Origin of the sequence: Variovorax stachyos (genome assembly GCF_051400855.1) — a bacterium.
GTDB lineage: Bacteria > Pseudomonadota > Gammaproteobacteria > Burkholderiales > Burkholderiaceae_C > Variovorax.
Genome location: NZ_JBLFFN010000009.1, coordinates 112,721 through 207,385, shown reverse-complemented (window position 1 = coordinate 207,385; position 94,665 = coordinate 112,721). Strand labels below are relative to the sequence as shown.

Annotated in this window: 90 protein-coding genes and 1 other RNA gene (1 of these 91 running past the window's edge); 62 read left to right on the top strand and 29 right to left on the bottom strand. The window is 68.9% G+C overall.

Annotated elements, in window-relative coordinates; translation table 11 throughout:
- Positions 1–231 precede the first annotated feature (231 nt).
- The gene (locus tag ACMGEZ_RS18355) at positions 232–648 is read right to left on the bottom strand and encodes an acyl-CoA thioesterase (RefSeq protein ID WP_436823702.1); all 417 of its coding nucleotides are present in this window, start codon (positions 646–648) and stop codon (positions 232–234) included.
- 40 nt (positions 649–688) lie between these two features.
- On the opposite strand from ACMGEZ_RS18355, the gene ACMGEZ_RS18350 reads away from it, so the two are divergent.
- From ACMGEZ_RS18350 to ACMGEZ_RS18295, 12 genes are all read left to right on the top strand, one after another.
- Positions 689–2,524 carry an ABCB family ABC transporter ATP-binding protein/permease gene (locus ACMGEZ_RS18350; protein WP_436823701.1) on the top strand — a complete coding sequence of 612 codons (1,836 nt, stop codon included), beginning with the start codon at positions 689–691 and terminating at the stop codon, positions 2,522–2,524.
- 22 nt (positions 2,525–2,546) lie between these two features.
- Positions 2,547–3,485 carry a 2-hydroxyacid dehydrogenase gene (locus tag ACMGEZ_RS18345; RefSeq protein WP_436823700.1) on the top strand — a complete coding sequence of 313 codons (939 nt, stop codon included), beginning with the start codon at positions 2,547–2,549 and terminating at the stop codon, positions 3,483–3,485.
- A gap of 206 nt (positions 3,486–3,691) precedes the next feature.
- Positions 3,692–4,828: an ABC transporter substrate-binding protein gene (locus ACMGEZ_RS18340; protein WP_436823699.1), complete on the top strand. Its 1,137-nt coding sequence runs from the start codon at positions 3,692–3,694 to the stop codon at positions 4,826–4,828.
- Between the two features lie 8 nt (positions 4,829–4,836).
- On the top strand, positions 4,837–5,709 hold the full coding sequence (locus tag ACMGEZ_RS18335; protein ID WP_436823698.1) for a branched-chain amino acid ABC transporter permease: 873 nt from the start codon (positions 4,837–4,839) through the stop codon (positions 5,707–5,709).
- The gene (locus tag ACMGEZ_RS18330) at positions 5,706–6,707 is read left to right on the top strand and encodes a branched-chain amino acid ABC transporter permease (protein WP_436823697.1); all 1,002 of its coding nucleotides are present in this window, start codon (positions 5,706–5,708) and stop codon (positions 6,705–6,707) included. Before ACMGEZ_RS18335 ends, ACMGEZ_RS18330 begins: the two co-directional genes overlap by 4 nt.
- Positions 6,704–7,483 (top strand): ABC transporter ATP-binding protein, encoded by a 780-nt coding sequence (locus tag ACMGEZ_RS18325; protein ID WP_436823696.1) that lies wholly within the window; start codon positions 6,704–6,706, stop codon positions 7,481–7,483. Before ACMGEZ_RS18330 ends, ACMGEZ_RS18325 begins: the two co-directional genes overlap by 4 nt.
- Positions 7,480–8,241: an ABC transporter ATP-binding protein gene (locus ACMGEZ_RS18320; RefSeq protein ID WP_436823695.1), complete on the top strand. Its 762-nt coding sequence runs from the start codon at positions 7,480–7,482 to the stop codon at positions 8,239–8,241. Before ACMGEZ_RS18325 ends, ACMGEZ_RS18320 begins: the two co-directional genes overlap by 4 nt.
- An 85-nt stretch (positions 8,242–8,326) precedes the next feature.
- Positions 8,327–9,556: an FAD-dependent monooxygenase gene (locus ACMGEZ_RS18315; protein ID WP_436823694.1), complete on the top strand. Its 1,230-nt coding sequence runs from the start codon at positions 8,327–8,329 to the stop codon at positions 9,554–9,556.
- Between the two features lie 14 nt (positions 9,557–9,570).
- Positions 9,571–10,335 (top strand): maleate cis-trans isomerase family protein, encoded by a 765-nt coding sequence (locus ACMGEZ_RS18310; RefSeq protein ID WP_436823693.1) that lies wholly within the window; start codon positions 9,571–9,573, stop codon positions 10,333–10,335.
- Positions 10,332–11,162, top strand: coding sequence for an alpha/beta fold hydrolase (locus tag ACMGEZ_RS18305; RefSeq protein ID WP_436823692.1), 831 nt, complete (start codon positions 10,332–10,334; stop codon positions 11,160–11,162). Before ACMGEZ_RS18310 ends, ACMGEZ_RS18305 begins: the two co-directional genes overlap by 4 nt.
- A 17-nt stretch (positions 11,163–11,179) precedes the next feature.
- Positions 11,180–12,256, top strand: coding sequence for a 2,5-dihydroxypyridine 5,6-dioxygenase NicX family protein (locus ACMGEZ_RS18300; RefSeq protein ID WP_436823691.1), 1,077 nt, complete (start codon positions 11,180–11,182; stop codon positions 12,254–12,256).
- Positions 12,249–12,875 (top strand): N-carbamoylsarcosine amidohydrolase, encoded by a 627-nt coding sequence (locus ACMGEZ_RS18295; RefSeq protein ID WP_436823690.1) that lies wholly within the window; start codon positions 12,249–12,251, stop codon positions 12,873–12,875. The genes ACMGEZ_RS18300 and ACMGEZ_RS18295 overlap by 8 nt, the downstream gene beginning before the upstream one ends.
- Before the next feature lie 6 nt (positions 12,876–12,881).
- On the opposite strand, the gene ACMGEZ_RS18290 is transcribed toward ACMGEZ_RS18295, so the two are convergent.
- A complete protein-coding gene (locus tag ACMGEZ_RS18290; protein WP_436823689.1) occupies positions 12,882–13,589 on the bottom strand; it encodes a TetR/AcrR family transcriptional regulator in 708 nt (235 codons plus the stop codon).
- Positions 13,590–13,678: 89 nt separating this feature from the next.
- Between ACMGEZ_RS18290 and ACMGEZ_RS18285 the strand changes: the two genes are divergently transcribed.
- From ACMGEZ_RS18285 to ACMGEZ_RS18265, 5 genes are all read left to right on the top strand, one after another.
- Entirely contained in the window at positions 13,679–14,662 is a 984-nt protein-coding gene (locus ACMGEZ_RS18285; RefSeq protein WP_436823688.1) for a LysR substrate-binding domain-containing protein, read from the top strand.
- Between the two features lie 348 nt (positions 14,663–15,010).
- Complete coding sequence (locus ACMGEZ_RS18280; protein ID WP_436823687.1) at positions 15,011–15,913, top strand: transporter substrate-binding domain-containing protein; 903 nt, start codon at positions 15,011–15,013, stop codon at positions 15,911–15,913.
- Between the two features lie 98 nt (positions 15,914–16,011).
- Positions 16,012–16,737, top strand: a complete 726-nt coding sequence (locus ACMGEZ_RS18275; RefSeq protein WP_436823686.1) for an amino acid ABC transporter permease — start codon at positions 16,012–16,014, stop codon at positions 16,735–16,737.
- Between the two features lie 4 nt (positions 16,738–16,741).
- On the top strand, positions 16,742–17,410 hold the full coding sequence (locus ACMGEZ_RS18270; RefSeq protein WP_436823712.1) for an amino acid ABC transporter permease: 669 nt from the start codon (positions 16,742–16,744) through the stop codon (positions 17,408–17,410).
- Between the two features lie 30 nt (positions 17,411–17,440).
- Complete coding sequence (locus ACMGEZ_RS18265) at positions 17,441–18,178, top strand: amino acid ABC transporter ATP-binding protein (RefSeq protein ID WP_436823685.1); 738 nt, start codon at positions 17,441–17,443, stop codon at positions 18,176–18,178.
- 95 nt (positions 18,179–18,273) lie between these two features.
- Here the strand turns inward: ACMGEZ_RS18265 and ACMGEZ_RS18260 are convergent, their stop codons facing one another.
- The 11 genes from ACMGEZ_RS18260 to ACMGEZ_RS18210 all read right to left on the bottom strand — a co-directional run bounded on the left by ACMGEZ_RS18260 (position 18,274) and on the right by ACMGEZ_RS18210 (position 32,379).
- Positions 18,274–19,308 (bottom strand): DctP family TRAP transporter solute-binding subunit, encoded by a 1,035-nt coding sequence (locus ACMGEZ_RS18260; RefSeq protein WP_436823684.1) that lies wholly within the window; start codon positions 19,306–19,308, stop codon positions 18,274–18,276.
- Positions 19,309–19,348: 40 nt separating this feature from the next.
- A complete protein-coding gene (locus tag ACMGEZ_RS18255; protein WP_436823683.1) occupies positions 19,349–20,647 on the bottom strand; it encodes a TRAP transporter large permease in 1,299 nt (432 codons plus the stop codon).
- On the bottom strand, positions 20,644–21,204 hold the full coding sequence (locus ACMGEZ_RS18250; RefSeq protein WP_436823682.1) for a TRAP transporter small permease: 561 nt from the start codon (positions 21,202–21,204) through the stop codon (positions 20,644–20,646). Before ACMGEZ_RS18250 ends, ACMGEZ_RS18255 begins: the two co-directional genes overlap by 4 nt.
- Positions 21,205–21,414: 210 nt before the next feature.
- On the bottom strand, positions 21,415–22,413 hold the full coding sequence (locus ACMGEZ_RS18245; RefSeq protein WP_436823681.1) for a Bug family tripartite tricarboxylate transporter substrate binding protein: 999 nt from the start codon (positions 22,411–22,413) through the stop codon (positions 21,415–21,417).
- Between the two features lie 40 nt (positions 22,414–22,453).
- On the bottom strand, positions 22,454–24,382 hold the full coding sequence (locus tag ACMGEZ_RS18240; RefSeq protein ID WP_436823680.1) for an acyl-CoA synthetase: 1,929 nt from the start codon (positions 24,380–24,382) through the stop codon (positions 22,454–22,456).
- Between the two features lie 52 nt (positions 24,383–24,434).
- On the bottom strand, positions 24,435–25,424 hold the full coding sequence (locus ACMGEZ_RS18235; RefSeq protein WP_436823679.1) for a Bug family tripartite tricarboxylate transporter substrate binding protein: 990 nt from the start codon (positions 25,422–25,424) through the stop codon (positions 24,435–24,437).
- Between the two features lie 25 nt (positions 25,425–25,449).
- Positions 25,450–26,658: a CaiB/BaiF CoA transferase family protein gene (locus ACMGEZ_RS18230; RefSeq protein ID WP_436823711.1), complete on the bottom strand. Its 1,209-nt coding sequence runs from the start codon at positions 26,656–26,658 to the stop codon at positions 25,450–25,452.
- Positions 26,659–26,660: 2 nt separating this feature from the next.
- A complete protein-coding gene (locus ACMGEZ_RS18225; protein WP_436823678.1) occupies positions 26,661–27,803 on the bottom strand; it encodes an acyl-CoA dehydrogenase family protein in 1,143 nt (380 codons plus the stop codon).
- A gap of 13 nt (positions 27,804–27,816) precedes the next feature.
- Positions 27,817–29,025 (bottom strand): acyl-CoA dehydrogenase family protein, encoded by a 1,209-nt coding sequence (locus tag ACMGEZ_RS18220; RefSeq protein ID WP_436823677.1) that lies wholly within the window; start codon positions 29,023–29,025, stop codon positions 27,817–27,819.
- 11 nt (positions 29,026–29,036) lie between these two features.
- A complete protein-coding gene (locus ACMGEZ_RS18215; protein WP_436823676.1) occupies positions 29,037–30,227 on the bottom strand; it encodes an acetyl-CoA C-acyltransferase in 1,191 nt (396 codons plus the stop codon).
- Positions 30,228–30,240: 13 nt separating this feature from the next.
- Positions 30,241–32,379 carry a 3-hydroxyacyl-CoA dehydrogenase NAD-binding domain-containing protein gene (locus ACMGEZ_RS18210; RefSeq protein WP_436823675.1) on the bottom strand — a complete coding sequence of 713 codons (2,139 nt, stop codon included), beginning with the start codon at positions 32,377–32,379 and terminating at the stop codon, positions 30,241–30,243.
- Between the two features lie 142 nt (positions 32,380–32,521).
- Between ACMGEZ_RS18210 and ACMGEZ_RS18205 the strand changes: the two genes are divergently transcribed.
- On the top strand, positions 32,522–33,421 hold the full coding sequence (locus tag ACMGEZ_RS18205) for a LysR family transcriptional regulator (protein ID WP_436823674.1): 900 nt from the start codon (positions 32,522–32,524) through the stop codon (positions 33,419–33,421).
- Between the two features lie 2 nt (positions 33,422–33,423).
- On the opposite strand, the gene ACMGEZ_RS18200 is transcribed toward ACMGEZ_RS18205, so the two are convergent.
- On the bottom strand, positions 33,424–34,482 hold the full coding sequence (locus ACMGEZ_RS18200; protein ID WP_436823673.1) for a DUF3500 domain-containing protein: 1,059 nt from the start codon (positions 34,480–34,482) through the stop codon (positions 33,424–33,426).
- Positions 34,483–34,590: 108 nt separating this feature from the next.
- Positions 34,591–35,499, bottom strand: a complete 909-nt coding sequence (locus ACMGEZ_RS18195) for a LysR family transcriptional regulator (protein ID WP_436823710.1) — start codon at positions 35,497–35,499, stop codon at positions 34,591–34,593.
- Between the two features lie 156 nt (positions 35,500–35,655).
- Here ACMGEZ_RS18195 and ACMGEZ_RS18190 point away from each other — a divergent pair, with 156 nt between their 5' ends.
- From ACMGEZ_RS18190 to ACMGEZ_RS18175, 4 genes are all read left to right on the top strand, one after another.
- The gene (locus ACMGEZ_RS18190) at positions 35,656–36,309 is read left to right on the top strand and encodes a hydrolase (RefSeq protein WP_436823672.1); all 654 of its coding nucleotides are present in this window, start codon (positions 35,656–35,658) and stop codon (positions 36,307–36,309) included.
- 14 nt (positions 36,310–36,323) lie between these two features.
- A complete protein-coding gene (locus tag ACMGEZ_RS18185) occupies positions 36,324–36,599 on the top strand; it encodes a DUF1427 family protein (RefSeq protein WP_436823671.1) in 276 nt (91 codons plus the stop codon).
- A gap of 64 nt (positions 36,600–36,663) precedes the next feature.
- On the top strand, positions 36,664–38,553 hold the full coding sequence (locus ACMGEZ_RS18180; RefSeq protein ID WP_436823670.1) for an amidohydrolase: 1,890 nt from the start codon (positions 36,664–36,666) through the stop codon (positions 38,551–38,553).
- Between the two features lie 64 nt (positions 38,554–38,617).
- Positions 38,618–40,258, top strand: coding sequence for an MFS transporter (locus tag ACMGEZ_RS18175; protein WP_436823669.1), 1,641 nt, complete (start codon positions 38,618–38,620; stop codon positions 40,256–40,258).
- 83 nt (positions 40,259–40,341) lie between these two features.
- Here the strand turns inward: ACMGEZ_RS18175 and ACMGEZ_RS18170 are convergent, their stop codons facing one another.
- Positions 40,342–40,932, bottom strand: coding sequence for an esterase/lipase family protein (locus ACMGEZ_RS18170; protein ID WP_436823668.1), 591 nt, complete (start codon positions 40,930–40,932; stop codon positions 40,342–40,344).
- Positions 40,933–40,940: 8 nt separating this feature from the next.
- Positions 40,941–41,249, bottom strand: coding sequence for a DUF1330 domain-containing protein (locus tag ACMGEZ_RS18165; protein ID WP_436823667.1), 309 nt, complete (start codon positions 41,247–41,249; stop codon positions 40,941–40,943).
- A 205-nt stretch (positions 41,250–41,454) separates the two neighbouring features.
- Here ACMGEZ_RS18165 and pyrC point away from each other — a divergent pair, with 205 nt between their 5' ends.
- From pyrC to ACMGEZ_RS18150, 3 genes are all read left to right on the top strand, one after another.
- Positions 41,455–42,495 (top strand): dihydroorotase, encoded by a 1,041-nt coding sequence (pyrC, locus tag ACMGEZ_RS18160; RefSeq protein WP_436823666.1) that lies wholly within the window; start codon positions 41,455–41,457, stop codon positions 42,493–42,495.
- Complete coding sequence (locus tag ACMGEZ_RS18155; protein ID WP_436823665.1) at positions 42,492–43,208, top strand: NYN domain-containing protein; 717 nt, start codon at positions 42,492–42,494, stop codon at positions 43,206–43,208. Before pyrC ends, ACMGEZ_RS18155 begins: the two co-directional genes overlap by 4 nt.
- A gap of 125 nt (positions 43,209–43,333) precedes the next feature.
- Complete coding sequence (locus tag ACMGEZ_RS18150) at positions 43,334–44,029, top strand: DUF3025 domain-containing protein (protein WP_436823709.1); 696 nt, start codon at positions 43,334–43,336, stop codon at positions 44,027–44,029.
- On the opposite strand, the gene ACMGEZ_RS18145 is transcribed toward ACMGEZ_RS18150, so the two are convergent.
- From ACMGEZ_RS18145 to ACMGEZ_RS18125, 5 genes are all read right to left on the bottom strand, one after another.
- Positions 44,001–45,098 (bottom strand): 2Fe-2S iron-sulfur cluster-binding protein, encoded by a 1,098-nt coding sequence (locus ACMGEZ_RS18145; protein WP_436823664.1) that lies wholly within the window; start codon positions 45,096–45,098, stop codon positions 44,001–44,003. The two genes, ACMGEZ_RS18150 and ACMGEZ_RS18145, sit on opposite strands and share 29 nt — an antisense overlap.
- On the bottom strand, positions 45,095–46,054 hold the full coding sequence (locus ACMGEZ_RS18140; RefSeq protein ID WP_436823708.1) for a PdxA family dehydrogenase: 960 nt from the start codon (positions 46,052–46,054) through the stop codon (positions 45,095–45,097). The genes ACMGEZ_RS18145 and ACMGEZ_RS18140 overlap by 4 nt, the downstream gene beginning before the upstream one ends.
- Before the next feature lie 77 nt (positions 46,055–46,131).
- A complete protein-coding gene (locus ACMGEZ_RS18135) occupies positions 46,132–46,596 on the bottom strand; it encodes an aromatic-ring-hydroxylating dioxygenase subunit beta (protein WP_436823663.1) in 465 nt (154 codons plus the stop codon).
- A 56-nt stretch (positions 46,597–46,652) separates the two neighbouring features.
- Positions 46,653–47,894 carry an aromatic ring-hydroxylating dioxygenase subunit alpha gene (locus tag ACMGEZ_RS18130; protein WP_436823662.1) on the bottom strand — a complete coding sequence of 414 codons (1,242 nt, stop codon included), beginning with the start codon at positions 47,892–47,894 and terminating at the stop codon, positions 46,653–46,655.
- 10 nt (positions 47,895–47,904) lie between these two features.
- Entirely contained in the window at positions 47,905–48,873 is a 969-nt protein-coding gene (locus ACMGEZ_RS18125; RefSeq protein ID WP_436823661.1) for a Bug family tripartite tricarboxylate transporter substrate binding protein, read from the bottom strand.
- Positions 48,874–48,958: 85 nt separating this feature from the next.
- On the opposite strand from ACMGEZ_RS18125, the gene ACMGEZ_RS18120 reads away from it, so the two are divergent.
- Positions 48,959–49,759 (top strand): IclR family transcriptional regulator domain-containing protein, encoded by an 801-nt coding sequence (locus ACMGEZ_RS18120; RefSeq protein WP_436823660.1) that lies wholly within the window; start codon positions 48,959–48,961, stop codon positions 49,757–49,759.
- Between the two features lie 181 nt (positions 49,760–49,940).
- Positions 49,941–50,816 carry a protease HtpX gene (htpX, locus tag ACMGEZ_RS18115; protein ID WP_436823659.1) on the top strand — a complete coding sequence of 292 codons (876 nt, stop codon included), beginning with the start codon at positions 49,941–49,943 and terminating at the stop codon, positions 50,814–50,816.
- Positions 50,817–50,847: 31 nt separating this feature from the next.
- Here htpX and ACMGEZ_RS18110 read toward each other — a convergent pair whose 3' ends face one another.
- Positions 50,848–52,503, bottom strand: a complete 1,656-nt coding sequence (locus tag ACMGEZ_RS18110; RefSeq protein WP_436823707.1) for an NAD(P)/FAD-dependent oxidoreductase — start codon at positions 52,501–52,503, stop codon at positions 50,848–50,850.
- Positions 52,504–52,584: 81 nt separating this feature from the next.
- Here ACMGEZ_RS18110 and ACMGEZ_RS18105 point away from each other — a divergent pair, with 81 nt between their 5' ends.
- The 3 genes from ACMGEZ_RS18105 (at position 52,585) to rnpB (ending at position 53,701) form a co-directional block, all read left to right on the top strand.
- Positions 52,585–52,851, top strand: coding sequence for a ribbon-helix-helix protein, CopG family (locus ACMGEZ_RS18105; RefSeq protein WP_436823658.1), 267 nt, complete (start codon positions 52,585–52,587; stop codon positions 52,849–52,851).
- 61 nt (positions 52,852–52,912) lie between these two features.
- On the top strand, positions 52,913–53,248 hold the full coding sequence (locus tag ACMGEZ_RS18100) for a hypothetical protein (protein WP_436823657.1): 336 nt from the start codon (positions 52,913–52,915) through the stop codon (positions 53,246–53,248).
- Positions 53,249–53,341: 93 nt separating this feature from the next.
- Positions 53,342–53,701: RNase P RNA component class A (gene rnpB / locus ACMGEZ_RS18095), an RNA gene on the top strand.
- Here the strand turns inward: rnpB and ACMGEZ_RS18090 are convergent.
- The 3 genes from ACMGEZ_RS18090 to ACMGEZ_RS18080 are packed head-to-tail and all read right to left on the bottom strand — an operon-like array spanning position 53,696 to position 56,749.
- On the bottom strand, positions 53,696–54,361 hold the full coding sequence (locus ACMGEZ_RS18090) for a Pr6Pr family membrane protein (RefSeq protein WP_436823656.1): 666 nt from the start codon (positions 54,359–54,361) through the stop codon (positions 53,696–53,698). The genes rnpB and ACMGEZ_RS18090 overlap by 6 nt on opposite strands.
- A 22-nt stretch (positions 54,362–54,383) precedes the next feature.
- A complete protein-coding gene (locus ACMGEZ_RS18085) occupies positions 54,384–55,091 on the bottom strand; it encodes an RNA pseudouridine synthase (protein WP_436823655.1) in 708 nt (235 codons plus the stop codon).
- Positions 55,088–56,749 (bottom strand): MBL fold metallo-hydrolase, encoded by a 1,662-nt coding sequence (locus tag ACMGEZ_RS18080; RefSeq protein WP_436823654.1) that lies wholly within the window; start codon positions 56,747–56,749, stop codon positions 55,088–55,090. Before ACMGEZ_RS18080 ends, ACMGEZ_RS18085 begins: the two co-directional genes overlap by 4 nt.
- A 130-nt stretch (positions 56,750–56,879) precedes the next feature.
- Between ACMGEZ_RS18080 and ACMGEZ_RS18075 the strand changes: the two genes are divergently transcribed.
- The 8 genes from ACMGEZ_RS18075 (at position 56,880) to ACMGEZ_RS18040 (ending at position 67,222) form a co-directional block, all read left to right on the top strand.
- Positions 56,880–57,881 carry a Bug family tripartite tricarboxylate transporter substrate binding protein gene (locus ACMGEZ_RS18075; RefSeq protein WP_436823653.1) on the top strand — a complete coding sequence of 334 codons (1,002 nt, stop codon included), beginning with the start codon at positions 56,880–56,882 and terminating at the stop codon, positions 57,879–57,881.
- A 195-nt stretch (positions 57,882–58,076) separates the two neighbouring features.
- Positions 58,077–59,327 carry a 3-methyl-2-oxobutanoate dehydrogenase (2-methylpropanoyl-transferring) subunit alpha gene (locus ACMGEZ_RS18070; RefSeq protein WP_436823652.1) on the top strand — a complete coding sequence of 417 codons (1,251 nt, stop codon included), beginning with the start codon at positions 58,077–58,079 and terminating at the stop codon, positions 59,325–59,327.
- A gap of 982 nt (positions 59,328–60,309) precedes the next feature.
- A complete protein-coding gene (locus ACMGEZ_RS18065; protein WP_436823651.1) occupies positions 60,310–61,323 on the top strand; it encodes an alpha-ketoacid dehydrogenase subunit beta in 1,014 nt (337 codons plus the stop codon).
- A gap of 4 nt (positions 61,324–61,327) precedes the next feature.
- Positions 61,328–62,659 (top strand): dihydrolipoamide acetyltransferase family protein, encoded by a 1,332-nt coding sequence (locus ACMGEZ_RS18060; protein ID WP_436823650.1) that lies wholly within the window; start codon positions 61,328–61,330, stop codon positions 62,657–62,659.
- A gap of 86 nt (positions 62,660–62,745) precedes the next feature.
- Positions 62,746–64,149, top strand: coding sequence for an NfeD family protein (locus tag ACMGEZ_RS18055; RefSeq protein WP_436823649.1), 1,404 nt, complete (start codon positions 62,746–62,748; stop codon positions 64,147–64,149).
- A gap of 2 nt (positions 64,150–64,151) precedes the next feature.
- The gene (locus tag ACMGEZ_RS18050; RefSeq protein WP_436823648.1) at positions 64,152–64,928 is read left to right on the top strand and encodes a slipin family protein; all 777 of its coding nucleotides are present in this window, start codon (positions 64,152–64,154) and stop codon (positions 64,926–64,928) included.
- 85 nt (positions 64,929–65,013) lie between these two features.
- A complete protein-coding gene (corA, locus tag ACMGEZ_RS18045) occupies positions 65,014–65,991 on the top strand; it encodes a magnesium/cobalt transporter CorA (protein ID WP_436823647.1) in 978 nt (325 codons plus the stop codon).
- A gap of 16 nt (positions 65,992–66,007) precedes the next feature.
- Positions 66,008–67,222: an amidohydrolase family protein gene (locus ACMGEZ_RS18040; RefSeq protein WP_436823646.1), complete on the top strand. Its 1,215-nt coding sequence runs from the start codon at positions 66,008–66,010 to the stop codon at positions 67,220–67,222.
- Between the two features lie 25 nt (positions 67,223–67,247).
- Here ACMGEZ_RS18040 and ACMGEZ_RS18035 read toward each other — a convergent pair whose 3' ends face one another.
- Positions 67,248–68,063, bottom strand: a complete 816-nt coding sequence (locus ACMGEZ_RS18035; protein WP_436823645.1) for an alpha/beta hydrolase — start codon at positions 68,061–68,063, stop codon at positions 67,248–67,250.
- A gap of 152 nt (positions 68,064–68,215) precedes the next feature.
- Here ACMGEZ_RS18035 and ACMGEZ_RS18030 point away from each other — a divergent pair, with 152 nt between their 5' ends.
- The 5 genes from ACMGEZ_RS18030 (at position 68,216) to ACMGEZ_RS18010 (ending at position 72,915) form a co-directional block, all read left to right on the top strand.
- Positions 68,216–68,902: a histidine kinase gene (locus tag ACMGEZ_RS18030; RefSeq protein WP_436823706.1), complete on the top strand. Its 687-nt coding sequence runs from the start codon at positions 68,216–68,218 to the stop codon at positions 68,900–68,902.
- A gap of 111 nt (positions 68,903–69,013) precedes the next feature.
- Positions 69,014–70,036: a Bug family tripartite tricarboxylate transporter substrate binding protein gene (locus tag ACMGEZ_RS18025; RefSeq protein WP_436823644.1), complete on the top strand. Its 1,023-nt coding sequence runs from the start codon at positions 69,014–69,016 to the stop codon at positions 70,034–70,036.
- 120 nt (positions 70,037–70,156) lie between these two features.
- The gene (locus ACMGEZ_RS18020) at positions 70,157–71,032 is read left to right on the top strand and encodes an isocitrate lyase/PEP mutase family protein (protein ID WP_436823643.1); all 876 of its coding nucleotides are present in this window, start codon (positions 70,157–70,159) and stop codon (positions 71,030–71,032) included.
- Positions 71,025–71,882, top strand: a complete 858-nt coding sequence (locus ACMGEZ_RS18015; protein WP_436823642.1) for an amidohydrolase family protein — start codon at positions 71,025–71,027, stop codon at positions 71,880–71,882. Before ACMGEZ_RS18020 ends, ACMGEZ_RS18015 begins: the two co-directional genes overlap by 8 nt.
- Positions 71,883–71,928: 46 nt before the next feature.
- On the top strand, positions 71,929–72,915 hold the full coding sequence (locus ACMGEZ_RS18010; protein ID WP_436823641.1) for a tripartite tricarboxylate transporter substrate binding protein: 987 nt from the start codon (positions 71,929–71,931) through the stop codon (positions 72,913–72,915).
- Here ACMGEZ_RS18010 and ACMGEZ_RS18005 read toward each other — a convergent pair.
- Together ACMGEZ_RS18005 and ACMGEZ_RS18000 are read right to left on the bottom strand one after the other, a co-directional pair.
- Positions 72,903–73,796: a LysR family transcriptional regulator gene (locus ACMGEZ_RS18005; RefSeq protein ID WP_436823640.1), complete on the bottom strand. Its 894-nt coding sequence runs from the start codon at positions 73,794–73,796 to the stop codon at positions 72,903–72,905. The genes ACMGEZ_RS18010 and ACMGEZ_RS18005 overlap by 13 nt on opposite strands.
- 19 nt (positions 73,797–73,815) lie before the next feature.
- On the bottom strand, positions 73,816–75,354 hold the full coding sequence (locus ACMGEZ_RS18000; RefSeq protein ID WP_436823639.1) for a SidA/IucD/PvdA family monooxygenase: 1,539 nt from the start codon (positions 75,352–75,354) through the stop codon (positions 73,816–73,818).
- A 3-nt stretch (positions 75,355–75,357) separates the two neighbouring features.
- On the opposite strand from ACMGEZ_RS18000, the gene ACMGEZ_RS17995 reads away from it, so the two are divergent.
- From ACMGEZ_RS17995 to murD, 19 genes are all read left to right on the top strand, one after another.
- Positions 75,358–75,999, top strand: a complete 642-nt coding sequence (locus ACMGEZ_RS17995; protein ID WP_436823638.1) for a 2-hydroxychromene-2-carboxylate isomerase — start codon at positions 75,358–75,360, stop codon at positions 75,997–75,999.
- A 30-nt stretch (positions 76,000–76,029) separates the two neighbouring features.
- Complete coding sequence (gene dapF, locus ACMGEZ_RS17990) at positions 76,030–76,905, top strand: diaminopimelate epimerase (RefSeq protein ID WP_436823637.1); 876 nt, start codon at positions 76,030–76,032, stop codon at positions 76,903–76,905.
- Positions 76,906–76,925: 20 nt separating this feature from the next.
- Positions 76,926–77,591: a DUF484 family protein gene (locus ACMGEZ_RS17985; protein ID WP_436823636.1), complete on the top strand. Its 666-nt coding sequence runs from the start codon at positions 76,926–76,928 to the stop codon at positions 77,589–77,591.
- Positions 77,588–78,199 (top strand): YdcF family protein, encoded by a 612-nt coding sequence (locus tag ACMGEZ_RS17980; RefSeq protein WP_436823635.1) that lies wholly within the window; start codon positions 77,588–77,590, stop codon positions 78,197–78,199. Before ACMGEZ_RS17985 ends, ACMGEZ_RS17980 begins: the two co-directional genes overlap by 4 nt.
- Positions 78,183–79,157, top strand: a complete 975-nt coding sequence (locus tag ACMGEZ_RS17975; protein WP_436823634.1) for a tyrosine recombinase XerC — start codon at positions 78,183–78,185, stop codon at positions 79,155–79,157. The genes ACMGEZ_RS17980 and ACMGEZ_RS17975 overlap by 17 nt, the downstream gene beginning before the upstream one ends.
- Positions 79,154–80,356, top strand: a complete 1,203-nt coding sequence (locus ACMGEZ_RS17970) for a class I SAM-dependent rRNA methyltransferase (protein ID WP_436823633.1) — start codon at positions 79,154–79,156, stop codon at positions 80,354–80,356. Before ACMGEZ_RS17975 ends, ACMGEZ_RS17970 begins: the two co-directional genes overlap by 4 nt.
- A 150-nt stretch (positions 80,357–80,506) precedes the next feature.
- Positions 80,507–81,556, top strand: coding sequence for a CobW family GTP-binding protein (locus tag ACMGEZ_RS17965; RefSeq protein WP_436823632.1), 1,050 nt, complete (start codon positions 80,507–80,509; stop codon positions 81,554–81,556).
- A gap of 259 nt (positions 81,557–81,815) precedes the next feature.
- Positions 81,816–82,703, top strand: a complete 888-nt coding sequence (gene dksA / locus ACMGEZ_RS17960; protein ID WP_436823705.1) for an RNA polymerase-binding protein DksA — start codon at positions 81,816–81,818, stop codon at positions 82,701–82,703.
- A gap of 30 nt (positions 82,704–82,733) precedes the next feature.
- Complete coding sequence (locus tag ACMGEZ_RS17955; RefSeq protein ID WP_436823631.1) at positions 82,734–84,353, top strand: STAS domain-containing protein; 1,620 nt, start codon at positions 82,734–82,736, stop codon at positions 84,351–84,353.
- Positions 84,354–84,495: 142 nt separating this feature from the next.
- Positions 84,496–85,041: an ATP-dependent protease subunit HslV gene (gene hslV / locus ACMGEZ_RS17950; protein ID WP_436823630.1), complete on the top strand. Its 546-nt coding sequence runs from the start codon at positions 84,496–84,498 to the stop codon at positions 85,039–85,041.
- A 17-nt stretch (positions 85,042–85,058) separates the two neighbouring features.
- Positions 85,059–86,381: an ATP-dependent protease ATPase subunit HslU gene (gene hslU / locus ACMGEZ_RS17945; RefSeq protein ID WP_436823629.1), complete on the top strand. Its 1,323-nt coding sequence runs from the start codon at positions 85,059–85,061 to the stop codon at positions 86,379–86,381.
- Between the two features lie 259 nt (positions 86,382–86,640).
- Entirely contained in the window at positions 86,641–87,069 is a 429-nt protein-coding gene (gene mraZ, locus ACMGEZ_RS17940; RefSeq protein ID WP_162578599.1) for a division/cell wall cluster transcriptional repressor MraZ, read from the top strand.
- A gap of 8 nt (positions 87,070–87,077) precedes the next feature.
- Positions 87,078–88,001, top strand: a complete 924-nt coding sequence (gene rsmH / locus ACMGEZ_RS17935; RefSeq protein WP_436823628.1) for a 16S rRNA (cytosine(1402)-N(4))-methyltransferase RsmH — start codon at positions 87,078–87,080, stop codon at positions 87,999–88,001.
- A 2-nt stretch (positions 88,002–88,003) separates the two neighbouring features.
- Positions 88,004–88,366, top strand: coding sequence for a cell division protein FtsL (ftsL, locus tag ACMGEZ_RS17930; RefSeq protein ID WP_436823627.1), 363 nt, complete (start codon positions 88,004–88,006; stop codon positions 88,364–88,366).
- Positions 88,363–90,111, top strand: coding sequence for a peptidoglycan D,D-transpeptidase FtsI family protein (locus ACMGEZ_RS17925; RefSeq protein WP_436823626.1), 1,749 nt, complete (start codon positions 88,363–88,365; stop codon positions 90,109–90,111). The genes ftsL and ACMGEZ_RS17925 overlap by 4 nt, the downstream gene beginning before the upstream one ends.
- The gene (locus ACMGEZ_RS17920; protein ID WP_436823625.1) at positions 90,111–91,613 is read left to right on the top strand and encodes a UDP-N-acetylmuramoyl-L-alanyl-D-glutamate--2,6-diaminopimelate ligase; all 1,503 of its coding nucleotides are present in this window, start codon (positions 90,111–90,113) and stop codon (positions 91,611–91,613) included. The genes ACMGEZ_RS17925 and ACMGEZ_RS17920 overlap by 1 nt, the downstream gene beginning before the upstream one ends.
- A 55-nt stretch (positions 91,614–91,668) precedes the next feature.
- On the top strand, positions 91,669–93,117 hold the full coding sequence (locus ACMGEZ_RS17915) for a UDP-N-acetylmuramoyl-tripeptide--D-alanyl-D-alanine ligase (protein WP_436823624.1): 1,449 nt from the start codon (positions 91,669–91,671) through the stop codon (positions 93,115–93,117).
- A gap of 25 nt (positions 93,118–93,142) precedes the next feature.
- Entirely contained in the window at positions 93,143–94,321 is a 1,179-nt protein-coding gene (gene mraY, locus ACMGEZ_RS17910; RefSeq protein WP_436823623.1) for a phospho-N-acetylmuramoyl-pentapeptide-transferase, read from the top strand.
- A gap of 5 nt (positions 94,322–94,326) precedes the next feature.
- A protein-coding gene (gene murD / locus ACMGEZ_RS17905; protein ID WP_436823622.1) for a UDP-N-acetylmuramoyl-L-alanine--D-glutamate ligase crosses the window boundary here: on the top strand, positions 94,327–94,665 show its start. Its footprint extends 1,449 nt past the window's final position; only the first 339 of its 1,788 coding nucleotides appear in the window; its start codon is at positions 94,327–94,329; the stop codon falls past the right edge of the window.

Here is a 94,665-nt window from a genome sequence, read left to right as displayed (position 1 = left end):
CCGCAGCTGTCTGAGCGCAGCGCCCGCAGGGCGCGTAGCGAGTTCTGCGGCGCCGCCCCCAGGCGAGCACCGCAGCGGAGTCGGTGCGAAGCGCCGACCGCCCCAGCAGGAGCCCGGGCCGCAGACCGCCTTCCGCGGCGCGCAGGACGCACCCGCACCCGCACCCGCACCCGCACCCGCACCCGCACCCGCACCCGCACCCGCACCCGCATCAAACCCCGCGCGGTGCAATCACTCCCTGACGATCGCCCGCGGCCTCCCGTTTTCATCGATCGCCACGTAGGTGAACGTGGCCTGCGTCACCTTGATGTACTCGCCCTGCGCCTTGAAGCGCTCCGCGAAGACCTCGACCGTGACCGTCACCGAGGTGCGGCCGATCCGCACCAGCTTCGAATAGAAGGACAGGATGTCCCCCAGCCGCACCGGCTGCTTGAAGACGAACTCGTTGACGGCGACGGTGGCCATGCGGCCCTTGGCGTAGCGCGCCGGAATGACCGAGCCCGCCAGGTCGCACTGGGCCATGACCCAGCCGCCGAAGATGTCGCCGTTGGCGTTGACGTCGGCCGGCAGCGGGATCACCTTGAGCACGAGTTCCATGTCGGCGGGCAGGCTCTTGAGGGTGGCGGTGAGGTTGGCGGGAACAGACATGGGCACAATCCGGAAAAGCAACAGCCACGATTGTCTCCCCATGCGCCGTAGCGGCGAAGCCCTTTCCCCTGCCCATCACGCCTCGGCCAGCGAGCCGGCCCGCAGCGATCGCTCCGACTGGGCCACGCTGCGCCGGCTGTTTCCGTACCTGTGGCGCTACAAGTGGCGGGTGCTCGCCGCGCTGCTCTTCATGGTGGGCGCCAAGGTGGCCAACGTCGGCGTGCCGGTGCTGCTCAAGAACCTGGTCGACACCATGACGCCCAAGCCCGACGTGGCGCAGGCGCTGCTGGTGGTGCCGATCGCGTTGCTGGTCGCCTATGGGCTGCTGCGCTTCTCGACCTCGCTGTTCGGGGAGCTGCGCGAGCTGGTCTTCGCCAAGGCGACCGAGGGCGCGGCGCGCAGCATCTCGCTGGAGGTGTTCCGGCACCTGCATGCGCTGTCGCTGCGCTTCCACCTGGAGCGGCAGACCGGCGGCATGACGCGCGACATCGAGCGCGGCACGCGCGGCGTGCATTCGCTGATCTCGATGTCGCTCTACAGCATCGTGCCGACCATCATCGAGCTGACGCTGGTGCTGACCATCCTGGGCGTGAAGTTCGATGCGCTGTTCGTGTGGATCACGGGTGTCGCGCTGGTGCTCTACATCGCCTTCACCGTCACGGTGACCGAATGGCGCACGCAGTTCCGCAAGACCATGAACGAGCTCGATTCGGTGGCGCAGAGCCGCGCGATCGATTCGCTGCTGAACTACGAGACCGTCAAGTACTTCAACAACGAGGAGTTCGAGGCCGCGCGCTACGACGCCAGCCTCGACCGCTACCGCCGCGCCGCCATCAAGAGCCAGAACACGCTGAGCCTGCTCAACACCGGGCAGCAGCTGCTGATCGCGGTGAGCCTGGTGCTGATGCTGTGGCGCGCGACCGCGGGCGTGGTCGAAGGCCGCATGACGCTGGGCGACCTGGTCATGGTCAACGCGTTCATGATCCAGCTGTACATCCCGCTCAACTTCCTGGGCGTGATCTACCGCGAGATCAAGCAGAGCCTGACCGACCTGGACAAGATGTTCGTGCTGCTCGAGAAGGAGCGCGAGGTGCGCGATTCCCCGGGCGCCCGGCCGCTCGCGGGGCGCGATGCCAGCGTGCGCTTCGAGGACGTGAGCTTTGCCTACGAGCCCTCGCGGCCGATCCTCAAGCATGTGAGTTTCGACATTCCTGCCGGCAGGACGGTGGCGGTGGTCGGGCCTTCAGGCTCGGGCAAGTCGACCCTGGCGCGGCTGCTCTACCGCTTCTACGACGTCCAGCAGGGCCGCATCCTCATCGGCGGCGAGGACATCCGCGAGGTGACGCAGGCCAGCGTGCGCCAGGCCATCGGCATCGTGCCGCAGGACACGGTGCTCTTCAACGACACCATCGAATACAACATCGCCTACGGACGCCCTGGCGCCAGCCGTGCCGAGGTCGAGCAGGCGGCGCGGGCCGCGCGCATCCACGACTTCATCGCGGCGACGCCCAAGGGCTACGACACGCCGGTCGGCGAACGCGGCCTGAAGCTCTCGGGCGGCGAGAAGCAGCGCGTGGCGATCGCGCGCACGCTGCTGAAGGACCCGCCGATCCTGATCTTCGACGAGGCGACCTCGGCGCTGGACTCGGCCAACGAGCGCGCCATCCAGGCCGAGCTCAAGAGTGCGGCGCAGAACAAGACCACCCTGGTGATTGCGCACCGGCTCTCGACGGTGGTCGACGCGCACGAGATCCTGGTGCTCGAAAGCGGCGTGATCGTCGAGCGCGGCACCCATGCGCAGCTGCTCGCCAGGGACGGGCGCTATGCCCAGATGTGGGCCCTGCAGCAGATCGAGGCTGCCGAGCCCGTTCTTTGATTCCCACTGTTCCGGAGATCGGATGCCCGACAAGATTCCCCTCCTGGTGCTCAACAGCCTGTCGAGCGCCCACCAGGCCCAGATTGCCGCCGTCTACGACATGACCTACGCGCCGACGGCGGCCGAGCGCGCGGCTGCCATCGCAGCGCATGGCGCCCGCTACCGCGCGGTGCTGACCATCGGCGTGATGGGGCTCACGCCCGACGAGCTGGCGGCAATGCCGAAGGTCGAGCTGATTTGCGCCATGGGCGCAGGCTACGAGGGCCTGCCGCTGGAGGCGGCGCGCGCGCGGGGCATTGCGCTCGCCAACGGCGCCGGCACCAACGACGACTGCGTGGCCGACCATGCCTTCGGCCTGCTGATCGGCATCGTGCGCGGCATCCGCATGCTCGACCGGCAATGCCGCGAGGGCGTGTGGCGCGAGTCGATCCCGCAGCCGCCCAACGTCTCGGGCAAGCGCCTGGGCATCCTGGGCCTGGGCACCATCGGCCAGAAGATCGCCAAGCGCGCGGCCGGCTTCGACATGGAGGTCGGCTATCACAACCGCAAGCCGCGCGAGGGCGTGGCGCACCGCTACTTCGACAGCCTGAAGGCGCTGGCCGGCTGGGCCGACGTGCTGATGATCGCCACACCCGGCGGCGCCGGCACGCGGCACCTGGTCGACGCCGCCATCCTCGATGCGCTCGGGCCGCAGGGTTTCCTGGTCAACATCTCCCGCGGCAGCGTGGTCGACACCGAGGCGCTCGCCGCCGCGCTGCGCGACGGACGCATCGCGGGCGCCGGGCTCGACGTCTACGAAAGCGAGCCCAAGCGCCCCGAGCCGCTGATCGGCCTCGACAACGTGCTGCTCACGCCGCACATGGCCGGCTGGTCGCCGGAGGCCACGCAGGCGTCGGTGGACCGTTTCATGGCGAACGCCGAAGGGCACTTCGCAGGGCGCGGCGTGGTGTCGCCGATCTGAAGATCGCGTGAACACCGTCGGCCGGCAACCGGCCGCGCCTGGCATCGCTCTTGCTAATTGGCCGAGCGATTAATTAATTACGGGTTAACCCCATCTCAGCGCACGAGGAGCGGGGCTAATCTCTCGTTTTAATTAATTGAGTGATTAATTAGTTCATGCCCGACCGGATCCTCGGACCCCGGGCATTCCCTTGATTGGAGATCGAGATGCAGAAGTGGATGCGTGTGTTCGGCGCGGCGGGCGTCCTGGCCCTCGCCGCAGGAGGCGCCTGGGCGCAAGACATGGTGAAGGTCGGGGTGATCCAGCCGCTGACCGGCTCGGTGGCCTACAACGGCCAGGCCTTCGTGAGCGGTGCCAAGCTGGCGGTGGAGCGGCGCAATACCGCCGGCGGCGTGTTCGGGCGCAAGGTGGAGCTGGTGATCGAGGACGGCCAGTGCCGCCCGGCCAACTCGGTCAACGCAGCCGAGAAGCTGATCCAGCGTGACAAGGTCGTGGCGCTGACGGGCGCCTTCTGCAGTTCGGCCACGGCCGCGGTGATGCCGGTGGCCGAAAAGTACAAGGTGCCGCTGCTGAGTGGGGTGTCGTCGAAGGCCGACCTGACCGAGAAGGGCATGCAGTACTTCTTCCGCTCGGCCGAGACCGACCGCCTCATGTCGAAGACCTTCAGCAAGATCATCGCCGAGAAGCTGCAGCTCAAGAGCGTGGCCTACATCGGCGTGAACGACGATTGGGGCCGGGGCGGCGTCGAGGACTTCTCCAAGGACCTCAGCGCCCTCGGCGTGAAGACCGTGCTGAAGGAGTACTTCGACCACGGCACGACCGACTTCTACACGCTGCTGACCAAGCTCAAGGCCAGCAATGCCGACGGCGTGTTCGTCGCGGCCGAAACGCAGGACGGGTCGATCCTGGTCAAGCAGTTCAAGGAATTGGGCCTCAAGACCAAGATCTTCGGCGTCGGCTCCTGGGCGACGGCGGACTTCGTCGGCCTGGCGGGCGAGGCATCCGAGGGCATCTACGCCGCCGTTCCCTACGCGTCGAGCCTGCCGGGCGAGCGCAACAAGGCCTTCGTCGAGATGTACAGCGCCGCCTACAAGGAGAAGCCGGGCAAGTACGGTGCGGCCGGCTACAACGCGCTCAACATCATGATGGAAGCGCTCGCGCGCGCCGGCAAGGCCGAGCCCGAGGCGGTGCGCGATGCCCTGCGGAAGACCGACTACGCCGCCCCCAACGGCCGCTACCGCTTCACCGACAAGGGTGAGGGCTACGGCTTCGACGTGGTGCTGGTGCAGATCGTGAACAAGGAACCGCGCGTCGTGGCACAGAGCGCGACCGAGAAGCCCTGAGGACCGGCATGGAGCTGCTGCCACAGTATCTCGTCAACGGCCTGGTGACGGGCTCCTTCTACGCCCTGTCGGCGCTCGGCCTGACGCTGATCCTCGGCCTCATGCGCGTCGTCAACTTCGCGCATGGCGAGCTGTACATGATGGGGGGCGTCATGGGCTGGTGGGCAACCACGCGGCTCGGCCTGGACTTCTTCACCGGGCTGCTGCTGGTGGCCGTGGCGATGGGCGCCTTCGGCTGGCTGGTGGACCGCCTGCTGATCGAGCGCATCCGCGACCAAGGCGAGGAGCCCGGCATCCTGCTGACCATCGGGTTGTCGATCTTCCTGGCCAACACCGCGCTGCTGATGGTCGGCACCGCCCCGCTGAAAGTGGAGGCGCCGATCGCCGCGGGCCCGGTCTTCCTCGGCACGGTGGTCGTCACCAAGCTGCGCCTGTTCGCGGTCGCGGTGTGCGCGCTGCTGATGGTGGCCGCCTGGCTCACGATTCACAAGACCCGGCTCGGCCGCGCGATGCGCGCCACCTTCCAGGACCCGATGGCCGCGCGGCTGGTGGGCATCCGCACCTCCAGCGTCTACGCCAGCACCTTCGCCATGGGCACGGTGATCGCGTCGATGGCCGGCATGCTGCTCGGCTCGATCTACTCGGCGCAGGTGTCCGTGGGCGGGCTGGTGAGCATGAAGGCCTTCGTGGTCGTGATCCTCGGCGGCATGGGCAGCTTTGCCGGCGCCATTGCGGGCGGCCTGCTGCTCGGCGTGGCGGAGGCGCTGTGGGGCGGCTATGTGGCCACTGGCTGGGTCGACATCATCGGCTTCGCGCTGGTGATCCTGGCCCTGGTGTTCCGGCCGTACGGCCTCTTCTCCAGGCGGGTGGAGCGCGCATGAAATTCGAACGTCGCTGTCTCTGGGCCCTGATGCTGCTCGCGGCCCTGGTGCCCTTGCTGGTGCGCGACCAGTACCTGCTGCACATCGCCATCATGGTGCTGTTCTACGCGGTGCTGGCCACCAGCCTCAACCTGGTGGTGGGCTACGTCGGCGAGTTCTCGCTTGGCCATACCGCCTTCCTCGGCACGGGTGCCTATGCGGCGGCCCTGCTGTCGACGGTGCACGGCTGGCCGATCTGGGCCACCATCCCCGTCGCGGGCGTGCTGGCCGCACTGATGGGCGTCATCATCGGCGGCATCACGCTGCGGCTGCAGGGGCCGTTCTTCGTGATCGTGACCCTGTCCTTCGCCGAGGTGCTGCGCCTGGTCGCGGACAACTGGATCGCCCTCACCAACGGGCCGATGGGCATCGCGGGCGTGCCGCAGCCCGCACTGCTGGCGGATGCCGGCAACCTCGGGGCCAAGCAGTTCTACTATGCCGTGGCCTGGGTGCTGCTGGCGATCGCGCTGTACCTGTCGTACCGTTTCGTGAACTCGAATGCGGGCCGCGCGGCCGTCGCGATCCGCGAGAACCGCTATGTCGCGCAATCGATCGGCATCCGGCCGCTGACCTACTCGATGTTCGCGCTGGTGCTCGGCGCCTTCCTGTCGGGCATGGCCGGCGGCTTCTACGCGCACTACATCTCGTTCGTCGGACCCGAGGTGTTCCGCTTCGCCTTCATGGTGAGCATGATCATCATGGTGCTGATCGGCGGCAAGGGCACGCTGGTGGGGCCGCTGATCGGTGCGCTGCTGGTGACCTTCCTCGAGGAGTACCTGCGCGAAGCCAAGGAGCTGCGCCTGTCCCTCTTCGGGCTGGCAGTGATCGCGATCGTGCTCTTCCTGCCGCGCGGCCTGATGGGCTTCATCACGCGGCGCCGTGAGACCCGTGCCGTGGCTGCCGCGCCTGCGGCGTCCCCGACCGCAAGCGCGCCGCGCGCGACCCGGAGGCCTGCATGAACGCGGCGGGCACCCTGGAGGTCCGCGGCCTCAGCAAGTCCTTCGGCGGCATCCATGCCGTGAAGGACATCAGCTTCGACGTCCAACCCGGCGAGATCGTCGGCCTGATCGGCCCCAACGGCGCGGGCAAGACCACCTGCTTCAACCTGATCACCGGCTTCTACGCGCCGAGCGAGGGCAGGGTGCACTTCCGCGGGCGCGACGTGACGGGCGAGAAGCCCTATCGCATGGCGCGCCTGGGCATCGTGCGCAGCTTCCAGAAGACCAACATCCTCAAGTCGTTGACGGTGTTCGAGAACGTGCTGACCGGGCACTACCTCGAGGCGCGCCAGCCGCTCTGGCGCACCTTCTTCCCCGGCGCGCACGTGCGCCGCACCGAGCATGCCGTGCGCGAGAGCGCGGAGCGGATCGTGCACACGATGGGGCTCGGGCAACGCATGGATGTGCCTGCGTACATGCTGTCCTGCGGCGAGCTTCGCCTGCTCGAAGTGGCACTGGCACTGTCCGCCAAGCCCGAGATCCTGATGCTCGACGAACCCGCGGCCGGCCTCAACAGCCAGGAAGCGAAGACCTTCGGCGAGATCCTGAAGAAGCTGCGGGGCCCCTTCGTGCAGTCGATCCTCATCGTGGAGCACAACATGGGCCTGGTGATGGGCGTGTGCGACCGCGTGGTGGTGATGCACTTCGGCGAGAAGCTGGCCGAGGGCGCGCCGGCCGAGGTGCAGGGCGATCCGCGCGTGATCGAGGCCTATCTGGGTGGAGGAAAGAAGTCATGAGTTCGGTGATGGAAAGGCCCGTCGAGCAGGGCACGCGCGCCGCGGGCGCCCAACTGCTCGAGCTGAAGGACGTGCATGTCAGCTACGGCAAGACCGCCGCGCTGCACGGCGTGAACCTGACGGTGCAGCCGGGCGAGGTGGTCGCGCTCATCGGCGCCAACGGTGCCGGCAAGAGCACCACGCTGCGCACCATCTCCGGCCTGCTGCGCCCAACGCAGGGCGAGATCCAGTTCGATGGCCGATCCATCGGCGGCATGCCGGCCGACCGCGTGGTCGCGCTGGGCATTGCCCAGTCGCCCGAGGAGCGCCATGTCTGGCCGGCGATGAGCGTGTACGAGAACCTTTCGCTCGGTGCCTACCTGTGCAAGTCGGCCGCGGAGATCGAGCAGCGCATCGCCAAGGTGTATGCCCGCTTCCCGCGGCTGAAGGAACGCCACCGGCAGCTGGCCGGCACGCTCAGCGGTGGCGAGCAGCAGATGCTGGCCATCGGCCGCGCGCTGATGTCCGAGCCCCGGCTGTTGCTGCTCGACGAGCCCAGCCTGGGCCTGAGCCCGCGCATGGCCGAGGAGGTGTTCGACTTCGTGCGCGAGGTCCATGCACACGGCGTGACGGTGCTGCTGGTCGAGCAGAACGTGCACAACGCACTGTCGGTCGCGTCGCGGGCCTATGTGTTCGAGACCGGCCGCGTGGTCGTCGAGCGCGACGCGGCCGGGCTGCTGCAGGACCCGGAACTGCTGAGCGCCTACCTCGGCGCGTGAGCCGTGCGCGGGGCTTCGCCGCGGCGGCCTTCGTCGAACAGCGATTCGTTCATTCGTTCAAAAGCAATCCAACAGGAGATCTGGTATGAGCAAAGCAATGCGCGTGGGCATCGTCGGCGGCGGCATCGGCGGCGTCGCGCTGGCGCGGGCGCTGCGGCTGCGCGGCATCGACGCCCATGTTTTCGAGCGCGCCTGCGCCTTCGGCGAAATCGGCGCGGGCGTGCAGATGACGCCCAATGCCGCCAAGGTGCTGAAGGGCCTGGGCGTGGGCGAGGGGCTGGAGCGCATCGGCTTCCTGCCCGAGGCGATGGTCGGGCGCAACTGGAACGACGCGCGCGAGCTGTTCCGCACCCCTCTGCGCGAGGTGTGCCCGCGGCTCTTCGGAGCCGGCTTCTATCACGTGCACCGCGCCGACCTGCACGCGATCCTCTGCGAGGGCATCCCGGCGGACCGTGTGCGCTTCAACGTGCAGTGCACCGGCGTCGAGCAGCACGGCGATCGCGCGATCGCGCTGTTCTCGGACGGCACCCGCTTCGAGGCCGACCTGATCGTCGGCGCCGACGGCATCCATTCGGCAGTGCGCGATTCGCTGTGGGGCAAGACGGATGCGCGCTTCACCGGCCACATGTGCTGGCGCGCGCTGGTGCCGGTGGAGCAGCACCCGCTGCCCTTCGTGAGCCCGGACGCCTCGTTCTGGATGGGGCCCAAGGCGCACATCGTGACCTACTACGTGAAGGGCGGCGCGGCCGTCAACATCGTGGCCGTCAACGAGAGCGCGCAATGGGTGGCCGAGTCGTGGACCGAGCCCAGCACGCGCGAGGAGCTGCTGGCGGCCTACGCCGGCTGGCACCCGAACATCATCCGCCTCTTCGAGCGCACCGACACCTCTCAGATCTTCAAGTGGGGGCTGTTCGACCGCGACCCCATGAACGCCTGGTCTCAGGGGCGGGTCACGCTGCTGGGCGACGCGGCGCACCCGATGCTGCCTTTCCTGTCGCAGGGTGCGGCCATGGCGATCGAGGACGCCTACGTGCTGGCGGCCGCGCTGGCCCACTACGCCGGCGACTGTGCGGCCGCACTGCGCGCCTACGAGGCCGAGCGGTTGCCGCGCACGGCCCGCGTGCAGCTCGAGGCGCGCGAGCGGGGTCGCACCTATCACCTGTCGACGCCCGAGGAGCAGCGCCAACGCGACCTCGCCTTTCAGCAGCAGCAGGCGAAGAACCCGAACGCCGTCGGCATCAAGGCCGAATGGGTCTACGAATACGACGCGACCCGTTGCGAGGAACGCTTCGACACCGTGGCCTCTGTGGCCTGAACCGGAGGACGAACATGAAGAGCTATCGTATCGGCCAGATCGTGCCGAGTTCCAACACCACGATGGAGACCGAGATCCCCGCCATGCTGCGCCTGCGCGAGCAGGTGCGGCCGGAACGCTTCACCTTCCATTCGGCGCGCATGCGCATGAAGCAGGTCAACAAGGAAGAGCTCGCGTCGATGGACGCCGAGTCCGACCGCTGTTCGCTGGAGCTCAGCGACGCGCGCGTGGACGTGCTCGGCTATGCCTGCCTGGTCGCGATCATGGCAATGGGCCGCGGCTATCACCGCCAGTCGGAGGCCCGCCTGCGCGCGGCCACGGCCAGCAACCAGGGCGAGGCGCCGGTGGTCACCAGCGCCGGCGCCCTGGTGGATGCGCTGCGCGTCATCGGCGCACGCCGCATCGCGCTGGTCGCGCCGTACATGGTGCCGCTGACCAAGCTGGTGATCGACTACATCGAGCATGAGGGCTTCGAGGTGACGGACTGGCGTGCGCTCGAGATCCCCGACAACCTGGAGGTCGGCCGCCACGACCCGGCGCGGTTGCCGGGCATCGTCGCCGGCATGAAGACCTTCGACGTGGATGCGATCGTGCTGTCCGCCTGCGTCCAGATGCCTTCGCTGCCGGCGATCGCGCGCGTCGAGGCGGCCACCGGCAAGCCGGTCATCACGGCCGCCGTGGCCACCACCTACGCGATGCTTGGCGCGCTCGGACTGGAGCCCGTGGTGCCCGGCGCAGGTGCGCTTCTTTCCGGCGCCTATGCGGGAGCGAAGCGATGAGCGGCAGCGAGTACCTGTACGGCGCGCATGTACAGGCCAACGGCATCCGCCAGCACTACCTGCGCTACGGCGGAGACGGCGCCGAGCGCAAGTCGCGCGATGCGGTGATCCTGATCCCCGGCATCACCAGCCCGGCCGTGACCTGGGGCTTCGTGGCCGAGCGCTTCGGCCGCCACTTCGACACCTATGTGCTCGACGTGCGCGGCCGTGGCCTCAGCGAAGCCTCGGACACGCTCGACTACAGCCTCGATGCGCAGGTCGCCGACGTGATCGCGCTGGTCCAGGCCCTGGCGCTGCCGCGCTTCGCGCTGGTCGGGCATTCGATGGGCGGACGCATCGCGCTCCGCGCCGCCGGACGGCAGCCTGCAGGACTCTCTCGCGTGGTCGCGATCGATCCGCCGGTCTCCGGCCCCGGCCGACGTGCGTACCCCGCGCAGCTGCCCTGGTACGTGGACTCGATCCGCCTCGCGCGCCGCGGCATCACGCCGGAAGAGATGCGCGAGTTCTGTCCCACCTGGACCGAGGAGCAGCTGCGGCTGCGGGCGGAATGGCTGCACACCTGCGACGAGCGCGCCATCGTGACCAGCTTCGAGGGCTTCCAGACCGACGACATCCATGCCGACCTGCCGCGCATCGCCGTGCCGCTGCTGCTGATGACTGCCGAGCGCGGCGACGTGGTGCGGCCCGGCGATGTCGAGGAGATGCGCCGCCTCGCCCCTCGACTGGCCGAGGTGCGCGTGTCCGACGCCGGCCACATGATTCCCTGGGACCACGAGGCGAATTTCTATCGCGCCTTCGGCGACTTCCTGGGCCATCCGCTCGATTGAGAAGAAAGGAGAACTCCATGGCTGTCCGCGACACCGACCTGATCCGCGCCTGGACCCAGGTCCTCACCCTTTCGAAGCTGAAGGCCGGCGACGCCGTCACCGTGCTCACCAGCGAGCACACGCACCCGCAGACGCTGCGCTGCGCGATCACGGCCGCGACGATGCTCGGCGCCTGCGTCAGCCGGCTGGACCTCCCGCCCGTCAATGCCGAGAAGTCGCTGAGCCGCGACCCGCTGGCCTATCTCGGCACCACGCCGCTCACCGGCAACCGCGCTGCCATCGCGGCGCTCAAGGCCAGCGATCTCGTGCTCGACCTGATGACCCTGCTGTTCTCGCCCGAGCAGCACGAGATCCTGCAAGGCGGCACGAAGATCCTGCTGGCCGTCGAGCCGCCGGAGGTGCTGCTGCGCATGGTGCCCACGCTGGAAGATTTCGAGCGCGTGCAGGCCGGCGTCGCGCTGCTGAAGGGCCGCAAGACGATGCGCGTGAGCTCGGCGGCCGGCACCGACCTTCACCTGCCGCTGGGCGAGTACCCGATCACCGCCGAATACGGCTTCGTCGACCAGCCCGGCCGCTGGGACCACTGGCCCAGCGGATTTGCCTTCACCTGGCCGAACGAGGGCGGCGCCCAGGGCCGCATCGTGCTGGCCAAGGGCGACGTGCTGCTGCCGATGAAGTCCTATGTAGGCGAGCCGATCGAGCTGACGGTGAAGGACGGCTTTGTCACCCGCATCGACGGCGCGGTGGAGGCCGAGATGCTGCGCGAGTACATCGAGTCCTTCGGCGACCCCGAGGCCTACGCCATCTCGCACATTGGCTGGGGCCTGCAGAAGCGCGCCTACTGGTCGACGCTCGGCCTCTACGACCGCGAAGCCACGCTGGGCATGGACGCACGCGCGGTCAGCGGCAACTTCCTGTTCTCGCTCGGCCCCAACAACGAGGCGGGCGGCAGCCGGACCACGGCCTGCCACATCGACATCCCCATGCGCCGCTGCAACGTTTTCGTCGACGATCTGCAGGTGGTGCGCGAGGGCCAGGTGGTCGAGGAACTGATGACGGCGCAGCCGCCACGGAAAGAGCCGGCCCATGCCTGAAGAGACCGAGGTCTACCGCCGCCAGGGCTTCGGCGCCGGCCTGGGCGTGCAGCCGCCGCTCGGGCTGCTGATCGTCGACTTCGTCAATGGCTTCGCCGACCCGTCCGTGTTCGGCGGCGGCAACATCCCGCCGGCGATCGAGCGCACGGTGCCGCTGCTGGCGCTCGCGCGCGAGCGCGGTTGGCCGGTGGCGCACAGCCGCATCGTCTATGCCGACGACGACGGCGATGCCAACGTCTTCAGCGACAAGGTGCCCGGCATGCTGACGCTGAAGGAAGCCTCGCCCGCCAGCGCGATCGTCGACGTGCTGGCGCCGCGTGCGGGCGAGCTGGTGGTGCGCAAGAACGTTCCGTCTGCCTTCTTCGGCACCACGCTCGCGCCTTGGCTCGTGCAGCGCGGCGTGCGCACGCTGCTGGTCGCGGGCTGCGTGACCAGCGGCTGCGTGCGCGCCAGCGTGGTCGATGCCATGTGCTGGGGCTTCAGACCGCTGGTGCTGGCCGACTGCGTCGGCGACCGCGCCATCGAGCCGCACGAGGCCAGCCTGTTCGACATGCAGCAGAAGTACGCCGACGTGATGACGTCGGCCGAACTGCGCGAGCGCCTGCCAGCCGCTGGGTGAAGGCGCTCAGCGCGCCTCGAAGCCGCCGACCACGAATCGGGTGACCTGGTCGATCAGCGAGTCGGTATCGTCCGGGTCGTACATGCCCTTCGGCGCCATCTCCTCCATGCGGTGCGTGTCGGAGAAGGCGTAGAGATAGGTGCCGATCATCAGCGTCACGCGCCAGTACGCGTCCAGCTCGCCGAGCTTGGGCAGGGCCTCCCGCAGCACCTCGACGTAGCGCCGCGTCGAGCCGCCATAGGCATCGGTGCGCAGCTTGTACGAGATCTCCGGCGGCTCGGTGTGCAGCCGTGCCTGCAGCCGCAGGAAAGAGCGTCCCTGCGGCGTGCCGCGCAGCTGAAGCGTGGGCAGCAGGAAGGCGCGCACGATGTCGCGCACGCGCGGCTTGCCGCCTTTGCGGAGCGCGTCCAGGTTGTCCATGCGCTGCTGCGAGATGACCTGGCCGCGGCGCAGGAACACCGCCTCGTACAGGCCGTACTTGGAACCGAAGTAGTAGCTGATCAGGGCCTGCGTGACCTTGGCCTCGTTGGCGACCTCGCGCAGCGTGGTGCCGGCGTAGCCGAGATTGGCGAACAGGCCCTCTGCCGCGTCGAGGATCTCCTCGCGCACGACGCTCGCGCCGCCGGGGCGGCCCGGACCCTTCTGCTTGCTGCGGCGCTTGTGTGGCGCCGTTGCGGCGCTCGCGGCATGGGGCGACTGGCTCGGGGAATCCATAAATTAATCGCTCGTTTAATAGTTGGAGTGTAGTGTGCAGCCGCGCATCGTTGGAGACACGAGGGACTGCCCGGACATAATCGCCGCTCATGGAAACCAAGTGGCTTGAAGACTTCGTCAGCCTTGCAGAGACACGCAGCTTCAGCCGTTCGGCCCAGTTGCGCCATGTGACCCAGCCGGCCTTCTCGCGCCGCATCCAGGCCCTCGAAGGCTGGGCCGGCACCGACCTGGTCGACCGCAGCTCCTACCCCACGCGCCTCACGCCCGCCGGCCAGACGCTCTACGGCCAGGCCATCGAGATGCTGCAGGCCCTGCAGAGCACGCGCGCCATGCTGCGCGGCCATTCGGCGGCGGCGCAGGACGTGATCGAGGTCGCGGTGCCGCACACCCTGGCATTCACCTTCTTCCCCGCCTGGGTCACCAGCCTGCGCGAGCAGTTCGGGCCGTTGAAGAGCCGGCTCATCGCGCTCAACGTGCACGATGCCGTGCTGCGCCTGGTCGAGGGCAGCTGCGACCTGCTGATCGCCTACCACCATCCCTCGCAGCCGCTGCCGCTGGACGCCACCCGCTACGAGATGGTGAGCCTCGGCGAGGAGGTGGTCGCGCCCTGGGTCAAGCCCGATGCGGAGGGCGCGCCGCGCTACCGGCTTCCGGGCCGGCCCGGGCAGCCGCTGCCCTACCTCGGCTATGCCCCCGGCGCCTACCTGGGCCGCGTGGTCGACCAGCTGCTGAAGGAATCGCACACGGCGATCCATCTCGACCGGGTCTACGAGACCGACATGGCCGAGGGCCTCAAGGTGATGGCGCTCGAAGGCCACGGCATCGCCTTCCTGCCGCAGAGCGCGGTGCGCAAGGAGGCGAAGGCGCGCACGCTGGTGAGCGCGCTGCCCCCGGAGATCGAGAAGCTCGAGGCCACCATGGAGATCCGCGCCTACCGCGAACGCCCGGCGGCTTCGGCCGCTGCCAGGCCCGCCACGCGCGCCGGCAAGGGGGAGGGCATTGCCACGCGCGCCGACAAAGTCACGGCCGACGCGCTGTGGGCGTACCTCGTGGGCACCCAGCCGGCGGCTTGAGGGAAGGAGTGCCGGGTCGATGTTGTGCAGTGCACAAACTATGACGCGACGGCATGCCGATCGCTGCAATGGGCATTTGCCTTGAGCCCCACAGGCCCTCTAAAGTCTGCCCCGACGATTTGCTGCGCCCGAGGTCTGCAAGGCACGCGCCAGGCGCGTGCTTTTTTTCGGGCACAAAGGCTGCTTTGTGTGATCCCATGAAGCGCTCTGCAATACAGTGCACCGGTTCGGAACTGCGGCACACTGCGCGCGATTTCGGACGGTGCACCGCGCACCGGGTTGGCCCGGGTGTGGCGCAGAATGCGGGTGTCTAGAATTTGTATCCTCTCAGTCACAGGAGTTTTCCACATGAAGAAGCAAGTATTGGCACTGGCCGTGATGGCGCTCGCCGCCGGCAGCGCACTGGCTCAGGCCAATGACACCCTGGCCAAGATCAAGGCCAGCGGCGTCGTCACGATGGGGGTACGCGATTCCTCCGGTGCACTGGCTTACACCATCGGGGACGGCAAGTACGTCGGCTTCCACACCGAGATGTCGCGCAAGATCCTGAGCGATATCCAGAAGCAGCTGGGCCTGCCCAAGCTGGAGGTCAAGGAGCAGCTGGTCACCTCGCAGAACCGCATTCCCCTGGTGCAGAACGGCACTGTCGATCTCGAATGCGGTTCCACCACCAACAATGCGACGCGCCAGAAGGACGTGGACTTTGCGTACACCACCTACGTCGAGGAAGTGCGCATCGCCACGAAGAAGACCTCCGGCATCAAGTCCATCAAGGACCTGAACGGGAAGAACGTGGCCACCACCACCGGCACGACCTCCGTGCAAACGCTGCGCAAGAACGAGCGCGCAACGGGCATCGACTTCAAGGAAGTCATGGGCAAGGACCACGCCGACAGCTTCCTGCTGCTCGAGTCCGGCCGCGCTGACGCCTTCGTGATGGACGGCCAGATCCTGGCCGGCAACATCTCCAAGTCCAAGAACCCGGCCGACTTCGAGCTGGTGGGCGATGTGCTGTCGATCGAGCCGATCGCCTGCATGGTGCGCAAGGGCGACAAGCCTTTCCTGGACGCGGTCAACAAGAGCATCGAGGCCCAGATCAAGGACGGCTCGCTGGCCAAGCTGTACGACAAGTGGTTCATGCAGCCGATCCCGCCGACCAACACCAAGGTGGGCCTGCCCCTGTCGGACGCCACCAAGGCCGCCTGGGCCGCGCCCAACAGCAAGCCGATGGAAGAGTACGTCAAGAAGTGATTCGCATAGGTTGAGTCGAACGCCCGCCCTTTGCGGCGGGCGTTTGTTTTCAGGTTTTCTTTTCTTCTTCTTCAAGCAACAACGACGAGGAGGTCCCGATGGGAAGTTGGGATTGGCAGGTCTTCCTGCAGGACCCGGGCGGCAATGACCCGACATATTGGCAATGGCTGCTCTCCGCATGGGGCTGGACAGTGTCCGTGGCACTGTCGGCCTTGGTGGTGGCACTGGTTCTCGGCTCCATCGTCGGCGTGATCCGCACGCTGCCCAACAGCCCTTTCTGGGTGCGCCTGGGCAACGTGTGGGTCGAGCTGTTCCGCAACATCCCGCTGCTGGTGCAGATCTTTCTCTGGTACCACGTGGTGCCGGCGCTGTTCCCGGTGATGCGGGGCGTGCCGCCCTTCGTGCTGGTGGTGCTGGCGCTGGGCTTCTTCACCTCGTCGCGTATTGCGGAGCAGCTGCGCTCCGGCATCCAGGCACTGCCGCGCGGGCAGCGCTATGCCGGCATGGCGGTGGGCTTCACCACGCCGCAGTACTACCGCTACGTGCTGCTGCCGATGGCCTATCGCATCATCATTCCGCCGCTGACCAGCGAGTCGATGAACATCTTCAAGAACTCGTCGGTGGCCTTCGCCGTGTCGATCGCCGAGATGACGCAGTTCGCGATGCAGGCCGGCGAAGAAACCGCCCGGCCGATGGAGATGTACCTGGCCGTCACGGTGCTCTACATCATCTCGGCGTTTGCGATCAACCGCATCATGTCCTCGATCGAGAAGCGCACGCGCGTGCCGGGCTTCATCGTGCAGGCCGGCGGGGGAGGGCACTGACATGATGGGCAACCTCGACTTCTCGTTCTACAACTGGAACGTCATCAGCGGCTTCCTGCTGAAGGGCCTGTACTTCAGCGTCTTCCTCACGGTGGTCGCGACACTGGGCGGCATTCTTTTCGGCACGCTGCTCGCCATGATGCGGCTGTCCGGCAAGAAGTGGCTGGACACCCCCGCTGCCATCTACGTCAACGGCATGCGCAGCATCCCGCTGGTGATGGTGATCCTGTGGTTCTTCCTGCTGGTGCCCTTCATCATCGGCCGGCCGATCGGCGCCGAGGTCTCTGCCATCATCACCTTCGTCGCCTTCGAGGCCGCCTACTTCAGCGAGATCATGCGCGCGGGCATCCAGTCGATCCCGCGCGGCCAGGTCTATGCCGCGCAAGCCGTGGGGATGACCTACAAGCAGAACATGACGCTGGTGATCCTGCCGCAGGCCTTCCGCAACATGCTGCCGGTGCTGCTGACGCAGACCATCATCCTGTTCCAGGACACGTCGCTGGTGTACGCCATCGGCGCCTACGACCTGTTGAAGGGCTTCGAGACGGCCGGCAAGAATTTCGGGCGGCCGATCGAGTCCTACCTGCTGGCGGCGGTGGTGTACTTCGCCATCTGCTATGCGCTGTCGTACCTGGTCAAGCGTCTTCACAAGAAGATCGCCATCATCCGCTGAACATCGAAAGGCAAAGTCATGGCCGACAAAATGATTGAAATCAATAACGTCTCGAAGTGGTACGGCCCGGTCCAGGTGCTCAACGACTGCTCCGTCAGCATCGCGAAGGGCGACGTGGTGGTGGTGTGCGGCCCGTCGGGCTCGGGCAAGTCCACGCTGATCAAGACGGTGAACGCACTCGAGCCCTTCCAGAAGGGCGAGATCACGGTCAACGGCATTCCGCTGCACGACCCCAAGACCAACCTGCCGAAGCTGCGCTCCAAGGTGGGCATGGTGTTCCAGCACTTCGAGCTGTTCCCCCACCTGTCGGTGACGGAGAACCTCACGATCGCGCAGATCAAGGTGCTGGGCCGCTCGCCCGACGAGGCCAAGACCCGCGGCCTGAAGATGCTCGACCGCGTGGGCCTGATGGCGCACAAGGACAAGTACCCGGGCCAGCTCTCGGGCGGCCAGCAGCAGCGCGTGGCGATCGCGCGCGCGCTGAGCATGGACCCGATCGTGATGCTGTTCGACGAGCCGACCTCGGCGCTCGACCCCGAGATGGTCGGCGAGGTGCTGGACGTGATGGTGGCGCTGGCCAAGGAAGGCATGACCATGATGGTGGTCACGCACGAGATGGGCTTTGCGCGCAAGGTGGCCAGCCGCGTGATCTTCATCGACGTGGGCGGGCGGATTCTCGAAGACTGCTCGAAGGACGAGTTCTTCGCGCATCCGGAGAACCGGCAGGCTCGGACGCGGGACTTTCTCAACAAGATCCTGCAGCACTGAGTCTTGTGCTCCTCGGCAAAAAGCCCCGCTGTGCGGGGCTTTTTGTTGGCTGCTCGACGTGCTCCGCCCTTGGCGGTAGAACGCGCTTTGGTGGCTCACTTCTTCCGTGCAGCAATCGCCTGCTCAGCCTTCGTCACCAGCTCCGCGCCGATCTGCTGCTTCCACTTGGCATAGACAGGCCGGGTCGCCTTCACGAAGGCCTCACGCTCTTCCGGCGTGAGCTGCGTCACCGTCACCCCCATCGCCGCGATCTCCTTCAGCACCGGCTTGTCGGCTTCCACCAACCCCTTTCGCGCCAGCTCGATCTCCTGCTTGCCCGCGTCGATCGCGGCCTGGCGCACGATCGCCTGGTCGGCCGGGGTCCACGAAGCCCAGATGTCCTTGTTGACCACGAACACCAGCGGGTCCGCCATGTAGCCCCAGGTCGTCACGTACTTCTGTCCCACCGTGTGCATCTTGAGCACGGTGAAGAGGAACAGCGGGTTCTCCTGCCCGTCCACCGCGCCGCTCGCCAGCGCGGGCTGCGCATCGGCCCAGCTCATCTGGGTCGGGTTGGCACCCAGCGCGCTGAACATGTCGGAGAAGATGGGCGAGCCCACCACGCGGATCTTCATGCCCTTCAGGTCTTCGGGCGACTTGATCGGCCGCTTGGAGTTGGTGATCTCGCGATAGCCGTTCTCGCCCCACGCCAGCGGCACCACGCCCGACTTGTCCAGCGTCTTGAAGATCTCCTTGCCGACCTCGCCCTGCGTCAGCGCATCGACGGCCGCGTAGTCGGGCATCAGGAAGGGCAGCGAGAACAGGTTGAGCTGCTTCACCTGCGGCGACCAGTTGATGGTCGAGCCCACCGCCATGTCGATCACGCCTTGGCGCAGCGCGCTGAACTCGCGCGTCTGGTCGCCCTGGATCAGCGAGACGCCCGGATAGAGCTTGATGTTGATGCGGCCCTGCGTGCGCTCCTTCACCAGGTCGGCCCAGATCTTGCCGGCCTGGCCCCAGGGCGTGGGCGGGCCCAGCACCAGCGACATCTTGTATTCGGCCTTGTAGCCTTGCGCCGGCGCCGAAACCGAGAAGCTGCCCAGCGTGGCGGCGACGGCCAGCAGGCCGAGCAGGGAACGACGGAATTTCATGTGTGTGTCTCCTTCATGTGAACAACAAAAATCGAGTTTCCTAGTAACCCAGCGCATGCGGCAACCACAGCGCCAGCTGCGGCCAGATGATCACCGCCACCATCACCAGGAACATCGCGAACAGCATCCAGCCCACCCAGCGCACGGTTTCTTCCATGCGCACGTTGGCGATGCGGCAAGAGACCATCAGGTTGACCGCCAGCGGCGGCGTGAACTGCCCCAGCGCCACCTTCAGCGTGAGGATCACGCCGAACCACACCGGGTCCCACTTGTAGTGCTGCACGATCGGCCACAGCAGCGGCACGAAGATCAGGAAGATGGAGACGCCGTCGAGAAACATCCCGACCGTGATCAGCAGCAGGATCAGCAGCGACAGCACGCCGTACTCGCCCAGCCCCGAGTTCACGATCGCGCGCGTCACCGGATCGATCACACCCAGCGTCGACAGCGAGTACGCGAAGATGCCCGCAAGCGAGACCACCAGCAGGATCACCGCCGAGAGCTCGCCCGACTCGCGCAGAATCACGAACAGGTCGCGCACGCGGATCGTGCGATGCACCACCATGCCGACGAAGAGCCCGTAGAACACCGCCACCACCGCCGCCTCGGTGGGCGTGAACCAGCCCGCGCGCATGCCGCCGAGGATGAGCACCGGCGCGGCCAGGCCCCAGATCGCATCGCGCAGGCTCTTCCAGAAGGGTGGCCGCGGCAGCGTGGCCTCGAGCGCGCCCATGCGGTGGTGGCGCGCCATCCACACGGCCGGCACGATCAGCGCCAGGCCGGCCAGCAGGCCCGGCACCATGCCGGCGGCGAACAGCGCCGGCACCGAGGCGCCCGGCACCAGCACCGAGTAGACGATGAACGCCACCGAAGGCGGGATCAGGATGTCGGTAGCGGCAGCGGCGCCGACCACGCTGGCCGAGTAGGCCGCCGGATAGCCCGCGCGCGACATCGCGCCGATCATCACCGCGCCCACGGCCGCAGCATTGGCTGGGCCCGAGCCGGAGATGCCGCCCAGGAACATCGCGACCACGATCGCCACCAGCGGCAGCATGCCGGGTCCGCGCCCGACGAGCGCGATCGCGAAGTTGACCAGGCGCAGCGCCACGCCCGAGCGATCGAAGATCGAGCCCACCAGCACGAACATCGGGATCGCCAGCAGCGGGTACTTGCCGAGCCCGGCATAGAAGTTCTGCGGCACCGCCAGCAGTCCGAACCATTGGGCCTCGGCGTTCGCCAGGCCGATGGCGACGGCGCCCGCGAGGCCCAATGCCGCGCCGATCGGCACGCCCACCAGCATCATCAGGATGAAGCCGGCGAAGAGCAGCGCCGGGATCATCCGCGCGGGTCCTCGGCGCGTCGTTCGCGGCTGCGCCGGATGAACAGGCCCACCGCGCGCAGCCCGATCGCGAAGCAGACGATCGGCAGCCAGACCGAGTACCACCACTGCGGCACGCCGATGCCGGGCGAGGTCTCCTCGTAGCGGTAGTCGTCCCACACCACGCGCAGGCTCAGCGCGGCGATCAGGAAGAAGAGCGCAGCCACCATCAGCGCGCCGAACTGCGCGAGCCGCTTGCGCCGGCCCATGGAGCCGCCGTCCGCGAAGTACTCGATGCGGATGTGGCGGTCGCGCGCCACCGCGGCCGAGCCCGCGACCATCGCCAGCAGGATCATGAGGAACACCGAGAACTCCTCGGTCCAGGCGAAGGAGGAGTCGGTGAAGTAGCGCACCAGCACGTTGGCGAAGGTGATGCAGGCCAGCAGGCCCATGATGATCACCGTGGCCCAGTCCTCGATGGCGAGCGGCACGCGGGTGGGCTCGTCGACGGCTTCTGTTGCGGGAGGAAGAGGGCTGGCGGCGTCCAGCAGGGGGCCGGACTCGGGGGGAGAGGACATCAGGGAAACGGCGCAGCGGCCGGGATTCGGCAACCTCCGATCGTAACGATCGATAACGGTTTCCCTATGCGGGCTTTCCTTAGCGCTGCTCAGCGGCTCCAGGCAGGCTGCCGGCCGACGCGTGAGGCGATCGGCCAGCCGGTGATGAACCCTGAAGCGCGAACCCCCCAGCACCCTGAACCGCGTCGGGGCAGGACCAGCCGGCGCTTCTTATTCGAGCTTGGCGCCCGACTGCTTGATCAGCCGTTCCCACACGGGGCGCTCCTTCTTGTACTCGGCGGCGAAGGCTTCGGGCGAACTGTCCTTCAGCTCGAAGCCCATGGCCGCCACCTTCTGCTGCACGTCGGGCTGCTGCGTGGCCTTGCGGATCTCGTCGGCCAGGCGCTTGACGATGGGCTCGGGCGTCTTCGCCGGCACCGCGATGGCGAGCCAGCCGGTCAGGCGATAAGTCTCGTCCTTCAGCCCCTGCTCGGCCAGCGTCGGCACGTTGGGCAGCGAGGAAAGGCGCCGCTCCCCGGTCACGCCGATGGCCTTGAGCTTGCCGGCCTCGATCTGCGGCTTGGCCTGCAGCGAACTGGCGTAGGCCATCTGGATCTGGCCGCCGATCAGGTCCTGGATCATCGGCGCCTCGCCCTTGTAGGCGACGTGGTTCATGTCGGCGTTCTGCGTCGCGCTCATGTGCGCGCCGGCCAGGTGCGGATAGGCACCCACGCCGTAGGAGCCGTAGGCCAGCTTGCCCTTGTTGGCGGCCACGTACTTGAGCAGCTCGGGGCCGGTGCCGGCCGGCACGCTGGGGTGCGTCACCAGCACCAGCGGGCCCATCGCCACCTGGTAGACCAGGGTCAGGTCGCGCTCCGGGTGGTAGGGCAGCTTCTCGTAGAGGAACTGGTTCGTCAGCAGCGCGTTGGAGAGCGACATCACGATCGTGTAGCCGTCGGGCGCGGCCTTGGCCACCGCATCGGTGCCGATGATGCCGGCCGCACCGGGCTTGTTGTCGATGACCACCGGTTGGCCCATGCCGGCCGCGAGCTTCTCCCCGATGACGCGCGCCAGCACGTCGGTGCCGCCGCCGGCAGCGAAGGGCACGACCATCTTGATCGGCTTGGTGGGGTAGGTCTGGGCCAGCGCCGGTGCGCCGGCGCACAGTGCGACAAGGGCCGAAGCCGCGGCGACGAGGCACCGGCGGCGGAGGAAGGCTTGGATGGGCATGGTCGTCTCTGGTTGGAATGAAAAAAAGTCAAAGGGGCCGCTACTGCACGAGCACCTGGACCTTGAGCGGCAGGCGCCCGAGCGTGTCCTGCAAGCGCGCCTGCAGCGCCTGCACCGCTGGGCCCGTCGCGGCAGCGTCGATGGTCACCGTGAGCGCCTTCTCGCCCTCGGCCCGTACCGCCGGGCGCGCGGCGCCGGGCAGGTCGAGGTCGGCCCAGGCCTCTTCCACCAGCGCCTCCGCCACGCGGCGCGCGGCCAGCGCGCGCAGCTCGGGCTTGAAGATCTTGCCGACGTTGGTCATCGGCATCTGCTCGATCACCACCACCGACTTGGGCTTGGCCGGCGCCTCGTCCACGCGCGCAGCGGTGAAGGCCAGCAGCTCGGCCTCGCTCGCCGTGGCGCCCGGCACCAGCGTCGCGAAGGCCACCGGCAGTTCGCCCGCATAGGCATCGGGGGCGCCCACCGCGGCGCACAGCTGCACGGCGGGATGTGCGCCCAGCGCGTCCTCGATGGTCTTGGGGTCGATGTTGTGGCCGCTGCGGATGATCAGGTCCTTGGAGCGGCCGCTGAGGTTGAGGCGCTCTTCTTCGTCGATCCAGCCCAGGTCGCCGCTTGCCAGCCAGCCGTCGGCGGTGAAGGTCCCCGCGTTGTCCGCCGGATCGACGAAGCCCGAGAACAGGTTGGGCGACTTGAAGAGCACCATGCCCTGCTCGCCGCGCGGCAGCTCGCGGTCGCTCGCATTGCCGTGCGCGTCCAGTGCCACGATGCGGATCTGCGTCCAGGGCAGGCGCAGGCCCACGCAGCCCGGCGGCCCGATCACGCCCGGCGGCGTGATGGTGGAGATGCCTGCCATCTCGGTCATGCCCAGGCTCTCGTGCACGTGCAGGCCGAACAGGCGCTCGAAGCGCGCCGCCAGCTCGGGCGGCAGCACCGCGGCGCCGGTGCGGCAGTAGCGGATGGAGGAGATGTCGGCGCCGTCCAGCGGCACATTGGCCAGCGCCGCGAGCACCGTGGGCACGGCCGACAGCGAGGTCGGGCGATGCTTCTCCACCAGCTTCCAGTAGTTCGCCATCACCTGCCGGTTGCGCAGCAGGGTGGTGGTCGGAATGATCACCTCCACCCCGGCCGAGAGCGAGGCCAGCGAGGCCGGCAGCACGCCCGCCACATGGAACAGCGGGTAGCCGTTGATGGTGATGTCCTGCGGCCCCTGGCCGGTCATCTTCACGCTGGCGAAGGCGGTGAACACCTGGGCGCCGTGGCTGTGGCGCGCCAGCTTGGGCGCGCCGGTGGTGCCGCCGGTGTGGAAGTAGGCGGCGATGTCGGCAGGCGCGATCTCGCGGCCGCTCGCCAGCCGGTCGTCGGGCTCCATGGCGCGTCGCGCGGCGAAGTCGAGCACGCCCTCGGGCAGCGCGCCGGCGGCACCCGGCGCCTCGTCGTGCGGCGCCACGCGCAGCACGGTCGTCAGCGTCGGCACCTGGCCGCGCAGGCGCATCGCCTTGGACCACATGCCGGCATCGTCGTCCGCGCCCCAGGCGATCAGCACCTTGGCGCGGCCCGCAGTCATCAGCGATACCAGCTTCTCGTCGGTGAGCAGCGGATTGAGCGGCTGCGCGATGCCGGCCGCGCTGCCGCCCCACAGCGCCAGGTGGTAGTCGAGGCAGCCCGGCAGCAGGATGGCCACCGCGTCGTCCGGCCCGACGCCCAGCGTGTGCAGCAGGTTCGCGGTCTGGTGGATGCCCGCCAGCAGCTGGGCATAGGACCAGCGGATCGGCTCGTCGGCCGGGTCGCCGCTGCGCAGGAAGGTCAGCGCCGTCTTGTCGCCGAAGGCCACGGCTGAATTGCGGAAGATCTCGTAGGTGCTGCGCACCGTCAGCGCCTCGGCCAGCGGCGTCTGTTCGAGACGCTTGACGTCCTCGATGGATCGGACCGGGAACGGGGCACGAAAAGGGGCAGCTGCGGTTCGGCTCATCGGCGTGTCTCCTTGTCTGGCTGCCGGACGGTCGGTGCCATTCCAATGCCTTTTACTTGTTCGTGATCTTGTTGTCCCGGATCACCTTGCCCCAGCGCTCATGGTCCTGTCGCATGCGCGCCGCCATCTGCTCGGGCGTCTGCCAGGCGGCGAAGGTGCCGACGCTTTCCAGCTTCTGCTGCACCTCCTTGTCGGCCAGGGCCTTCTTCAGTTCCTCGTTCAGGCGCGTCACCACCTCTTTCGGCGTGCCGGCCGGCGCCAGCATGCCGCCCCAGGAGGTGGCATCGAAGCCCGGGAAGCCCTGTTCGGCGACGGTCTTGACCTCCGGCAGCAGGCTCACGCGCTTGGCCGAGCCCACGGCAATGGCGCGCAGCGTGTTGGCGCGGATGTGCGGCAGCACCGCGATCAGGTCGGAGAACATCATCGGCACCTGGCCGCCGATCAGATCGGTCACGGCCGGCGAGCTGCCGCGATAGGGCACGTGCTGCATCTCGAACTTGCCGATGTTCTTCAACTGCTCGGTCGTCAGGTGGCCGAAGCTGCCGGGGCCGGCCGTGGTGTAGTTGAAATTGCCGCCGTCGGCCTTGGCCTTCGCGATCAGCTCCTGCAGCCCGGTCACGTCCGGCAGCGTCTTCGGATTCACCACCATCACGATCGGCAGGTCGTAGGTGGTGCCCACGGGCGTGAAGTTCTTGAAGACGTCGTAGCTGGTGGAGCCGTAGAGATGAGAGGCCAGCAAGGTCGGCGTTGCCAGCATCACCAGCGTGTAGCCGTCCGGCTTGGCCTTGGCCGCGGCGGCGGCGCCGATCGTGCCGGAGGCGCCGCTCTTGTTGTCGATCAGCACCGGCTGCTTCAGGCCCTCGGCCATCTTCTGTCCGATGATGCGCGTGGCCGTGTCGGTCGGACCGCCGGGCGGGAAGGGCACGATGATCGTGATCGGCTTGCCGGGCCATGCTTGCGCAAAGGCGCTGCCGGTGACGAGGGGAATGGCCACCGCGAGCAACGCGCGGCGGACCGGCGAAGAAAGAAATCTGGAAGTCATGGAATGTCTCGGATGAGGGGGCGTCTCAAAGAACGCCGTCGGTTTTCAGTTGCGCGAGCTTCTCGTCGGACAGCCCCAGCAGCGACTGCAGAACGTCGCGCGTGCCTTCGCCGAGCTGCGGCGGCGCGCTGCGCACCGGCAGGCGCTGGCCGTCGAAGCGGTAGGGCGGCGCGAGCACGTTCACGCTCCCGGCCACCGGGTGCGGCTGCGTGGTCACGAGCCCGGCCTCGGCGGCGCGGCGCGAGGTCAACGCCTCGTGCAGGCCGAGCACCTCGCCGCACGGGATGCCGGCGCTGCTCAGCTGCTCGAGCAGCGGTTTGCGCTTGCGGCGGCCGAGCTCGCGGTGGATCTCGGGCATCAGCGCCTCGCGGTTCGCGGAGCGCAGGATGTTGGTCTTGAAGCGCTCGTCGGCCGCGAGGTCGGGGCGCTCGATCACCTCGGTGCAGAAGCGGGCGAACTGGCTGTTGTTGCCCACGGTGATCACCAGCGGCCCGTCCTCGGCGTCGAACACGCCGTAGGGCACGATCGAAGGGTGCGCATTGCCGTAGCGCGGCGGGTCCTCGCCCATCAGCAGCGCTTCGAGGCCGTAGTAGGCGGTGATCATCAGGCCGCAGTCGAACAGCGCCATCTCGATGTGGCGGCCCTGGCCGGTCTTCTGGCGTTCGTACAGCGCGGCGAGGATGGCCTGCGCCGAGTACATGCCGGTGAAGAGGTCGACTGCGGCCACGCCGAACTTCAGCGGAGGCTGGTCGGCTTCGCCGTTCAGCGCCATCAGTCCGGCCTCGCCCTGCACCACCAGGTCGTAGCCGGGGCGCGCGGCCTCGCGGCCGGAGCTGTCGTAGCCCGTGATCGAGCAGTAGATCAGCCCGGGCTGCTCACGGCTCAGGCGCTCGTAGCCGAGGCCCAGCCTGTCGATGCCGCCGAACTTGAAGTTCTGGATCACCACGTCGCTCTGCTTCGCGAGCGCCTGGGCGATCTCCTGGCCTCCGGCGGTCTGCAGGTCCAGAGTGACCGAGCGCTTGTTGCGGTTGACGCTGTTGAAGTAGGCGGTCTCGGTCGCGCCGACGCGCAGCCCCCAGTCGCGGGTGTCGTCGCCGCGCCCGGGATGCTCGACCTTGATCACCTCCGCGCCGAGGTCGGCCAGGACCATGCCGCACCAGGGCCCGGCGAGGATGCGCGACAGGTCGAGCACGCGCACGCCGGCAAGCGGCAGAGAGGATGGCGTGTTCCGCATGTTCATGCCGCCGCTTGCCCGCCGAGCGCGATGAAGCGCTGCAGGTGATGGTCCTCGTCGCCCAACTGGTGGTCGATCATCACGAGCCGCTTCGCATAGTGGGCCAGCGGCAGTTCCCAGGTCATGCCGATGCCCCCGTGCATCTGGATGCTCTCCTCGGCCACCAGCGTGCCGATGCGGCCGATGCTGAACTTGGCGGCCGATAGCGCGCGCTCGCGCGTTGCCCGGTCCTCGCCGTCGATCGCCGCAGCGGCATTGATCACGGCCGAGCGCGCCTGCTCCACCTCCAGCAGCAGGTCGGCCATGCGGTGCTGCAGCGCCTGGAAGCTGCCGATCAGCTGGCCGAACTGCTTGCGCGTGCGCAGGTATTCGAGCGTAGCGGCCTTCGCCGCTTCCATCGCGCCCAGGCTCTCGGCGCACAGGGCGAGCAGGCCGCGGCCGATGGCGCGCTCCAACGTCGGGTAGCCCTGGCCCTCGCTGCCCAGCAGCGCGCTGCCGTCCAGCTTGAGGCCGTCGAATACGACTTCTGCCACGCGGCCACCGTCGATGGCCGGGCAGCCGCGCACGTACAGGCCCTTCGTTTTCGCCGGCACGAGGAAGAGCGAGATGCCGGCCTCGTCGTCGTCCGCTCCGGAGGTGCGTGCCGAGACCACGAACAGGTCCGCCTGCTCGCCCTGCGGCACCACGGCCTTGGCGCCGTTGAGCAGCCAGCCGTCGCCGCTGCGTTCGGCGCGCGTCTGCACATGCGCGGGTTCGTAGTGGGTGCCGGGCTCGTCGTGCGCCAGCGCCGCGATGGTGCTGCCCGCGATGATGCTGGCCAACTGCTCCTTCTGCGTTTCGCTGCCTGCTGCAGCAATCGCCTCGCCCGCCATCACGGCGCCCAGCACCGGCTCGACCACCAGGCCGCGGCCCAGCGCCTCGAAGACCACGGCCAGGTCGAAGCCGCCGCCGCCGAAGCCGCCGTCTTCCTCGCGGAAGAGGGCGCCGATGACGCCCAGCTCGGCGAACTGCTGCCAGATCGCGGTGCTGAAGCCGTGCCCCGACTTCGCGATGCGGTCTCGCGCCTCGAAGGCGTACTGCTCGGCAATGAAGCGGTTGAGGCTGTCGGCGAGCATGCGCCGGTCTTCGGTGTGTTCGAAGTTCATGTGGTGTCTCCGGTCAGAGGCCCAGGATCATTTTCGAAATGATGTTCTTCTGGATTTCGTTGGAGCCGCCGAAGATCGACAGCTTGCGGTTGTTGAAGTACTTGGCCGCGGCAGGCGCCGCCTCGGCCGGACCGAAGGGCGTGCCGCTGAAGCCTTCTTCCAGCGCCGCTTCGACATAGGGCCGCGCATACGGGCCCATCGCGCGCCGGATCAGCGAGGAGATTTCCTGGCGGATCTCGGTCCCCCGGATCTTGAGCATCGAGCTCTCGGCTCCCGGCACGCCGCCGCCTGCCACTGCCGCGATCACGCGCAGGTTGGTGGTCTTCATGTTCTCCAGGTCGATCTCGACGCGCGCCATGCGCGCTGCGAACGCCGGGTCTTCCGACAGCGGCCTGCCGTTCTTCGTCTGCCTTGCCGCGATGGCCTTGAGCTGCTCCATCGCCGCCACCGAGAAGCCCACGCCCGCGATGTTGGTGCGCTCGTAGGTCAGCAGGTACTTGGCGCAGGTCCAGCCCTTGTCTTCCTCGCCCACCAGGTTCTCGGCCGGCACGCGCACGTCGGAGAAGAACACTTCGTTGACTTCGTGCTCGCCGTCCAGCGTGATGATCGGCCGCACCTCGACGCCGGGCAACTTCATGTCGATCAGCAGGAAGCTGATGCCCTCCTGCTTCTTCGCCTCGCGGTTGGTGCGCACCAGGCAGAAGATCATGTTGGCGTGCTGGCCCAGCGTGGTCCAGGTCTTCTGGCCGTTCACGATGTAGTGCGGCCCCTGCGCATCGACACCCTTGACCGCCGAGGTCTTGACCGAGGCCAGGTCCGAGCCCGCGCCTGGTTCGGAGTAGCCCTGGCACCACCAGTCCGAGCCGTCGAGGATGCGCGGCAGCCAGCGGCGCTTCTGTTCCTCGTTGCCGTACTTGATCAGCACCGGCCCCAGCATGTTCACGCCGAAGGGCACGATGCGCGGCGCATGGGCCAGCGCGCACTCGTTCTCGAAGATGAACTTCTCCACCGCGGTCCAGCCCGGGCCGCCGTACTGCTCGGGCCAATGGTTCGCGAGCCAGCCGCGCGCGTTGAGGATGGCGTGCCATTCCTCCATGTCGGCCTTGCTCAGGTGCTTGCCGGTCGCCACCTTGTCCGAGAGGCGCTTCGGCAGCTTCTCGGCGAGGAACTGGCGCACCTCGTCGCGGAAGGCTTGTTCTTCGGGAGTGAAGTTGAGGTCCATCGCCGGTCTCCTCAGAAAATTTCGAACAGGCCCGCGGCGCCCATGCCGCCGGCGATGCACATCGTGACGACGGCGTACTTCGCGCCGCGCCGCTTGCCCTCGATCAGCACGTGCCCCGCAAGCCGCGCGCCCGTCATGCCGAAGGGGTGTCCGATCGAGATCGCGCCCCCATCGACATTGAGCCGCTCGGCCGGAATGCCGAGCTTCTCCTGGCAGTAGATGGACTGCGAGGCAAAGGCCTCGTTGAGTTCCCAGAGGTCGATATCGTCGACCTTCAGGCCGTTGCGCGCCAGCAGTTTCGGCACCGCGAACACCGGGCCGATGCCCATCTCGTCCGGCTCGCAGCCGGCCAGCGCCAGCCCGCGGAAGGCCCCCAGCGGCTTCAGGTTGGCGCGCTCGGCCTCCTTGGCTTCCATCAGCACGCAGGCCGAGGCGCCGTCGGAGAGCTGCGAGGCATTGCCGGCGGTCACGAACTTGCCGGCGCCCATCACCGGCTCCAGCTTGGCGAGGGCCTCGTAGGTGGTGCCGCGGCGGTTGCAGGTGTCGGCGTCGGCGGTCACCTCCCTGTAGCTGACCAGCTTGGTTTCCTTGTCCGTGACCGCCATGGTGGTGGTGCAGGCCACGATCTCTTCCTTGTAGCGGCCGGCGAGTTGCGCCTCTTCCGTCTTGCGCTGGCTCTCGGCCGAGAAGCGGTCCTGTGCCTCGCGGCTGATGTCGTAGCGCTTGGCCACGATGTCGGCGGTCTCGATCATCGAGAGGTAGAGCTGCGGCTTGTGCTCGACGATCCACGGGTCCATGCCGGAATCGCCGCTGTCGGTGGCGCTGCGGGTGCGGATCTGCGAGATGCTCTCCACGCCGCCCGCGATCATCGCCGGCGCGCCCTCGACCACGATGCGGCCCGCCGCCATCGCGATGGCCTGCAGGCCCGAAGCGCAGAAGCGGTTGACCGTGGTGCCGGCGATGCTGATCGGCAGCCCGGCGCGCACGATGGTCTGGCGCGCCACGTTGCGGCCGGTGGTGCCTTCGGGGTAGCCGCAGCCGAGGATGGCGTCCTCGATCAGCGCCGGGTCGATGCCCGCCCGGTCGACCGCCGCGCGCACCGCGAAGGCGGCGAGCGTGGGGCCGGGCGTGACGTTGAACTCGCCGCGGTGCGCCTTGGTGAGCGGGGTGCGGGCGGTGGAAACGATGACGGCTTCGCGCATGGTGAATGTCTCCTTACTCGGATTGATTGAGGCTCGAGAAATCGGCGCCGCGTTCCACCAGCTCGACCAGCAGCGGCGAGGGCTTCCAGAACAGCGGGTCTTCCTTGGCGAACTCGCGGATGTCGGCCAGCACCTTCGGCAGGCCCACCGTGTCGGCGTACTTCATCGGCCCGCCGCGGTGGCGCGGAAAGCCGTAGCCGTAGAGGAAGGTCACGTCCACGTCCAGCGGGCGCAGCGCGATGCGCTGGTGCACGACGTTGGCGCCCTCGTTGATCATCGCGGCCATGTAGCGGCGCATGATCTCCTCGTCGGTGAAGCTGCGCGGCGTGACGCCGGCGCGCTTGCGCTCGGCGTCGATGATGGCCTCGACCTCCGGGTCCGGCGTGCCGGTGCGCGCGCCCTCGGGGTACAGGTAGTAGCCGCGGCCCGTCTTCTGGCCGAACCAGCCGCGCTCGCAGATGCGGTCGGCGATCTGCACGTAGCGCGCCTTCGGGTCGCGCGTGGCCGCCTTGCGCTTGCGCGTGGCCCAGCCGATGTCGCCGCCAGCCAGGTCGGACACCTGGAAGGGGCCCATCGGATAGCCGAAGTCGCGCACCGCCTTGTCGATCTGGTAGGGCGAGGCGCCGTCTTCCATCATGTGGTCGGCTGCCTGGCGGTACACCGCGAGGATGCGGTTGCCGATGAAGCCGTCGCACACGCCGGCGCGCACCGGCGTCTTCTTCAGCTTCTTTGCCAGCTCGAAGCCGGTGGCGACCACGTCGGCGCTGACCTTGGCCGGCACCACGATCTCCAGCAGCTTCATGATGTTGGCCGGTGAAAAGAAGTGCAGGCCCAGCACGTCGCCCGGGCGCGAGATGCTGGCGGCGATCTCGTCGATGTCGAGGTAGGAGGTGTTGGTGGCGAGCACCGCGCCGGGCTTGCACACGCGGTCGAGCTCGGCAAAGACGGCCTTCTTGACCGCCATGTCCTCGAACACGGCCTCCACCACCAGGTCGATTTGGGCGAGCGCGTCGTAAGCCGTCGAGCCCGAGAAGCGCGCCATCACCGCCGCCTTGGCTTCCGCCGTCATGCGGCCCTTCTGGATCAGGCCGTCGTAGACCTTCTCCACATGGGCGCGGCCGCGCGCGAGGCTGGGCTCGTCGCGCTCGATCATGGTCACCGGCAGGCCGGCATCTAGCATGGCGACCGCGATGCCAGCGCCCATGGTGCCGCCGCCGACGATGCCGCAGGAGTCGATCGGGCGTGGCTTCGCCGCCTTGGTCTCGGGCGCCTTGAGCACCTCGCGCTCGGCGAAGAAGGCGTGGATCAGGCCGGCGCGCTGCGGGCTGTCGATGCACTGCAGGAAGAGCTTCCGCTCCAGCGCCATGCCTTCGTCGAAGGGCAGCGTCAGCACGGCTTCCACGGCTTCGACGATCTTCATCGGCGAGAACAGGCCGCGGCTCTTCTTCGCGGTCTCGGCGCGGGCCGCTTCGAGCGCGGCGCGCTGCGCCGCCCTGTCGATCAGCGCCAGGCTCGCGTCGCGGGAGCGGCGCATCGGCGCCTTGAGCCTGGCCAGTTCCTGCGCGAAGGCCAGCCCTTCGTCCAGTGCATCGGCACCTGCGCCCAGGCGATCGACCAGGCCGATGTTCATCGCTTCCTGCGGGCCCGCATGGCGGCCGCTCAGCATCAGGTCCAGGGCGGCCTTCACGCCGATCAGCCGCGGCGCACGCTGCGTGCCGCCGGAGCCGGGCATCAGGCCCAGCTGCACCTCGGGCAGGCCCAGCTTGGCGGAAGGCACGGCCAGTCGGTAGTGCGCCGACAGCGCGATCTCCAGGCCGCCGCCGAGCGCCGCGCCGTGGATCGCGGCGATCACCAGCTTGTTGCAGCTTTCGATGCGGGCGCAGACCTCGGGCAGCGAGGGCTGCTGCGGCGGCTTGCCGAACTCGCGGATGTCGGCACCCGCGATGAAGTTGCGGCCGGCGCCCACGAGCAGCACTGCCGCGACTTCGGCATCGGCCTCGGCCGCGTCGATGGCGGCGACCAGGCCGCGGCGCACGTCCACGCCGAGTGCATTGACGGGCGGGTTGTCGATGGTCACGACCAGCACGTTGGCCTGGCGCTGGAAGTGGACGGGTTCGGGAACGGAAGAAGAGGCGGCGGTGGCGGTGGCCATGTTGGGGTGTCTCCGTTGGGGAGCGAACCATCTGGTTCGCGAGATGCTGGGGTGAACCCAGCATTCTTGGACAGACCTCGCGCTTTGACAATTGCATGGGCTGTTGACAGACTGTCAAATAGTCTTTGACAGAATGCCGCACATGGATTTGCAGTCGCTGACCCTGCTGGTCGAGATCCTCGATGCCGGCAACCTGAGCGCCGCCGCGCGCCGGCTCAAGATGAGCCGCGCCAACGTCAGCTACCACCTGAACCAGCTGGAGCGCTCGGTCGGTGCCCAGCTCGTACGCCGCACCACGCGCCGCGCCGAAGCCACCGAGATCGGGCAGCGGCTCTATCAGCACGGCCTGGCGATCCAGAGCGAGCTGCAGGCCGCCCGCGAATCCGCCTCGGCGCTGGGCCAGGGATTGGTTGGCCGGGTGCGGCTCAGCGTACCCAGCGGCTATGGGCAACTGGTGATGTCCGACTGGCTGATCGACTTCAAGCGTCTCTACCCCGGCATCGTGCTCGACGTGCTGTTCGAGAACCGCATCGAGGACCTGCTGCGCGACGAGGTCGACATCGCGGTCCGCGTGATTCCCGAGCCGCCGCAGAACCTGGTCGCGCGCGCCCTCGGCCCGGTGCGCTACGTGGCCTGCGCCTCGCGCGCCTATGCGCAGGAACACGCCCTGCCCACGCAGCTCGACCAGTTGAGCAGCGCGCCGGTGGTGACCGCGGCCGTGATCGGCCGCCAGCTGCGCATGTCGGCCTACCAGGGCGAGGAGCGGCGCGAGGTGGTGCTGGAGCCGACGCTGATTTCAGAGAACTTCCTGTTCCTGCGCCAGGCCATCCTCGCCGGCCTCGGCATCGGGCTGGTGCCCGACTACGTGGTGCAGGAGGACGTCCGGCGCGGCGAGGTGCTGACCACGCTGGACGACTGGCGGCTCAGCATCTTCGGCACGCAGATGTTCATGCTGTACATGCCGAACCGGCAGCACACGCGGGCGACGCGGACCTTCATCGAGTTCATCCTGGAGCGGGCGCGCGGGGTGCCAGCGGCGTGACCTCAGTGCCGGTGGCCGCTTGCCCGCGCGCGCCGGTAGTGCTCGCCGAGCGCGTCGCGCCCCCAGTCACCGTCGAAGTCGCGCCACACGCTGTGGATGTGGTTGCCGCCGGAGTTGTCCCATTCGACCAGGAAGCGCGGGCCCTGGATGCGCCAGTAGTACGGCTGCCCACGTTCGGTGGCGCCGGCCCATCCGAAGCGGATGCCGTCCAGGCCGCCCGCACGCACGCGTTCCAGCCGCTGCTGCGCCAACGACGACTCGGCCACGGAGGCCAGAGACTCGACGATGCGCAGCAGCAAGGCCTGCTGCGCTGCATCCATGGCGCTGAAGGCCACGCCCACAGGCGCCAACGGATCGAGCTGCGCAGCGTTGCGCGTGACGATGTCACCGAACGGCCGGTCGCTGAAGATGGCCTGCCGGCGCTGCGCCGGCGAGAGCGCCGCCAGCAGCGCAAAGGCGCGGTCTTCCTCCTCGCCCAGCGCGCGCTGGCCTTTGCGCGGGCCCTTGTCGGCGATGTCGCGCGGCACCTGCGCCGGATTGGCACCCAGGAACTGCGGCAGCGTGGCCACGACCTTGCCCTCCGCGAGCGTGAAGTGCAGCGAGAGATGGTGCCCTTCGATCCGCCAGCCCCAGGGCGAAGGGGTGTCGGGCGTGCCGAACAACGCGATGGCGTAGTTCTCGGGATCGCGCGAGAGGCCGAAGGTTTCGATCTCGCGCAGCGCGATCTCCAGGGCGATGATGGCCTGCACCTTGAGCAGCCCCGGCTGCGACAAGGCCGCGGCGAGCAACTGCTGCGCTGCCTGCCGCTGTGCATCCTCCATGGACTTGAACGCGATGCCCGGCCGGCGGCGCGGCGTGTAGTTCCAATCGCCACGCGCCTCCAGCGTGAACGGCTGCAGCAGCTCTGGGCGCTGCGCCGCCGGGGTCGCCTCCAGCAATGCCCGCGCCGCGGCCGTCATTGCCTGGGCGGCGCGGCTGGTGTCGGCCGCGGCGGTGGCGGGCGGCACCACGCAGAGCAAGGTCCAGCAGGTCATCCAGGCGGAGAGGGTGCGGGGCAGCATGGGTGGTCTTTTCCGGGTGAGATGACCAATGAACAGGGGCAAGGATGCCTGAGCCGGGGTGGTGAGTCGAGATCGGGGGGCATGGCGCCTGCGGCCCGTACAGCGCGTTCAGGTCGACCTTGGCAGCAGCGCCGGCACCAGTTGCCGGTTCAGCTGCTTCACCCACCACTGCAGCGCCTTCCCCTTCGCGCCGGTCTTCCACGCCAGCCAGAAGGCCTCGGGTGCGCGCGGTTCTTCGGTCTGCAGCTCGACCAGCGCGCCGCGCTTCAGTTCGCCCTCGATGCAAGCCCGCGGCAGGAATCCGTGTCCAAGGCCCGCAGCCTGGCACGCGATCTTCGCGGCCATGGTCGGTACGGCAACGCGGTGCTGGCCGGCGAGCAGCCCCACGGTGCGGTCGGAGAGGGTGCGTGCGCTGTCGCTCACCACGATGGCGTTGTGTTCCAGCAGGTCGCCGCGACGCAGCGGCCGGCCGAGCCGGGTCAGCGGATGCGTGGGCGCGACGCAGAACGCGAAATCGAGGCTGCCCACCATCGCCGCCTGGTAGCCGCCGCCGGCCGGCCCTTCGCCCGCGGCAATGACGATGTCGGCGCGCCCCTCGCGCAATGCCTCCCAGCTGCCGGTGAGCGCCTCGCACCCGATGCGCAGCCGCGTGCCGCAGCGCAGCGCCTCGAATGCGCGGATGTCGTCGATCAGTGCCTGGGTGGGAATCAGCGAGTCGTGCACCAGCAGCAGCTCCGATTCGAACCCGGTGGCGATCTGCCGCATGCGCGATTCGAGATCGCTCGCGGCGCCAAGCAGCCAGCGGCCTTCCTTGAGCATTTCTTCCCCGGCTGCCGTGAGGGTCACGCGCGGCCCGTTGCGCACGAACAGCAGCATGCCCAGTTGGTCCTCGAGCTTGCCCACCGCGTACGAGATGGTCGAGGGCACCTTGTTCAGGCGTGCGCCCGCCGCGGCGAAGGACCCGTGGCGCGCGATGGCGTCCACCAGTTCGATGGCTTCGAGGCTGAGCTTGAGCACGGGCAGGTCCTTGGAATGTATCATCAAAAAATTCGATGATGAAGGGCTAAAAGTTTCGTCGACAGGCCTCGCTGAAAGCAAGATGATTCAGCCATGGCTCGGGGATACTCTCCGTGTCAATTGTGAATCAGATCGAACCAACCCACGGAGCGTCTCATGTCCATCCAAGCCACCCCCGCCCCCGGCGCCAAGCTGCTGACCCCCGCCGACCACACCCTGGTCATGATCGACTTCCAGTCGCAGATGGCGTTTGCCACGCACTCGATCGACGCGGTCAACCTGCGCAACAACGCCGCCCTCGTGGCCCACGCGGCCGCCGGTTTCGGCGTCTCGACCATCCTCACGACCGTCGCCGAGAAGAGCTTTTCAGGCCCGATGTTCAGCGAGATCACCGATGCCTTCCCGGGTCAGAAGATGCTCGACCGCACCTCGATGAACACCTGGGAAGATGCAGCGGTGATCAAGCGCATCAACGAGATCGGCAAGCCGCGCATCGTGCTTGCGGGCCTGTGGACCGGCGTGTGCATCGTCGGGCCGGCACTCTCGGCCATCGACCAGGGCTTCGAGGTGTTCGTGATTGCCGACGCCTGCGGCGACGTGTCGGCCGAGGCGCACAACCGCGCCATGGACCGCATGGTGCAGGCCGGCGCTCAGCCGATGACCTCGCTGCAATACCTGTTGGAGTTGCAGCGGGACTGGGCCCGTGGCGACACCTACGAGCTCACCACCGGCCTCGCGAAGAAGTTCGGCGGCGCCTACGGCCTGGGCGTGACCTACGCCAAGACCATGTTCGGCGCGCACGAAGGCTGAGCGGGCGCATCTTGATGAAGCCCTATGTCCTGTCGCTTGCGCTGGGCCTTCTGGTCGGCGTGATCTACGCGCTCTTCCAGGTGCGCTCACCGGCCCCGCCGGTGATCGCCCTGGTGGGGCTTCTCGGAATCCTGCTCGGCGAGCAGATTCCGCCGCTCATCAAGGGCGTGCTCAAGCCCGAGGCCGCGGCCACCTCGTGGTTGCGGCACCAGGTCAAGCCGCATGTGTTCGGCGAGCTGCCGCAATGCGCGAAGGCGGAGCGGGCCGCGACACCCGGCAAAGACGCATGAGCCGCACGGCCGCTCCGAAGGCGAACAGACACTGGCCCGATCCCATCCTTCAAGGACACTCGACATGGCAGGCAGCACCGTCCCCCAATTGATCCTGCACAACGGCCGCTTCACCACGCTGGACCGCGCCAATCCGGTGGCCGACGCCGTTGCCATCCAGGACGGCCGCTTCACCCGCGTGGGTAGTGCGCAGGACATCCTGCCGCTGGCGGACGGCAGCACCCGGGTCATCGACCTGCAGGGCAGGCGCGTGCTGCCGGGCCTGATCGACAACCACCTGCACATCATTCGCGGCGGCCTCAACTTCAATCTCGAGTTGCGCTGGGACGGCGTGCGCAGCCTGGCCGATGCCATGGCGATGCTCAAGCGCCAGGTCGCGATCACGCCGGCGCCGCAATGGGTGCGCGTGGTGGGCGGCTTCACCGAGCACCAGTTCGTGGAAAAGCGCCTGCCGACCCTCGAAGAGCTCAATGCGGTGGCACCCGACACGCCCGTGTTCCTGCTGCACCTGTACGACCGCGCGCTGCTCAACGGCGCGGCGCTGCGTGCGGTGGGCTACACCAAGGACACGCCCGCACCGCCCGGCGGCGAGATCGTGCGCGACGCGGCCGGCAACCCGACCGGCCTGCTGCTGGCCAAGCCCAATGCGAGCATCCTCTACGCCACCCTGGCCAAGGGCCCCAAGCTGCCGTTCGACTACCAGCTCAATTCCACCCGCCACTTCATGCGCGAGCTCAACCGCCTCGGCGTCACCGGCGCCATCGACGCAGGCGGCGGCTTCCAGAACTTCCCCGAGGACTACCAGGTGATCCAGCAGTTGGCCGATGCCGGCCAGCTCACCATCCGACTGGCCTACAACCTGTTCACGCAGAAGCCCAAGCAGGAGAAGCAGGACTTCCTCAACTGGACCGCCACGTCGAAGTACAAGCAGGGGGACGATTACTTTCGCCACAACGGCGCGGGCGAGATGCTGGTCTTCTCGGCGGCCGACTTCGAGGACTTCCGCCAGCCACGGCCGGACATGGCGCCCGAGATGGAAGGCGAGCTCGAGGAAGTGGTGCGCGTGCTGGTGCAGAACAGGTGGCCCTGGCGCCTGCATGCCACGTACGACGAGACCATCGACCGCGCGCTCGACGTGTTCGAGAAGGTCGACCGCGACACGCCGCTTGCGGGCCTGAACTGGTTCTTCGACCATTGCGAGACCATCTCCGAAAAGTCGATCGACCGCATCGCCGCGCTCGGCGGCGGCATCGCGGTGCAGCACCGCATGGCCTACCAGGGCGAATACTTCGTCGAGCGCTACGGCGCCGGCGCGGCAGAGGCCACGCCGCCGGTCAAGCGCATGCTCGAAAAAGGCGTGAAGGTGTCCGCTGGCACCGACGCCACGCGCGTCGCTTCGTACAACCCGTGGGTGTCGCTCTCGTGGCTGGTCACGGGCAAGACCGTCGGCGGCATGCAGCTCTACCCGCAGCGCAACTGCCTCGACCGGGAGGCTGCCCTTCGCATGTGGACCGAGAACGTCACCTGGTTCTCGAACGAGGTGGGCAAGAAGGGCCGCATCGAGGCCGGCATGTTCGCCGACCTGGTGGTGCCCGACCGAGACTTCTTCGCCTGCCCGGAATCGGAGATCGCCGACACCACGGCGCTCCTGACCCTGGTCGGCGGCAAGGTGGTGTATGCCGCGGGCCCGTTCCAGCCGCACGACGAAGGCGCGCCGCCGCCGGCCATGCCCGACTGGTCGCCGGTGCGCAGCTTCGGTGGCTATGCCGGCTGGGGCAACGCGGAGGGCGCACCGCTGCAGAAGGCCATGCGCCATGCAGCCATGTCCTGTGCCTGCGCCAACAACTGCAGCGTGCACGGCCACCAGCACGCGACGGCGTGGAGCAGCAAGCTGCCCATTGCCGACCTGAAGAGCTTCTGGGGCGCGCTGGGCTGCGCCTGCTGGGCGGTGTGATGGCAGCGCGCTGGACCAGTTCACCCGCAGTGCTGCGGCCCGCCTTGCTGAAAGGGAAGCACCCATGACCGATTCCATCAAAGGCGCTGCCGCTTCGCCGCCCGGCGCCTTTGCGCCGTTGCGCCAGCCGGTCTTTGCCGTGCTGTGGACGGCCACCGTGCTCGGCAACATCGGCAGCTTCATGCGCGACGTGGCGAGCTCGTGGCTGGTGACCGATCTTTCGGCCAACCCGACCGCGGTGGCGCTGATCCAGACCGCGGCCACGCTGCCGATCTTTCTGCTCGCGATTCCGGCCGGCGTGCTCTCCGACATCCTCGACCGGCGCCGCTTCCTCATCTTCGTGCAACTGGTGCTCGCGGCCGTGAGCGGTACCCTGCTGGTGCTGTCGCACACTGGTGCACTCACGGTCGAGTATTTGATCGCGCTGACCTTCGTGGGCGGCATCGGTGCCGCGCTGATGGGGCCGACCTGGCAATCGATCGTGCCCGAGCTCGTGCCGCGCAGCGACCTGAAGAGTGCGGTGGCGCTGAACTCGCTGGGCATCAACATCGCGCGCTCCATTGGCCCCGCGGCGGGCGGGCTGATTCTCGCGAGCTTCGGCGCCGCAGTCACCTACGGGCTGGACGTGCTGAGCTACGTGTTCGTCATTGCGGCGCTGCTGTGGTGGAAGCGCCCGGCAGCCGTCGACACCGGACTGTCCGAGAACTTCTTCGGCGCCTTCCGCGCAGGCATCCGCTACACGCGAGCGAGCAAGGAGCTGCACGTGGTGCTGCTGCGCGCGGCGGTGTTCTTCCTGTTCGCGAGCTCGGTGTGGGCGCTGCTGCCCTTGGTGGCCCGTCAGATGCTCGGCGGCACCGCGAGCTTCTACGGGGTGCTGCTCGGCGCGGTGGGCGCGGGCGCCATCGGCGGCGCGCTGGTGATGCCGCGGCTGCGCGCCCGGCTCGATGCAGACGGCATGCTCCTGCTGGCTTCGCTGCTCAGTGCTGGCGTGATGGGCGGGCTTGTTTTCGCGCCGCCGCAGTGGCTCGCGGTGTTGCTGCTGTTGCTCCTGGGGCTCGGCTGGATCATCGCGCTCACCACGCTCAACGGCGTGGCGCAGTCCATCCTGCCGAACTGGGTGCGCGGCCGCGGGCTGGCCGTGTACCTCACGGTGTTCAACGGAGCGATGGCAGCCGGCAGCCTGGGCTGGGGCCTCGTCGCGCAGCAAGTCGGCGTGCCGTACACGCTGGTGGCGGGCGCCGTGGGGCTAGCCGTGGCCGGCCTCATATTCCATCGGGTGCGCCTGCCCGCCGGCGAAGCCGACCTGCAAGCCTCGAACCACTGGCCCGAGCCGCTGCTGGCCGAACCCGTGGCCCATGACCGCGGGCCGGTGATGGTGCAGGTCGAATACCGCATCCGCAAGGAAGACCGGCCTGCGTTCATGGAGACGATGAAGCGGCTGTCGCTCGAGCGCCGCCGGGACGGCGCCTACGCGTGGGACGTGACGGAACATACTGGCGACCCCGAACGCGTGGTGGAGTGGTTCCTGGTCGAATCGTGGGCCGAGCACCTGCGCCAGCACCACCGCGTGTCGCATGCCGACGCCGATCTGCAGGCCGAGGCGCTGCGCTTCCACATCGGGCCCGGAAAGCCCGAGGTGCACCACTTTCTTTCCCTTCCCTTCCCCTCACTCTCCGCTACTGAAAAACAACCATCACCACACTGACATTGCGCGACGGCACCGAGCTCTATTGCATGGACTGGGGCACGGGCCAACCCATCCTCTTCAGCCACGGCCGGCCGCTGAGTTCAGCCGCTCGACGAACACCCGGTCATCTGCCGCACCACGTCGCCACAGACAGCCGCGCTCCCCGGCATGAAGCGATGCAACATCACCTTCGCATCCACCCGATGCGAAGAAAGCGCCCAGCAGCAGCTGGACGCCGGAATGATCGTGACGTCCCGCGAGGTCCAGTAGGTGAACAGGCGCAGCGTGCCCAGCCGGTCCTCCGTCTGCTTCAGGCACTGCAGCAGCTTGCTGCCGGGCCGAAGGTCCTTGGCGCCTTGCCCGGGATACAGGTAGGCCGTCAGCGTTCCCTCATGCGGCCCCGAGATGGCGAAGAAGGCCTTGGTGCGCCGCGCGCCGTCTCGCATCTGCAGGTAATAGCGCGAGACGATGCAGCCCATGCTGAAGCCGACGAGCGCCAGCTCGGCATCGCTGCCCAGATGCCGGTCGATGTAGGCATGGAGCTTGGCGGCAAGGTCCTCGATCCCGGTTCTGCCGTCCGCCGGCTTGAGCGCCGGCACCCAGCAACGATGTCCCGCGTTAGCGAGCGCGCCCGCCAGGCGCCGGAAGATCGCTCCGTTGTCGAAGATGCCATGGACCAGGACGACATCCATCGCACCCATCAGCCCGGTTGCGGGCCGTCGTAGCCTTCGATGATGACCAGGTCGATGGTCGACACCGGGGACGCTCTCAGCGCGATGGCCGCCTGGTACTCGGGCGAGTTCCAGCAATCCAGCGCAGCCTGATAGGAAGGGAACTCGAGCACCACGTTGCGGCTGCGGCTCGTCCCTTCCGGATTTTCGAAGTTGCCCCCGCGCACCAGGAAGCGGGCGCCGAACTTCCTGAACGGCTCGGCATTGGCGGCGACGTAGGCCTTGTACTTTTCCGGGTCGGCAACATCCACCCGTGCGATCCAGTATCCCTTTGGCATGCGATTTCTCCGATTGATGAGGAGGGGGAGTTTCGCGGAGGCGGGCCCTGCAGGGCAAGGCCTCTGTCGGGCCGCGTTGTTCAAGTTGGTGCGGGGCCCGGCCTGGCCGTGCATCGCCTCGGCGAGCGGCGGCGATGCACGCGTGCCGCCAGCCGTGACTCGCCGACATGCGCGCCAGTTCAACCCGATGGGACAATCCGCCTCCATGACCAGCCCAGCACAGACCCTCACCCTTACCCGCCCCGACGATTGGCACCTGCATGTGCGCGACGGCGCCGCCCTGCAAGCGGTGGTGCCGCATTCGGCGCGCCAGTTCGGCCGGGCGCTGATCATGCCCAACCTGCGCCCGCCGGTGACCACCGCCGAGCAGGCAAAGGCCTACCGCGACCGCATCCGCGCCGCCGTGCCCGAAGGCCTGGACTTCGAGCCGGTCATGTCGCTGTACCTGACCGACAAGCTGCCACCCGAGGAGATCGCGCGCGCCGCAGCGGCCGGCGTGTGCGCCCTCAAGCTCTACCCAGCCGGCGCCACCACCAACAGCGATGCCGGCGTCACCGACATCCGCAAGACCTACCCGACGCTCGAAGCGATGCAGAAGCACGGCCTTCTGCTGCTGGTGCATGGCGAGGTGACCGACCCCGCGGTCGATCTCTTCGACCGCGAGGCGGTCTTCATCGAGCGCGTGATGATCCCGCTGCGCCGCGACTTCCCCGAGCTCAAGATCGTGTTCGAGCACCTGACGACGAAGGAGGGCGCCCACTACGTGCGCGACGCGGACCGCTTCACCGCCGCCACCATCACCGCGCACCACCTGCTCTACAACCGCAACGCGATCTTCACCGGCGGCATCCGGCCGCACTACTACTGCCTGCCGGTGCTCAAGCGCGAGACCCATCGCGTCGCTTTGGTCGAGGCCGCCACCAGCGGCAGCCCGCGCTTCTTCCTGGGCACCGACAGCGCGCCGCACCCGGCGCACCTCAAGGAGCATGCGTTGGGCTGCGCCGGCTGCTACACCGCGCTGACCGCGCTGGAGCTCTACGCCGAAGTCTTCGACAACGCGGGCGCACTCGACTGGCTCGAAGGCTTTGCCAGCTTCCACGGCGCCGACTTCTATGGCTTGCCGCGCAATACCGACACCGTGACGCTGAAGCGCGAAAGCTGGACCGTGCCCGAGACGCTGCCTTATGGCGAGGCCACGCTCAAGCCGCTGCGCGGCGGCGAAACGCTGGCCTGGAGGTTGGTATGAGCATGGTGATGCTGCTGATCGACGCCGACAACGTCTCGGCCGACGTGATCGAGCAGGCCGTGCAGCGCACGCTGGCCGATCAGGGCGCGATCCATGTGCGCCGCGCCTATTGCAATGCCGAGACCGCGCTCAAGCACCAGGCGCTCTTCAAGCGCCTCTCCGTGCGGCCGATGGTCAACCTGGCCTCGGGCAAGAACAGCACCGACATCGCGCTTGCGGTCGACGCCATGGACCTCGTGGTGGCGGAGCGGCCCGATCTCGTGGTGCTGGTGTCTTCCGACTCGGACTTCGCGCCGCTGGTGATCCGCCTGCGCGAGAAGGGCTGCCGCGTCTGCGGCATCGGCCAGCAGGGCAAGACGGGCGAAGAGACCGTGGCGGTCTACGACAGCTTCATCGACCTGCAGCACCAGCCCGCGGGCCGGCCCGCCGCGGCCAAGCGACCCGCCCGCGCGCGGCGCGCCAAGGCCCAGGAAGTCGCGCCGCCGGCGCCCGTGCTGCCGGACGACGTGCTGCGCATCCTCGATGCGGTGCCCGAGCTCCTCCGTGGCGACAGGATCGAGCTCAACCACGCGGCCGAGCGCCTGCGGGGTGCCAAGCTGCTGGGCAAGAGCGCGAGCTCGCCCAAGCTGTTCAAGAAATTCCCGGAGCTGTTCCTGCTGACGCCGGAGAAGACACCGAACAAGGTGCAGTACGTCGGCCCTGCCGGGCCGTGAGCCGCACGGCCGCTCCGAAGGCGAACAGCACCGCAGCCGAAGGCGGAGGTACTCCAGTGAGCGCGCCGCGGGGCTTCGACCCCAACCAGCCCTGGCTTGCGCCTTATGCGCCGCGTGCCGCGGCGATGGCGGCATCGCTCGCGCAAGGCGACGACGCGGCGGCGGTGCTGTCGGAAGCGGCGCCGGGCATCGCGCTGCCGGCTGGCCACCTGCGCTTCGTGCAAGCCGATGCCGCCCCGGCCGGCGAAGCCTACGAGGCCTTCATCTTCCGGACGGCCCAGGTGCCCACCCGCGACAACCTGCACGACTTCTTCAACGGCCTGGTCTGGCTGCATTTCCCGCGCGCCAAGCGACGGCTCAACGCGCTGCAGGCGGCCGAGATCGCACGCGCCGGCATCGGTGCGACGCGCGGTCCCTTGCGCGATGCGCTGACCTTGTTCGACGAGAACGGTGCGGTGCTCGATGCGCCGTCTGCGCTGTGGCAGGCGCTGCTCGCGCGCGACTGGCAGCGCCTCTTCGTCGGCGAACGCGCGCTGTGGCGCGAGGCGCGGCTGCTGGTCTTCGGCCACGCCTTGCTTGAAAAGCTCGCCGCGCCGCGCAAGGCGCTCACGGCGCATGTGCTGTGGGCGCCGGACGCAGCCCGCGCGATCGCGATCGACGATGCGGCCATCGCCGCCGCCCTGGAACCCTCGCACCTCGCCGGCAAGCCCTTCGCGCCGCTGCCCGTGCTCGGCGTGCCGGGCTGGTGCCCGGCCAACGAGGCGCCCGGCTTCTACGACGACGCGGCGGTCTTCAGGCCGCCGCCGTCTCCGCGGCACTGAGCGCCGGCCCTTCGACGAACACATCGGCATGGAAGTCGGGGGCGGCCAGGCCGAGCTGCCGCACCGCCAGCTCGCGCACCGCCTGCACCATGCCCGGCGAGCCGCAGCAGTAGAGCTCGTGTCCCGCAAGCTCTGGGCAGCGGGCCTGCAGGGCCTGGTCCACGCGGCCGGCAAAGCCGTCCTCGGCCGCATCGGCGGAATCCTCGCTCAAGGCTGCGATGAAGCGGAAGGACGTGGGCCATTGCCGCTGCCACTTCGCCACCGCCGGTCGAAGGTAGATGCCGTCGGCGCGGCGCGCACCCCAGATCAGCGTGACCGGCCGCTCGATGCGGCGCTTCGCCATGTCGTCGAGGATGGACTTGATGGGCGCGAAGCCGGTGCCGCCGGCCACGAAGACGATCGGCCGTGACGAGGCGGCGTCCAGCGTCACGGCGCCGAAGGGCAGCTCGACATCGAGCAGGTCTCCCTGCTGCAGGTGGGGCACGCGGGCGCTGAAGGCGCCGCCCGGCACATGGCGGATGTGCAGGGTGAGCGCATCGCTCTCGTGCGGCGCATTGGCCATCGAGTAGCAGCGGGTGCTGCCGTCGCCCACAGCGAGCTGCAGGTACTGCCCGGCATGGAACTTGGCACGCTGCCCGGCCGGGAGGCGCAGCTGCAGCACCGACACATCGGGCGAGGCGAGCTGGTTGCGAAACACCTTGGCCGTGAAGCGCTTGCGTGCGCTCGGGTCGATGCGGTGCCAGCTCGCCGGCTGGATCTGCAGGTCGGTCGTCGGGGCGCACATGCAGTAGAGCACCTGCTCCGGCGTGCAGCTCTCGTTGCGGATCGAGGCGCCCTCGAGGCCGGCGACCTCGCCCTGCACGATGCCGCCGGCGCAGTTGCCGCACACGCCCTTGCGGCAGGAATAGGGCAGCTCGATACCGGCGCGCAGGGCCGCGTCGAGCACGCTCTGGTTCTCGGCGCAGTCGAAGGCGACCTCGCTGCCGGCAATGGCAATGCGATGGCTTACTGGAGTACCTTCGCCTTCGGCTACGGTGCTATTCGCCTTCGGGGCGGCCGTGCGGCTCATGGCGTGGAGTTCCCCAAACCGGACAACAGGTGGATGGTGCGAAGCAGCGCCGCCGGATCGGCGATGCCGCGGCCCGCGATGTCCATCGCGCTGCCATGGCCCACGCTGGACAGCAGCACACCGGCGCCGATGGACAGCGCACTGGCAGCATTCGGCGCCAGCAGCTTGATGGGAATGTGGCCCTGGTCGTGCAGCATCGCCACGTAGAGGTCGTGCCTGCGCTGCGCCAGCAGCAGGTCGGCGCCTTGGGGCCCGTCGACATGGAGGCCCTCGGCACGCAGCGCCCGCACGGCCGGCTCGACGACGGCTTCGTCCTCGGGGCCGAAGAGTCCGCCTTCGGAGGCATGCGGGTTGATGCCGAAGACGCCGATGGACGGCGCCGCCACGCCCAGCAGCGCGCAGGCGCGCGCACCGGCTCGCGCCGCATCCGCGACGAGCCCGGGCGTGAGCCGATCGAGCGCCGTGCGCACGCTTTCGTGCAGCGTCGCATGCACGATGCGCAGGCCGCCGCCCACCAGCATCAGGAACACGCTGTCTTCCGGCTGGCCGCAGACGCGCGCCACCAGCGAGGGGTAGCCGCTGAAGGCGATGCCGGCCTGATGGATCGCGGTCTCGTGATGCGGGCAGGCCACCACGGCATCGAATTCGCCGCGCCGGCAGGCCTCGATGGCGGCGCTGGCCGAGGCCACCGCCGATGCGCCGGCCGCGGCGTCGATCTGCCCGGGGCGAGCCGCTTCGGCCGGCAACACGCCCGCGCCGACCACCGGCTGGTCTGCCAGCAATGACGCGAGCCCGAGTTGCGCGGCCGTGCGCTCGAGCACGCTCGGTGGCCCGAAGAGCGTGATGCGCGCGCGCGCATCGGCTGGCAGCGCCGCCAGCGCCTTCAGCGCGATCTCGGGCCCGATGCCGTTGGGATCGCCCGCGGCAAGCGCGAGCCGTCGAGCCGAACTTGTCAGTGCCCCCACGCTTGTCACTTCGTATATTGCGCTGCCCCCCGAGGGGGCCTTCGCGCCTTTGGGCGGCCATGCGGCGCTCACAGCGGCAGCGCCAGCAAGGTATCGGTCACCGTGCTGTCGCACACGGCCACGCGCGACTGCAGCTTGAGCTGGCCGTCCCGCTGCACGAAGCGGTCCTGGTAGACGCCCGTGGCGAAGAGCTCGGTCTGGCCGGTGGCCATGATGCGTGCCACGACAAAGGGCGTGCGCGCCTCGGCACGGTCGGCACTGGCCTGCTGCACGAGCGGGATGCCCAGCAGGTGCCGGTAGCGCTGCCGCTCGTAGATGTTGGCCTCGCGCAGCGCCGCGATCCGGTCCTCCAGCATCGCGCGCGAGTCGGCATAGACGATGCCGGCGGCCAGGCCCTCGCGCTCGTTCTCCACGTGCGTGATGCGGTAGTGGCAGTCCTCGGTGAAGTAGTCGGGCCACTGCTCCAGCGCGTCGCTGTCGATGGTGTGGGCATAGGCCGCGTTGAAGGCGCACAGCGCCAGCAGGTCGATCATCGTGTGTCTCTCGTCTCTCTTGTCGCTCGTACCACGTGTATTCGGCAACCGGGCACTCAGGCGCCCATGTGGTGGCGATAGGCCTTCCAGAAGCCGCGCACCGAGGCCTCGGTGGCACGCCCTTCGCTCGAGTCGGTGCTGCCGCCCCCCATCTCGACCACAGCTTGCCGGTCGCGCGCGCCGGCGATGCCGCGCTGCACGAATCCGCCAACCGCGCCGTCCTCCATCGAGATGAAGCCCGCGGGCCCGATCAGGTTCGACTGCTTCAGGCGCACGCGGCGCTGCTCGGGCGTGTCGTCGGCATATCCCAGGTAGGTCCAGTTGAGCTCGGTCCGCTCCACCCCCTTGGGCAGCACCTGGCGCACGGCCAGGCAGTTCTGGATCTGCTGCAGCACGAAGCCGGGGAATACCGACAGGATCTGCAGCGTCACGCCGTCGTCGTATTCCTTGAAGCCGGCCAGCAGGCTCGGGTCCTTCAGGCGGTAGCGGTCGTTGTCGGAGCGAAGCGCCTGCTCCTTGTACGAGGCGTCCTTCTCCGCCGCCGGATCGATCATGGAGTAGCTCACGTGATGGCCACCGCTCTCGTCGACGATCACGCCGCCCTTCTGCGACAGGCGGTTCAGCTCGAAGGTGGTGAAGAACAGGTGCAGCAGGCTCGCGTGGTAGCTGTCCTTGACGTTCTCCACGTAGAGCTTCCAGTTGTTGGGCAGCGCCTGCGTGAAGCGGCCGATGACCTCCACCGGCTTGTGCAGCACGCGCTCGATGCGCGCGCAGATCTCCTCGCCCAGGTAGTCCTCGATGCCGGGCACGTCCTCGCTGAAGCTGCCGAAGACCAGGCCGCAGAAGGTGGCGATGCGCAGCTTGCGCGGGCCGTGGGCCTCCTTGCAGAAGTCGGGCGGCATGCCGCCCTGGCCCTTGACGCCCTTCTCGAAGGCGACGCCGGTCAGGTCGCCCTGGCGGCTGTAGCTCCACGCGTGGTAGACGCACTGGAAGTTCTCGGCGCGGCCGGACTTCTCCAGCGCGATGAGGGCGCCGCGGTGGGCGCAGCGGTTCTCGAAGGCGTAGATCTCGCCGTCTTCATCGCGCACCACCACCACCGGCGTTTCGCCGGCGAAGGTGGTGCGATAGCTGCCGCCGTCGGGCAGCTCGGCCTCGAGGCACAGGTAATTCCAGACCTCGCCGCGGAAGATGCGGGCCTGCTCGTCGGCGGCAGTCTGCGCGTCGCTGTAGAGCGCGAAGGGGATGCGCGTGAGGCCGGGGCCGGCCCAATGGACGGGTTGGGGTGCGATGTCGTTCATGGCTTCAACTTCAATCGAGAGAGACCTTCGCGCTCTTGATGACCTTTTCCCACTTGGCGGACTCGGCCTGGATGAACTTGCCGGTCTGGGCGCTGTCCCAGCCGCGCGGCTCGGCGCCCTGCTCGGCGAACTTCTGCTTCACTTCGGGAGATGCGAGGGCGTCGGCGATGGCCTTCTGCGTCGACGCGACCTTGGGGGCCGGCGTGCCGGGCGGCGCCACCACCGCGAACCAGGTCACGGCGTTCATGGCAGGCAGCTTCTGCTCGGCGAAGGTGGGCACATCGGGCAGGGCGGGCGAGCGCTGCCCGTCGGCCACGCCCAGGATGCGCAGCTTGCCGGCCTGGTGGAAGGGCAGCGAGGAGCTGAGGTTGTCGAAGAACACGTCGATCTGGCCGCCCACCAGGTCCACCAGCGCGGGAGCCGTGCCCTTGTAGGGGATGTGGACCATCTCGACTCCGGTCAGCTGCATGAACATGCTGGCCGTCAGGTGCGAGGTGGTGCCGTTGCCCTGCGAGCCGTAGCTCAGCTTGCCGGGGTTGGCCTTGGCGTAGGCGATGAACTCCTGCACGTTCTTCACCGGCAGCTTGGGGTTCACCACCAGCACGTTGGGGACCGTCGCGAGCACCGTGACGGGCACCCATTTGGAAGGGTCGAAGGAGAGCTTCTTGTAGAGGTGCTGGTTGATCGCGATCGGCGCGGGCGGAGAAACCATCAAGGTGTTGCCGTCGGGCTCGGAGCGGAACACCACCTCGGCGCCGATGTTGCCGCCCGCCCCGGTGCGGTTGTCGATCAGCACGCCGCCGGGGAACTGCGGCCGCAGCTTCTCGGCGACCACGCGAGGCAGGATGTCGGCGGTGCCGCCGGCGGGGTAGGGCACCACGAGTTTCAGTGCCTGGGGGCCTTGGGCCGCGGCAGTGCCGAGCAGGCAGGCGCCGGCCAGGCAGGCGGCGCTGGCGCGCCGCGCGAAGGTTTTCAGCATGGGTGTCTTGTCTCCGTGGCTAGACGTTCATCGGGCCAGGGAAGTGTCCCGTCCCGGGTCGTCGCGGACAAGCTAGATTTGCGCTATGCGCAAAAATCTCGCCGAATCCCCTGGAGCTGCCGTTGTCGAAGGCAAGAATTTCGTCGCCTCGCTGCAGAAGGGCCTGGAGGTGCTGACCTGCTTCGGCCGCCAGCACAGCCGGCTCACCGTCTCCGAGGTGGCGCGCCTCACCGCCTGCTCGCCGGCCTCGGCGCGGCGCTCGCTGCTGACCTTGCAGGCGCTGGGTTATCTCGACAGCGACGGCAAGCGCTTCTGGATGCTGCCCAAGGCGCTGCTGGTGGCGCATGCCTACCTCGCCTCGCGAGCCACGCCCTCGCTGGCCCAGCCGCTGCTCGATGCGCTGTCGGAACGCACGCGCGAATCGGCTTCGCTCGGCAAGCTGCTGGGCGACCACGCGATCATCATCGCCCGCTCCACCGCGCGGCGCAGCCTCAGCACCGGCCTGGGCATCGGCTCGCGGCTGCCGGCCTACTGCTCTGCGCTGGGGCGCGTTCTGCTCGCCAGCCTGCCGCCGGCCGAGGCCGAGCGGCGCGTGCGCGCGATGCCGCGGGAGCCGCTCACCGCGCGCACCGTGTACGAGCTGAAGCCGGTGCTGGCGCTGCTCGCACGCTGCCGTGAGGAGGGCTACGCCGGCAACGACGGCGAGCTCGAGCTGGGCGTGCGCTCCATGGCTGTGCCGGTGCACGACCGCGGCGGCGCAATGGTGGCCGCCATGAGCATCGCGGTGCGCGCGGAGCGCATGAGCTTCGTCGAATTCCGCGACGCTTTCCTGCCGGCACTGCGCAAGGCCAGTGCCACGCTGGCGAGCCGGCTTTATCCCGAGTGAGCGTAGTGGCGTGTTCCTGGGGTGCGAACTTTTGCTCCTATGATCGATCCGAGGCCTGGCGCGGCGGCTGCCCGGAACCAAGACAACGATCGTTGCTTCGCTGCCGCGCTTGAAACCGCATTGCCGGGCCTCATCTGTTCGCCACGGCGAGCGCATCGCCTGAACCCACGGAGAAATCAGCTTGAAACGCATCCTTCTGTTCGTCCTGACCAACGTGATGGTGGTCGCGGTGCTGGGCATCGTGGCCAGCCTGCTCGGCGTCAACCGCTATCTCACGCCCAACGGTCTCAACCTGACGGCCCTGCTGGGCTTCGCGCTGGTGATCGGCTTCGGCGGTGCGATCATCTCGCTGCTGATCAGCAAGCCCATGGCCAAGTGGACGGCCGGGGTGCGCATCATCAACGACCCGCAGTCGCCCGACGAGGCCTGGATCGTGCAGACCGTGCGCAAGTTCGCCGACAAGGCCGGCATCGGCATGCCCGAGGTCGGCATCTTCGAGGGCGAGCCCAATGCCTTCGCCACCGGCGCCTTCAAGAACTCCTCGCTGGTGGCGGTGTCCACCGGCCTGCTCGCCAACATGACGCGCGAGGAGGTCGAGGCGGTGATCGGCCACGAGGTGGCGCACGTGGCCAACGGCGACATGGTGACCATGACCCTGATCCAGGGGGTGATGAACACCTTCGTCGTGTTCCTCTCGCGCGTGATCGGCTACGCGGTCGACGGCTTCTTGCGCCGCGGCAGCGACAGCACCGGCCCCGGCATTGGCTACATGATCACCACGGTGGTGCTCGACATCTTGCTGGGCTTCGCGGCCGCGATCGTGGTGGCGTGGTTCTCGCGCCAGCGCGAGTTCCGCGCCGACGCCGGCGCGGCCCAGCTGATGGGCCGCAAGCAGCCGATGGTGAATGCGCTGGCCCGCCTGGGCGGCCTGCCGCCCGGCGAGCTGCCGAAGGCGGTGCAAACGCTGGGCATCACGGGCAGCATCGGCAAGCTGTTTGCGACGCACCCGCCGATCGAGGAGCGCATCGCGGCGCTGCAGAACAGCGCGCAGACCTGACGGGCCTTGGGTCTAAGCAAGAAGCCGCCGTTCAGGCGGCTTTTTTCTGGGGTTCTGCGATGCCGCGCGCCACGGCTTCGGCGACCTTGATCCCGTCCACCCCGGCCGACAGGATGCCGCCCGCATAGCTCGCGCCTTCGCCCGCCGGATACAGCCCGCGCACATTCAGGCTCTGGAGATCCTCGCCGCGCGTGATCCTGATCGGCGAGGACGTGCGTGTCTCTACGCCCGTCAGCACCGCGTCGTGCAGATCGAAGCCCTTGATCTTGCGGCCGAACGCGGGGAAGGCCTCGCGCATCGCTTCGATGGCGTAGCCGGGCAGGGCGGCATGCAGGTCGCACGGCGTCACGCCCGGCTTGTACGAGGGCTCGACACTGCCGAGTGCGCTGGAGGGCTTGCCGGCGATGAAGTCGCCGACCAGCTGGCCCGGCGCCCGGTAGTCGCCGCCGCCGAGCACGAAGGCGTTGGACTCCAGCGCCCGTTGCAGCGCGATGCCCGCGAGGGGCGATCCGGTGCGGCCGTCCTCCCAGCCGGTGTAGTCGCGCGGATCGATGCCCACCACGATGCCCGCATTGGCGTTGCGCTCGTTGCGCGAGTACTGGCTCATGCCGTTGGTGACCACGCGGCCGGGCTCGCTCGTCGCCGCAACCACCGTGCCGCCCGGGCACATGCAGAAGCTGTAGACGGAGCGGCCGTTGCTCGCGTGGTGCACCAGCTTGTAGTCGGCCGCGCCCAGAAGAGGATGCCCGGCATGCCGGCCCCAGCGCGCGCGGTCGATCAGGCCCTGTGGATGCTCTACGCGAAAGCCGATGGAGAAGGGCTTGGCCTCGATGTGCACGCCGCGCTCGTGCAGCATCTCGAAGGTATCGCGCGAGCTGTGGCCCAGCGCCATCACCACATGGTCGGTGCGCAGTTCATGGCTTTGGCCGGTGCGCTGGTCGAGCACGGTCAAGCCGCGCAGCTGCCCGCGCTCGATGTGCACGTCGGTCAGGCGCTGCTCGAAGCGGATCTCGCCGCCCAGCGCGACGATCTGCTCGCGGATGTTCTCCACGACCTTCACCAGCTTGAAGGTGCCGATGTGCGGATGGGCGACGTAGAGGATCTCCGGCGGCGCGCCGGCCTTCACGAACTCCTCCATCACCTTGCGGCCGAGGAAGCGCGGGTCCTTGATCTGGCTGTAGAGCTTGCCGTCCGAGAAGGTGCCGGCGCCGCCCTCGCCGAACTGCACGTTGGATTCCGGGTTCAGCACGCTCTTGCGCCACAGGCCCCAGGTGTCCCTGGTGCGCTGGCGCACGGTCTTGCCGCGCTCCAGCACGATGGGCCTGAAGCCCATCTGCGCCAGTATCAGCGCGCAGAAGATGCCGCAGGGGCCGAAGCCCACGACCACTGGGCGCGGTCCGTCCTGGGCCGCTCGCGCGGGCAGGTGGTAGGCCATGTCGGGCGCGGGCTGCACATGCGGGCGCCCGGCAAGCCTCGTCAGCACGGCCGCCTCGGCTTGCGCATCGGCCAGCGCCACGTCGACGATGTAGACCGTGAGCAGCTCGGCCTTGCGCGCATCGAAGCTGCGCTTGTAGACGGTGTGAGAGGCGATGTCGCCGGGCGCGATGCCCAGCGTGGATGCGACCAGCGCGGGCAATGCCTCGGGCGCATGGTCGAGCGGGAGCTTGAGTTCGGAGACGCGGATCATGGCGGGCGGCCCGTGGTGATCGGGCAGGTGGCTTTCGACGGACGCCGGATTGTAATACACTTCTGTATTACAGGAGTGAGCATGACCTTGTCCATCCGATTGCCGGCCGAAGACGAAACCCTGCTGGAGCGCGCCGCTGCCGCGCTGCATATCAGCAAGTCGGAGTTCATCCGTCGCAGCATCGCTGCCTATGCCGGGAAGGTGCTGCCCCCGGAAAAGGCAGCGGCCGAGATCGATGCGCTGTACATCGGCAAGGGTGGCGGGCTGCGCAAGCCGGAGAGCGTGATTCACCCCGGCAAGCGGGCCATCCTGGAGCGGCTGCGTGAAAAGCACGGATACGCTCGCTGACACGGGTTTCCTGGTCGCTCTTTTCAACGACGGTGACGCTCACCATGCAGGCGCCGTCCGCATGCTGCAGCAGCTCGCGGGCCGCCGCCTCTACACGGTTTGGGAGGTGCTCACCGAGGCCGGTCATCTGCTTGACGATGCCGGCTGGCTCAATCTGCTGCGCTGGGCCGCAGCAGGTCGATTGACGGTCCTGGCCAGCGATCCGGCGAATCTTTCCGAGATCGCCGACTTCACGGAGCGCTACGCGGATGGTGGAGCGGATCTGGCGGACGTGGCGCTGGTCTTTGCTGCCGACCGTACCGGCATCTACAACGTGCTGACGGTCGATCGCAAGGACTTCGACCGATATCGCAGTCCACTCGGCAAGCGCCTCAAGCGCCTCTGGCTGGCGGACTGAGCTTGAGGAATCCCCGCAGAATGGCCGGCCGGGAAAGCGGCCATTCCGGGGAGCCGGGACGAGCACGCCTCCAGGCGACATAATCGCGGCCGTGAAGCGCGCCGGACCGCCGCTGGTGCAAGTCCCGAAAGGGCGCACTGGAGGAAAGTCCGGACTGCACAGGACAGCGCAGGAGTTAACGGCTCTCCACCGCGAGGTGAGGATCAGAGCAACAGAGACGAGTCGGCCGGGGCAACCCGGCCGGGTGAAACGGGCAATCTCTGCGCGCAGCAACACCAAGTAGGCCAGCCCGGAGCGGCGCGGTTCGCCGCGACGCTCCACCTTGTGGTTCCGCAGGGAGAGCTGGCGGGTAGGTGGCACCGAGCCGTCTGGCGACAGACGGCCCAGAGTAATGGCGGTCACGTCGAGGGAAACCTCGATGCACAGAATCCGGCTTACAGGCGCGCTTCACACTTTCTTCGGGATCGGCTTCGAGCGCCCGATCGCCACCAGCAACGCGGCGACCAGCGAGAAGCCGAGCGTCACGCCGGCCGCGTTGATGGCCGTGCGGCCATAGCCCAGTGCTCCCACGTCGATGAAGGGGTAGGGGTACACGCCCGCCACTGCACCGCGCACCAGCGCGTAGGCGAGGTAGCCGAGCGGGTAGATCCACCAGCTGAGGATGTCGCCCCAGCGCAGCCCGCCCGCCGGCACCGCGAACCACCAGTAGGCCAGGAAGAGCAAGGGCATCGCATAGTGCAGCAGCACGTCTGCCAGCCACAGCAGCCCCTGCGGGTTCCAGATGTGGCGCAGCACGAAAAAGTACACCAGGCCCACCACGGTGATGTTGGCGGCGATGGCGCTGGCCACGCCCGCGCGCCGGAAGAAGCGCCACAACCCCGCCTGGCTCGTCGTCGCCGCGGCCGTCAACGCCAGCGCGACCAGCAGGTTGGTGAGGATGGTGAAGTAGCCCAGGTACATGAAGACGCCCCAGGCCGCCGGCCGGCCGCCCGAGGTGGCCAGGCCGATCGAGAGCACGAGCTGCAGCGCAAGGGCGGCCCAGCCCAGCAACGCGACGGCGGCGGCAAAGCGGCGCAGGGCGATGGACGGCCGCGTGTCGATCGTCTTGTCCATGGCACCTGTCGATGGCCGGTGTTCAGAAGCGCTCGTTCGGCAACAGGTAGCGCCATTGCCCGGCCAGCAGCCCCGCCAGCGCCACCCGGCCGATGCGCAGGCGCCGCATGCCCAGCAGTTGCAAACCGACGGCCTGGCACTGGTGCGCGATCTGGCCCGGCTGGAGACCCTTGACGGCGAAGCGCAGGCCGGTGTGCCCTTCCGCCTGCTGGCTGACGCTGACGCGTGCGGGCGCCTGGTTCAGCCGCGCCAATTGCTCGGGCCCGACCGGGCCGGCCACATCGACGATGAGCTCGTGCTCCAGCAACGCCGCGTCTTCGTGCAGCTTGCGCTCGATGCGCCATTCCTGCGTGAAGACGACCAGGCCGCTGGCCGCGGTCTCCAGTGGCGTCATGCCGCGCTGCGCCGCCACGTGGCGCGGCAGGAAGCGCAGTCCCGCGCGCTCGGGCGCATGGTGGTTCGAGGGCACGAGCAGGCGGTGTGCCTGCTCCATCGCGGTGCCGGCCGGCTTGTGCAGCAGCAGCGTGACCGGCACCACGGGTTCGGGCCGCGCGCCGGCCTCGATCTCGACCTGCTGGTGCGGCTGCACGCGCGACTGCGGCAGCAGCGCCGGCGCGCCGTCGACGCGCACCGCGCCGTTCTCGATCAGCAGCTCGGCGTCGCGCCGCGAGCAGCCGGCCAGCGCGGCGACGCGCTTGGCCAGGCGGATGCCTTCGTCGCCGTCGGTCATTGCGGCGCGCGCTGGCGGATGCGCTCCACATGGGCGGCCAGCGAGCGCGCGGCTACCGGCCACAGGCGCTGCGGCACGTCGTCGTAGGCGAGCGGCAGCCAGTCCTCGGGCGTGCCCTGCGGCAGGCGCGCCATGGCGGCGGCGATCTTGGCCTCGCGCTTCAGGCGATGCGACTTCAGGTGGGCGATGGCGGCACGCGCCTCGCCCAGCACATGGCCGTGCGCCGGCAGGATGAAGCGGATGCCGCCTTCGGCACACACCGCGTCGAGCCGGTCGAGCGAGTCGAGGTAGGCGTTCATGTTGCCGTCGGGCGGGTCGACCACCGTGGTGCTGCCGTTGAGCACGTGGTCGCCGGAGAAGAGCAGGCCGTCTTCCTCCAGCACCAGGCACAGGTGGTTGGCCGCGTGGCCGGGCGTGTGCACGGCGCGCAGTGTGTGCGTCGTGCCTTGGCCGTCCTGCAGCACCAGCCGTTCGCCGTCGTGCAGCACGCGCTCGGGCACGAAGTGCGAGGCCGGGCGTGCTGTCGGCGCCGAAGGCAGGCCGAGGATCGGCGGCTTCGGCGCCGCGCACAGCGCCTGCAGCGGCGCGGCCCCCGGGGAATGGTCGGCATGCGAATGGGTGCAGACGATCAGGCGGATGTCGCCGCCGGTGGCCTGCCGCAGCCGCTCGATGTGGGCGGGGTCGTTCGGGCCCGGGTCGATCACGATGTAGCCGGTGGCCGCGTCGCCCACGATGTAGCTGTTGGTGCCGGGGCCGGTCATCGCGCCGGGATTGGGTGCGGTCAGGCGCCGCAGGTTCTTCAGCAGCGCCACCGGCGTCTCGCTCTGCCAACCGAGCTCGTGCACGATCTGGCCGTCGGGGCAGACCAGCGCCAGCTCGCCGTAGGGCGACTCGTGCTCCATGTAGCGCGCTTCCTTGCCGCGCAGCAGGCCGGCGCGCGGGCAGCTGGTCCACAGCGGGCCTTCGCCGCCGGGGCGGTTGGCGCAGGCGTCGAGCACCGCGTCGACCGTTGCGTAGGACGCCAGCCGCTCCAGCGTGCGCAGCGTCGGGAAGATCATGAAGAAGCCTCCCGCCTGGTGCCGCGCCAGCGCATCGGCCGGCTGCACCCAGCAGGGCTCGAACTGCTCGGCCTCGTCGGCCACCGGCGTCTGGCCCCCGGGCATGCGCGCGACCAGGAAGGGCACGTCGAAGCGCTTGGGCAGGTCGCGATCGGTGATCCAGTGGGCCAGCGTGTAGACCTGGTCGGTGGCAAGAAGCAGGCCGCGCGCCGCGCACTGCTCGGCCAGCGCCACCGCCGACGTGGTGCTGCGATCCATGGCCGCGACGGTGTCGGGATCGACCGGGCGGCCGTCCGGATGCCGGGCGAGCAGCACGCCGAGCTCCTCGAAGCATTCGCGCACCGCGGCGACGGATTGGGTGAGCTGCAGATCGCTCTGGGCGGGCCGGCGGGTGGCGACGGCCTGGGCCGCTGCATCCGCGGCCTCGATGCGCCCGCCCGGAAACACATAGGCGCCCGGCGCGAAGCTGGCGCTCGCGGAGCGCCGCGTCATCAGCACCTCGAGGCCTTCGGGCGTGTCGCGCAGGAGCAGGACGGTGGCGGCGGGCAGCAGGGCGGCCGGTTCGCGCGCGGGATGGAGTTGTTGGGTGGGGCGGACCATGGACTGTGATTATGGGAGGCGAGCGGCCGGCTGCACGTGGCATGGTTGCTGCTGCATAAGCTTCGATGCGATCACGCATGAGCGGCGCGCCACAATGCGCGTTCGCCTCCGTCTCCTTCGAAGGACTGCCATGCCTGCTTCTCTTCGTGGCCGCCTGCGCCGCTCGTTCCTCGCCGCTGCCGGCCTTGTCCTGGCGGCACCCCTCGCCATTGCTCAGGCCGACTGGCCACAGCAGCCCGTCACGCTGATCATGGGCTTCCCGGCCGGCTCCGGTGTGGATGTTGTCGCCCGCACCATTCAGGAGCCGCTCTCGCAGAAGCTCGGCCAGCCGGTGGTGATCGACTACAAGTCCGGCGCGGCCGGCAACATTGCCAGCGAGTACGTGGCGCGCGCCAAGCCCGACGGCTACACCCTGGCCTTCGGAACCGCCGCCACCCATGGCAGCAACGCCGCGCTCTACAAGAAGCTGCCCTTCGACGTCGAAGCCGACTTCGTGCCCGTGGCGCCGGTGCTCGACGTCTCCAACGTGCTCACCATCAACCCCGAGGTGATCGACGTGAAGACGCTCAAGGAGTTCGTCGACCGCGTCAAGGCCAACCCCGGCAAGTACAACTACGCCTCCACCGGCAACGGCGCCGGGACGCACATGGCCTTTGCCGAATTCAATTCGCGCCTGGGCCTGGACATGGTCCACGTGCCCTACAAGGGCGGGCCGGAGGCCATCACCTCGGTGGTGCGCGGCGAGACCTGCTGCATCATGAACCAGGTGCAGACCGTGCTGCCGCACTACAAGGCGGGCAAGGTGCGGCTGCTGGGCGTGACCACCGCCAAGCCGGTGGCGGCGGTCAAGGAGGTGCCGACCATCGCGTCCAGCGGCCTCCCGGGCACGCAGGGCTTCGACAGCTCGATCTGGTTCGGCGTGTTCGCGCCCAAGGGCACTGACGCGCGCATCGTCGACAAGCTCAACGCTGCGATCCGCGCCGTGCTGGAGCAGCCCGAGATCCGCGAGAAGTTCGAGGCGCAAGGCAATACCGTGCGCATCGAGACGCCGGCCGAGTTCAAGCAGACGGTCCATGCCAATCGCGTGAAGTGGGCCGAGGTGGCGAAGGCGGCGAAGATCAGCATTGACTGATAGGTGCGGCCAGTACGGCGTGGACTTGTAGCGCAACCGCAATACGCCGTTGGAAGGAAAACGGCCACCATCCCTTCCGTGCGGGTCGAACCGGAGATCCGCAAGTACTCCAAGGGAGACATCGCGCACTTGCCCGGCTGCGCACGCGCCTGAAATTCGCTAGGCTTTGGCTCACGACAACGCGGAGACAACGCGATGAGCCAGGGCGCACCCCCTCTTCGTCTGCATGTGCCGGAGCCGACCGGTCGGCCCGGTCGCGAGACCGACTTCTCCTACCTGCATCTCTCGCCGGCCGGCGAGGTGCGGCGGCCGCCGGTGGAGGCCTCGCCGGCCGACACCAGCGACCTGGCCTACACGCTGGTGCGGGTGCTCGACGACCAAGGCCGCGCTGTCGGGCCCTGGGCACCCGAGGTTGATGCCGCGCTGCTGCGCCGCGGCCTGCTGGCGATGATGAAGACGCGGACCTTCGACGCCCGAATGCTGATCGCGCAGCGGCAGAAGAAGATCTCCTTCTACATGCAGTGCCTGGGCGAAGAGGCGATTGCCACCGGTCATGCGCTGGTGCTTCAGCAGGGCGACATGTGCTTTCCCACGTACCGCCAGCAGGGACTCCTGCTCGCGCGCGACGACGTGTCGATGGTGGACCTGATCTGCGAGCTGCTGTCCAACGAGCGCGACCCGCTCAAGGGGCGGCAGTTGCCGGTGTGCTATTCGATGAAGCGTGCCGGCTTCTTCTCGATCTCGGGCAACCTGGCCACGCAATTCATCCAGGCAGTGGGCTGGGGCATGGCCTCGGCGATCAAGGGCGACACGCGCATCGCTTCGGCCTGGATCGGCGACGGCGCCACTGCCGAATCGGACTTTCACACGGCGCTGACCTTCGCGCATGTGTACCGCGCGCCGGTGATCCTCAACGTGGTCAACAACCAGTGGGCGATCTCCACTTTTCAGGCCATTGCCGGCGGCGAGGCCACCACCTTCGCTGCGCGCGGCGTCGGCTGCGGCATCGCCTCGCTGCGCGTGGACGGCAACGATTTCCTCGCGGTGATGGCGGCGTCGCGGTGGGCGGCGCAGCGCGCGCGCAGCAATCTCGGGCCGACGCTGATCGAGTGGGTGACCTATCGCGCCGGGCCCCATTCCACCTCGGACGATCCTTCGCGCTACCGGCCGGCCGATGACTGGCAGCACTTCCCGCTGGGGGATCCGATTGCGCGGCTTGCGCAGCATCTGCGCGGGATCGGGGCGTGGTCGCAGGAGGAGCACCAGAAGGCGCAGTCGCAATTCGAAGCCGAGGTGAGCGCGGCGATGAAGGAAGCCGAACGCTACGGGTCGCTGGCCGACGGGCACCTGCACAGTCCGGCGGCGATGTTCGAGGATGTCTACAAGGTGATGCCGCCGCACCTTGAGGAGCAGCGGCGGCAGCTCGCGCAGATCCAGAAAGGATGATGCGCATGAGCTCTGCTGTGCCGCTTTTGCACGCTTCGGGCTTGCTTCCTCCACATCTGGGGGAGGGGTGGGGTGGGGGGCACTCTGGCTGTCGAGTTGTACGGTGCTGTTGTGTTGAGTGCGGAGCCGGGAATTCGCCCCGGCGGGCGAGTTACTTTCTTTGTCTCGCCAAAGAAAGTAACCAAAGAAAGGCGACCCCACTGCGCGCGACCCTCCGCTTCGCTGCGGGCAACCTGCGGTGCTCGCTTCAGGCGGGGTCCGCGCAAACTCGCTTCGCTCAGACACGCGCGGCCCTTTTTCCGCCTGAAGCTGCGCTCCTCGGCGCGCGCAGAGGGGATTGGGGGACGGTCGGGCCATTGCTTCGCTCGGCCACCAGCGGCCTCGCTGCGCGAGAGCTGGAACAGGGGCATGCGCGCGCGTACGAACGTGAGCCTGAGCCTGGCCCAGAGCAAGAGCACGAGCACCAGCACGAGCACGAGCACGAGCACGAGCAAGAGCACGAGCACCAGCACGAGCACGAGCACGAGCACGAGCACGAGCACGAGCACGAGCACGAGCATGTGCGTGTGCATGTGCATGTGCGCGAGAGCCAACGCGAGCGAAGACCCGGAGCTCACGCCAACCTGCACACCACACAAGGACGCGCCATGGCGCGTTGGACTCCAAGTCCCCTCTGCGCGTGCCGAGGAGCGCAGCTTTTCGCGGAAAAAGGGCCGCGCGTGTTTGAGCCGAAGGCGAGTTTGCGCGGACCCCGCGAAAAGCGAGCACCGCAGGTTGCCCGTAGCGAAGCGGAGGGACGCGCGCAGTGGGGTCGCCTTTCTTTGGTTACTTTCTTTGGCGAGACAAAGAAAGTGACTCGCCCGCCGGGGCGAATTCCCGGCTCCGCACTCAACACAACAGCACCGTACGAAATCAAACGAACCGAGTGCCCCCACCCCAACCCTCCCCCGGAAGGGGAGGGAGCAAGACAAGAGCCCCTCCCATGCCCACCATGACCATGATCCAGGCCCTGCGCTCCGCCATGGACCTGATGCTCGAACGAGACGGCAACGTCGTCATTTACGGCCAGGACGTGGGCTACTTCGGCGGCGTCTTCCGCGTCACCGAAGGCCTGCAGGCCAAGTACGGCCGCTCGCGCGTCTTCGATGCACCGATCTCCGAAGGTGGCATCGTCGGCTCGGCCATCGGCATGGGCGCCTACGGCCTGCGGCCGGTGGTGGAAGTGCAGTTCGCCGATTACTTCTACCCGGCCTACGACCAGATCGTGTCGGAGGCCGCGCGGCTGCGCTACCGTTCGGCCGGCGACTTCTTCGCGCCGATCACCATCCGCATGCCCTGCGGCGGCGGCATCTACGGCGGCCAGACCCACAGCCAGAGCCCGGAGGCGCTGTTCACGCACGTGTGCGGGTTGCGCACGGTGATGCCCTCCAACCCCCGCGATGCCAAGGGCCTGCTGATCGCCTCGATCGAGAACGACGATCCGGTCATCTTCCTGGAGCCCAAGCGCCTGTACAACGGCCCCTTCGACGGCCACCACGACCAGCCGCTGGTGCCCTGGTCCCAGCATCCGCTGGGCGAAGTGCCCGAGGGCTACTACACGGTGCCGCTGGAATCGGCCGCGGTGTTCCGGCCCGGCAGCGCGCTCACGGCCTTGACCTACGGCACGATGGTCTTCGTCTGCGAGGCGGCCGCGCGCGAGACCGGCATCGACGCCGAGATCATCGACCTGCGCAGCCTGTGGCCGCTGGACCTGCCCACGCTCGTCGCCTCGGTGAAGAAGACCGGCCGCTGCGTGATCGTGCACGAGGCCACGCGCACCAGCGGCTTCGGCGCCGAGCTGGCGGCGCTGGTGCAGGAGCATTGCTTCTACCACCTCGAGGCGCCCATCGAGCGCGTCACCGGCTGGGACACGCCCTACCCGCATGCGCAGGAGTGGGCCTACTTCCCCGGCCCGGCACGCGTCGGCGCCGCCTTCCGGCGCGTGATGGAGGACTGAGCGAATGGGCGACCTCGCGATCAAGGTGCCGGACATCGGCGAAGGCATCGCCGAAGTGGAGCTGGTCGCCTGGTGGGTCCAGCCCGGCGAGACGGTGGCCGAAGACCAGGTGCTGGCCGATGTGATGACCGACAAGGCCACCGTCGAGATTCCCTCCCCGGTTGCGGGCAAGGTGATCGCGCTGGGCGGCACGGTGGGGCAGCTGATCGCGGTGGGCGCGGAGCTGATACGCATCGAGGTGGAGGGCGGCGGCCACGCAGAGGTCGCCGCGACGCAGACGGAGGAGCCCACGCTCGGGCCCCCACCGGGACCGGCACCTCCTCCTGCGCCAGCGCCAGCGCCGGCACCTGCACCTGCGCCTGCACGTGCGCCAGCGGCCTTCAAGCCCGCGCCGGCACCTGCGTCCCTGCCCGCGCAAGCGCAAACGCAAACGCAAGCAGGCGAGCGCCCCATCGCCTCGCCCGCGGTGCGCCGCCGGGCGTGGGAACTCGGCATCGACCTGCGGCAGCTCACGGCCACCGGCACGGCCGGCCGCATCGTGCAGGCCGACCTCGACGCCTGGCTGGCCCGTCACCCCGGTGCGCAGCGTGCGCCTAGGCAACAGCCCGCGCAGGCGCCGGGCGGCGTGGAGCGCCACGATGAAGAGGCCGTGGCCATCACCGGGGTGCGTCGGCGCATCGCGCAGCGCACCCAGGAATCGGCGCGCCGCATCCCGCACTTCACCTACGTCGAGGAGATCGACGTCGGCGAGATCGAGCGCCTGCGCGCGCAGCTGAACGAACGCTGGGGCGGCGAGCGAGCGCACCTGACGCTGCTGCCGCTGCTGGTGCGCGCCGTGGTGCTGGCGGTGCGGCGCCATCCGCAGGTCAATGCCCGCTTCGACGACGAGGCCGGCGTGCTCACGCGCCATGGTGCGGTGCATGTGGGCATCGCCACGCAGACCGAGGCCGGCCTGATGGTGCCGGTGCTGCGCCACGCCGAGGCGCGCGACGTGTGGTCGAGCGCGGCCGAGATCGCGCGCCTAGCCGCGGCTGCGCGCGCCGGCCATGCGACGCGCGACGAGCTGAGCGGCTCCACCATCACCATCACCAGCCTCGGCGCGCTGGGCGGCATCGCCTCCACGCCGATCATCAACCAGCCGGAGGTGGCGATCGTGGGCGTCAACCGCATCGTGCAGCGGCCCGTCGTGCGCGATGGCGCGATGCAGCCGCGCAGCATGATGAACCTGTCCTGCTCCTTCGACCACCGCGTGATCGACGGCCAGCTCGCGGCGGAGTTCGTGCAGGCGGTGCGCGCCGGGCTCGAGTCCCCGGCGCTGCTTTTCATCGACGGCTGAGCAGGGGCGCGAGGGTTTGCGAGCGTATGACACCGCAGCAGCCCACTCCTAGAATCCGCCGCATGGGGTCCGCCAGAACATGGTTGATGGGACTGGTGCTCCTGGCGCATGCAGCAGCGGCCAGCGCTGAAGCCGTGTCTCCCGCGGCGCCGGCGCCGCCGCTCGTGGTCCTCATGCAGGTCGAGGGCGCCATCGGTCCGGCATCTGCCGACTACGTGCGCCGCGGTCTCGCTCTTGCAGCCGCCAAGGAGGCGAAGCTCGCGGTGCTCCAGCTCGACACGCCGGGCGGGCTCGACGCCTCGATGCGCAGCATCGTCAAGGACATCCTGGCCTCCCGCGTGCCGGTCGCGACCTTCGTCGCGCCCAGCGGTGCACGGGCCGCCAGCGCCGGCACCTACATCCTCTATGCCAGTCACATCGCGGCGATGGCGCCGGCCTCCAATCTCGGCGCCGCGACACCGGTGGCGATCGGCATGCCGATGCCGGGCCGGCCGGATCCGAAGCCGGGTGACCAGGACGACAAGAGCGGCAAGGACGACAAGAGAGGCAAGGGCGACAAGGACGACAAGAACGCGGAGCCCCCTGCCGATGCGATGACGGCCAAGCGCCTGTCCGATGCCTCGGCCTACATCCGCAGCCTCGCGCAGCTGCGCCATCGAAATGCCGAATGGGCGGAGCAGGCGGTGCGCGAGTCGGTCAGCCTGTCCGCGCAGGAGGCCCGGGCGAAGCGGGTGGTCGACTACGTCGCGCAGGACGTGGCCGACCTGCTGATGCAGGTCAACGGGCGCGACGTGCAGATGGAGCACGGCACCGTGCGGCTTGCCACGCAGCGCGCGCAGCTGCTGGTGTTCGAGGCCGACTGGCGCAGCCGCCTGCTGTCGGTGATCACCGAGCCCAGCCTGGCGCTGATCCTGCTGATGATCGGCATCTACGGCCTGCTGTTCGAGTTCTCCAGCCCCGGCTTCGTGCTGCCCGGCGTGGTGGGCGCGATCTGCCTGACGCTGGCGCTCTTCGGCCTGCAGATGCTGCCGGTCAACTACGCCGGTCTCGCGCTGATCCTGCTGGGCGTGGCCTTCCTGATCGCCGAGGCCTTCCTGCCCAGCTTCGGGGTGCTGGGGCTGGGCGGCATCGCGGCCTTCGCCTTCGGCGCGGTGCTGCTGATCGACAACGACGTGCCGGGCTTCGGCGTCCCGCTCTGGGTGATCGCGCTGAGCAGCGCCGTCTCGGCGCTCTTCATCATCGTGGTCGCGGGGATGGCGGCCAGGGCGAAGCGGCGCCCGGTGGTCAGCGGCGTGACGACGCTGGTGGGTACCACGGGCGAGCTGGTCGAGTTCGCCGACGGCGAAGGCTGGGCGCAGATCCAGGGCGACTACTGGCGGGTGACCGGCGCGGGCGACCTGTACGCGGGCCGGCGGGTCCGCGTCAGCGGCGTCCGGGGCAGTGCGCTGCAGGTGGCGCCGGAAGGCCAGGACCCGGGCGCGAAGGTCTGAGCATGTTCTTCAATCTCGGCGTCGCGCTCACCGTCATCGTCGTGGTGTTCGCGGTGCTTCTCATCGCGGCCTCGCTGCGCATCCTGCGCGAGTACGAGCGCGGCGTGGTGTTCCAGCTCGGCCGCTTCTGGAAGGTCAAGGGTCCCGGGCTGGTGATCCTGATCCCCGGCATCCAGCAGATGGTGCGCGTGGGCCTGCGGGTGATGGTGCTGGACATCCCGAGCCAGGACGTGATCACGCGCGACAACGTCTCGGTGAAGGTGAACGCGGTGCTCTACTTCCGCGTGGTCGATGCGGCGAAGGCGATCATCCAGGTCGAGAAGTATTTCGAGGCGACCAGCCAGCTGGCGCAGACCACGCTGCGCGCGGTGCTGGGCAAGCACGAGCTCGACGACCTGCTGGCCGAACGCGAGCGCCTCAACCTCGACATCCAGAAGACGCTGGAGTCGCAGACGGACGCGTGGGGCATCAAGGTGACCAACGTCGAGATCAAGCACGTGGACCTCAACGAGAACATGGTGCGAGCCATCGCTCGCCAGGCCGAGGCCGAGCGCGAGCGCAGGGCCAAGGTGATCCATGCGGAAGGCGAGCTGCAGGCCTCGGTCAAGCTGGCGGAGGCGGCCGAGATCCTGGCGCGCGAGCCGCAGGCGCTGCAGCTGCGCTACCTGGAGACCCTGACGGTGATCGCAGCGGACAAGAACTCGACCATCATCTTCCCGCTGCCCCTGGATATCGTCGGGCCGCTGTTGCAGGGACTGCAGAGGAAGCCGGAGGGCTGACCCGACGGACTCGGCTTGCGCACGGCCAGCGGCCGCGCCGCGTGGCAAGATGCCGCGTCCTGTTCCCTTACCGCCTGGCCCTCGCATGCTCATCAACTGCGTCGTCTACGAGAACGGCACCAAGCTGGCCGACATTCCCGTTTCCGAGATCAGCGAATATGTCTCGCTGCCCGGCTGCTTCGTCTGGGTCGCGTTGCGCGATGCATCGCCGCAGGAGCTGGCAGAAGTGCAGGAAGAGTTCGACCTGCACCCGCTGGCGGTCGAGGATGCGCAACACGGCCATCAGCGGCCCAAGGTCGAGGAGTACGCGGACTCGCTGTTCGTCGTGATGCACCTGATGGACCCGGGCCAGGCCGACGGGCCTTCCGAGCCGTCCGTGGGCGAGCTGGACGTCTTTGTCGGACGCAACTACGTGGTCTCGGTGCGCAATCGCAACGACCACGGCTTCGTCGAGGTGCGCGAGCGCTGCGAGCGCGAGCCCGAGCTGCTGAAGAACGGGCCGGGCTTCGTGCTCTACGCGCTGATGGATGCGGTGGTCGACCGCTACTTTCCCGTCATCGACGCCTTCGAGGTCGAGCTCGAGGCCATCGAGCAGCGCATCTTCACCAAGGGCGCGGCACGCGAGAACATCAAGCAGCTCTACGAGCTCAAGCAACGCCTCACACTGCTCAAGCATGCCGTCGCGCCACTGCTGGAGGCCACCGGAAAGCTGCATGGCGGGCGCGTGCCGCAGATCTGCATCGGCACGCAGGAGTATTTCCGCGACGTGGTGGATCACCTGGGCCGCATCAACAGTTCCATCGACGCCATCCGCGAGACCATCGGCACCGCGATCCACGTCAACCTCTCGATGGTCAGCATCGAGGACAACGAGGTCACCAAGCGCTTCGCCGCCTGGGCGGCGATCTTTGCCGTCTGCACCGCTTTCGCCGGCATCTGGGGCATGAACTTCGAGCACATGCCGGAGCTGAAGTGGCGCTACGGCTACTGGGCCGCGCTGGGCCTCATCGCGAGCCTCTGCGGCATCCTGTACTACCGCTTCCGCCGCGCGGGCTGGGTCTAGCTCGGGTCCGGTCGCCATGTCCCGAGCTTCTCCCCCGCTGCTGCTTCGCAATGTGCGCCCGCTCGGCGGCGCCGCGGTCGACCTGCTGGTGCAGGAGGGCCGCATCGCAGCCCTCGGCCCCGCGCTCGAGGCCACGGCGGGTTGCGTGGTGGAGGAGGGTGGCGGCGCTCTGCTGCTGCCCGGCCTGGTCGAGGGCCATACCCACCTGGACAAGACCCTGTGGGGCCTGGACTGGTACCGCAACGAGGTCGGCCCGCGCCTCATCGACCGTATCGACAACGAACGTGCCTTCCGGCGCGACAGCGGCCACGACGCGGCGGCACAGTCGCTGGGCTTGGCGAAGGCCTTCCTGGCGTTGGGCACGACGCGGCTGCGCACCCATGTGGACGTCGACACCGAGGCCGGCCTGCGCCACCTTGAAGGCGTGCTGCGCACCCGCGAGGCGATGAAGGACGTGCTGCAGATCCAGATCGTGGCCTTCCCGCAGTCCGGCCTGCTGGGCCGCCCCGGCACCGCCGAGTTGCTGGGCCAGGCGTTGGCGCAGGGCGCCGACGTGCTGGGCGGCCTCGACCCCTGCGCGATCGACGGCGACCCGGTGCGCTCGCTGGACGCGCTGTTCGAGATCGCGCAGCGCCACGGCCGGCCGCTCGACATCCACCTGCACGAGCCCGGTGCGATGGGTGCTTTCTCGCTGGCGCTGATCCTGGATCGCACGGCCGCGCTGGGCCTGCAGGGCCGGGTGGCGATCAGCCACGGCTTCTGCCTGGGCGACCTGCCCGAGCGCGAGTGCGAGCTGCTCCTGGCGCGCATGGCGAAGCTGGGCGTGGTGCTGATCACCAGCGCGCCGGCCGCGCGCGCCGTGCCGCCGCTGCTGGCCTGCCGGCGCGCCGGCGTGACGGTGCTGGGCGGCAACGACGGCATCCGCGACACCTGGACGCCCTACGGCACGCCCGACATGCTGGAGCGAGCGATGCTGATCGGCCTGCGCTACAACCTGCGGCGCGACGACGAGCTGGCGGTCGCGCTCGACTGCGTGACCGAGGCGGGCGCGCGCGGCTGCGGCTTCGACGCCTACGGCCTGGCGCCCGGCTGCCGCGCCGACCTGGTGCTGGTCGATGCGCAGACCGTCGCGCAAGCGGTGGTGGCGCGGCCGCCGCGGCGGCTGGTGGTGTCGGGCGGGCGCATCGTCGCGCGCGACGGGACGCTGCTGCCCGGAACGGTGCCCGCGTGAGTGCGGACGCGACGCGGCATCGGCGCTAGGCCGAGTCCTCCTCCAGCAGGCCGAGCACCTGCGCGAACAGCGCGCTCCCGGGCGAGGCGAAGGCCTGCAGCAGGCTGAAGTGATCGGCCTCGGGCTCGATGTGCAGCGCGCCGCGATTGCCCGCGGCCGTCCAGGCCTGGTGGAAGTCCCGGCTCTGCGCCAGGAAGGCCGGCGTTTCCGCGGCGCCCACGGCAAACAAGGCTGGCGCGGCGATGGCGCGCACGCGGTGCAGGGGCGAGCCGGCGTGCGCGCTCGCGGCGTCCAGCCGCAGCTTGTCGTTGAGCGTGGTTGCCAGCAGCGGTGCCAGCTCGTAGATGCCGCTCAGCGCCGCCACGCCCGCGACGACAGCATCGTCCCGCTGTGCCAAGGCCAGCTCGACCGCGATATGGGCGCCCGCCGAATGGCCGGCGAGCAGGAGTGCACCATCACCCGCGGCTTGCGCGCGGATCACCGGCACGCAGGCCTGCGCGGCCTCGACCAGGGCTGACAACGAGACTTCCGGGCACAGCGGATAGTTGACCAGCGCGACGTGGAGACCGGCCTGCGCATAGGCCGGTGCAATGAAGCGGAAGCCCGACTTGTCCCGCGACTGCCAATAGCCGGCGTGGAAATAGGCCAGCGTGCCGCGCGGCCGGCCGCGCGCCGGGAAGAAGTCGAACACCTGGCGCGCGTGCGGGCCGTAGCGCAGGTCGAGCGCGCAGTCGCCTGCGGCCACCGCGGCACGGCTTCGAGCCTCGAAATCGGCAAGCAGGGCAGGGAAGCTAGGGCGCGCCTGACCTTCCACGTACTGGTACTGGGGATCGTCGTTCATGTCTTTCGCCTGGCCCCGGAGCATGGTTCGGAGGCGCCCGCCCATTCTTCCAGACGGCAGCACGCGCCGGAGCAAAAGGCCTCCTCCTACATGGCCGCGCTCCGGAGCACGCCCATACTTCGGAGCCCTCTTTTCGGAAGCATTGATTGAAAGTGAAAGCCTCGCCTGGAGCCAGCAGCTGGATCGTCGCCGGGGTGCGGCACGAACTGCTCACGCGCGCCCTGCCCGCGCTTCGCCACGACATGGCGGCGCCGCTGTCGGTGATTCGCATGAGCCTGCTGCTCCTTCGGCATCGCGCGGCCGCCGCGACGGCCGACGAAGGCGCCTGGGAGCAACAGCTCCAAGCGATCTCCGAGCAGGTCGACGCGCTTTCCAATGGCGTTCGCTCGCTGCGCGACTGGGAGCTGGCCGCGAGCGACGAGGGCATCACGCGCAGCGCGCTGGTGCAGCGCTGCACGTCCCTGATGCGCGCGGCCTACGAGCTCCATGGGATCCGGCTGCACGTGGACGAACGCCTGGCCGGCGGCACGCCGGACGAACCGCGCTTCCCGGAGGGGGCGGCCCTGCGCTACATGGTGCTGGGCGCGTTGGGCTACCTGCATGACAACACCCAGCAGCTCGGGGCGATCCGTGTCGAGCCCGACGGACCCGAGGGCCTGCGCTTCATCGCCAGCCCTGGCGATTCCGTCTCCGCCGATCCGACACCGATGGCGGGTGCGCTGCGCGCGCCGCGCAAGCTGGCCATCGATGCCGTGGCTTTCCAGGCGCTGGCCGACGGCCTGGGCTATCCGGTCACCGTCGACGGCACGACGGTACAGCTCTCGCTCCAGCCCCGCTGACGCGGTCCCGCTGCCGGCAGGGGGCCGGTGAAGCATTTGGTTGTCTTGCGCCGCGGCAAAGGCTCGCGTAACTTCCAGTTACCAACAAATGCAACAACCCCAGAGCCTTTCATGATCACCAAACGCCGCCTGCTGCAAGGCATGGCCGCTTCCCTGTGCGGCACCGCCGCCTGGGCTCAGCAGACTCTTTCGCCGGCGACGCCGCGCGCTCCCAAGGCCGGCACCGCGCCCGGCGCCTGGCCCACCCAGCCGGTCCGCATCCTGGTCGGCTTTCCGGCCGGCGCCTCGCCGGACCTCGCGGCACGGGCGATCGCCGAACCGCTCGCCAGGCTGCTGGGCCAGCCGGTCATCGTGGAGAACAAGCCCGGTGCGAGCGGCAACGCCGCGGCCGACCTGGTGGCGAAGGCGCAGGACGACCACACCGTCGGCGCCCTGATCAATGGCAATCTCACGATCGCCAAGCTCCTCAATCCCGCCACGCCCTTCGACCCCGAGAAGGACTTCGCGCCCGTGGGCATGATCGGCACCGCCCCGCTGGTGCTGGCAGTTTCCGGCAACGCCGTGGGCAGGACGCCGACCGAACTGCTGCTGTGGGCACGCAACCTGGGCGACAGGGGCAGGTACGGCACCCCCGGCGTGGGCACGGTCGGCCATCTGGGCATGGAGCTCCTGAGGTCCCGCACCAGCATCGCGCCGCAGCATGTGCCTTTCAACGGCAACCCGCAGGTGATCGAGGCCATGCTCGCCGGCAAGATTCAGCTGGCGTTGCTGCCGCCGGGACTCGCCAAGCCGCATGTGGCCTCGGGCAAGTTCAAGGCCATCGGCGTCACTTCGCCGCTGCGCAGCCCGCTTTTCGCGGAGTTGCCCACGCTGCGCGAGGCCGAGGTGCGCGGCGCCGACCTGGAGATCTGGACCGCGCTGGCGGCGCCGGCCGGCATGGCCAGGCCGGCCGTGGCGCGCCTCAATGCAGCGCTGGGCGAGGTGCTGCGCGCGCCCGAAATCCAGGCGCAACTGCTGAAGGCGGGCTGGCAGAGCGAGGCCGGCACGCCACAGGCGCTGGCCTATCGCATGCGCACCGACACCTCGCAGCTCGGCGGCGTGATCCTGATGCGGGGCATCCGGTCGGAGGGTTAGCTCGCTCTCGAAGCGGCCGGGCCGCCGTCATAACCGGCGCTTATGCAAAAGCAACCGGGAGGGGCGTTCTGTTTGGACGGGCGCGTGCCGATACTCGCGGCACACGCAGGACGAATGAACATGAACAACGACGCCATCCATCCCGGCACCCTGCTGCGCCGGCAGGTCGCGGCGAAGCGCGGTCTCGTGGTGCCCGGTGCGGCCAACGCACTGGCCGCGCGCGTGATCGAGGAACTGGGTTTCGAGGCCGTGTACCTGAGCGGTGCGGGGCTCACCAACACCTTCTACGGCATGCCCGACCTGGGCTTCGTGCACCTGGGCGACCTGGCACAGCACACGGCCGCGCTGCGCGACGCAGTGAAGCTGCCGATCGTGGTCGACGCCGACACCGGTTTCGGCAACGCGCTCAACGTGCAGCACACGGTGCGCACGCTGGAGCGCGCGGGCGCCAACGCGATCCAGCTGGAAGACCAGGTGAGCCCGAAGAAGTGCGGGCACTTCGAGGGCAAGGCCGTGATCGGGCGCGACGAGATGCTGGGCAAGGTGAAGGCGGCGGTCGATGCCCGCGCGCATGCCGACTTCCTCGTGATCGCACGCACCGACGCCGCGGCGGTCGAGGGGCTCGATGCTGCCATCGCCCGTGCCGCGGCTTACGCAGAAGCCGGCGCCGACATCACCTTCGTCGAGGCGCCCGAGTCGCTGGACGCGCTGCGCCGCATTGCGCGCGAGCTGGCCTGCCCGCAGGTGGTCAACGTGGTGATCGGCGGCAAGACGCCCACGCTCGATGCGGCCGAGTTCGGCGCGATGGGTTTCGGCCTCGTGCTGTACGCCAACGCCGCGCTGCAGGGTGCTGTGCGCGGCATGACGCAGGCGCTGCAGGCCCTGCGCGACGGCGGCCGGCTCGACGAGGCCAGCGGCCTGGTCGCCACCTTCGCCGAGCGCCAGGCGCTGGTGCGCAAGAACCAGTACGACGCCCTCGAGCAGCGCTATGCCTGAGCCGACCCACGCGACCGATGCGACGAACGCGGCCGGCGCGACCGGCGCGATCACCGCCATCGACAGCCACGCCCACGTCTTCCGGCGCGGACTGCCGCTGGCCCCGGTGCATCGCCACGCGCCGGATTACGACGCGCCACTGGCCGATTACCTGGCGCTGCTCGATGCGCATGCGGTCTCGCACGGCGTGCTCGTGCAGCCGAGCTTTTTGGGCACCGACAACAGCTTCCTGCTCGATGCGCTGCGTGCCTGCCCGCAGCGCCTGCGCGGCGTGGTGATCATCGAACCCACGCTCGGGGACGATGCGCTGGCGGACCTGGACCGGCAGGGCGTGCGCGGCATGCGGCTCAACCTCGTGGGGCTGCCGATTCCCGATTTCGGGCGCCCCGAATGGCGGCGCATGTTCGAGCGGGTGCGCGCACTCGACTGGCATGTGGAGCTGCATCGCGAATCGCGCGACCTGCCGCAGGCCGGGCAGCCGATCCTCGACGCCGGCTGCAAGCTGGTGGTCGACCACTTCGGCCGTCCGGACGCGGCGCTTGCCGAAGACGAGGGCTTCGCATGGCTTCTGGCCAGCGCTGAGACGCAGCGCGTGTGGGTCAAGCTGGCCGCGGCCTACCGCAGCTGGCCCGATCAGCGCGGCAGTGCGGTCCGTGCCGCCGCGCAGGCGCTGCTGCAGGCGTTCGGCGCCACGCGTCTTCTCTGGGGCAGCGACTGGCCGCATACGCAGCACCAGGCGCTGGCGGATTTCGGCTCCACCCGGGAGGCCCTGGCCGACTGGGTTCAGGATGAGCATGTGCGCCGGCGCATCCTGGTCGACACGCCCGCGGCGCTGTTCCGTTTCGCTTGATTCACATAAAAGCGGCGCCCGCATGGTCGCTGCAAGGAGACAAAAGATGGTCCATCGCACACGCCTCGCGCGCGTCGTCTTTCATGCCGTTGGCGGCACGGTTCTGATGCTGGCCGCGCTTGCCGCGCAGGCGCAGGCCTGGCCGGCCAAGCCGGTGCGCCTGGTGGTGACCTATCCACCCGGCGGCACGGTGGATGCGGTGGCCCGCATCCTCGCCCCCAAGCTCTCGGCGCGGCTCGGCCAGCCGGTCGTGGTCGACAACCGCGGGGGCGCCGGCGGCGCGATCGGCGGCGAGCTGGTGGCCAAGAGCCCGGCGGACGGCTACACGGTGATGCTCGACGCGTCCAACCATGCGCAGAACCCGGCACTGCGCAGCAAGATGCCCTTCGACACGCTGCGCGACTTCGCGCCCGTGTCGCTCCTGGTCAAGGTGCCCAACATCCTGGTGGTGCATCCCGCGGCGCCGATCCGCAGCGTCAAGGACCTGATCGCGCAGGCCAAGGCGCGGCCGGGCGAGGTCAACTACGCGTCTTCCGGCAACGGCTCGTCGCCGCACCTGGCCGCCGAGCTCTTCGACTCGATGGCGAAGACGCGCATGACGCACGTGGCCTACAAGGGCGGCGGCCCCGCGCTCACCGACGTCATGGCGGGCCAGGTGCCGGTGTTCTTTGCCAGCCTGGGCTCGGGCATGCCCTACATCCAGGGCGGCAAGCTGCGGCCGATCGCGATCGGCGGAAGGACGCGCTCGCCGGCACTCCCCGAGGTGCCGACCATCGCCGAGTCGGGCTTGCCGGGCTACGAGATGTACGAGTGGAACGCGGTGTTCGTGCCCGCGGGGACGCCGGCGCCGGTGATCGACCGGCTCTCCAAGGAAATCGCCGCGACGCTCAATGATGCAGACGTGCGCCAGCGGCTGGAGGCCCTGGGCGCCGAGGTGATCGGCACCGGCCCGGCCGAGCTCGATGCCTTCCGCCGCGCCGAGCTCGCCAAGTGGAGCCGGCTCGCGAAAGAAAACAAGCTTCAGCTCGACTGAACAAGCTCCAGCTTCTGCGCGAAGGCGTCGGCGAAAGTCGGCCGCGAGCGCGCCAGCCACATCGCCGACAGCTCGAAGGCGGGCAGGCCTGCGCCGTCGCGCACCTCGGCATAGCGCACCCCCTCGTGGCGCAGCGCGCGCGCCGAGCGCGGCAGCAGCGACCAGCCCAGGCCGGCCGCCACGCAGGCCAGCACGGTCAGGGTGCGGTTCGCGTCCTGCACCACCTGCACCTGGTGGCCGGCGCGGCGGATCGCGCCCAGCATCTGGCTGCGCAAGGCGGGAATCTGCTGCTCGGGGAACCACACCAGGCCGTGCTGCGCGACCTCTTCCAGGGACACGCAGCCGTCCTCGGCCACCTCGAAGGCGGCCGGCAGCGCGGCGATCATCGGGTCCTCGCCCAGGCGCAGTTCGTTCACGCGCGCATCGACCGAGACCGGCGGGTGCAGCAGCGCGATGTCGATGCGCCCGCCCGCCAGCGCGTCGACCTGCTCGGCGTTGCTCATCTCGCGCAGCACCACCTCGAGCCGCGGATGCTCGGCGCGCAGCAGGCGCAGTGCGCGCGGCAGCACTTCGTAGATGGCATGGGTCACGAAGCCGACCGTGAGCCGGCCCGCGCGCCCCGCAGCGATGGCGCGTGCGCGCTCGGCGGCCGCGTCGCCATGGGCCAGGCTGGCGCGCACATCGTCGACGACTGCGAGGCCGGCTTCCGTCAGCGTCGCACCGCGCCGCGTGCGCGTGAAGAGCGGCGTGCCGATCTCGCGCTCGAGCCGGTTCAGCGTCTGGGTGAGGGCCGGCTGCGCGATGCCCAACTGCTCGGCCGCGCGCGTGAGGCTGCCCGCCTCGCTGATCGCGAGGATGCAGCGCATCTGGCGGGTGTCCATCAGCGGGTTCCGCTACCGCTCATTCGGCGCCTCCGCCCGGCACATACCAGCGCGTCGCGATCAGCTCCGGCTCGTCGTGCGCCTTCAGCCGTTCCCAGTGGCGGTCGGCGTCTTCCACGAACAGGTCGCGCGCAATCGCCTGGGCCAGGCGGGTGGCGCCGATGGCAAGGCCGGGAATATCGCCCGCGAGCGCGCCGTGGCTCATCGTGGCGCCCCAGTTGAACAGGCGCATGCGCGACAGCGCCGCGGTCGCGTCCGGCGGGCCGGGCGCATGGGCACGCAGCTCGAAGCCCGCGCCGAGATAGGGAAAGCGAGCGGGCTCGGGGTGGCGCCGCGCTTCTTCGGCCGGCACGTGGCGCGCCCAGGTGTCGACGAGCGGCGCGTAGCGGCCGATCTCGGGCCGGTCGAGCAGGTCGACGTCGAAGCCGGTGCCGAAGATCACCGCATCGAAGCGCTCGCTGCCGCCATCGGGCAGGGTGACCGTCACGCCGTCTTCGCCGGGCACCACGTCCAGCCAGGGCGTGCCCAGGCGCAGCGTAAAGGCCGCATGCGCGTCGCAGCGGCGCACGCTCTCCCAGGGCGGCGGCACCTGCTCGTCGAAGATGTAGGTGTAGACGCGCCATTTGCGCGGATCGTCCAGTCCCTCGAAGCCACGCAGGAAGCCGTGGCTGGAGGCGGCCTTGCTCTTGTTGACCTGCGGCAGCTGCGGCCGGCGCGCGAACAGCTGCACCTCGGCGGCACCGGCCTCCAGCGCGCTGCCCGCGTTGTCGAAGGCCGAGGCGCCGGCGCCCAGCACGCCGATGCGCTTGCCTTCGAGCGCGGCGAAGTCGATGGCATCGGCGGAGTGGAACACCCGGCCGGCCGCGAGCGGATCGTCGCGCCGCAGCGTCGGGAAGTCCGGCCAGCGCGGTGCGCCGCTGCCGTCGCGGCCCAGCGCCAGCACGAGCTGACGGGCGCGCACGGTTTCGCGCCGGCCGTCGGCGCCTTCGAGCTCGATCGAGAGCAGGCGGCCGCCTTCGCCGTGCGAGACCGAGCGCAGGCTGAGGCCGTTGTCCACGGGCAAGCCGATGGTGTCGCGCACCCACAGCAGGTAGTCGCGCCAGTCGATGCGGCCGATCTTGTGCAGCGCCTGCCAGCCCTCGCTGCCGTGCTGCGCCTCGTACCAGGCACGGAAGGAGAGCGAAGGCACGCCCAGCTCCGGCCCGCCGACCTGCTTGGGACTGCGCAGCGTCAGCATGCGCGCGTAGGTGCCCCAGGGGCCTTCCTCGCCGCGCACGGCGCGGTCGATCACGCGGATGTTCGTCAGGCCCTCGCGACGCAGCGCGAAGGCGGCGGTCTGGCCGCACATGCCGGCGCCAGCCACCAGGACGTCGAGCACCGGCTGCGTGCCGGTGGCGGATTCGGCAGGGAGCATCCAGGCCGGGGGCGGGACGTTGATTCGATCGAGGTCGGCGCGCGCGTGGCGGGCGAGGTCCTCGAGCGCTGCGGCGTCGCGCGGACTGGCGGCGAACTGCGGGGGCACCGGCGGCAATGCGGGGGTGGAGGGGTCGTGGGACATGGCGTGAAGATAATCCAGAAGATGATCGCCCTCGACTGCTATTACAGCCTCTCCTCGCCCTGGGCCTACCTCGGCGGCCCGCAACTGCAGGACATCGTGCGCCGGCACCACGTGCGCCTCACGCTCAAGCCCTACGACTTCCAGGCCGTGGTGCCGCAGACCGGCGGCATTCCGCTCAAGACGCGACCGCAGGCCCGCCGTACCTATCACGCGCTCGAGCTCGCGCGCTGGCGCGACTACCTGGGCATGCCGCTGGTGCTGGAGCCCGCCCACTATCCCAAGGGCCAGCCCGCAGATCCGAACTGGAACAAGTACCCGGGCTGGATGGTGATCGCCGCCCAGCTGCAGGGGCTGGATGCACAGCCGCTGTCGCATGCGCTGCTGCGCGCGCTGTGGGCCGAGGAGCGCGACACCTCGGATGCCGCTGTGCGTATCGCGGTGGCCGACGAGAACGGCTACGACGGTGCCGCGCTGCTGGCGCTCGAGCAGGCCGCCGAGACGCAGGCCGCCTACCGCGCCAACAGCGCCGAGGCGGTGGACAAGGGCGTGTTCGGCTCGCCGACCTACGTGCTCGAGGGCGAGCGCTTCTGGGGGCAGGACCGGCTTGGATTCCTGGACCGGGCACTGGACCGCCTGCGCGGCTGAGGGCAATCCTGCGCGGCAGATAATCCGGCGATGCGAATCCGCTTCACCAAGATGCAGGGCGCCGGCAACGACTTCGTCGTGCTGGACGAGACCCGCGGCGCGCTCGGCCTCGACGCGGCGCAGTACCGCTTCCTGGCCGACCGCCATTTCGGCGTGGGCGCCGACCAGATCCTCAGCGTGCGACCCGCGCCGGCCGAGGGCGTCGACTTCCAGTACGTGATCCACAACGCCGACGGCGGCGAGGTCGAGCAGTGCGGCAACGGCGCGCGCTGCTTCATGCGCTTCGTACGCGAGCACGGCCTGACCGACAAGGACCAGGTGCGGGTCCAGACGCTCTCCGGCGTGATCGAGCCGAGGATGGGCGAAGACGGCCGGGTGACGGTGGACATGGGCGCCCCGATCTTCGAGCCCCAGCGCGTGCCCTTCGACACCGCCGGTCTGGACCCGCAGCACGACAACGGCTGGCACACCTGGCACCTGGCCCTGGGCACGCATGCCGACAGTGCGAAGGTCTCGGTGGCAGTGCTCTCGATGGGCAATCCGCACGCGGTGCAGATCGTGCCCGATGTCGACGCCGCGCCGGTGGCGAAGCAGGGCCCGGCGATCGAGCACCACCCGCGCTTTCCCCAGCGCGTGAATGCCGGCTACATGCAGATCGTCGACCGCGGCCATGTGCGCCTGCGGGTGTTCGAGCGCGGCGCCGGCGAAACCCTGGCCTGCGGCACCGGCGCCTGCGCCGCGGTCGTGGCGGGCATCCGCCTCGGGCGGCTCGACTCCCGCGTCGACGTGCAGACCCGCGGCGGGCTGCTGACCATCGAGTGGGCCGGCGACGGCGCGCCGGTGCTGATGACGGGCCCCGCCGTCACCGTGTTCGAGGGCGACATCGAGGTCCCCGACGCCCCATGAACTCCATCCACCGAGACGCCATGAATCCCATCACCGAAGACGACATCGCCAACTACCTCTCGAACACGCCGGACTTCTTCGAACGCCATGCGCAGCTGCTGGCCCAGGTGCAGCTCACCAGCCCGCACGGCAACCGCGCCGTGAGCCTGCAGGAGCGCCAGGCCGAGATGCTGCGCGAGAAGATCAAGGCGCTGGAGCATCGCGTGATGGACATGGTGCGCCACGGCACCGAGAACGTCGTCACAGCCGACCGCCTGCAGCGCTGGACCCGCGGCCTGCTGACCACGCGCGATCCGCGCGCGCTGCCCACGCGCATCGCGAGCGACCTGGAGACGCTGTTCGTGGTGCCGCAGGTCGCGATCAAGATCTGGGACTGCGACAGCAGCTATCTCCACGAGCCCTACGCGCAGCAGGTGAGTGATGACATGAAGGCGCTGGCCACCTCGCTGAGCGCGCCCTATTGCGGCCTCAACGCCGGCTTCGAGGTCGCCGGCTGGCTGGCCGAGCCGCAGGCTGCGGTGTCGATCGCGCTGATCCCGCTGCGGCCCGAGCCCGAGGCACCGGCCTTCGGCCTGCTGGTGCTCGCATCGCCCGATGCGCATCGCTTCAACGCCGAGATGGGCACCGACTTCCTGGAGCGCATCGCCGAGCTGGCCTCGGCGGCGCTGTCGCGGCTGCGTTCTTGATTGCACGGCGCGCGCTGTCGGGCGCGCTCGTCGTGCTGCTGCTGGGCTATGCCGCGATCCACGCAACGGTCTGGCTGCATGCGCGCGAGCGGCTTGCGCATCCGCCGGCGCGGGTGGCCGACGCGGCGCTGGTGCTCGGCAACCGCGCGTATCGCGACGGCCGGCCCAATCCCTGCCTGACCGGGCGCGTCGATGTCGCCATTGCGCTGGCGCGGGCGGGCCTGGTGCGCCAGCTCGTTTTCTCGGGAGGCATCGACAAGGAAGACGGCCGCATCGAGGCCGAGGTGATGCAGCAGCATGCGCGCGCCGCGGGCTACGAGGGCGCGCTGCTGCTGGAGCCGGTGTCGCAGTCCACGCGGGAGAACCTCTCGATGTCACGACCCGTGCTCGAGGCGGCGGGCGTGCAGCGCGTGATCGTTGTTACCGAGCCCTACCACCTGTGGCGCGTCGAGCGCCTCGCGCGCGCTGTCGGCTTCGACCGCCGCTTCGAGGTGCAGTACGCCGCCGCGCCCACCACCTGCTGGCAGCGCTGGGGCATGGCCTTCCGGGGTGCGTTGCGCGAGCCGCTGGCCATCGTGAACAATGCCGCCAATGGATACCTCCACTGAATCGCCGCTCGTCGAGCGCTACCTCGAGCACGTGCGGGTCGAGCGTCGGTTGGCAGATCGCACCGTCGAGCTCTATGCGATCCACCTCGAGGCTCTGGTCGCGAACGCCGCCGCCGCCGGGCTGCCGCTGGAGCAGGTGCAGACCGCGCATGTGCGCCGCTGGATGGCGCAGTTGCACAGCGCGGGCCGGGAGTCGCGCGGCATCGCGCTGGTGCTGTCCTGCTGGCGCGGCTTCTACCGCTGGCTGGGCCACGAAGGGCGGATCGTTGCGAACCCGGTGCAGGACGTGCACGCGCCCAAGGCCGGGCGGCCGCTGCCTAAGGCGCTGGCGGTCGACGAGGCGGTGCAGCTTGCGCAGCTGCATGACGAGGAGGCCGATCCCTGGACCGAGGCCCGCGACCGCGCCATCGTCGAGTTGCTCTACGGCTGCGGCCTGCGCGTCGGCGAGCTCACCGGCCTCGACCTGCGCGCGAGCAACACGGCGCGCGGGTGGGTGGATCTCGACGCGCAGGAGGCCAGCGTGCTCGGCAAGGGCAGCAAGCGGCGCACCGTGCCGGTGGGCGCGAAAGCGGCCGAGGCGCTGGCCGATTGGCTGGCGCGGCGCGAGGACTGCGCGGCGCTGCCGGCGGCGCGGCTGCGCGATCCGGCCGGCGCCGCGGCGCTCTTCATCGGCCGCACCGGCACGCGCCTGTCGTCGCAGGCCATCTGGCGCCAGCTGCGCCAGCGCAGCCTGAAGGCGGGCCTGGCCGCGCCGGTGCATCCGCACATGCTGCGCCACTCCTTCGCGAGCCACGTGCTGCAGTCCAGCAGCGACCTGCGTGCCGTGCAGGAGCTGCTAGGGCACGCCAGCATCTCGACCACGCAGGTCTACACGCGCCTGGATTTCCAGCACCTCGCCAAGGCCTACGATGCGGCGCATCCGCGGGCGCGCGCGAAGGAAGAAGGGGGCAAGAAATGAAAGCACTGCGCCTGCGCCCCGGCAAGGAACGCTCGCTGCTGCGCCGTCACCCGTGGATCTTCGAATCGGCCATCGCCAAGGGCGGCGGCGATGCCGGCGAGACGGTGCGCCTCGAGGCCGACGATGGGCGCTTCCTGGCGTGGGCGGCCTTCAGCCCCCATTCCAAGATCCGCGCGCGGGCCTGGAGCTTCGACGAGCAACAGCGCATCGACGCGGCCTTCATGACGTCGCGGGTGGCGAGCGCGGTGGCGGCGCGGGAACGCTTCGAGCTGCCGAGCGACGGCGTGCGCCTGGTGCACGGCGAGGCCGATGGCCTGCCGGGGTTGATCGTCGATCGCTACGCCGACACGCTGGTGGCGCAGTTCCTGTCGTCCGGCGCCGAGCGCTGGAAGAGCGTGCTGGCCGATGCACTGCTGGCGGCCACCGGCCTCGAGAAGCTCTACGAGCGCTCCGACGCGAGCGGCCGCGAGCGAGAGGGGTTGGCGCCCGCGGCCGGCTGGCTGCGCGGCAGCGGGCCCACCGAACTGACCATCCGCGAGCACGACTGGCAGCTCACGCTGGACATCGCCACCGGGCACAAGACCGGCTTCTACCTCGACCAGCGCGACAGCCGCAGGCGTTTCGCCGAGCTGGCGCGGCACCGGCGCTTCCGGCGCGTGCTCAACTGCTTCTGCTACACCGGCGGCTTCACGGTGGCGGCGATGGCCGGGCTGAAGGCGGCGGGCGCGCTCGATGGCGCGGAGCTGCTGTCTGTCGACTCCTCGCTGCCGGCGCTGGAGCGCGCGCGTGCCCATGTGGCCCTAAACGGCTTCGAAGGGGCCAGCGCCGAGTTCCTGGATGCCGACGTCAATGCATCGCTGCGTCGCTTTCTCGACCAGGGCCGAAGCTTCGACGCCATCGTGCTCGACCCGCCCAAGTTCGCCCCCACCGTGGCCCATGCCGAACGCGCGGCGCGGGCCTACAAGGACCTCAACCGCCTGGCGCTGAAGCTGCTGGAGCCGGGCGGCGTGCTGCTGACCTTCTCCTGCTCCGGCGGCATCGGCGCCGACCTGTTCCACAAGATCGTGGCCTCCGCCGGGATCGATGCGGGGGTGGACGGCTACATCAGCGAGCGCCTGGGCGCGGCGCCGGACCACCCGATGACCATCGAGTTCCCCGAGGGCGAGTACCTGAAAGGCCTGGTGGTGGTGCGCAAGTGAGCCGCACTGCCGCCACGAGGCGAACAGCACCGCAGCAAGAGGCGAAGGCTTCCAGTGAGCCGCTCGCCGCTCTTTGCCCCTGACGGAGCGTGGTTCCGGGCGCGTGGCTAAACTTCCCGCCTTTCCCTCGTCCCCATTCCCGGAGCATCCATGGCCCTGATCCCTGCCACCATCCTCACCGGCTTTCTCGGCTCCGGCAAGACCACGCTGCTCAAGCGCATCCTGACCGAGGCGCACGGGCAGAAGATCGCCGTGATCGAGAACGAGTTCGGCGAGGAGAACATCGACAACGACATCCTGGTCACCGAGTCCAAGGAGCAGATCGTGCAGATGAGCAACGGCTGCATCTGCTGCACCATCCGCGAGGACCTGCGCGAGGCCCTGCAGCTGCTGGCCGCGAAGAAGCGCAAGGGGCTGCTCGACTTCGACCGCGTGGTGATCGAGACCACCGGCCTGGCCGACCCGGGCCCCGTGGCGCAGACCTTCTTCATGGACGACGAGATCGCCGAAAGCTATCTGCTGGACTCCATCCTCACGCTGGTGGACGCCAAGCATGCGCCGCAGCAGCTCAATGACCGCCAGGAAGCGCGCCGCCAGGTGGGCTTCGCAGACCAGATCTTCATCAGCAAGACCGACCTGGTGGCGGCCGAGGAGACCGAGGCGCTGATCCACCGCCTCAAGCACATGAACCCGCGTGCCCCGCAGCAGAAGGTGCATTTCGGCGACGTGCCGCTGAAGGACGTGTTCGACCTGCGCGGCTTCAACCTCAACGCCAAGCTGGACATCGACCCGGACTTCCTGAAGGAGGAAGACGAGCACGACCACCACGACCACGAGCACGGCGAGCATTGCGATCACCCCTCGCACAAGCACGAGGGCCACGGCCACCATCATCATCACGATGACGACGTGAAGAGCTTCGTCTTCCGCGCCGACCGGCCCTTCGACCCGGCCCGGCTCGAGGACTTCCTTGGCGCGATCGTCAACATCTACGGCCCGCGCATGCTGCGCTACAAGGGCGTGCTGAACATGCAGGGTACCGAGCGCAAGGTGATCTTCCAGGGCGTGCACCAGTTGATGGGCAGCGACCTCGGCCCGGCCTGGGGGCCGGACGAGAAGCGCAACAGCCGCATGGTGTTCATCGGCATCGATCTGCCGCGCGAAATCCTGGAGCAGGGCCTGGAGCAGTGCCTGGTCTGACCGCGATCGCCTGACCTTCTATACAATCGCGCGCCTGTTCCGGACGTCAGGCATCGTCCTTCCCGGGACGATGTGTGACTTTTGGCATAGAGCGGCACACGTTTTCGGCCTGCTTTCGGGGGTATAACCCCTGGGTTCGCCGCGGGCGAGCCCCCTCGGGCAGCAGTGGTGCCCATGGGAGTAGATCCCTTTGAAAGCGCGAACCAGTTCGTCGAAGGAGCCAGTCACCGTGAAGAAACCAGTCGCCCAGGCAAAGCCCGTGTCCAGACCGGCCGTCAAGAAGACGGCGGTTGCCAAGCAGGCTGCGCCCGCCGCGAAAAAGGTTTCCGCGCCCAAGACCGTCGGGCCTGTCGCGCCGCCGAAGCCTTCTGCCACGAGCAAGGCCAAGGCTGCGGGTGCAGGTGCTTCCTCATCAACCAAGGCGGCAGGCCCACGCGCCGCTGCATCAGCTTCATCGATTCCCGTTAAAAAGGCGGCTGCGGCCCCTGCCGCAGCGACACCTGCTATGACCACTCCGAATACCCCCACCGACACCCCTCCCTCCAACGCACCCGCTCGCGGCGGGCGTGTCTCGCGGCTGTCGCAGCTGACCGTGCCGTCCATGCCGCAATCGGTGGCATCCACCGCGGCCAAGTCCAGTTTTGTCCAGGACTTGAAAACCGCGCTGGTGCCGCCTCCGCCGGTGGCCATCAAGAAAGATCCGAAACTCGCCAACAACTGGAAGACCAAGTCGGCCGAGGAGCTCAGCGACGCCGAGGTGATCGCGATGCCGGACTCGGAGTACATGAACGAGAAGCAGATGGCCTTCTTCCGGCTCAAGCTGCAAGCGCTCAAGCGCGGCATCCTCGAGAACGCCGGCGAGACCACCGAGCACCTGCGGGAAGACACCGTCGTGGTGCCCGACCCGGCCGACCGCGCCACCATCGAGGAAGAGCATGCGCTCGAGCTGCGCACCCGCGACCGCGAGCGCAAGCTGCTGAAGAAGATCGAGCAGTCGATCCAGCGCATCGACGCTGGCGACTACGGCTACTGCGACGAGACGGGCGAGCCGATCGGCGTCGGCCGCCTGCTGGCCCGTCCGACGGCCACGCTGTCGCTCGAGGCGCAGCAGCGCCGGGAGCTCAAGCAGAAGATGTTCGGCGACTGAGTCCCGACGCATCGAAGGGAGTCGCTGCGCATGGCCAAGGAAGACACCGGCCGGCTGCTGTCCAAGGTGGCCAAGTTCGTTCGCAATCCGCTCAAGGATTGGTCCGAGCTCGATGCCGAGGAGTCCTCGCAGCTCGAGAACGGCTACAGCCGCGAGATGCTCAAGGAAATGATCGAGCGGCGGCAGCGCAATGACTTCGTGCGTCGCCGCGAGTTCGACATGCTGCGCAAGCTGCGCCAGCGCGAGGCCGCCGGCGGGCGCGACGCGGCGGCTACCCCGTCTTCCTTCAACATCAGCAGCACCACCGGCAAGACCGAAGGCCGTGCACTCACGCTCAAGAAGATCGCCGAGATCGAAGAGCAGATGTCGCAGCAGTGGTGGAAGAACCGCGGCCCCGGAGGCCAGGGGCCGGAGGGGGATGGCAAGGCAAGCGGCGACATGGCTGCCCAGCACGCGCGCGCCTACGCCGACACCGTGCCCGGCGTGTCGCCGCCGCAAGGCGCCGCCGGCGCGGCGGCGGTGCCCTCCATTTCCGACGGCTGCATCGAGGAGGCCGCGATCCGCTTCGCCCATGGCGATGACGCCGGCACCGAAGCCATCCTGCTGCAGGCGCTGGCGCCCGAAGCGTCGAGCGCCGATCACGACGACACTTGGCGGGCGCTGTTCGACTTCTATCGCGCCGTCGGCGATGCAGAGAAGTTCGCTGCGGCGGCCGTGCGCTACGCGCAGCGCACGAAGCGCAACCCGCCCGAATGGATCTCGTTGCGTGCAGTGGCGCGCCACGCCCAGGTCGCGGCGGCATCGGCCATCAGCGCGCCGGCCCCGGCGCCGGTCGGTGGCGCCGACTGGGCCAGCCCAGCGGTTCTCAGGCGTGAAGACCTGCTCGGCCTGACGCGCGCGCTCGGCGCAGCCGGCCCCATTTGGAAGCTGGATTGGAGCGCGCTCGATGTCATCGAGCCCGACGCTGCGGGACCGTTGCGCGCGCTCTTCAACCACTGGGCCGACTCGGCAGTGCAGCTGCGCTTCGCCGGCGCCGATCGGCTGCAGATCGCACTCACCCAGGCCACGCCGGTCAACGAACGGCGGGTCGATGCCATCTGGTGGCAACTGCACATGGCCGCGCTGCGTGTCATGCACCGGCCCGACGAGTTCGAACTGCTTGCGCTCAACTACTGCATCACCTACGAGGTGTCGCCCCCGCCCTGGGAAGACCCGAAGGGCGATTTCGGCGAGCTCGAGGTGCCGCCGGCAGCTGCAGCCCGGCCTTCCGTGTCGTCTGCCACGGCCCAGCCCTCGGTGTCGTCGAGGTTCTCGATCTCGGGACGTGACGACGAACTGATCGGCGCCGACGCGGCGCCGACGCATGCCGGGGCCGGCCACGGCTCGCTGGCCGGAGAGCTCGCTGGCGAATCGCTCTCGACCTGGGAGCGCCTCGACAAGGAACTGGCCGGTGCGCAGGGCCTGTCGATTTCCTGCGCCGGGCTGGTTCGTCTCGACTTCGTGGCTGCCGGTTCGCTGCTGAACTGGGTCACCGCCCGCGATGCGCGCGGCGAGCGGGTCGCTTTCGTCGACGCGCATCGGCTGATCGCCGCCTTCTTCGGCGTGATCGGGATCGCGGACCACGCCGAAGTCGGGATCAGGGCGAACTGAGGCCTGGCTCCTCCACGCAGGTGCCCTGCGCCGCACGTTGGCCTCTTTGCCGAAGAGGTCGCCGCAACGGGTTATTCTGTTTCCCGCCCCCCCTTCCTATCCTCCGGCTTGCATTCGTGCAGGCCATAGCCATATTGCCTCGATGGAACAATTTCACGGAACCACGATCATCAGCGTGCGCCGCAAGACCCCGAACGGCGACCAGGTCGCGATCGGTGGCGATGGCCAGGTCACGCTGGGCAACATCGTCATCAAGGGCAGCGCGCGCAAGGTGCGCCGGCTCTACCAGGGCAAGGTGCTCGCCGGTTTCGCCGGTGCCACGGCCGATGCCTTCACTCTCTTCGAGCGATTCGAGGGCAAGCTCGAGAAGCACCAGGGCCACCTGGCGCGCGCTGCCATCGAGCTGACCAAGGACTGGCGCACCGACCGCGTGCTGCGCCGCCTGGAGGCGATGCTGGCCGTCGCCGATATCCACAGCTCGCTGATCATCACCGGCAACGGCGACGTGCTGGAGCCCGAGAACGGCGTCATCGCGATCGGCTCCGGCGGCGCCTATGCCCAGGCCGCGGCCAAGGCGCTGCTCGACCACACGGAGCTGAGCGCCGCCGACATCGTGAAGAAGTCGCTCGAGATCGCGGGCGAGCTCTGCATCTACACCAACATGCACCACACCATCGAGACCCTGTGAGCCCAGTGAGTAACCCCATGCCCATGACCCCACAGGAAATCGTCTCCGAGCTCGACAACCATATCGTCGGGCAGCCCGATGCCAAACGCGCCGTCGCCATTGCGCTGCGCAACCGCTGGCGCCGCCAGCAGGTCGACGAGAAGCTGCGCGCCGAGATCACGCCCAAGAACATCCTCATGATCGGCCCCACAGGCGTGGGCAAGACCGAGATCGCGCGCCGGCTCGCGCGCCTGGCCGACGCGCCCTTCATCAAGGTCGAGGCCACCAAGTTCACCGAAGTGGGCTACGTGGGCAAGGACGTCGACTCGATCGTGCGCGACCTTGCCGAGATGGCCGTCAAGCAGACGCGCGAGAGCGAGAGCGCCAAGGTGCGCATGCGCGCCGAGGACGGCGCCGAGGAGCGCATCCTCGACGTGCTGCTGCCCCCCGCCCGCACGGCCGACGGCTCGAACGCGGAGAGCAGCAACGCCACCCGCCAGGCCTTCCGCAAGAAGCTGCGCGAGCACCAGCTCGACGACAAGGAGATCGAGATCGAGCTGGCCGAGCAGCGCGCCCCGCTCGAGATCATGGGCCCTGCCGGGATGGAGGACATGACCGAGCAGTTGCGCGGCATGTTCGGCCAGCTGACCCAGGGCCGGCGCAAGACGCGCAAGCTCAAGATCGGCGAGGCCATGCGGCTGCTGATCGAGGAGGAGGCGGCCAAGCTGGTCAACGAGGAAGAGATCCGCACCCAGGCGATTCACAACGCCGAGCAGAACGGCATCGTCTTCATCGACGAGATCGACAAGGTCGCCACCCGCAGCGAGGCGCAGGGCGCCGACGTGTCCCGCCAGGGCGTGCAGCGCGACCTGCTGCCGCTGGTGGAGGGCACCGCGGTGAGCACCAAGTACGGCGTGGTGCGCACCGACCACATCCTCTTCATCGCGAGCGGCGCCTTCCACCTGAGCAAGCCCAGCGACCTGATCCCGGAGCTGCAAGGCCGCTTTCCGATTCGCGTCGAGCTGCAATCGCTTTCCGTGGCCGATTTCGAAAGCATCCTGACGCAGACCCGCGCGTCGCTGGTCAAGCAGTACCAGGCGCTGCTGGCGACCGAAGGCGTGACGCTGGAGTTCACGCCCGACGGCATCACCCGGCTCGCGAGCATCGCGTACGACGTCAACGAGCGCACCGAGAACATCGGCGCCCGGCGCCTCTCGACCGTGATGGAGCGGCTCCTCGACGAGGTAAGCTTCGATGCCGCCAAACTCGATGGCCAGAGCGTGCGCATCGACGCTGCCTACGTGGATGCACGCCTGTCGGCACTAAGTCACGACGAAGACCTCTCCCGATTCATCCTCTGATCGGGCTTTTGCACTCGTACGGTTCACGCAACACATTCATTGCGTGAGCTAAGTGCTTCACCTGCAACGGAAATCGGTGTTTTTGAAGCTTCAAAAACACCGCTAAGTCGTTGATTCCATTACAAAAAATAGCCGCGACGCCCGTTGCGTGGTAGGTGTTTCCTGCTACAGTGCAAAAAAGTGCAGTTAAGTGGGAAAAAGTGTCCGTTCGTGCCTCGCCGAGGTGCACGGCGCCTTTCCAAGACAGGGGTTCGCGGTCGTGTTTCAAGGGGCTTCATCGCTCAGTCTCGATGCCAAGGGGCGGCTTTCCGTGCCGACCCGGCATCGTGACGTCCTGAGCGCGACGGCCGGCAGCCAGCTCACGATCACCAAGCACCCCCACGGCTGCCTGATGGTGTTCCCGCGTCCGGAGTGGGAGAAATTTCGCGAGCGCATCGCGGCGCTCCCGATGTCGGCACAGTGGTGGAAGCGCGTCTTCCTGGGCAACGCGATGGACGTGGACATGGACGGCACCGGCCGCGTGCTGATCTCCCCCGAGCTGCGTGCGGCCGCCGGCATCACGCGCGACGCGCTGCTGCTCGGCATGGGCAACCATTTCGAGCTCTGGGACAAGGCCACCTACGACGCCAAGGAGGCCGAGGCCACCCAGGGAGAGATGCCCGATGTGTTCCAGGATTTCTCCTTCTGAGGCCGGCAGTGCAAGCGCCATGGAGCCATACGACCGTGTTGTTGAAGGAGGCAGTGGAAGCCCTCCTTCCCGGCACCGCGTCCGGCGCCGGGACCTACGTGGATGCCACCTTCGGCCGCGGCGGCCATTCCCGGGCCTTCCTGGAGAGACTGTCGCAGGCCGGCCGGCTGATCGCGTTCGACAAGGACGCGGAAGCGGTGGCCGAGGCGGCGCGCATCGAGGATGCGCGTTTTTCCATCCGGCACCAGAGCTTCGACCACCTGGGGGAGCTGCCGCCGCGCAGCGTCGCCGGCGTGCTGATGGACCTCGGCGTGAGCTCCCCCCAGATCGACAACCCCGTACGGGGTTTTTCTTTTCGTTTCGACGGTCCGCTCGACATGCGCATGGACACCACGCGCGGCCAGAGCGTGGCCGAGTGGCTGGCAACGGCCGAAGTGCAGCAGATGGCGGAGGTGATTCGTGACTATGGCGAGGAACGGTTTGCTGTTCAGATTGCAAAGGCGATTGCAGCTCGCCGACAAGAACGGGGCCCAATTTCAACCACCGCCGAGCTGGCCGAGCTCGTGGCTGGCACGGTCAAAACCCGCGAGCCGGGCCAGAACCCTGCAACGCGCACATTTCAGGCTCTTCGGATTTTCATCAACGCCGAGCTTGAAGAGCTGCAACAGGCGCTAGAGGCGAGTCTCTCCGTGCTGCAACCCCAGGGCCGGCTCGCGGTGATCAGCTTCCATTCGCTGGAAGACCGCATCGTGAAGCAGTTCATTGCCAGGCATTCGCGCGAGGTCTACGACCGCCGCGCGCCCTTCGCCGCGCCCCGCGCGATGAAGCTGCGCGCGCTTGGCCGCATCAAGCCGACGCAGGCCGAGGTGGACGCGAACCCCCGGGCGCGCAGCGCGATCCTGCGCGTGGCCGAGCGGACCGAGGAGCTCTGACCGTGGTTCGGCTCAATCTCGTCCTGCTGCTGGCGGTGATCGCCTCGGCGATCTACCTGGTGCACACGCAGTACCTGTCGCGCCAGCTGTTCACCGAGCTGCACCGGGAGCAGAGCGAGACGCGCCGCCTGGAGCTCGAGCGCGACCGGCTGGAGGTCGAGAAGCGCGCCCAGGCGACGCCGCTGCGGGTCGAGCGGCTGGCCAAGGAGCAGCTGAAGATGCGCACCACCACCCCGGCCATCACGCAGTACGTGCGCGCCGACGGCACGGTGATCCCGGCAGTCGTGGCGCCCGCGACGCCGCCTGCGGCGCCTGCAGTCCGTCCCGGAGCCGCCGCGGCGCCGGCGCGCAGGAGCACTCCGTGAGCCGCCGCAGCGTCCAATACACGACCAGCCCGCTGCTGGCGAGCAAGACGCCGGTCTGGCGCAGCAAATTCATCGTCGCTGCGATTGCCTTGGGCTTCCTGGTGCTGGCCGGCCGCGCAGCCTATGTGCAGGTGTTCGGCAACGCCTTCTTCCAGCGTCAGGGCGAGGTGCGCTTCGCCCGCACGCTGGAGCTGCCCGCCAACCGCGGCCGCATCCTGGACCGCAACGGCCTGCTGCTCGCCTCCAGCGTGGTCGCGCCCAGCATCTGGGCCATTCCCGAGGACATCGAGCGCGACGACCCGGAGGTCAAGGCCAAGCTGCGCCAGGTCGCGAAGCTGCTGGGCATGGCGCAAAAGGACTTCGACAAGAAGCTGGAGGACGAGGACAAGACCTTCGTCTGGATCCAGCGCCAGGTCGACGAGCCCATCGCCAAGCAGATCGCCGAGCTCAACATCAAGGGCCTCTACCAGCGCAAGGAATACAAGCGCCAGTACCCCGAGGGCGAGGCGGCCGCGCACGTGGTCGGCTTCACCGACGTCGAGGACAAGGGCCAGGAAGGCATCGAGCTCGCCTTCAACAAGGAGCTGGCAGGCAAGGCCGGCTCCAAGCGCGTGATCAAGGACCGCCTCGGCCGCGTGGTCGAGGGCATCGGCGAGCAGGTGCCGCCGCTGGACGGCAAGGACATCCAGCTCTCGGTGGACAGCAAGGTGCAGTTCTTCGCCTACCAGAAGCTGCGCGACGCGGTCACCGCCAACAAGGCCAAGGCCGGCAGCGTCGTGGTGCTGGATGCCATCACCGGCGAAGTGCTGGCGCTGGCCAACTACCCGAGCTACGTGCCCGACAAGCGGCAGAACCTCACCGGCGAGCAGCTGCGCAACCGCGCGCTCACCGACACCTTCGAGCCCGGCTCGACCATGAAGCCCATCACGGTCGCAATGGCGCTGGAGGCCGGGCGCATCAAGCCGCAGACGCCGATCGACACCTCTCCGGGGCGCTACAGCATCGGCGGCTTCACCATCAGCGACACCCACAACTACGGCCTGCTGACGGTCGAGGGCGTGATCCAGAAGTCCAGCAACGTGGGCGCGTTGAAGATCGCCCAGAAGATGACCCCGCACGAAATGTGGGACACCTACACCGCACTGGGCTACGGCCAGAAACCGCAGCTCCAGTTCCCCGGCGCCGTGACCGGCCGGCTGCGCCCGTGGAAGAGCTGGAAGCCGGTCGAGCAGGCCACCATGGCCTACGGCTACGGGCTTTCGGCCTCGCTCTTCCAGATGGCCCATTCGTACACCGCCTTCGCGCACGACGGCGCCATCATTCCTGCCACCATCCTCAAGAGCGAGGAGTCGGCCGTAGGCGTGAAGGTGTTCTCGGCGCAGAACGCGCTCGCGGTGCGCAAGATGCTGCAGATGGCCGCGGGCCCCGGCGGCACCGGCCAGCGCGCCCAGACCATCGGCTACTCGGTGGGCGGCAAGTCGGGCACCGCGCACAAGCAGGTCGGCAAGGGCTACGCGAGCAACAAGTACCGTTCCTGGTTCACCGGCATGGCGCCCATCGAGAAGCCGCGCATCATCGTGGCGGTGATGATCGACGAGCCGAGCGCCGGCCAGTACTTCGGCGGCCTGGTGGCGGCACCCGTGTTCAGCGAGGTGGTGCAGCAGACGCTGCGCATGATGAACGTACCGCCCGACCTGGCAGTCAAACCGCTGGTCGTGACCAACGGCGTGGAGGAAAGCTTCTGATGCTGGCGCTGCGCAATCCTCTCGATGCCGCGGGCTGGTTGAAGTCGCGCGTGCGCGGCACGCTGCATGCCGATAGCCGTCCGGTTGGTGAGGGCGACGGCTTCGTCGCCTGGCCGGGTGCGGCCACCGACGGCCGGCGCCACGTCGCGGCGGCGCTGGCCCAGGGCGCGGTCGCCTGCCTGGTGGAAGCCGAGGGCGTCGAGTCCTTCGGCTTCGACGAGGGTGACGAGCGCATCGCGCGCTATGCCGGCCTGAAGGCCGCGACCGGGCCGATCGCCGCCGCCTTCCACGGCGACCCGTCGTCGCGCCTGGACCTGCTGGCCGTCACCGGCACCAACGGCAAGACCTCGACCGCGTGGTGGCTGGCGCAGGCGCTGGCCGCCCACGATGCAACGCGGCCCTGCGCCGTGGTGGGCACGCTCGGCATCGGCGTGCCGCCCGAGCTCACCTACACCGGCCTCACCACGCCCGATCCCGTGATGCTGCAGCGCGAGCTGCGCGCCTTCGCCGACCGTGGCTTCGGCGCCTGCGCGATCGAGGCCTCCTCGATCGGCATCGCCGAGCGCCGGCTCGACGGCACGCGCATCGCAGTCGCAGTGTTCACCAATTTCACCCAGGACCACCTGGACTACCACGGCAGCATGGATGCCTACTGGCAAGCCAAGGCGGAGCTGTTCCGCTGGCCGGGCCTGCGCGCCGCGGTGGTCAACATCGACGACGTGCACGGCGCCAGCCTCGTGGCCAACCTGGTCGAGCGCGGCGAGGGCGCGCCTGAGCTCTGGACCGTGTCGGCCGCCGGCGCGCCGGCCCGGCTCACGGCGACGGACATCGGCTACGACGCCCAGGGCCTGCACTTCACCGTGGTGGAGCAGGGCGCGGCGCCGCAGCGCATGGAGACGCAATTGATCGGCCAGTACAACGTGGCCAACCTGCTGGGCGTGCTCGGCACCCTGCGCGCGCTCGGCCTCACGCTCGCACAGGCAGTGGCGGCCTGCGCGCGGCTGGACAGCGTGCCGGGCCGCATGGAACGCGTGAGCGTGCCGGGCCGGCCGCTCGCCGTGGTCGACTACGCCCACACGCCCGACGCGCTCGACAAGGCGCTGGCCGGCCTGCGACCGCTGGCACGCCAGCGCGGCGGGCAGCTCTGGTGCATGTTCGGCTGCGGCGGCGACCGCGACACCGCCAAGCGGCCGATGATGGCCGCGGTGGCCGAGAAACAGGCCGACCGCGTCGTGCTGACCAGCGACAACCCGCGCAGCGAGAAGCCCAGCGCGATCATCAGCCAGATCCTGCTGGGACTCGCGCGCCCGGAGGCGGCGCAGGTCGAGCCCGATCGCGCCGAGGCGATCCGCCAGACGCTGGCCCAGGCCGCGCCCGACGACGTCGTGCTGCTCGCCGGCCGCGGCCACGAGGCCTGGCAGGAGATCGCAGGCGAGCGAATCGCGTTCTCCGACCGGGCGCATGCCATCGATGCATTGACACAAGCAAGGAGCGGAACATGAGCCGACGGGCCGTTCCCGAGGCGAACACCGTAGCGCGCAGCGTGGAGGTCATCCTATGAGCGCGCCGCAGGAAGACGCACCGATGATGACGCTTGCCCAGGCGCTCGCCTGGATCCCCGGCGCGCGCCTGGTCGGCGACCCGGAAGTGGCCGTCTCGCGCGTGCACACCGACACCCGCACGCTCGCGGCCGGCGACCTGTTCGTCGCGCTGAAGGGCGAGCGCTTCGATGCCAATGACTTCCTGGCCGATGCGCGCGCGCGTGGCGCGGCCGCGGCCATCGCCCACCGCGGGCTGGAGGCCGCCGGGCTGCCGGGCCTGGAAGTGCCCGACACCCTGGCCGCGCTGGGCACCCTGGCCGCGGGCTGGCGGGCCCAGTTCGATCTGCCGCTGGTCGCGGTCACCGGCAGCAACGGCAAGACGACCGTCACGCAGATGATCGCGTCGATCCTGCGGGCCGCGGGCGTGGAGCGGGCGCTGGCCACCATCGGCAACCTCAACAACGAGATCGGCCTGCCGCTGACCCTGCTGCGCCTGCGCGAGCGGCACCAGCTGGCAGTGGTCGAGCTCGGCATGAACCATCCGGGCGAGATCGCCCGCCTGGCGGCAATCGCGCGCCCCACCATCGGGCTGGTCAACAACGCGCAGCGCGAGCATCAGGAATTCATGGCCACGGTCGAGGCGGTTGCGCGCGAGAACGGCGCGGTGTTCGCCGCGCTGCCGGACAACGGCACCGCCGTCTTTCCCTACGGCGACACCTTCACCCCGCTGTGGAACGAGATGGCGCACGAGGGCGCGCCGCGGCGCTGCCTGAGCTTCGGCGAGCACGCCAACGCGGACATCGCGCTCGGACGTGCCGAGTGGGAGCATGGCGCCTGGCAGTTCGAGGCACGCACGCCGCTCGGCGAAATCTGCGCCACCCTGCGCATCGCCGGGCGCCACAACGTGGTGAACGCGCTGGCGGCCATCGCCTGCTCGCTGGCCTGCGGGGTGTCGGTCGACAAGATCGCCGAAGGCCTCGCCGCCTTCGAGCCGGTCAAGGGACGTTCGCGGGCGAGCGAGCTGGTGCTGGTGGACGGCCGGGCGGTCACGGTGGTCGACGACAGCTACAACGCCAATCCCGATTCCGTGCGCGCCGCGGTCGACGTGCTCAGCGGCTTGCCGGGACCGCGCCTGCTGGTGCTCGGCGACATGGGCGAGGTCGGCGACCGAGGCCCGGAGTTCCATGCCGAGGTCGGCGCCTGGGCGGCCGAGCGCGGCATCGAGTCGCTGTTCGCATTGGGCGACGCATCGATCCACGCCATCACCGCCTACACCCGCGCCGGCGGCAGCGAAGCGCGCCACTTCGACGGCATCGACACCCTCAATGCCGCCGTGGTGGCGCAGCTGCCGCGCGTCGCCAGCGTGCTGGTGAAGGGCTCGCGCTTCATGCGGATGGAGCGCGTGGTCGAGGCCCTCGCCTGCGCCTCAGGACGACCAGACAACAACAAGGAGGGCCGGCCATGATCGATGCGCTGTGCACGTTCGCATCATGCTGATGAGTCTCGCCCAATGGCTGCAGACGATCTCGCCGGATCTCGGTTTCCTGCGTGTCTTCCAATACCTCACCTTCCGCGCACTGATGGCCGCGCTGAGCGCGCTGCTGCTCGGCCTCTGCGCAGGGCCCTACGTGATCCGCCGCCTGGCCGCGCTCAAGATCGGCCAGCCGGTGCGCGGCTACGCGATGGACACGCACCTGAGCAAGAGCGGCACGCCCACGATGGGCGGCGTGCTGGTGCTGTTCTCGATCGCCTTTGCGACCCTCCTGTGGTTCGACCTCTCCAACCGCTTCGTCTGGATCGTGCTGTGGGTCACGCTGGGCTTCGGCGCCATCGGCTGGGTCGATGACTGGCGCAAGGTGGTGCGCAAGGACCCCGAGGGCATGCGCTCGCGCGAGAAGTATTTCTGGCAGTCGGTGGTCGGCCTGATTGCCGCCTTCTACCTGCTCTTCAGCATCTCGGAGAGCTCCAACTGGCGCGTGCTCGAGCTGTTCTACGCCTGGGTGGGCTCGGGCTTCGACCTGGACTTCCCGCCCAAGATCAACCTGCTGGTGCCCTTCTTCAAGGAAGTGAGCTATCCGCTCGGCGGCATCGGCTTCGTGATCCTGACCTACCTGGTGATCGTGGGCGCCAGCAACGCCGTCAACCTCACCGACGGCCTCGACGGCCTGGCGATCATGCCGGTGGTGATGGTCGGCTCCGCCCTGGGCGTCTTCGCCTACGTCACCGGCAGTGCGGTCTATTCGCGCTACCTGCTGTTCCCGCACATCCCCGGCTCGGGCGAACTGCTGGTGTTCTGCTCCGCGATGGCCGGCGCGGGCCTCGCCTTCCTCTGGTTCAACACCCATCCGGCGCAGGTCTTCATGGGTGACGTGGGCGCGCTCGCGCTGGGCGGCGCGCTGGGCACCATCGCGATCATCGTGCGCCAGGAGATCGTGTTCTTCGTCATGGGTGGCATCTTCGTGGTCGAGGCGATCTCGGTGATGGCGCAGGTGGCCTACTTCAAGTACACCAAGAAGCGCTTCGGCGAAGGGCGGCGCGTGCTCAAGATGGCGCCGCTGCACCACCACTTCGAGAAGAGCGGCTGGCGCGAGACGCAGGTCGTGGTGCGCTTCTGGATCATCACCATGCTGCTGTGCCTGGTGGGCCTGTCGACCTTGAAGCTGAGGTGAGCTCGATGCGCCATCTTCAAGACCAACACGTGCTGATCCTGGGCCTGGGCGCCTCGGGCCTGGCCATGGCGCGCTGGTGCGCGCGCCATGGAGCGAAGCTCACGGTGGCCGACACCCGCGAAGTGCCGCCGCAGCTGGAAGCGCTGCGTACCGAGCTGCCCGATGCGGCCTTTGTGGGCGGGCCCTTTTCGGCCGCGCTGATCGAAGGCACCGCGGTGCGCGCGGTGTACCGCTCGCCGGGCCTGTCGCCGGCCTCGATCGCGGTGGTGGTCGATGCGGCCAAGGCCGTCGGCTTGCCGGTCGGTGGCGAACTGGACCTGTTTGCGCACGCGTTGGCGGACCTG

What these genes read in the sequence shown, in the direction of transcription:
- ACMGEZ_RS18145 (WP_436823664.1), bottom strand. Translation starts at nt 45,098, where the DNA reads ATGAGCCGCACGGCCGCCCCGAAGGCGAATAGCACCGTAGCCGAAGGC.
- ACMGEZ_RS18035 (WP_436823645.1), bottom strand. Translation starts at nt 68,063, where the DNA reads ATGAACGACGATCCCCAGTACCAGTACGTGGAAGGTCAGGCGCGCCCT.
- ACMGEZ_RS18025 (WP_436823644.1), top strand. Translation starts at nt 69,014, where the DNA reads ATGATCACCAAACGCCGCCTGCTGCAAGGCATGGCCGCTTCCCTGTGC.
- corA (WP_436823647.1), top strand. Translation starts at nt 65,014, where the DNA reads ATGCTCATCAACTGCGTCGTCTACGAGAACGGCACCAAGCTGGCCGAC.
- ACMGEZ_RS18110 (WP_436823707.1), bottom strand. Translation starts at nt 52,503, where the DNA reads ATGATCCGCGTCTCCGAACTCAAGCTCCCGCTCGACCATGCGCCCGAG.
- ACMGEZ_RS18255 (WP_436823683.1), bottom strand. Translation starts at nt 20,647, where the DNA reads ATGATCCCGGCGCTGCTCTTCGCCGGCTTCATCCTGATGATGCTGGTG.
- ACMGEZ_RS18075 (WP_436823653.1), top strand. Translation starts at nt 56,880, where the DNA reads ATGCCTGCTTCTCTTCGTGGCCGCCTGCGCCGCTCGTTCCTCGCCGCT.
- hslU (WP_436823629.1), top strand. Translation starts at nt 85,059, where the DNA reads ATGCCCATGACCCCACAGGAAATCGTCTCCGAGCTCGACAACCATATC.
- ACMGEZ_RS17985 (WP_436823636.1), top strand. Translation starts at nt 76,926, where the DNA reads ATGAATCCCATCACCGAAGACGACATCGCCAACTACCTCTCGAACACG.
- ACMGEZ_RS18295 (WP_436823690.1), top strand. Translation starts at nt 12,249, where the DNA reads ATGCCTGAAGAGACCGAGGTCTACCGCCGCCAGGGCTTCGGCGCCGGC.
- ACMGEZ_RS18300 (WP_436823691.1), top strand. Translation starts at nt 11,180, where the DNA reads ATGGCTGTCCGCGACACCGACCTGATCCGCGCCTGGACCCAGGTCCTC.
- ACMGEZ_RS18175 (WP_436823669.1), top strand. Translation starts at nt 38,618, where the DNA reads ATGACCGATTCCATCAAAGGCGCTGCCGCTTCGCCGCCCGGCGCCTTT.
- ACMGEZ_RS17920 (WP_436823625.1), top strand. Translation starts at nt 90,111, where the DNA reads ATGCTGGCGCTGCGCAATCCTCTCGATGCCGCGGGCTGGTTGAAGTCG.
- ACMGEZ_RS18100 (WP_436823657.1), top strand. Translation starts at nt 52,913, where the DNA reads ATGCTGCAGCAGCTCGCGGGCCGCCGCCTCTACACGGTTTGGGAGGTG.
- ACMGEZ_RS18245 (WP_436823681.1), bottom strand. Translation starts at nt 22,413, where the DNA reads ATGCCCATCCAAGCCTTCCTCCGCCGCCGGTGCCTCGTCGCCGCGGCT.
- ACMGEZ_RS18080 (WP_436823654.1), bottom strand. Translation starts at nt 56,749, where the DNA reads ATGGTCCGCCCCACCCAACAACTCCATCCCGCGCGCGAACCGGCCGCC.
- ACMGEZ_RS18180 (WP_436823670.1), top strand. Translation starts at nt 36,664, where the DNA reads ATGGCAGGCAGCACCGTCCCCCAATTGATCCTGCACAACGGCCGCTTC.
- ACMGEZ_RS18210 (WP_436823675.1), bottom strand. Translation starts at nt 32,379, where the DNA reads ATGGCCACCGCCACCGCCGCCTCTTCTTCCGTTCCCGAACCCGTCCAC.
- ACMGEZ_RS17955 (WP_436823631.1), top strand. Translation starts at nt 82,734, where the DNA reads ATGGCCAAGGAAGACACCGGCCGGCTGCTGTCCAAGGTGGCCAAGTTC.
- ACMGEZ_RS18015 (WP_436823642.1), top strand. Translation starts at nt 71,025, where the DNA reads ATGCCTGAGCCGACCCACGCGACCGATGCGACGAACGCGGCCGGCGCG.
- ACMGEZ_RS18330 (WP_436823697.1), top strand. Translation starts at nt 5,706, where the DNA reads ATGAAATTCGAACGTCGCTGTCTCTGGGCCCTGATGCTGCTCGCGGCC.
- ACMGEZ_RS18005 (WP_436823640.1), bottom strand. Translation starts at nt 73,796, where the DNA reads ATGGACACCCGCCAGATGCGCTGCATCCTCGCGATCAGCGAGGCGGGC.
- ACMGEZ_RS18275 (WP_436823686.1), top strand. Translation starts at nt 16,012, where the DNA reads ATGGGAAGTTGGGATTGGCAGGTCTTCCTGCAGGACCCGGGCGGCAAT.
- ACMGEZ_RS18040 (WP_436823646.1), top strand. Translation starts at nt 66,008, where the DNA reads ATGTCCCGAGCTTCTCCCCCGCTGCTGCTTCGCAATGTGCGCCCGCTC.
- ACMGEZ_RS18205 (WP_436823674.1), top strand. Translation starts at nt 32,522, where the DNA reads ATGGATTTGCAGTCGCTGACCCTGCTGGTCGAGATCCTCGATGCCGGC.
- ACMGEZ_RS18230 (WP_436823711.1), bottom strand. Translation starts at nt 26,658, where the DNA reads ATGCGGAACACGCCATCCTCTCTGCCGCTTGCCGGCGTGCGCGTGCTC.
- ACMGEZ_RS18305 (WP_436823692.1), top strand. Translation starts at nt 10,332, where the DNA reads ATGAGCGGCAGCGAGTACCTGTACGGCGCGCATGTACAGGCCAACGGC.
- ACMGEZ_RS18000 (WP_436823639.1), bottom strand. Translation starts at nt 75,354, where the DNA reads ATGTCCCACGACCCCTCCACCCCCGCATTGCCGCCGGTGCCCCCGCAG.
- ACMGEZ_RS17965 (WP_436823632.1), top strand. Translation starts at nt 80,507, where the DNA reads ATGGCCCTGATCCCTGCCACCATCCTCACCGGCTTTCTCGGCTCCGGC.
- ACMGEZ_RS18235 (WP_436823679.1), bottom strand. Translation starts at nt 25,424, where the DNA reads ATGACTTCCAGATTTCTTTCTTCGCCGGTCCGCCGCGCGTTGCTCGCG.
- ACMGEZ_RS18055 (WP_436823649.1), top strand. Translation starts at nt 62,746, where the DNA reads ATGGGACTGGTGCTCCTGGCGCATGCAGCAGCGGCCAGCGCTGAAGCC.
- ACMGEZ_RS18310 (WP_436823693.1), top strand. Translation starts at nt 9,571, where the DNA reads ATGAAGAGCTATCGTATCGGCCAGATCGTGCCGAGTTCCAACACCACG.
- ACMGEZ_RS17970 (WP_436823633.1), top strand. Translation starts at nt 79,154, where the DNA reads ATGAAAGCACTGCGCCTGCGCCCCGGCAAGGAACGCTCGCTGCTGCGC.
- hslV (WP_436823630.1), top strand. Translation starts at nt 84,496, where the DNA reads ATGGAACAATTTCACGGAACCACGATCATCAGCGTGCGCCGCAAGACC.
- ACMGEZ_RS18240 (WP_436823680.1), bottom strand. Translation starts at nt 24,382, where the DNA reads ATGAGCCGAACCGCAGCTGCCCCTTTTCGTGCCCCGTTCCCGGTCCGA.
- ACMGEZ_RS18150 (WP_436823709.1), top strand. Translation starts at nt 43,334, where the DNA reads ATGGCGGCATCGCTCGCGCAAGGCGACGACGCGGCGGCGGTGCTGTCG.
- ACMGEZ_RS18285 (WP_436823688.1), top strand. Translation starts at nt 13,679, where the DNA reads ATGGAAACCAAGTGGCTTGAAGACTTCGTCAGCCTTGCAGAGACACGC.
- ACMGEZ_RS18270 (WP_436823712.1), top strand. Translation starts at nt 16,742, where the DNA reads ATGGGCAACCTCGACTTCTCGTTCTACAACTGGAACGTCATCAGCGGC.
- ACMGEZ_RS18355 (WP_436823702.1), bottom strand. Translation starts at nt 648, where the DNA reads ATGTCTGTTCCCGCCAACCTCACCGCCACCCTCAAGAGCCTGCCCGCC.
- ACMGEZ_RS18335 (WP_436823698.1), top strand. Translation starts at nt 4,837, where the DNA reads ATGGAGCTGCTGCCACAGTATCTCGTCAACGGCCTGGTGACGGGCTCC.
- ACMGEZ_RS18200 (WP_436823673.1), bottom strand. Translation starts at nt 34,482, where the DNA reads ATGCTGCCCCGCACCCTCTCCGCCTGGATGACCTGCTGGACCTTGCTC.
- ACMGEZ_RS18105 (WP_436823658.1), top strand. Translation starts at nt 52,585, where the DNA reads ATGACCTTGTCCATCCGATTGCCGGCCGAAGACGAAACCCTGCTGGAG.
- ACMGEZ_RS18120 (WP_436823660.1), top strand. Translation starts at nt 48,959, where the DNA reads ATGCGCAAAAATCTCGCCGAATCCCCTGGAGCTGCCGTTGTCGAAGGC.
- ACMGEZ_RS18020 (WP_436823643.1), top strand. Translation starts at nt 70,157, where the DNA reads ATGAACAACGACGCCATCCATCCCGGCACCCTGCTGCGCCGGCAGGTC.
- ACMGEZ_RS18350 (WP_436823701.1), top strand. Translation starts at nt 689, where the DNA reads ATGCGCCGTAGCGGCGAAGCCCTTTCCCCTGCCCATCACGCCTCGGCC.
- ACMGEZ_RS18315 (WP_436823694.1), top strand. Translation starts at nt 8,327, where the DNA reads ATGAGCAAAGCAATGCGCGTGGGCATCGTCGGCGGCGGCATCGGCGGC.
- ACMGEZ_RS17915 (WP_436823624.1), top strand. Translation starts at nt 91,669, where the DNA reads ATGAGCGCGCCGCAGGAAGACGCACCGATGATGACGCTTGCCCAGGCG.
- pyrC (WP_436823666.1), top strand. Translation starts at nt 41,455, where the DNA reads ATGACCAGCCCAGCACAGACCCTCACCCTTACCCGCCCCGACGATTGG.
- ACMGEZ_RS18065 (WP_436823651.1), top strand. Translation starts at nt 60,310, where the DNA reads ATGCCCACCATGACCATGATCCAGGCCCTGCGCTCCGCCATGGACCTG.
- ACMGEZ_RS18280 (WP_436823687.1), top strand. Translation starts at nt 15,011, where the DNA reads ATGAAGAAGCAAGTATTGGCACTGGCCGTGATGGCGCTCGCCGCCGGC.
- ACMGEZ_RS18190 (WP_436823672.1), top strand. Translation starts at nt 35,656, where the DNA reads ATGTCCATCCAAGCCACCCCCGCCCCCGGCGCCAAGCTGCTGACCCCC.
- ACMGEZ_RS18290 (WP_436823689.1), bottom strand. Translation starts at nt 13,589, where the DNA reads ATGGATTCCCCGAGCCAGTCGCCCCATGCCGCGAGCGCCGCAACGGCG.
- ACMGEZ_RS17975 (WP_436823634.1), top strand. Translation starts at nt 78,183, where the DNA reads ATGGATACCTCCACTGAATCGCCGCTCGTCGAGCGCTACCTCGAGCAC.
- ACMGEZ_RS18155 (WP_436823665.1), top strand. Translation starts at nt 42,492, where the DNA reads ATGAGCATGGTGATGCTGCTGATCGACGCCGACAACGTCTCGGCCGAC.
- dapF (WP_436823637.1), top strand. Translation starts at nt 76,030, where the DNA reads ATGCGAATCCGCTTCACCAAGATGCAGGGCGCCGGCAACGACTTCGTC.
- ACMGEZ_RS18010 (WP_436823641.1), top strand. Translation starts at nt 71,929, where the DNA reads ATGGTCCATCGCACACGCCTCGCGCGCGTCGTCTTTCATGCCGTTGGC.
- ACMGEZ_RS18130 (WP_436823662.1), bottom strand. Translation starts at nt 47,894, where the DNA reads ATGAACGACATCGCACCCCAACCCGTCCATTGGGCCGGCCCCGGCCTC.
- ACMGEZ_RS18090 (WP_436823656.1), bottom strand. Translation starts at nt 54,361, where the DNA reads ATGGACAAGACGATCGACACGCGGCCGTCCATCGCCCTGCGCCGCTTT.
- ACMGEZ_RS18060 (WP_436823650.1), top strand. Translation starts at nt 61,328, where the DNA reads ATGGGCGACCTCGCGATCAAGGTGCCGGACATCGGCGAAGGCATCGCC.
- ACMGEZ_RS18250 (WP_436823682.1), bottom strand. Translation starts at nt 21,204, where the DNA reads ATGTCCTCTCCCCCCGAGTCCGGCCCCCTGCTGGACGCCGCCAGCCCT.
- ACMGEZ_RS18225 (WP_436823678.1), bottom strand. Translation starts at nt 27,803, where the DNA reads ATGAACTTCGAACACACCGAAGACCGGCGCATGCTCGCCGACAGCCTC.
- ACMGEZ_RS18135 (WP_436823663.1), bottom strand. Translation starts at nt 46,596, where the DNA reads ATGATCGACCTGCTGGCGCTGTGCGCCTTCAACGCGGCCTATGCCCAC.
- ACMGEZ_RS18185 (WP_436823671.1), top strand. Translation starts at nt 36,324, where the DNA reads ATGAAGCCCTATGTCCTGTCGCTTGCGCTGGGCCTTCTGGTCGGCGTG.
- ACMGEZ_RS18265 (WP_436823685.1), top strand. Translation starts at nt 17,441, where the DNA reads ATGATTGAAATCAATAACGTCTCGAAGTGGTACGGCCCGGTCCAGGTG.
- ACMGEZ_RS18165 (WP_436823667.1), bottom strand. Translation starts at nt 41,249, where the DNA reads ATGCCAAAGGGATACTGGATCGCACGGGTGGATGTTGCCGACCCGGAA.
- ACMGEZ_RS18050 (WP_436823648.1), top strand. Translation starts at nt 64,152, where the DNA reads ATGTTCTTCAATCTCGGCGTCGCGCTCACCGTCATCGTCGTGGTGTTC.
- mraY (WP_436823623.1), top strand. Translation starts at nt 93,143, where the DNA reads ATGCTGATGAGTCTCGCCCAATGGCTGCAGACGATCTCGCCGGATCTC.
- ACMGEZ_RS18320 (WP_436823695.1), top strand. Translation starts at nt 7,480, where the DNA reads ATGAGTTCGGTGATGGAAAGGCCCGTCGAGCAGGGCACGCGCGCCGCG.
- ACMGEZ_RS18125 (WP_436823661.1), bottom strand. Translation starts at nt 48,873, where the DNA reads ATGCTGAAAACCTTCGCGCGGCGCGCCAGCGCCGCCTGCCTGGCCGGC.
- ACMGEZ_RS18085 (WP_436823655.1), bottom strand. Translation starts at nt 55,091, where the DNA reads ATGACCGACGGCGACGAAGGCATCCGCCTGGCCAAGCGCGTCGCCGCG.
- ACMGEZ_RS18260 (WP_436823684.1), bottom strand. Translation starts at nt 19,308, where the DNA reads ATGAAATTCCGTCGTTCCCTGCTCGGCCTGCTGGCCGTCGCCGCCACG.
- ACMGEZ_RS18345 (WP_436823700.1), top strand. Translation starts at nt 2,547, where the DNA reads ATGCCCGACAAGATTCCCCTCCTGGTGCTCAACAGCCTGTCGAGCGCC.
- ACMGEZ_RS18340 (WP_436823699.1), top strand. Translation starts at nt 3,692, where the DNA reads ATGCAGAAGTGGATGCGTGTGTTCGGCGCGGCGGGCGTCCTGGCCCTC.
- ACMGEZ_RS18220 (WP_436823677.1), bottom strand. Translation starts at nt 29,025, where the DNA reads ATGGACCTCAACTTCACTCCCGAAGAACAAGCCTTCCGCGACGAGGTG.
- ACMGEZ_RS18215 (WP_436823676.1), bottom strand. Translation starts at nt 30,227, where the DNA reads ATGCGCGAAGCCGTCATCGTTTCCACCGCCCGCACCCCGCTCACCAAG.
- ACMGEZ_RS18170 (WP_436823668.1), bottom strand. Translation starts at nt 40,932, where the DNA reads ATGGATGTCGTCCTGGTCCATGGCATCTTCGACAACGGAGCGATCTTC.
- ACMGEZ_RS18325 (WP_436823696.1), top strand. Translation starts at nt 6,704, where the DNA reads ATGAACGCGGCGGGCACCCTGGAGGTCCGCGGCCTCAGCAAGTCCTTC.
- ACMGEZ_RS18070 (WP_436823652.1), top strand. Translation starts at nt 58,077, where the DNA reads ATGAGCCAGGGCGCACCCCCTCTTCGTCTGCATGTGCCGGAGCCGACC.